Below are 115343 nucleotides of genomic sequence, written 5' to 3'. Positions count from 1 at the left end.
GCGAACAAGGTGGAATTCTGTTGGACAGAATTCTATCTTGTTCGTTTTATATGTTTTGTCCCAGACTTCTGCTGGCAAACTAATGCGCTATTATCCTTTGAAAATCAAATGACGACCTTGTTGACTTGATGTGATGAACTTCAGCTTTATCTGCATTAGCTTTGGCTAGCCAGACGTTGGTTTCATGGAGTATAAAGAAGAGAATCAATCAAGATGCGTTTGGTTTGTGGCAACTAGCCTTTCAAGGTGAATTGTAAAAATTCTAGGAAATGGTCCGCCCAGTGCTTCTCATGGTGAATTTCATTAGCCATGATTTTGAGTTTGATATTATCCATGCTGGTTCCTGTTTTGAGTAGCGATTGATAATAATGAAGGGTGCAGTCAATGTAGCGTTGGTTCATATTGGAAGCGAAAGTTTCGTCAACCTCATCCCCTTCAAGAGTCCCAACTTGAATATAAACCTTGCTGGATTTTGCTAATGGATGATGGTCACAAAAACGCAAAAAGTCACGTTCGCTAAACCAAGAAGCCAAAGAGAAAACACCGAGATTGCCAAAAACGTCAGGGTAAGCTGCGCCCATGTAGGCTGTGATAATGCCCCCCATAGATGACCCAGCCAGAAGGGTGTGTTCAGGGTCGGTCATGGTACGATAGGTTTTATCAATAAAGGGTTTTACTGTATTGACCACCCAATCACCATAGTCCATACCATCGCCTCCAAGGCTAGCTGTTTCAGGAGTCGTTCCAACGTCGGTCATCCATGGCGCATACTCGTTAAGACGATTGTCACCCCCATTGTCAATGCCTACTACAATCATCTTTGGTAGTTCCTTGTGGTTTTTGATAGTAGGAATGACCTTCCAAGAATAGCCAGAAAAAGATTCCTTACTGTAAAAGACATTCTGCCCATCGTGCATATATAAAACAGGGTAGGAAGCCCAATTTTCCTTATGATAATCTTTTGGGAGAAGCACACGGATACGGCGTTCTTCATCGTAATAAGGTACATGGAGGTAGTGCTCTTCCATTTCCAGATAGTAGTTGTTAAGTCGGGTTCGTTTAGCCATTGCATCCTCTTTTTCAGAATAATCTTGAAAATAATTATACCATATTTCAAGTTTGAAAGGATTTTAAAATCATGTATTTAGTGACTTGTTAGAATTTAAAAAAAGTCTGCAAATTTGCTAAAATGATAGGAAAGAAATGAGGAAAAAGATGACCGTAAAAGATGATATTGTCAATGGACAGGCTGTCTTAATTGACGTTCGTAGTTCAGAAGAATTTTCTGAAAAGCACATTAAGGGAGCTCGGAATATTCCTGTTGAACTGATTGAAAAAGGTCAGCTGGATTTGACCAAAAATCAAAAGATTTACCTGCACTGTCAGTTAGGTTCAAGGGCAGATAGAGCCCAAGAAGCGCTAAAAGCCGCAGGCTATACAGATGTTCACAACCTAAAAACACTGGAAGCAGTGGAAAGTTTGGGGTTGGAAAGTGAGTTTTTAGAATAAATGATTCAAAGAAAGTTAGTTCAATACTAGTTTCTTTTTTGGTATAATCTTACTGTTATGACTAAGTCCAAGCAAAAATATGCCGTGATTGATTTGGAAGCAACAGGTGCTTCTATCATGGCTCAAATCATTCAAGTGGGAATTGTGATTATACAGGGTGATACGATTATTGACTCCTATCAAACTGATGTTAATCCACATGAACCCCTGTCTGAACATATTATTCAGTTGACAGGTATTACAGACAAGCAGTTGGCTAAGGCTCCTGATTTTTCACAAGTGGCGCGTGAGATTTATGAGCTAATTCAAGACTGCGTTTTTGTGGCGCACAATGTTAAGTTTGACGCCAACCTTCTATCAGAGCAGCTCTTTATGGAAGGATTTGAATTGCGCACGCCAAGAGTTGACACGGTCGAGTTGGCGCAAGTCTTTTTCCCAACTATGGAGAAATATTCTCTAGGTGAATTGACCAAAGCCTTAGACATTCCCTTAGAAGATGCTCATACGGCTATTGCAGATGCCAGAGCAACAGCTCACCTTTTTTTCAAAATTCGCGAAAAGATTGCCAGTCTTCCTAGCCTAACACTTGAAAAGATCAAATCTTACGCCGATCACCTAATCTTCGAATCACGTATCGTGATTGACGAGGTCGCCTTGGATAAGGATTTTGACCATTTTCTCTATCAGGAAGTGGGAGGTATCTTGATACGAAAACCTCAGCCAGAAATGGCAGAGAAAAAATACTCGCAGAATTTTGCGACCAATATGGCTCTGTTAGGACTTGATAGTCGCCCCACGCAAGAAGCTTTTGCAAAAGCTATGTTGCAAGAGGAAAAAGACACTCATTTTATTCAGGCACAAGCAGGGATAGGAAAAACCTACGGCTATCTAGTTCCTTTACTGGCAAAGAGTGAGTTGCAAAAAGTCGTCGTCTCTGTGCCAACTAAATTGCTACAAGATCAAATCATCTCCCAAGAAGCTAAACAGCTGCATGAGGTCTTTGGCACTTCCTTCCAGAGTTTAAAAGGCCCTGCCAATTATCTGAAACTGGATGCTTTCAAAGCCTCGCTAGAACGAGATGATGATAATCGGCTGCTAAATCGTTACAAGATGCAACTTTTGGTCTGGCTCTTGGAAACTAGGGACGGTGATCTCAACGAAATCAAACAGCAGCAGCGTTTGCAGTGGTATTTTGATAGTCTTCAACACGATGGTGACCTCAGCGCTCACTCGCCTTTTGCTCAGGATGATTTTTGGTTTAGGTCTTACGAAAAAGCTAAATCTAGCCGTCTACTCATTACCAATCATGCTTATCTTTTAACGCGTTTGGAAGATGACCCTAGTTTGATTGAAGGGGCTCATTTGGTTGTTGATGAAGCACAAAAATTCTTCCTAGCATTGGAAGAATTCTCTCATGCCCAAGTGAATCTATTAGACACATTGACCAAACTGGAAGACTTTTTAAGTGAAACAGACCAGCTTTTGACGCGACGGTTAATTGAAAGTCTTCAATTCGAATTTAGCCATTTGGTGGTTGATTATCACCAGTCTAGCGACCAGCTTATTCCAAGAGAGAAATGGGAAAAAATTCGTCGTGACATTATGGAATTAAAACATCCCGATTTAGAAGGGTTAAATAAAATAGCAGATGAGCGTTACGATTCTGTTTGGGTTGATAGTCGTCAGGAAAAGGAAAAACGGAGTGTTTTTCTCAAAGGAGCCAGTCAGCTCCTCTTAGATTTTTCACCATTCTTACCGGAAAATCAAAAAACCACCTTCGTCTCTGCCACTTTAACAATCAGTCCACAAGTATCCTTGCCAGAACTTCTGGGCTTTGAGGATTACGAGGAAACTATTATTGAGGACTCTCGCAATTCACAACAAGCAATCTGGATTGACACTGAAGGCGTCTCACCCGCTCTGCCAGCAGAAGATTATCATAGAGAATTAGCCAATAAGATCTATAAGCTCAGTCAGTTAAAACTTCCCACCCTAGTCCTTTTTACGTCTAAGGATGCTCTAGAGCAAGTCTCACAGCATTTAGAAACAGCTGGTTTGCCGCATCTAGCACAGGGGAAAAATGGAACAAGTCACCAAATGAAACGACGGTTTGAAGTAGAAGAAGCCCCAATCCTATTAGGAACGGGAAGTTTCTGGGAGGGTGTTGATTTTACCAATCATGATCAATTGCTCCTTGTTATTACTCGGCTTCCTTTTGAAAATCCCCAAGATTTTCTCAATCAAAAAATGGCTAATCGTCTGTCGAAAGACGGGAAAAATCCTTTTACAGCCTATAGTTTGCCCGTCATGATGATGCGTTTGAAACAAGCTTTAGGTCGTACAAGCAGACGACTCGACCAGAAATCAGCCGTCCTTCTTTTAGACCCACGCTTGATCGAAAAGTCCTATGGTTATTCTAGTTTGGAAATTCTAAGACAGACCCATCAAGTTTGGCTTGAAAAAAATGATAAAATCTTGTCAGAAGTGCTTGATTTTCTGCTATAATAGGTGATATTGAAAAAGATAATCTTTTAATGTGTTTTTGGTTTGTGCAATCAGTCGTTTTTAAATGTAGAAACATGGTTGCGGGAAGATAAAATGGGGAGGTAAGATGAAACTATCTGATCGGATATTGAAGATGCAAGAGAGTGTGACCTTAGCGTCAGGTGCACGTGCAAAAGAGTTGAAAGAGCAGGGACGTGATATTTTGAATTTGACCTTGGGTCAACCTGATTTTCATACACCTGCGCATATCAATCAAAAAGCAATCGAAGCTATTGAAAATAATCAGGTTAGTTTCTACACACCTGCTAGTGGCTTACCAGAACTTAAAGACGCTATTGCCACCTATATGAAAAATTTTTATGGTTATGATGTTGAGCGAAATCAAATTTTAGCAGCAACAGGTGCTAAATTTGTTCTCTATGCCTACTTCATGACCGTCTTGGATCAAGGTGATGAGGTAATTATTCCAACACCTTATTGGGTATCTTATTCTGATCAGGTAGAATTGGCTGAAGGGGTTCCTGTTTTTGTAGAAGCCAAAGAAGAAAATCACTTCAAAGTAACTATCGAGCAGTTAGAAGCCGCTAGAAGTGAAAGAACCAAGGTATTCTTGTTGAATTCTCCGTCAAATCCAACTGGAGTGATTTATACGGAGGAAGACTTATTAGCCATCGGTAACTGGGCTGTTGAGCATGGTATTTTAATTTTGGCTGATGATATTTATGGTCGTTTGGTTTATAATGGCAATACTTTTATACCTATTTCAACCTTGTCACAAGCCATCCGTCAGCAAACCATGGTTATTAATGGTGTCGCCAAAACCTATTCAATGACAGGCTGGCGCGTTGGATTTGCTGTTGGAAATCCCGAAATCATTGCAGGGATGTCCAAGATACTGAGTCAAACAACTTCTAATTTAACAACGGTTGCTCAATATGCCGCTATAGAAGCCTTGACTGGTCCACAGGATTCTGTTGAGGAAATGCGTCTAGCTTTTGAAAATCGTCTTAACGCTATTGCACCGCTCATTAATGCTATTCCGGGTTTTACACTTGTTAAACCCCAAGGCGCTTTTTATTTCTTCCCTAACGTTAAAAAAGCCATGGAAATGAAAGGTTTTGAAGATGTGACGGACTTTACCAATGATATTTTGGAAAAAGCTGAAGTTGCCCTAGTCACAGGTGCAGGATTTGGTGCGCCCTATAGCCTTAGAATGAGTTACGCTTCTGATTTAGAAACCTTACAAGAAGCTATTAAGCGACTCAATAAGTATATGTCTGAAAAATAAATAAAAGAGACAGGCGTGTTTCTTGGTTCTGCTAATGAAACAAGTCGCAACAACTAAAGGAAAAGTTTCCGTACAGTGTTCAGCTTACGAAGATTTTATCCGCAATTTAAGAAAGGACTGGAAAAGTTATTATGTCACGTCAATTAATTACCATTAACCAAGTTAGCCAACATATCGGCGAAGAAGTTACCATCGGTGCTTGGGTTGCTAACAAATCAGGAAAAGGAAAAATCGCCTTTTTACAACTTCGCGACGGAACTGCCTTTTTCCAAGGTGTTGCCTTCAAACCAAACTTTTTTGAAAAATTTGGCGAAGAAGAAGGTGCTGAAAAATTTGATACCATTAAACGTCTTAGCCAAGAAACATCAGTCTATGTGACTGGTATCGTCAAAGAAGATGACCGCTCAAAGTTTGGCTATGAACTTGACATTACCGATATTGAAGTTATTGGTGAGTCACATGACTATCCAATCACACCAAAAGAGCATGGCACTGATTTCCTTATGGATAACCGTCATCTCTGGCTTCGTTCTCGCAAGCAAAACGCGGTGCAACAAGTTCGTAACGCTATTATCTATGCTACTTATGAATTCTTTGACAAAAATGGCTTCATTAAGTTTGATAGCCCAATCCTTTCTGGCAATGCGGCGGAAGACTCAACTGAACTCTTTGAAACGGACTACTTCGGTCAGCCAGCCTTCCTTAGTCAATCAGGTCAGCTTTACCTCGAAGCAGGTGCTATAGCTCTTGGTCGTGTCTTTGACTTTGGTCCTGTTTTCCGTGCGGAAAAATCAAAAACACGCCGTCACTTGACAGAATTTTGGATGATGGACGCTGAGTACTCCTTTGTTAGCCATGAAGAGTCACTTGACCTTCAAGAAGCATATGTCAAAGCACTTATCCAAGGTGTCATTGATCGCGCACCACAAGCGCTTGAAACCTTGGAACGTGATGTAGATGCTCTTAAACGTTATATCTCTGAACCTTTCAAACGTGTTTCTTACGATGATGCTATTTCCCTTCTTCAAGAACACGAAGCCGATGAAGATACTGATTATGAACACCTTGAGCATGGGGATGACTTTGGTTCACCACATGAAACTTGGATTTCAAACTACTTTGGCGTGCCAACCTTCGTGGTCAACTACCCAGCCAGCTTTAAAGCCTTCTACATGAAGCCTGTTCCAGGTAATCCTGAGCGTGTTCTCTGTGCGGACTTACTTGCGCCAGAAGGTTACGGTGAAATCATCGGTGGCTCGATGCGTGAAGATGATTACGATGCCCTCGTTGCTAAAATGGACGAACTTGGTATGGATAAGTCAGAATATGACTTCTACCTTGACCTTCGTAAATACGGTTCAGTACCACACGGCGGTTTCGGAATCGGAATCGAACGTATGGTAACCTTCGTAGCAGGTACAAAACACATTCGTGAAGCCATCCCATTCCCACGTATGCTTCACAGAATTAAGCCATAAAGCCCCTCGTGTTTCTGCGATTTTATTCTCGGAGATGATATAGTCTTTTGGATTAACTTTGCTGCATGGTCACTTTCGATTCGCTGTACTCATACTCTTCAAATATCCAAAGCAGATGTCGTTGACTTGATTTGATGAACTACAGTTCTATCTGCTATCTGTGTCGCCTAGTCTGCTTTGGATTTTCATTGAGTATCAAGTACTGTCTGCGTTTTTCTGTTCCTTGTTCTGAACGTTAATTCATTTGACTATATTTTTGAGAATAACAATCTAGGTTTTAAAATATAATAAATGAACTAGCTGAAATTTATTTTTCAGCTAGTTCTTTTATGCTCATTGTCAACTGTAGTGGGTGACGTATCATTAAGGTGGTGAGAAATCTAAATCTGATTTCCTATCGTGCCTAAAGTGATGAGTATGAGTTTTATCGCTTGTCATTATAAGTATCGTCTTTTGAATTAAGGTTGATACATCGTCACTTTCGACTTGCCGTACGCGAGTACTGTCTGCGTCTTTCGTTCCTTGTTCTGAAAGTTAATTCATTTGACTATATAGGCTTTTGAATTAACTTTGATACATCGTCACTTTCGACTTACCTTACTAAAGTACTGTCCGCTCCTTCCGTTCCTTGTTCTGAAAGCTAATTCATTTGATTATAGTATGGAACTTTTTACACGCTGAAAAGCCCCATAACCCCTGCAGTTGTGTGACCCACTGCAGAAATGATAGAGGCTTATTTAGTAATGCACGACATTATTTGCTTTTTTTATCTTATCGATAATGGACTTTGATTCTTCGGATTGAAAGAACTCAAGAGTGGTTTTTGGGACAAGTGTTTCTAATAGCTCCCAATTGTTTTCTTTGATGGCTAGCCGAGCAGTTGAAGCGCTAATGAGATGCTCCTGATTATTTGTCATTTTTCGTGGCACAATAAGGAGGTCAATTTGATTTTGTGCTAATTGCTCTTTCATAATCTCATTGTAAATAGCTGTGACTTGGCTGTTGGGTTCCTCACCCACGTAGCGTCTAGTGATGCCTAATTCTTTAGCAATTTTTAAAAAGATCTCTGTGTCTAATAAGGATTGACTTTGAATCACTTGACTTTCTTCTTTTTGGAAATAGCTTGGAAAAGTAGCTTGACTAATCAGATAAGGCCCAGTTTCATGAAAAATGATATTATCCAAATGCGACAGTCCAGATGTGATAAGTTTGTGACGAGCTGAGAAGGGAACAAGACTTTTGTCCTCACTGACCATGAAGAGGTGGACTAAATCGTTTTCTGCGGCAGCTTTTTCAACCAGATATTGATGTCCGAGTGTAAAAGGGTTAGCGTTTATCACTAGGGCAGCTATCTTATCAGAATGTTCTGCAGGTTTCTCCAAAGAGGTTACATAATCTTGGAAGCCTGTTTTTTTATTTTCTAAAAAGCTAATCTTATTGTCAATGCGGACGATTTCGGTAAAGCCTAAATCTTTGAAAAATTTGGCAGAGCAAGTTTTGGTGTAGACAAAGAGATGGAAGTTGCCGATAGCATATTCCTCCTCAATCAGATGGCTTATGATACTGCCCATCAATCCCTCTCCTTGATAATCGCTAGAAACACAAAGGCAACGTAGGCTGTTGCCAAAATAAGAACCCGTTGCTATGACTTGATTATCTTCACCAAAAATGGCACAGGTGTAGTCTAGGTTTTTATCAAGACGAATGCCTTCCTTAATTAAAAGGTCTTCCACCTTTTTCATATTGGCGATGTCAAAAGGAAAAATTCTGGAAATCTTATGATTGGTCATCAGTGCTCCTAACTTCTCGAATCATTTTTCTTTATTATAACACTTCAAGCACTGGAACTTTTTAGGATTAATGTTAAAAAACAATAGAAAGACAATTTGTAACATAAAAATAGAAGTCATGGCAAATGAAAGGTGATAAAATAAAAGAAGTAGTCTAGAAAGAAGATATGATGATGTTAGTGATGATGACGCTTTTAATTGGCTTATTAGGAGGTTTTATTGGGAAAATGCTGCGCTTTCCAGCACCGTTTATGCTAGGCAGTATGTTTTCAGTAGCCATTTTTTCGATTTTATATGGCAATATAGAACTTTCTTCCAGCTTTAAAGTCCTTGTTCAGATTGTCAGTGGTGCTTATATTGGACAAAATATTTCAAAAAGTGACCTTAAAATCTTGCCTAAACTGAGTCCATTGATTATCACCCTAATGTTTATCTTTACCCTTAATATGCTTGCAGTGGGTTTCTTTTTGATGGTGATTTTTAATTTCGATGCAGCAACTGCCCTCTTGAGCTGTCTTCCTGGTGGGGTCATGGATGTGTCCTTGATGAGCATTGATATGGGGGCGGAGCCTGATGTTGTGGCAACTCTTCAAACGGCTCGCTTTGTTGGAATTATGCTCATTTTACCAGTGTGGGTTTCTTACTGGACAAAACAATTTGGCGATAAGACAGGTTCTTTTAATGCTCATTCATCGCAAGTAGGCTCTATCAAAAAGGAAAGAGAAGTAACGAAAGCAAATTTTTGGCACAATGATGGCTTGATTTTGACCGTGTCAACGCTTGGTGGACTGTTTGGTCTCTGGTTAGGTTTACCGGTGGGAGCCTTGATTGGTTCTGTCCTTGTATCGTCAGCATTAAAAATTACTCGAAATACCAAACAATTACCTAGAACTTATCGCTTCGCTGCACAAGTCTTTGCAGGTTCTCTTATCGGAACCAGTTTTTCATACGACAGCCTTCTTCACATGCGCACGCTTGTCATTCCAATTGTGTTACTTCTAGGAAGTTATTTAGTAATCAATGTTTTCTTTGGTAGGTGGATAGCTAGGAGAGGACTTTTAGATGTGCAGTCGGCGCTCTTTGCTTCCTCCCCAGCAGGTGCAACAGATATTTCACTCTTAGCTGGTGATTTAGGCGGAGATATGCCTAAGATAGCGACCATTCAAATTTGCCGCACCCTGTATACGGTAGTTATCATGCCCCTAATTGTTAAAGTCATCCTTAACATCATGATGTAAAAGAGTCAGGGGCAAAAGTGCGACACAAGAGATAAAAAACGAACAAGATAGCATTCTGTCCAACAGAAAAAAACTATTTTGTTTGCTTTTTTTATAGTCTTATCTACTTCATAGAGCTAGACCGTAAAGAATTTATAAAATGAGAATCCTTTTGTTCCAGCCCCGTTTTTACATCAGTTTTTCAAGGAAAAAATAGTGTGAGGATGAGAAGGTCAACAGAACCACTTGCAATTATTCCAAGGAAATCGTCAAAGTAGAACGACATACTAGCATCTCTATCGTCTCTCGAATCAATCCTACTTCATTACGCTCTTACTAAAATATAGTCTTTTGAATTAACTTTGGTATATGGTCACTTTCGACTTGCCGTACTCATATTCAATAAAAATCAAAATTAAACTGGGCAGCGCCTCTGCAGATAAAACTGAAGGTCATCAAAATAAGTCAACAAGCTCTGAATGTGATTGTCGAAGAGTCTTAAGCCAGTCCCATGTAAGTTTTGAATGATTTTCTGCAGTTTTTAAATACTTTAGTATTTTTAATCCCTTCATCAAGCATCCTAAGGATTGATTCTTAACCGTTTATAGCGCAAATAATAGCTAAAAACCTTAATCTCTCATGATGCAGTAGTAGGTATTGGATAGCTCTGTGATAAGAAGCATAGTTTTTATCCTCCTTGTTTTAATTCGTTTAATTGATTAGGAATTTAATAGTATCAATAATAGAACTTTTTTGTTAAATATTAAAAAAAGTCTCATAACTATCAAAATATATAAAGATGATAGCGTAAACATAACGATTTTTAAAATTAGAAAAAATAAATAGAAATATATTTTATTGTTATATGTTTTTTATTGAAATTTAATCTAAATATGGTATGATGGAAAAAACAAACAAATGAAGAGGTGACAAATGCAAGAAAAAATTTTCCATACATTAGCGAAAACAGAGCTACATTGTCATTTGGATGGTTCCTTATCTTTAGGAGCTATTCGACAGTTGGCAGGGATGGCACAGATTTCATTGCCTTCTCATGATGAGGAACTAAGGACACTAGTGACAGCGCCAGAGCAGACAGAATCTTTGCTGGATTATTTGACCGTGTTTGATTTTATTCGTCCCTTGCTCCAGACCAAGGAAACTCTTCGACTTGCTGCCTATGATGTTGCAGCACAAGCGGCACAAGAAAATGTCCTTTATATGGAAATTCGCTTTGCACCAGAGTTGTCTAGGGACCAAGGATTAACTGCCTTGGAAACGGTTGAAGCAGTTTTGGAAGGCATCAAGGAAGCAGAAGCTGAGTTTGGAATTGTCGCCAAAGTCTTGGTCTGTGGCTTGAAGCAGAGTCCAAGAGAAGAAACTCAGGACATTTTTGCAGAAGTTGCAAGTTTAGCTCAAAAGGGTTTGGTAGGATTTGACTTTGCAGGAAATGAAGCAGATTTTCCGACAAAGGCATTGGAAGGGGCAATCAAAGAAACACAAGCATTGGGCTTGCCCCTCACCCTTCACGCAGGAGAATGTGGCTGTGTCGCCAATGTCGCTCATGCCATCCAACTCGGTATTTCTCGGATTGGTCATGGTACAGCTCTGCTGAAAGATCGTAAAACAATGGAAGAAGTTGTCCAATCTGGTACGACGATTGAGATGTGTCTGACCAGTAACTTACAGACAAGAGCAGCTCGAACTCTGGCAGATTTTCCTTATCAGGCTCTCTATGACTTGGGTGCCAATATCACGATTAACACGGATAATCGCACGGTATCAGACACCAATTTGACTAAGGAATATGCCCTGTTTGCCCAACACTTTGGAACCAGCAAGGCGGACTTCTATCATTTTAACCAGAACGCCATTCGAGCCAGTTTTACAAGTGAAAAAGAAAAAGATGAGCTCTTGAAAAAATTGGAACAAGCCTATCAAGACTAAATCAGCCTAGCAGAACATCACGAGCTAATCTTCTCGTGATGTTTTTATATCAAATATGTAAAAAATAGCTACAAGTACAAACATCTATAAAGATACATGAAAGCCTTTACATAACGTGAGAGAAAGAGTATAATGGACGGGTAAAGCAAGCGCTTGCATAGATATTATTTTTGGAGGTTTCTGAATGAAACAAGAAACAGTTAGTAAGGAACGGCAGCATTTTGGCTTGCGGACGTTAAAATGTGGTACCGCTTCCGTTCTTTTGTCGGTCAGTTTTTGTGCCTTGGGTGGGCAGGTTGTCCAAGCAGAAGAACCTGCCATGGATAACATCAATCTACAAGTAGATTCTTCGGTATCTGCGGAAGATACAGCAGAGAATGCAGATCAGACAGGAAATAATGAGGTGGCAGAGCCTCTGCCTGAGGAGACTGCTACGAGTGGAAGCATCACTTCTGATCAAACAGTGTCGGCACAGTCAGAAGAAGCAGCTGATACAGTAAGTCCAGCGCCTGCACCTCAGGAGGCGGCTTTAGCAACAGATAATGAAGTTCAAGAAGGCTCTATTCGCATGCACTTTAAGAAACTACCGTCTGACAATCCAGCCAGCCTTGGTCTGTGGACATGGGATGATGTGGAGACACCATCTAGTCAAAAGGGTTCTTGGCCAACAGGAGCAACCAGTTTTTCAGAAGCTAGGACGGATGACTATGGGCATTACTTAGATGTGCCACTGTCTGCAGAAAAACGAGAAAAAATTAGCCTTTTAATCAATAATACGGCTGGTGAAAATCTGACAGGAGATAAGAGTGTTGAGCTCATTAGCCCCAAGATGAATGAGGTCTGGTTTGATGAAAAATATAACTCTTATACCTATGAGCCAATCGCTGAGGGCATGGTGCGGATTAATTATCTGCGTTCAGATAAGAACTATGACCGCAAGTCTTTGTGGTTGTGGGGAGATGTAAAGCAGCCTACGACGGACTGGCCTGACGGACTTGATTTTGCCAAGCAGGGCAAGTATGGGGCTTATGTTGATGTCAAATTGACTGATCTGGCTAAATCAATCGGCTTTTTATTGCTAGATGAGAGTAAATCAGGCGATGATGTAAAGATTCAGCCAAATGATTACAATTTTACAGATTTGAAAAAACATCGCCAGCTTTTCTTGAGAGATGCCGATCCTACGATTTATACCAATCCTTATTTTGTCAACGATGTCCGAATGACTGGAGCGCAGCATATCAGTCTGACTGAAATCGAGACGACCTTTACTAGCTTCGAAAATCTCAAAAAAGAAGATATTTTAAAGAATGTACAGGTGAAAAATAAGGACAATCAGCCTGTAGCCATCAAGGATATTATCTTGGATGAAGGTGCGAAAAAAGTCATCCTTCAGGGAGAATTCGGACAGGAGGATGCACCTTATACAGTGGCTTATGGAAGTGAGCAATTTAAGACAGGTATGAATTGGCAGTTAAAAGATAGTTTGTATCAATATGACGGTGAGCTGGGTGCCCGTGTGACAGAAAATGGTCAGAAAGTGGCAGTTACCGTGTGGTCACCAAGTGCAGATCAGGTGTCACTAGTGGTTTATGATAAGGCAGACCAAGGGAAGGTTGTCGGCAGAGTGGCTATGGTCAAGGGAGACAAGGGCACTTGGAATGCGGATTTGGCAACAAATAGTGGTCTAGGTATTACGGACTACCGTGGTTATTACTACCATTACGAAATCAAACGTGGCGACCAGTCTGTCTTAACCTTGGATCCGTATGCCAAGTCGTTAGCTGCCTGGAACAGCGATTTGGCAGAGACAGACCCGTCTTACAAGGTTGCTAAGGCCGCCTTTGTAGATCCAGCAGAAGTCGGACCAAAAGACTTGGCCTATGCTACCATTCCAAACTTTAAAGACCGGAAAGATGCGGTGATTTACGAAGCCCATGTCCGTGATTTTACGTCTGATCAGGCGATTGCAAATGACTTGAAGTCACAGTTTGGAACCTTCTCAGCTTTTGTGGAGAAACTGGATTATCTAAAAGAGTTGGGCGTGACCCACATTCAGTTGCTACCTGTCCTTAGTTATTACTATGTCAATGAACTCAAAAATGCAGAGCGGCTGGACGAGTACGCTTCTAGCAACAGCAACTATAACTGGGGTTATGACCCGCAGAATTATTTCGCCCTAACAGGTATGTATTCAAGCAATCCGACCAATCCGATTGCCCGTATCGCAGAATTTAAAGAGCTAGTCAATGAAATTCACAAGCGCGGTATGGGTGTGATTATGGACGTGGTCTATAACCATACGGCTAAAACAGCGATTTTTGAAGATTTAGAGCCGAATTATTACCACTTTATGGACGCAGACGGTACTCCGCGAACCAGCTACGGTGGCGGTCGTTTGGGAACGACCCATTACATGAGCCGTCGCGTTTTAGTGGACTCAATTAAGTACTTGACTGACGAATACAAGGTGGATGGCTTCCGCTTTGACTTGATGGGGGACCATGATGCCGAAACCATTCAGAAGGCTTACGATGAAGCGAAAAAGCTCAATCCAAATCTGATCATGTTAGGCGAGGGTTGGGTGACTTATTCGGGCGATGAAAACAAGCCTGTCCAGCCAGCGGATCAATCTTGGATGAAATCTACCAATTCTGCGGCGGTATTTTCAGACGACATTCGCAATACGCTGAAATCAGGTTATCCAAATGAAGGAACGCCTGCCTTTATCACAAATGGTAAGCGGGATCTTGAAAAAGTTTTCCGTAATATTAAGGCGCAGCCAACGAACTTTGAAGCAGATGATCCAGGTGATGTGATCCAGTATATCGCAGCTCATGACAATCTGACCTTGTTTGACATCATCGCCCAATCCATCAAAAAAGATCCTTCCAAACTAGAAAATGAAAAGGAGATTCATCGTCGTCTCCGTTTGGGGAATCTCATGGTCTTGACCTCTCAAGGAACACCATTTATCCATTCAGGTCAAGAATACGGTCGAACCAAGCAATTCCGCCATCCAGACTATCGCACGCCTGTCTCAGACGAGAAGGTGCCAAACAAGGCTCATCTTTTGACCAACGAAGACGGTAGTCCGTTTGATTATCCCTATTTTATCCATGATTCCTATGATTCGAGTGACGCGGTCAATCATTTTGACTGGAGCAAGGCGACAGACAGCGCAGCCTATCCTGAACATGCAAAAAGCCGTGCCTATACGGCAGGCTTGATTGCCCTTCGGAAATCAACAGATGCCTTCAAATTGCCATCGAAAGAGGAAGTTGACAAACGCGTGACCTTGCTGACAAGAGCAGGCAAGGACGGTGTTGAAAAAGAAGACCTTGTTTTGGGCTACCAGACTGTCGCAAGCAATGGCGATGTCTACTTGGTCTTTGTCAATGCTGATACCAAGGAGCGCCATTTCACAGTTGAACAATCTCTGAAGACAGCAGCCGTACTAGCAGACGGAAAACAAGCAGGTACAGAAGCAATTCAAGCGCCAGATGGTGTTCAGCTCACTGACAACGGCTTGACCCTTGCGCCGCTGACCGCAACGGTTTTACGGATTGCCAAAGAAGATGCGCAGACACCGCCGAGCGGAGACAAGATGGTCAAAGGATCGGTAATTATCGAATACCGTGATATCAACGACCGCATATTGAAAGACAATGCCCTTGTTCACTATAATGCAACAGTCGATACTGCCTATAATGCGGAGGAATCTGAACACAAAACTCAGACGATTGTGGGCTACGATGGCAAAACTTACAAGTTGGCACCAGCAGGGACTTACAAGGTTGGAGAGGTAGATGAATATAGTCATTTAGCCACCTCAGCGCCTACGTCTGGTCATGTGGTAGGAAATACTACTCTGATTGTGACCTATGTCTACCAAGAAGTTACAGCACCATCAGACACACCAGACGATTCGCAATCAAAATCGCAAACAGATGCGGAAAAGATCACACCGATTGTTTCTCATGTAAGGAAACCAGAAGGTGAGTTAAGCGAGTTAGATGTTATAGGAGCAGTGGCAGGAATTGGTCAAGGAACAGTTCAGCTTGCCCCAGGTATGGCGTTGCCAACTCGAGCAGGTGAGTATGACATTTCAGTTATAGTAACCTACCCGGATAAGAGTAGGGATGAGTTAGTCGTCCCTGTCACACTTACTCCGAAGACAGATACTCAAAAAACACTGCCACAAAGTTCTATTCAGGATTCCAAAGGCTCAGAGGCACTAAAAGTGAGTGACCAGTCACCGTCTCAGGCTAAGACTGAATTGACAGACAGAAAGAGTCAGAAAGACTTACCAAAAACAGGTAGTGAGTCTTCAACGACAGGCTTCTGGTCAGGTATTTTAACGCTCGTAGCAGGACTAGCCATTGTTAGAAAAAACAAAAAGAGCGAGTAATGCGCTCTTGCTAAAAGAGTCTGGAACAAAAAAAATATCACTTTAGAAATTCGTTACTATAGTTAAATGAATTAACTTTCAGAATAAGGAACAGAAAAAGACGCAGACTGTACTTGAGTACGGTAAGTCGAAAATGTCTATGTATCAAAGTTATACTCTTCGAAAACCAAAAGCAAACCTTGTTGACTTGCTTTGATGAACACCAGTTCTATCTGCATCAGTGGCGGTTAGCCTGCTTTTGATTGTCATTGAGTATTAATTCAAAAGACTATAGTTAGCTCTATGAAGTTGATAAGACTATAAAAAAGCGAACAAGATAGTTCTTCTGTTGGACAGAATGCTATTTTGTTCGTTTTTTATCTTTTGTGTCAGGCTTTTATACAGATATTTTTTTAGATAAGTTCTTCAAGAAAAGCAAAGAATAAGGTCAGGGCGAGAAGGTCGGCAGAACCACCTGGGCTTAAATGCCGACTAACTAGGATGCGATTATAGTCTGACATGGCTTTTTTTAAAGATGCTTCAGATAAATTCTGTTTAAGAAGTTGCGCAGCTTCTTTTTTAACCTTTTGCCATGCTTCAATTCCACCTCTGTGAATGAGATTGCCGTCTTCGACAAAAGTCATCAAATAAAGGAGCAGCTGCAATTGCGCACTTTCTTGATGACTTTTATTTTTAAGAGTTTCTCTGAAATAAGGAATGGCTTTTTGAGTGATGCTGGGAAAGCCTGCACTGGCTTCGCCACGTGGACCCGTTATGCCATAATCAAGATAAAGTCTTTCGCCGTAGCTTAAGTTTTCTTTAGTTTCTAAATCATTTAAATCCATGGCTAAAACTTCTGAACAAAGTTCAGAAGCGACTTGGCATATAGCAAGGCTATCTTCTGGAGAAAAGCGATAACTTCTGTCTCGGTTTATCTTATTTTGAGCTAGCCATCTGCCCGTTGCTCCCAGAATGACCGCCAGAGAAAAATTAACCCCTTTATGAGTGTTTATGCCCTTTGTTACTGTAAACATGGCTTTTTCAGCTACAATCCCCTTTTGTCTCAATTGTTTAAATACTTCTTGAGAGGGCTGGGCGATGGTATCAAATCCTATAGATAAATAAGTTTCAAAGAATGGTGCCAGAACAAGAGCGCTGTCAATAAAGGTTTGAAAGGTCATGTCCTTATGGGCGCCATCGTCAAAGCGATCAACCAGACCTGGTTTGGGGCTAAGTGAGACTTCGTAAAGAAGTGATTTGAGAGCGGCTTGGCTAATGCTAGCTATGAGTTTTTTAGTCATGTGGCTGAGCATCCATCTCTTTTAGGATAAAGGTTAGTGAGCGGTTGAGGTGCTGATGTGTAATTTCGGTAACTTTTTCAGCGTTTTGTTCTTTCATGTAATGATAAATATCCCAGTGTTCGCTCAGCGCGAGCTGACGACGTTCCAGTGATGAGATTGAAATTTCCCTAAAATAGGTCAGATAGGTTTGAAGTTCGCTGACGATTTCTCTTAAACGAACCATGCGACTTTTTTCGTAGATACAGTTGTTGAACTGGTTGAAATTATCTAAAATCTGCTCAACATCACCATCAACAATAAAGGTTTCGCATTCTGTCAAGATGGCTTTCATATCATCAAAGTCGTCTGGGGACATTTTTTTCATAGCTGTTATGCTTGCCAAGGTATCTAAAGACTTTCGGATTTCGAAGATTTCCATAGCGTCTTCAATGGTGACACCTTTGACGATAATCCCTTTTTTTGGAATGTGTTCGACCAATTTTTCTTCTAAAAGTTGGGCTAGTGCATAGCGAATTGGTGTTCGGCTAATGTTTAATTCAAGTGAGAATTCTTTTTCGTTGATTCGGCTTCCAGCTGGAATTTCCCGTAAAATGATAGTTTTGCGGAGCGCTTGGTAGAATAACTGTTTGAGGGGTAAATTTTGATTGAGATCAAGGTTCGCTTTTACTGATTCAATAATTGGATTCATATCATAACCTTTCTATTATCACTATTATAACGGAAAACGTTTTAAAAATGAATACCAGCTTGAAAGTAAGGTATTTTTTTAAAAATGAGAAGGATTAGACTAATGTCCAATCCTTTTTGATATAATAATGCATTTTTATCTTACTGAGGTAGGTAAATTGGCATACGTCCCATCAAGACAACAGTTACGATGAAAATGATGAAGATGATAAGTGCATATTTAGCGGAGGTTTTTTGCCACTCACCCATATCCAATCCTGTTAGGCGAAGGAGAAGGTAGATGAAGGCAACAAGTGGGCTGAGCAAGTGGAAGGCTTGTCCCATGAGGGAAGCAAGAGCCATTGACATGTTGTCAAATCCATACTGAGAGCCAGCTTGAGCCAAGACTGGCATGATACCGTAGTAGAAGCCGTCGTTTGAGAGGAAGAAAGTACCTGGTGCAGAGATGAGGGCGATGATGATTCCCCAGAAGCCAGCGAGTTGTTTAGGAATGATGGTTGCAAAACTTTGAGCAAGAGCACCAGCCATACCTGAACCTTGGAAGAGTCCCATGAAGACACCAGCTGCAAAGACCAAGATAACCACTTGAACGGCGTTATCAGCATTGTCACCGATACGTTTGGATTGGTCTTTTAGTTTTGGATAGTTAAACATGAGGGCAATACATGTTCCCACTGCGAAAAGAAGAAGTGGTTCGACTTTGATGGCATCAACGAATGATCCAGCAACCAACCAAGCGATTAAAACGATAGTCAAAATGCCGTTAAAAAGGAAGTTTTGTGGACGACGAATAGCGATAGTATCTGGATCTGTGATATCTGTTAATTTACGAAGTTCAGATTCTGATAATTCCTTAACACCGAGGCGTTTGCGTTCTTTTTTACCCATACTACGCGCAACGATGAAGATGACATAAAGAACAGAAAGGATCATACCAGGAGCTAGGTAACCAAGGATTTCAGCACCAACGCCCAGTACGGACATGGCACGCGCTGTTGGACCACCCCAAGGAAGTAGGTTCATGATGGTATTTTGAAGGATAATCAAAACACCAAGGTTCATGACATTCATATTGAGTTTTTTGTAGATGGGTAAGAAAGCAGATACAACGATAAGGGTTGTTGTTGTTCCATCACCATTAAGTGAAACAGCAGCAGATACAATGGCTGTAGCCATCAAGACTTTCATCGGATCGCCTTTAGCGAAGCGAATCATTTTCTCAGTAATTGGATCGAAAAGACCGGCATCAAGCATGATTGAGAAGTATAAAATGGCAAAGAGGAGCATGATACCTGTTTTTGCAGTACCATTGATACCGTACATGACCATTGGACCAACAGCTGTTAGGTTGTTTGAAAGTTTATTGTCTCCCAAGAATTCTGCGAAACTGGCATCTAAACCAAAGTCAGCAGCACCAGTGTAGATAGCGATTATTGTGAAAACTAATGGAACAATAACCAGGGATGTCAGAGGCGACATTTTTTTCTTCATGACTACGAACATGAAGACGACAATCATAGCATAAGCTAATATGGTAAGAAGCATAGCTTTTTCTCCTTAAATTTTATAATTATTATATTTAGCTAATATATAACAAAATGACTTTATATCCCAAGTATAATTGAAAGCGTTTGATTTTTAAAGCCTGATTTGCGATAAAAACACAAAAAAAACACCTTGAAAATGTTTTTGTTAGCATTTGGAAACGTTTTTTCAAAAAAACACAAAAAAGCCAGTCAAAAGAAAAATCATGTTATATAATAATTTTAGAACGTTTAAAAAAATTTATTTTTAAACAAACTTTTTGAATCCTATAAGTTTAGAAAGGAGAACCTATGGGGATATTTAAACGGTTATTTTCAAAGCCTAAGGCATCTTATGAAGATGATTCAAAGGCGATGGAAAGCAATCGTAGCCACACAGTTATGGAGGAATGGGAAGATGTGCCAGCATATATCCCAGCTACTTCAGAAGACTTTCAATTGGTGAGTGTCATTGCCTCAAGCATTGCAGCGGGTGATTATCCAGAAAGTCAATTTTCAGTGAAACGTATTTTAAAACGTAATCCAGAAAGTTTGACCGTCTCTTTGATTGCTTCAAGTATTGCCGCAGGTGATTACCCAGACAGCCAGTTTGTTGTTAAATCAATCAAACGTAAAAAATAAGATAATAAGGAGAAAATAATGTTACGTAAATTCAAAATTTCTGTAGATGGAAAAGAATACCTCGTTGAAATGGAAGAAATTGGTGGTACACCAGCTCCTGCCGCTCAGCTACCATCAGCACAGCCTCAACCTTCAGCTCCACAAGCTCCAGTTGTAGAAGCACCAGTAGAGCCAGCACCAGCCCCCGCTGCAGCACCTTCTGCACCCGCAGGAGCAGATGCCCTATCAGCGCCAATGCCGGGAACTATCCTTAAAGTTTTGGTAAATGTAGGCGATACCGTTTCTGAAAACCAACCTCTCATGATCCTTGAAGCGATGAAGATGGAAAATGAAATTGTGGCTTCATCTGCAGGTACTGTTTCAGCTATTCATGTGACACCAGGACAAACTGTTAATCCAGGTGATGGCTTGATTACGATTAATTAATCACACGTATTAGAGAAAGGAATTGACTTAATGGAAACATTAATTGCTGGCATTACGTCCATCACGATTTCGCAAATTGTCATGATGCTTATCGGAGCAACCTTGATGTATTTGGGAATCAAAAAAGAGTATGAGCCAACCCTTCTTGTCCCTATGGGACTTGGTACAATCTTAGTTAACTTCCCAGGAACTGGGGTTCTAACGCAGGTTGTCAATGGGGTTGAGCAAGAAGGGGTCTTCGATGTTCTCTTCAATATTGGTATTGGAACAGAGCTTTTCCCACTGCTTATCTTTATCGGTATTGGAGCCATGATTGATTTTGGGCCTCTCCTTCAAAACCCATTTATGTTGCTTTTTGGAGCGGCAGCTCAGTTTGGTATTTTCTTCGTTGTTGTCGTTGCTGTTTTAGCAGGATTTGACATTAAAGAAGCAGCTTCAATTGGTATTATCGGTGCGGCAGATGGGCCGACTTCCATCTTTGTTGCCAACCAGTTGGCGCCGAAACTTCTAGGGCCAATCACGGTGGCGGCTTATTCTTACATGGCTTTGGTACCAATTATCCAACCATTTGCGATTAAATTGGTAACCACTAAAAAAGAGCGCCAAATTCGCATGACTTATAAAGCAGAGAGCGTTTCTAAAATGACGAAAATCCTCTTTCCAATTGTGATTACCATTGTTGCAGGATTTATCGCTCCGATTTCCCTTCCTTTGGTTGGTTTCCTAATGTTTGGTAACCTTCTTCGTGAGTGTGGTGTCTTGGATCGCTTGTCACAAACAGCTCAAAATGAATTGGTTAATATCGTTTCTATCTTACTTGGTTTGACCATTTCAGTGAAGATGCAAGCGGACTTGTTCTTGAACGTGCAAACACTTTTAATCATCGTCTTTGGTTTGGTTGCTTTCATTATGGACTCTATCGGTGGCGTTGTTTTTGCTAAGATTTTGAATATTTTCCGTAAAGAAAAAATCAATCCAATGATTGGTGCAGCTGGTATCTCAGCCTTTCCGATGTCAAGTCGTGTTATTCAAAAAATGGCGACAGATGAAGACCCTCAAAACTTTATCTTGATGTACGCTGTTGGTGCCAATGTGTCAGGTCAGATTGCTTCGGTTATTGCGGGCGGTTTGCTCCTTGCCTTCTTTAGCTAGAGTATAGAAAAGAGGAAATCATGATAACTATCGTAAATACGGAACACTTGCTCCAAGCCTTTGAACTGATGGGCTTGGGTATGTTTGGAATTTTTGTTGTTTTGGGAATTCTTTATATTTCAGCGGAAGTTTTGATTAAATTGTTCCCATCCGATTGAAAAGAGTAAGATTGAGGTGAATCATGGAAATTAAGCAAACAGCAGTTGCTGGTTCATTAGAATCAAGCGACATTATGCTAACCCTATCTCCAAGTGAAGTTGATGGTATTTCAATTTCTCTGGATAGTAGTGTTGAAAAACAATTTGGTACACAAATTCGTCGTGTCATTGAAGAGACTCTAAAAAATCTTGGTGTGACATCTGCCAAGGTAGAAGCTGTGGATAAGGGGGCTCTTGATTGCACTATCCAAGCTCGTACAATCGCAGCAGCACACCGTGCAGCAGGCATTGAAACTTATAATTGGAAGGAGATTGACTCATGGAACGTTTAAGAAGAACAATGATGTTTGTCCCTGGTGCCAATGCTGGAATGCTTCGCGATGCGCCTTTGTACGGGGCTGACTCGATTATGTTTGACCTAGAGGACTCGGTATCCTTAAAAGAAAAAGATACTTCACGAGCTCTTGTTCATTTTGCGCTTAAAACGTTTGATTATAGTAATGTTGAAACAGTTGTTCGTGTGAATGGTTTAGATACTTGTGGTGCTTTAGATATTGAAGCTGTTGTAACAGCAGGTGTAGATGTCATTCGTTTACCCAAAACAGAAACAGCCCAAGATATTATTGATGTGGAAGCTGAAATAGAGCGTGTGGAGCGAGAATATGGCATTGAAGTTGGTCGCACTCGTATGATGGCTGCGATTGAATCTGCTGAAGGTGTTCTCAATGCTCGTGAGATTGCTAAGGCTTCAAATCGTTTGATTGGGATCGCCCTTGGTGCTGAGGACTATGTGACCAACATGAAAACCCGTCGCTATCCAGATGGTCAAGAACTCTTTTTTGCCCGTAGCATGATTTTACATGCTGCTCGTGCAGCTGGTATCGCAGCGCTTGATACGGTTTACTCAGATGTTAATAACACGGAAGGTTTCCAAAATGAAGTTCGCTTGATTAAACAACTTGGTTTTGATGGTAAGTCTGTGATTAACCCTCGTCAAATCCCGTTGGCAAATGAGATTTACACCCCAACTGAAAAGGAAATCGAAAACGCTAAACAAGTCAAATGGGCGATCCGTGAGGCGGAAAGCAAGGGTTCAGGTGTTATTGCGCTCAATGGTAAGATGATTGATAAGCCAATCGTAGAACGCGCAGAACGTGTGATTATGCTAGCGAAAGCAGCAGGAGTTTTGACTGAGGAGGATATTTAAGATGGTGACAAACACACTAGGCCGAGACATTCCTCAAGAATACGCTGATCAATACGGTGTTTTTGAAGGAGAATTGGCACATATCAAAGACTACCAAGAATCAAGCCGCAAGATTAAACCAGTAAAACCAGGGGATAACAAGCTGCTTAGCTCAATTCGAGAAGCTATTGAAAAAACAGGTTTGAAAGACGGCATGACTATTTCTTTCCATCACCATTTTCGTGAAGGGGATTATGTCATGAACATGGTATTAGATGAGATTGCAAAAGCTGGTATTAAAAATCTCTCTATTGCTCCAAGTTCCATTGCCAACGTCCATGAACCTCTGATTGAACACATTAAAAACGGTGTCGTGACAAACATCACGTCATCAGGTTTGCGTGACAAGGTGGGAGCAGCTATTTCAGAAGGAATCATGGAAAATCCTGTGGTTATCCGTTCTCACGGTGGACGTGCGCGTGCTATCGCTTCAGGTGATATTCACATTGATGTAGCCTTTCTGGGAGCACCGTCATCAGATGTTTATGGAAATGCAAATGGAACAAAAGGAAAAGCCACCTGTGGTTCCCTCGGCTATGCCATGATTGATGCTAAGTATGCAGATCAAGTAGTTATCATTACCGATACTTTGGTATCATATCCAAATACCCCAATCTCAATTCCGCAAACGGATGTTGATTACGTGGTTGAAGTTGATGCTATTGGTGATCCAGATGGTATTGCAAAAGGAGCTACTCGTTTCACTAAAAACCCTAAAGAACTCTTGATCGCAGAATATGCAGCTAAGGTCATTACCAACTCTCCTTACTTTAAGGAAGGCTTTTCATTCCAAACAGGTACTGGCGGAGCATCACTTGCTGTTAGCCGTTTCATTCGAGAAGCCATGATTGACAAAGATATTAAAGCTAGCTTTGCGCTTGGTGGTATCACCAATGCCATGGTGGAACTTTTGGAAGAAGGCTTGGTTGAAAAAATCATTGACGTTCAAGACTTTGACCATCCATCCGCTCTATCTCTTGACCGCAATGCTGGCAAACACTTGGAAATCGATGCCAATATGTACGCTTCACCACTTAGCAAGGGTTCTGCCATTAACCAACTGGATACTTGTATTCTATCTGCTCTTGAAGTCGATACAGACTTTAATGTTAATGTTATGACGGGGTCTGATGGGGTTATTCGTGGGGCTTCAGGCGGTCACTGTGACACCGCTTTTGCCGCTAAGATGAGCCTTGTGATTTCACCTCTTATTCGTGGACGCATTCCTACCTTTGTGGATAAGGTTAATACAGTCATCACGCCTGGTACCAGTGTTGATGTTGTCGTAACAGAAGTTGGTGTCGCGATTAACCCAAATCGCCCTGACTTGGTGGAACACTTTAAAGATTTGAAAGTGCCACAATTTACGATTGAAGAACTTAAAGAAAAAGCCTACGCGGTCGTTGGCAATCCTGAACCAATCCAATATGGTGACAAGGTTGTCGCCCTCATTGAATACCGCGATGGCAGCTTGATTGACGTGGTTAAAAATGTCTAAAGAATCTGTATTTCAAGGACCGTCAGTTAGCCTAGATGACATGCTAGAAGCTAGGGAAGCACGCAGTTTTAGACAACAAGCGCTCATGGAAAAATGTCCACAAGCTAGTCTACTCTGTGCAACCATGAATATCCCAGGCCCTGTAAAGACGTCAGAAAAACTAGGTCAAGCCTTTGATAGTATCATCGACCTGATCAAAGAGAAATTATCTGACGAGATTATCTTTGATAAAAAGATAACCCCAAAAACAGGCTGGGAATATTACATGATGTCGAGCTTGCCGGCTCTTGAACTCAAAAAAGCGTTGATTACTATTGAGGAAGCTAGTGATTTGGGGCGCCTAATGGATCTGGACGTTTTACGGAAAGTTGAAACTGGGCTCTTAAGTCCTATCAGCCGAACGGAATTAAACAAAGCCCCTCGTAAGTGTTTTATTTGCTCTGAAATCGCCAAAGAATGTGGGCGTTCTCGAAAACACAGTATTGAGCAAATGCAAGCAGTCATTAGTAAAATGATTGATAAGGCATGTGTCAAAAGTCACTAGACCTTAAAACTTAAGAGACAAATCAAGCTAATCAACTAGTTAAACTAGTCACGATTTAGGAAATAATGGAGAATAAGATGACAAAAATTCGTATTACCGAAACGGTTTTACGAGATGGTCAGCAAAGTCAAATCGCAACACGAATGACCACTGAAGAGATGTTACCAGTACTTGAACAATTAGATCAAGCTGGTTACCATGCTCTTGAGATGTGGGGAGGGGCAACCTTTGATTCGTGTTTGCGCTACCTTAACGAAGACCCTTGGGAAAGACTACGTACCATTCGTAAAGCTGTAAAAAATACAAAATTACAAATGCTCCTTCGTGGGCAAAACTTGCTGGGTTATCGTAACTATGCCGATGACGTGGTCATTAGTTTCATTCAAAAATCTGTGGAAAACGGAATTGATATTGTCCGCATCTTTGATGCCTTGAATGACCCTCGTAACCTCCTAACGGCAGTTCGTGCCACTAAAGAAGCTGGTGGACACGCACAAGTTGCTATTTCATATACCACCAGTCCTGTTCACACAGTGGATTACTTTGTGGATTTGACCAAACGTTATGCTGAGATTGGTGCGGATTCCATTTGTATCAAGGATATGGCGGGTGTTTTAACTCCTCAAACCGGTTATGACTTGGTGAAACGCATCAAAGAAGCTGTTGATTTGCCTTTAGAAGTGCACACTCATGCGACCAGCGGAATTTCTGAAATGACCTATCTTAAGGTAGCTGAAGCGGGTGCTGATATTATTGATACGGCAGTTTCATCCTTTGCAGGTGGAACGAGTCAACCTGCAACCGAATCAATGGTTGTGGCTCTTGAAGAGCTAGGATTTGACACGGGTATTGACCTTAAGAAAGTGGAAGAAGTGGCAGAGCATTTTAACAAGGTGCGTGATCACTACCGTTTAGAAGGTATCCTCAATCCTAAGGTTAAGGATGTTGAGCCTAAAACTTTGATTTATCAAGTGCCTGGAGGAATGCTCTCCAACCTCCTTAGCCAATTGAAAGATCAAGGTTTAGAAGATAAGTATGAGGAAGTTCTAGCGGAAGTTCCCCGTGTGCGGGCAGATCTTGGTTATCCTCCTTTGGTTACGCCATTGTCACAAATGGTTGGTACGCAATCCCTCATGAATGTCATCTCAGGCGAGCGTTACAAGGTCATTCCAAATGAAATCAAGGACTATGTGCGTGGGCTTTATGGACAGTCACCAGCTCCTTTAGCTGATGGGATTAAAGAGCTAATTATTGGCGATGAAGAAGTGATAACGATTCGTCCAGCCGATCTTCTTGAGCCACAATTGCCAGCTCTTCGCGAGGAGATTGCTGAATACGCTAAGAGTGAAGAAGATGTGCTTAGCTATGCTTCCTTCCCTCAACAAGCACGTGATTTCCTTGGACGCCGCGAGGATCCCTTCTATGACGTGCCGGTGCAAACCGTTAATGTTAGCATTGACATTTAAACATATCATAAAAAACTGTCTATCAAAAAATGAACCGTCGTGCAGCGGTTCATTTTTTAGGCTCTATAATTTCTGTAGTGGGTAATGCCACTGTGGAGATTATAGAGGTTTTTTAGTTTTATAGTTTTTTGAATTATCTTTGCTACATCATCATTTTCGACTTGCCCTACTCATACGCAATGAACATCAAAAGTAGACTAAGCGACACAGATAGCAGATAGAACTGGTGTTCCTCAAATCAAGTCAACAAGGCCTGCTTTTGATTTTGGAAGAGTGTCAAATACTGTCCGCATCTTAGTTCTTATCTGAAAGTTACTTCATTTGACTGTATTAAGGAGGTATTTTTTATAAGGTCTTCCAATCTTAGTGTATATCTGTTGGCTGGTAAGAATGTTATTTTCTTCCATAAAGTTGATGTATTTACGGATAGAGACATGGGATAGGTTACTTTTATCAGTTAATTCTTGAATGGTAAATGCCCGATTAAAGGTGGTAATGGTATCTAAGACATGCTGATAAGTTGCTTGGGATAAGCCTTTTTCATCTAGGGTGACTGTTTTGGAGGTATTTGGTTGGGAGATGGTGGCTTGGTTAAGATGGTCAATAGTTGTTTGCTGGAATTCACTGTTATTAAAAATGTTCTTGCGTTCTAGAAAACGTTGAATACTTTCTTCAAATCTCTCATAGCTAAAGGGTTTTATGAGATAGTCGAGTATCCCCAAGTGAAAACCTTCTTTGACGGATCGAGCCTCCTTTGCTGCTGAAATGATAATGACTTCAGACTCAAGAGAATTGGTTCGAACTTCCTTTAAAAAGGTTAAGCCATTGCCAGTCTTTAAATGAATATCAAGCAGTATTAAGTCGATAGAATTTTCATTTAATATAAGGGAGCCTTCCTCAACAGTATTGGCAGAGAAAATCGTTTCAAAATAGGTCGTTTGTTCAAGATAATGCCTGTGAATAAACTCGACCATGGGGTCATCTTCAATTATTAAGACATTCATGGAAAATCCTCTCTAATAAGGGCTGATAAAAATAAGTTGTGATTTATCTTTGTCATGATTAATCTGAAACGTTGCTTTGGAATCTTGAATGAGTTGATGGAAGTAGGGTGTGTTGAAAATCGTTTCTAAATCAACGTGTGTGCCTGTTCTTATAGGGAGGGTTAATTCTGAGATAATCTTATCCCCTTCTATGAGAACTTCTAAATTCAAGTATTCTGAACCGTAGTGAGAGATGAGACGGTTATGGATGTAATGCTGAATCATCATGAAATTATTCAGATAGGTTTCATTTGAAAAGGCTTCAATGTCATCTAGTATTGTGATATTTAAAACAATCTGTTCTTCAGAGAACTTTTCCTTTTCTCCTACAAAAAAGCTGGCTAAAAGTGGGTCCTTGATTAAAAGCGAAAGCTGACTCAAGGTATCTTGCCCGGGTTCTAGCAGTTGATAGAGATAAAATTTTAGTTCGTCATAATACTGGGTATCAAGTAAACCATAGATAACGTGCAATTGATTCATGAAATGATGATTTTGTGCTTGTAACGCTTTAGCATAGGCTGTGGTTGTCTCTAATTGATTTTGAGTAAACAGTGTCTTACTAGCATCTTTCAGAAAAACAATATGTCCTCTCTGGTGGTTTTTAACAATGATTGGTGAAATGGTAAGCAGGTAATCCTTTCCCTGAAAACGCAGAAGTTGTTCGTCTGAGGTTTCAAACTGTTTATTTTCCAGATAAGGGAGTAGGTCAATGATTTTTTTGGCATCTGTTGAAGGCTGTTTTAGAGCTTCAAAAAGGGATGCTGCTGCATAATTAAAGTGTTTTATCTCATGTTGATTATTAAGAACAAGTACGGCAGCCTGCGTATTATCTAACATGGCATTTCGTTCTTCTAACAGTTGAAAAATCTCCCTAGGTTCTAAATCGTGAAGCTCTTTTTTCAACAGTAATGCCAGTATAGCTGTTATTGCTAAACTGGTAGCGATATTAATGATAAGCACTTTTCCGTAGGTATTTGCTTGTTTTTTTGATAATTCTTCAAGTGTTGTTAATTTAATTCCAACAGCTATGGCACCAATCTGTTGCTCTTTATCGTCAAAGACAGGTGCAAAATAGCGCAACGACTGTCCAAGTGTTCCTCTGGCAGTAGAAAAGGATTCCTTACCGTGAAAGACTTGGTTTTCATCGCCACCTTTAAAATGTTTTCCAATTTTTGAAGGATTGGGATGTGTCAGGCGAATACCATTCATATCCATCAAAACAACATAGTCGAGATGGAACTGTCTGGTCATTCTTTGAACAAAGGTTTGCAGTTGCGGATTGCTTTTTTTGGCTCTGAGTGCATCGTTAATTTGGGGTTCGTCTCTTAAAAATTGAGCGGTAGATTTCAACAATGTCTTTTCATGTTCTTGAATGGACTGGTAGGATTGATTGAGGCTACTCATATAGAAAAAAGAAATAGCGATACTTGAAGTAATAATGAGAACGAGGGTCAGTAGAGCCCAAAGAGAAAGTGACTTTTTCATGCAAACGCCTCCTCTTTGAGTATAACATATCTTGAAAATCGAAGGCTAGTTTAAATTAGTTAAAAAAATTAATTACTTAAAGAACTTAAAGTAATTTAAAAATAGTTACTTTAGAAAGCGTTTACTTTAAACTAGAGTCAACAAAGCAAAAGGAGGCACTTTTCATGGCAGAAATGAAAGTCACAAGTCAGTCAAAAGCTGAAAATAAAGATCAACCAAACAGGGTGTCTTGGAAAGAATTTCAAGTGGGTTCGGTTCCTTTGCCCGTTTATATCAGTTTATCACTTGTTGTTATGGCTGCTGCTTATTGGCAACAGTTACCCGTTAACATGCTAGGTGGTTTCGCCGTCATTTTGACACTCGGGTGGTTACTGGGAACAATTGGAGGTAGTATTCCTGGCTTAAAAAACTTTGGGGGACCTGCCATTTTGTCATTACTAGTACCGTCTGTTTTGGTGTTTTTCAATCTGGTTAATGAAAATGTTCTAGAGTCTGCGGATATTCTGATGAAGCAAGCTAATTTCTTATATTTTTATATTGCTTGTTTGGTTGCAGGTAGTATTCTAGGGATGAATAGAAAGATGCTTATTCAAGGACTTTTTAGAATGATTATTCCCATGATATTAGGAATGGTTTGTGCTATGGCAGTTGGTACTTTAGTAGGCGTGTTACTAGGACGTGATTGGAAAGAAACCTTGTTCTTTATTGTAACCCCTGTCCTTGCAGGAGGAATCGGTGAAGGTATTTTACCATTGTCTATCGGTTACAGTGCTATTACGGGTATATCAAGTGAGCAGTTGGTGGCGCAGCTTATTCCGGCAACAATCATTGGAAACTTCTTTGCCATTTTATGTACAGCCTTACTGAGCCGTCTTGGTGAGAAACGTCCGGAATTGTCTGGTCAAGGGCAATTGGTTAAAATCAATAAGGGTGATGATCTGTCCGATATTTTAGAGGACAAGTCAGGACCTTTAGATGTGAAAAAAATGGGAGCTGGTGTTTTAACAGCATGTACTCTCTTTATCACTGGTGGCCTATTACAAAAGTTGACTGGATTCCCAGGACCAGTGTTAATGATTCTCTTAGCAGCAGCTTTGAAATATATCAATGTTATTCCACAAGAAACACAAAATGGCTCCAAACAACTGTATAAATTTATTTCAGGGAACTTCACTTTCCCTTTGATGGCAGGTTTAGGACTACTTTACATTCCTTTGAAGGATGTGGTTGCTACCTTGAGCATTCAATACTTCATTATTGTTATCAGCGTGGTTTTCACCGTTGTATCGGTAGGGTTCTTTGTTGCTCGTTTCTTAAATATGCATCCTGTTGAAGCAGCGATTATTTCATCTTGTCAGAGCGGTATGGGGGGTACAGGTGATGTGGCTATTCTAAGTACAGCTGATCGCATGAATCTCATGCCCTTTGCACAAGTTGCAACACGTTTGGGTGGTGCTATTACAGTAATTACGATGACAGCTATTTTACGAATGATTTTTTAAACTAAAAAAAACAAGAAGGAGACGATATTATGTCAGAAAATGTAGGGCAATTAGCTATTGAACAAGCTCGTAAAAACGGTGGTAAACTTGAGGTAATCTCAAAAGTTGATGTTAATAATCGTAAAGATTTAAGCATCGCCTATACACCAGGAGTTGCCTCAGTATCGTCAGCGGTTGCTGAGGATGTGAGCTTGGCTTATGAGTTAACAACTAAGAAAAATACAGTAGCAGTAGTTAGTGACGGCTCTGCGGTACTAGGATTGGGGAATATTGGTGCAGAAGCAGCCATGCCTGTCATGGAAGGAAAGGCAGCCCTGTTCAAACGATTTGCAGACGTTGATGCCGTACCAATTGTTTTAAATACTAATGATACAGAAGAAATCATAAACATTGTGAAAGCCATCTCGCCAACCTTTGGTGGTGTTAACCTTGAAGATATATCAGCACCACGATGCTTTGAAATTGAACAACGTCTAATCAAAGAGTGTGATATTCCAGTCTTTCATGACGATCAACACGGAACAGCCATTGTTGTTCTAGCAGCCATCTTTAACAGTTTAAAATTGATTGGTAAGGCTTTAGCAGATGTCAAGGTGGTTGTCAACGGTGGTGGTTCTGCCGGTCTATCCATCACAAGAAAACTGTTGGCAGCTGGTGCTACTGATGTCACAGTTGTTGATAAATTTGGTATTATTAATGAAAAAGATGCTGAAAAATTGGAACCACATCATCTAGATATTGCCAAAGTGACCAACCGAGAGTTCAAATCAGGAAGTCTTGAAGATGCCCTTGAAGGTGCGGATATTTTTGTAGGGGTATCAGCACCGGGTGCCCTACATGCAGAATGGATTTCCAAGATGGCTGAAAAACCGGTTATTTTTGCCATGGCTAATCCGACACCAGAAATCTATCCTGATGAAGCCTTAGAAGCAGGTGCTTACATTGTTGGTACCGGACGTAGTGATTTTCCAAATCAAATTAATAATGTTTTAGCCTTTCCGGGTATTTTCAGAGGTGCATTGGATGCGCGCGCTAAGACCATTACCGTAGAGATGCAGGTAGCAGCTGCTAAAGGTATCGCCGCTCTAATTCCTGACAGTGAATTAAGTCCAACCAATATCATTCCAGATGCCTTCCAAGAAGGGGTCGCAAAGGTTGTGGCACAAAGTGTTAGAGATGCTGTAAAAGATTAATTCATTTGTATAAAAGTGAGGAAATATAGTCAAATGAATTAACTTTGAGACAAAGAACTGAGACGCGGGCAGCACTTGAGTAGGGCAAGTCGAAAGTGACGGTGTCTCAACCTTAATTCAAAAGACTATACAAAAAGAATGAACTGCCGTGTGGCGGTTCATTCTTTTGAGTTTTGGCTGATGCTTTCGTCAATTTTTAAGACTTTGGAGATGATGTCAGCCATCTCAGCTGGGCTTTCCTTGCCGCCTGTTGCAACCCAATAGGAAATAAGGCTTTCAATACTGGCTAAATAGACCTGAATGGCGTATTCATAAGGAACACCGTAATGATTGGCAACGGTTGTTTTGGCTTTGGGAAATTCTAATAGAAAATCAAGCACAAAGTTCTTGATGGTTTTGGAGAAGTTGATAAAAGAGATGGTTGAGATGGCTTCTATGTACTCAAAATTATCTTTCACATAAGAAAAGGTATTAATCAAAATAGTATTGATGTCAGTCTCAATATTTCCCTTGTTTAAGATGGTATAGAGGTCAGCCAGCATTTCTTCTTTAAATTGGCTCATCATGTCATACTTGTCTTTATAATGGAGGTAGAAGGTGCCACGATTGATTCCTGCTCTTCGTGTGATGTCTGAAATGCTAATATCCTCAAAGCGCTTTTCTTTAAGCAAGATGATTAGAGCTGTTTTGATGTAGCCTTTAGTTTCTGTCTGACGTTTTTGCATAGTCTATCCTTTTTCTTAAATCAACACTTTGTTGATTTTTGTTCTTGAAGATTTCTTGCTGACATTATATAATATCAGCAAGTTTAAATCAACACGTTGATGATTTAAGAGAAAAAGATTGGGAGGTTAACATGTCTTATATTCAAATGAAAAACTCCTATAAACGTTATCAAACAGGGAGTACCGAAATTGTTGCCAATCGCGATGTGAGCTTTGATATTGACAAAGGAGAGTTAGTCATTATCCTTGGAGCATCTGGTGCTGGAAAATCAACTGTTTTAAATATCCTAGGTGGCATGGATACCAATGATGAGGGTCATGTGCTGATTGATGGTAAGGATATTTCTGGTTATTCTGACAAGGAGTTGACCGCTTATCGCCGCAATGACGTTGGCTTTGTTTTTCAGTTTTATAATTTGGTTCCCAACTTAACTGCCAAAGAAAATGTAGAACTGGCTTCTGAGATTGTGCCGGATGCTCTGGATGTTGAAAAGACTTTGGCTGATGTAGGGCTTTCTAATCGTATGGATAATTTCCCAGCCCAGCTGTCTGGCGGTGAGCAGCAGCGCGTGTCTATTGCGCGTGCTCTTGCAAAAAATCCCAAACTCCTACTCTGCGATGAGCCAACAGGGGCTCTGGATTATAATACAGGAAAACAGGTTTTAAAAATCCTTCAAAACATGTCGCGCGAAAAAGGAGCGACAGTGGTTATCGTCACCCACAATGCAGCTCTAGCACCAATCGCTGATAAGGTCATTCGCATGCATGATGCCAGCGTGACAAGCGTTGACATCAACGAAAATCCGCAAGACATTGCGACCTTGGAATACTAGGAGGGTGCCATGTCTAAGAAAACCTACTGGAAAGATATTTGGAAATCGCTAGGATCGTCAAAAGGACGGTTTTTGTCTATCATGCTTTTGATGATGCTAGGGTCATTTGCCTACGTCGGTCTTAAAGTCACAACACCTGATATGCAGCGTTCAGCGACAAACTATCTCAATCGGCAAAATACTATGGATTTGACTGTGATTGCAAGCATGGGCTTGGGGAAAGAGGATCAAAAAGAGCTCCAAAATCTCAAGAAGGCTGATGTTGACTTTGGCTACATGGCAGACGTGACCATTAAAGATACTAATGATGCTCTTAGAGTTATGTCGACAACGGATAGGATTTCCAAGATGACCTTGGTAAAGGGGGAATTGCCCAGTCATTCTAAGGAAATCGCTCTCGCTTCTAATCTTAACAAAAGGTATCAGATTGGTGACACCATTAATTTCACACAGTCAGATGATGGCATTCTCAAGCAGACAAGCTTTAAGGTAACTGGTTTTGTCAATTCACCAGAGATTTGGTCCACAACGAACCTTGGCTCTTCCACCGCAGGTGATGGAAATCTATCAGCCTATGGTATGGTAGTAGCTGACGCATTTGATAGTGATTATCCTCTTCTTGCCCGTATCCGCTATCATGATTTAGCAAAATTAAGTTCCTTTGAGAAGACGTATCAAAGCAAGCTACGAGATAAACAAGATTCTTTAGACAAACTTTTGGCTGACAATCCTGAAAACCACCTAGCCGAAATCAAAAAAGAACCACAAGCAGAAATTGACGATAACAAGCAGAAGTTGGCTGATGCTAGTCAAAAAATTACTGACGGTGAGACAAAAATAGCTGATGCCAAGAGAACATTATCAGATCAAGAAAAAGCGTTAGCTGCTTTGCCCCAAGTGCAAGCTGAAGCTGCTACGGCGCAAATAAGAGAAGCTAAAAAAGAAGTAGCTCAGCAAGAAAAAGACTTGGCAGCTGCGAAAAAGGATTTAGCAACCAAGGAAAAGAACCTGGTTAAAGCGCAAGAAGACTTGAATGCTTTAGCAATGCCAAGTTATACGGTCTACACACGTGAAACACTGCCCGGTGGCAACGGCTATATGGTCTATGCATCAGGTTCAGACAGCGTGGCGCAAATCGGCAACATCTTTCCTGTTGTTCTTTATCTAGTGGCAGCACTTGTAACTTTTACGACTATGACGCGGTTCGTTGATGAAGAACGAACCAATTCGGCTATCCTTAAAGCGTTGGGTTACAGCAATGCTGATGTCATTCGCAAGTTTGTCATCTATGGTCTTATAGCCAGTTTGACAGGAACCATTTTGGGTGTCTTAGCCGGTCATTATATCCTGCCTCGGGTTATTGCTGATATTATGACAAAAGATACGACCATCAGTGCCGTGCAATATGACTTTTTCTGGTCTTATACCTTTATTGCTATCGGTCTTGCTTTGGTATCAGCTGTTTTACCAGCTTATCTCATCGCTCGCCGTGAGCTAAGTGAGAAGGCCGCCCAGCTACTCTTGCCTAAGCCACCGGTCAAGGGTTCCAAAATTTTACTAGAACGCCTGTCTCTTATCTGGGAAAAAATGTCCTTCACCCAAAAAGTGACTGCTAGAAATATCTTTCGCTATAAACAGCGTATGCTCATGACTATTTTTGGCGTAGCAGGGTCTGTCGCCCTCTTATTTGCAGGACTTGGTATCCAATCCTCCTTATCCAAGGTCGTTGATAACCAGTTTGATCGTCTGACACCTTATGACATGCTAGTTGTTGAAGCATCTGACGCTAAGAAAGAAGACAAGGATAAATTGATTAAAGCCCTATCAAGTGATGAGGTTGCCAAGCAAATGACGATCGACTATGCCTCAATGATAGTAGAAGTTCCTAAGATGACCCAACACCAATCAGTATCCCTCTTGATTTCTGAACAAAAAGACTTTGGCTCTTTTGTCAATCTCTATGATGCTAAAAGTGGGGAAGAACGTGATTTAGCCAAAGATGGCGTTCTTATTTCAGAAAAACTAGCTAAAGCCTATCAGGTTAAAGAAGGTCAAAGAATCCGTTTGAAAGATGATAAGGGTCAAAGTTATAAGGCTAAGGTTTCAGGTATTATCGAGATGAATGCAGGTCATTATCTTATGATGACGAAACCAGTTTTTGAGAAAACGTTTAAAAAAGTGGATGCTTCAGAGGCTCATTTGGTTAACTTAAAAGATAAATCTAGTCAGGCTTTGAAAAATCAAGCAACAGCTCTATTAAGGCTAGTGGCTGTTTCAGGTTTAAGTCAAAATTCTGCTATGGTTGATACGGTTGAAGCCGTAGTGGCCTCCTTGAATGGAGCAATGACCATTTTGACAGTAGTGGCTGTGCTCTTAGCTGTGGTTATTCTTTATAATCTTACCAATATAAATGTGGCAGAGCGCATTCGTGAACTTTCGACTATCAAGGTTCTTGGTTTTTTCAATAAGGAAGTCACCATGTATATTTACCGTGAGACGATTATCCTTTCTCTGATTGGTATTGGAGTGGGGCTCTTAACGGGTATCTATCTTCACAAGTTCATCATGAGCATGATTGGTGGCAATGATATCCTCTTTGGGACACAAGTTACTTGGACAGTCTATGCCATTCCTATTGCAGTTATTCTTATCATTTTGATACTGCTGGGGTGGCTGGTCAACTATATCCTTAAAACAGTTGATATGCTAGAAGCCTTAAAATCAGTGGATTAATACAAAACTCGACGTCAATACGCCGAGTTTTTAAGTTCTAAAGAAAGGAATGGTTGAGAAAGAGTAAACTCTGATAGGTGATTAAAGTGTAAAGATAAAGAGTTGCTGGTTTAGAGAGAAGAGTTATCCAGCAGAATTTCTTAAAGGACATGTTGCTAAGACCTGCTACCATACAGAGAAAATCATCAGGAAAACCTGGAAGAATAAAAGCTGCGATGAGGAAATATTGGAAGCCTTGCCCTTTATCTAATTTGGCTGTGTACTTATTGTAAGTTTGCTCTGAAACAAAAGTTTTAGCGAAGCTTTCACCATATTTTCTTGCCAGATAAAAATTAAGTAGCGATCCTGAAAAAATACCAATAAAATTATAAATGAATCCGTACAATGGTCCAAAAACTGCATGACCAACAACACAAGTCATGCCACCTGGAATGATGGGATAGACAACTTGGATGATTTGAAGGAGAATAAAAACCAAAGGACCAAAGATACCTAGATTGGTAATGAAGGATTGGAAAGCGCCACCAACCGTAAAGAAATGGCTGTGTGTTTTCATATAATAAAGACCAATCAGGGTTAGGCATAATCCTGCAAGGCTAATTATTTGAATCCACTGTCTATTGGATAACGATCTTGTTGATTTAAGCATATCAGTACCTCTATGTCCTTAGTTGTTTTAATGTATAATAACAAAGTGAGGATAATATAACATCAGCCTTAGGACTGAATGATGCTAGGAAAATTATGGGAAGGGCGAAATACAGTTAAATGAATTAACTTTCAGACAAGGAACAGAAAAAGACGCAGACAGTACTTGATACTCTTTGAAAATCAAAAGTAGGTGTAGTTGACTTGATTTGATGAACACCAGTTCCATCTGCTATCTGTGTCGCTTAGTCTCCTTTTGATGGTTATTGAGCATGGGGAGGACAAGTCGAAAGTGACGCTGTCGCAAAGCTAATGTAAAAGGCGATATTGTTTGAAAGTATCAAAAAAACCTAACCAGAGGCTAGATTTTTAAATTGCTTTACAAGTTATTATAGGAACCTTCAAAAGTTGTTCCATGACTAATATCACCGTATTGGTATCCTCTATCAAACCAGCGTTGTCGTTGTTCAGATGTTCCATGCGTGAAACTGTCTGGAACGGTTCGGCCATAGGCTTCTTCCTGCAGCGTGTCGTCACCAACAGCATGAGCAGCCTGCATGGCTTCTTGGACATCACCTTTGTCTAGTAGACCCTCATCCTTGACGTAGTTTGCCCATGCCCCAGCGTAATAATCTGCCTGCAATTCCAAACGGACATTGAGCTGATTTGCTTCAGCTTTTGATTTTCCTTGACGCGCTTTTGTATACTCACTCATAGTGCCCAGTTCGTTTTGAACATGGTGTCCAACTTCATGGGCAATAACATAGGCTAGTGCAAAGTCACCTTTAGCACCGTAACGGTTGGATAATTCATCATAGAAACTTAAATCTAAATAAATTTTCTCATCGGCAGGGCAGTAGAAAGGACCAGATGAAGCTTGACCAACACCGCAAGCGGTAGTGGTTTGACCAGAATAAAAGACGAGTTCTGGCTCGGTGTAGTCGCCAAGACCTTCTTCTTTAAACTGCTTATTCCAATAGTCTTCCGTTGACCCTAGAACCTTACTGACAAATTCGGCATCTGCATCACTGACATTGGTATTTTTTTTCTGGGTGATTTGATTAGATTGATAGGATTGGCTGGTGCCGCCTGTGAAAATACCTGATAAGGCACCACCACCTCCAAACATGAGAAGGATGATAATCATGAAAAGTTTCATTTTCCATGACCCTCTCGAAAAAAGGATGGAAAGAAGAGCTCCGCTTCCCATTGAGCCACCACGTGATGTGCCATAAGATGGTTGACCTCGTCGATCATCAATATTACTACTTTTTCTAAGATCATCTATTTTCATTGTATTATCCTCTAAACTTATCTGATAACTTAATTGTACCAAAAGTCCCTTGAATTATCTTTCATTATCAATGGAAATATTTAAATTTGTTATAATAGGGAGACAGTTTGAAGGCTTTTTTATGATAAATGAATGGTCTTAGTATCTTGTAAATTGACCTCGCCCTAACGGCTATGTGAGAAAGCCCAAGCCTTCCTAGATGTTTGGTATCTGCCTTGCGCTTTCCTCTTTTTTTCTTTGCCGTTTGAATGGCTTACTATTTTGTTTTTTTAGGTGTTTCTATGAAGTTATTTTATACCCATCCAACCAATTCTCTAACGGATTTATTAACGCAAAAGGCAGAAGATTTTCTTTTGCAAGGGAAGCGAGTTTTTTATATAGCGCCAAACTCCTTATCATTTGAGAAAGAACGCCGAGTGCTGGATTTCTTGCCAAATCATGCCACATTTCAGATGATTGTCACACGATTTGGACAGTTACCCAATTATTTTATGCTTCCAAAGAGAAAAGAAAATGCCAATCTGGATGATGCCGGTTTGAGCATGCTTCTTTACCGTGTCTTGAACCAGCTCTCCGACCAGTCATTACCTGTTTTTGGTCGCTTGAAAAAAGATCCAGGTTTTATTGAGCAAGTTCTCAAGTTATATAAAGAATTAGCCAAAAGTCAGCTGACTCTAGCTGATTTTGACGTTCTCATATCAGAAACTGACCCTTTAGACAAGGTGGCAGAGCTGAGAATGATTTTGAACCATTTTATTGAAGCTATCAGTTTGGAGCAATTGAGTGGTGAGAGTAAGCTGCAATTTTTCATGCGAGTTCTCAGTGAGGGTCAGCTGGATCAACAATTGCAAGATACGGTTATTATTATTGATGGCTTTACCCGTTTTTCAGAAGAAGAAGAGCGTCTGGTTGAGCTTTTAAATCAAAAAGCAGATCAGTTGATTATTGCGGCTTATGCGACTGAGAGAGCTTACAAGGCTCAATTATTATCGGGAAATATCTATGAGGCTAGTGTTTCTTTTTTACGAGAATTAGCTAGCCGATATGGTGTTAAGGCGGAAGCATTGTTGGCAGAAAGCAAAGAAACAACTTTCTCAAAGGTTTCAGCAGCTTTTGAAGCAAGTCATGATTTCTCACCTCAAGAAGTTACGTTTGAGTGGACCGACACTGACAAAGAGGCCTTACAAGTCTGGGAGGCTACTAATCAAAAAGTTGAAATTGAAGCAGTCGCTAAAGACATTCGTCGAAAAATCCGTAAAGAAGGGGCAGACTACAAAGATTTTACATTACTTTTAGGAGATGAAAAATCTTATAAACTACCCGTCGAACGCCTATTCCATCAGTTTGAAATCCCCTTTTATTGGGGACGGGCTGAGTCTATGGTCAGTCATCCGCTTTCTGCTTTTATGATGAGTCTTGAGCGTGTTTTGCATTATTATTTCCAAAGAGAGGATGTCATCAATCTGTTAAAAACAGGATTCTTTGGGGATTATGATGATTATGATTTGGATATTTTTGAACAATATTGTCAATTCGCAGACATCAATGCTGGACAATTCAACAAACCTTTCAAGCATAACATCAGTCGAACTCAAGCAGATGAAACAGGGCGAAAAAAAGAACTTGAAAAGTATGACTTAGAAGCGCTCAATCAAATGCGTCAATCATTAATAGAACCCTTGATGGCCTTAAATACGCAGGGAGATATTGATTTTCTTTTACAAGAACTGATGACCTTCTTTGAAAACTGCCGCTTAGCGCAGAATATGGAAAACTTAACCATCAATGCTAATCAAGAAGCGATTGAAGAACATGAACAAGTTTGGAAAGTCTTTACTGGTTTATTGGAACAGGCAAAAATTGCTTTTGCAGGAGAGTCGCTTAGCATGCAGGAGTTGATAACTCTTTTAGCAAATGGGATGAAATCAACAGACTATCGCACGATTCCTGCCACAGTTAATGTGGTTAATGTGCGTTCTTATGATTTAATAGAGCCCCACTCGGCACCTTATGTCTATGCCATTGGGCTTGGGCAATCGTCCTTTCCTAAGGTGTCACAAAATACTAGTCTTTTATCAGATGAAGAGCGGCAACTGGTTAATGACAACGCGAATGGTCAAGGACGACTTGAAATCATCACAGGAGATAATCTCAAGAAGAATCATTTTGTGGCTATCTCCCTCTTAAACGCTGCTGATAAAGGCTTGGTTTTATCCTACCCACAACTTATAGGCGAAAGGCAAGAACTCATGTCACCCTATATGACCACCCTAGTTGAAGACTTAGGATTTCCCTTAAGGACAAAACAAAAAAATCTAGGGCAGATTGCACCCGATGACTTGGGCTCTTATAAGGAAGTTTTGGCACGCCTAATCAGCCTTAATCGCTCTCAATTTTTGGATAAGTTGAATCAAGAAGAAGTGACTTACTGGAACGTTTTAGGCCGTATTATTCGTAAGGAATTGTCTGATAAAGGCATTTCAATCGGACACATTTCTAAAGAGTTGACAAGTAAGCCCCTATCGCAAGAGGTCTTAGAAGTCCTCTTTCCAAGCGATCAGGCCTTGCACTTATCGGCTTCGTCACTAACGCGCTTTTACAATAACCAGTATCTTTATTTTGTTGAGAAAATCCTTGGTCTTCGTGAGCAGGATTCTATTCATCCAGATGCCAGAAGTCACGGGAATTTTTTACACAAAGTTTTTGAGCGTGCGCTCTCTAACCAAGAGACCGTAAGTTTTAAAGAAAAACTGGACAGAGCCTTGAAAGAAACCAAGCAAGATAAGGCCTTTCAAACGCTTTATGAGGAAAATCAAGAGAGCCTTTATTCCCGCGAATTATTGGAAGCCATTGCCAAGGCTACAGGAAGTTTGTTTGAAGACATGGATGATATTCAGGTCAGTCGCCAAGAAGCAGCATTTAAGGTACTTTTGGAAGAAGACGCAAACGCTCAATTAAGTCGCCCCTTAGAAATATCTGGTTTTATCGATCGTGTGGATAAGTTGCGATCAGATTCAGAAGACTTAGCCTATGGAGTAATCGATTACAAGTCCAGTCGCCAACGTTTTCAACTGGAGAAATTCTACAATGGCTTAAGTCCCCAGCTGATAACCTACCTTTTGGCTTTGAAAGAGGGCAAAGACAAAGAAGGAAGAACTCTGTTTGATGAGCTAGATTACTTCGGTGCCATGTATTTACAGATGCAAGAACCAAGTCTAGCTCTCAAAGACATTAGTGAATTTGGAAAAATTCCTCAAAAACTCAAGGAAGACCTGCGCTACGACGGTCTTTTCCGAGAAGAATTCCTCTCTTATTTACCTGAAGATGATTACAAATTCAGCCGTAATAAGCAGGCTGTTGTCTATAATGAACAGGAACTTGATGACTTACTTATTTTCTTAAAATCTCAATACCAAGAAGCAGCCAAGACTATTTTGAAGGGGCATTTTGCCATCAATCCTTATAGCCAAGATGGGAAATCAGTTGCTGGTGAGCAATTGACAGCTTTGACTGGATTTGAAGCTGATTTGCACTTGGGACAGGCTCGTTTTTTAGAAAGCATAAAAGCCAGTCCGGCACAAAAGCGGCAGCTATTATTAGAAAAAATACACGAAAAAAATCAATCAGAGAAGGGAGGCAGTCATGTTTAAACCCTATTTAAGCGAAACAGAAATCAAGCGATTGATTGAACTTGAAAACCAGTTGCCAGAAGGACAACAGAGGCGTACACCCGAGCAAATAGAAGCTATATACAGTCACGGTCAAAACATGCTGGTTTCAGCTTCAGCGGGTTCGGGTAAAACTTTTGTTATGGTTGAAAGAATCATTGACATGATCGAACGTGGAGTGGCTATAGACCAACTCTTTATTTCAACCTTTACGGTAAAAGCGGCGACTGAACTGAAAGAGCGTTTGGAGAAAAAATTAAACCTAGCCCTTGAAGGTGCGGAGAATTCTGAAAGTCAGGCTCATCTATCTTTACAATTGGCAAATGTTCAGACAGCAGATATAGGGACTATGGATGCCTTCACGCAAAAGCTGGTTACGCGCTATGGCTATTTGGTAGGGATTTCACCAAGTTTCAGCATCTTACAAGATGAGACGGAGCAGTCACTCTTAAAAGATAAGGTTTTTGGTGACCTCTTTGAAATTTATCGTTTAGATGAGAGGAGAGCTGTTCATTTTAATGAATTGATTCGAAATTTTACAGGTCGTGCCAAGACAAATCGTACCTTTCGTGATGTGGTTTATCAGTTGTATAATTTCATGCAGGCGACGGCTGACCCTAAAAGATGGTTAAAAGAGGATTTCATAGATCAATCTGCCTACACGGTAACGTCCTACTACCCGAATCAAGCCCTAGAAAAACTTCAAGGAGAGCTTGAACAAGCGCGGCGCTATTATCAAGCGCGACATCAGCAGGTGCTTCAAGCTGTAGCCCAAAAAGAATTGGGACAAGTTAGTGCTTTGGTGTCAGACATTGCCTTTAAAGCAACTGTTTTTGGCAAAAAAGGTGATTTTCTAGAACTAGCAGAATTAATGGCTCGCTATGCCAATATTGACGTCGATCAAGCCCAAGCGAGTCGGGCAGAATTACAAGCAGCCAAGGACAACTTTTTAGCCCTTTGTCGTCGTCCAGCAACGACAACTAAAACTGGTAAGTTAGATAAACTTTCCACCCAAATCCAAGCACTGGCAAAGCAAGAAGATTATCTCATTAGCTTAATCGAACAGAGAGAATTGGCGAGATTTGTGGATGCGTTGGATAAGATTGGAATTGCTAGCACTCACTTGAAAAAATACCAGCTTGAAAACGTCATTAACCATTACCGCTTCTCTGATTTGACCATAGATGATGTCAGAGCAAGTGACTTGGACATCATGAAAGGACAATTTGATAACCTATTCTACCAGATTGATGAGACTCTATCTGCCATGTCAGATCAGATTAGGAAAGTCAAAGAAGATGAGTTTGAATCGACTTATTTCCTAATGGAAGAAGAACTCCATTGCCATTTTGATGCTTGGTTCACCAAGAAAGAGTGGGACAGTCGTTTTCCAAAATTGACAGAGTATCACCAGCTCTATGCTATGATTGCAGTGATTTATCAAGAGCAGCCCAAAGCTATTGCGCTTTTAAAAACCTTACAAAGTTTTTTGAGCGATTTTTCCGACCGCTATTTGGCGTTGAAAATAACCGAATCTCGTTTGGAATTTTCAGATATTGCCCATGCGGCTATTCGCATTTTGACAGAAAATGAAAAGCTAAGACAAAGTTTTCAAGATCACTACGCTGAAGTCATGGTCGATGAGTACCAGGACAACAGCCCTATTCAAGAGCGTCTGCTGGACTTGCTTTCAAACGGAGAAAATCGCTTTATGGTGGGAGATGTCAAGCAGTCCATCTATCGTTTTCGTCAGGCAGACCCGACTATTTTCACTGAGAAATTCAACCTCTTTAAAAGTGATCCGCAAGCAGGTAAACTCATCGTCTTGAAGGAGAATTTCCGCAGCCATAAGGAAGTTGTGGACAGCGTTAACGTAGTCTTTAGCCATCTTATGGACCAAGAATTAGGAGATATTGCCTACGATAAATCCCAAGAATTAGTCGCCGGAAATCCTGAAAAACAGGTGGCGACCCCAGACTATAAAACGACTTTTTTACTCTACGATGACAGGCAGGAAGAGAGCTTAGATGATATAGAAGATGACGAGGCTAACGACCGTCAAGAACTCCCCCAAGGGCAAGTTGATTTGGTTATTAATGAAATCAAACGCTTGCAAGGGAAAACTAAAGAGCCATTTGATTTCTCAAGCATTGCCTTATTAGTACCTTCTCGTACACGGAATATCGCCATTTTGAAACGTTTTTCAGAAGCGGGGATTCCCTTAATTTCAGATGATGGGGTCATGAATTACCTCAAATCAACCGAAGTCATGATAATGCTAGAAACCTTGCGGACGATTAACAATCCTTTAAATGACTATGCTCTGGTTTCCCTAATGAAATCCCCCATGTTTTCTTTTGATGAGGATGACTTAGCACGCATTGCCGTTCAGGATCAAAGACAGACACTTATGAATTTTTACGATAAGGTTCTTTTAGCAAATCGTAAAGAAGGTCATCATCCTGACCTAATCACGGATCAATTGGCGCATAAAATCACACAGTTTTTAGACTATCTGATTTCTTGGCGTCAGTTTGCCAAGACGCATTTGATTCACGAATTGATTTGGAAAATTTACAATGATCGCTTTTACTTGGACTACGTTGGTGCTCTGCCAAATGGTTTGCAACGTCAGACCAATCTCTATAGTCTTGCCCTAAGGGCGCATCAATACGAGCAGTCAGGATTTCGAGGTCTCAGTCGCTTTGTGACCATGATTGACCACATTTTGGAACAAGACCATGACTTGGCTGATGTAGCTGTCGCTCTCCCTAAAAATGCTGTTCGCCTGATGACCATTCATAAAAGTAAGGGCTTGGAGTTTGACTACGTCTTTGTCCTTAATATGGATCAGCAGTTTAACCTTAAGGAAGCGTCACATGCTAAGGTAATTGCTCAGAAGAAAACTGGTGTTGGGATTATCTATCAGGCAGATCTATCAGATGATGAGAGATTGGGACATAACACCAGCCTTCCCATCAAAGTCACCCTTGAAACCTTGCCTTTTCAAACCAACAAAGAAGCAGTCCTCATGGCAAGTCTATCAGAACGGATGCGCTTGCTTTATGTCGCCATGACCCGTGCGGTCAAGAAGCTCTATCTGGTCGGAACTGCCCATGAACAAGAAAAAAAACAGACGGATGATGCAAAAGAAGCAGTTCTACCATTGGGACGTCGAGAAAAGATACGCTCTTTCCAAGCCTGGTTATTAGCTTTAGCAGACACCTATCCAAATGCCTTTGCGCAAGCTATTGATTTGGTTTATTCTTCGGGAAATATTCAAAACCTTGATGTCCCTCCTTCGCTTGATGTGATGGATTTAGCTAATAATCGACAATCTGATGACATTGTTAAGGCTCTGGATAATTTAAAACAAGTTCAAACATACAATGACCTGCACCAAGCCGGAATTCAGCTACCAAGTTTAAGAACCCCAAGTCAGCTTAAAAAGGCTAAATTGATAGAACAGGAGCAGGCTGATATAGCGCTAATTAGTCAGGTTCAAGAAGAAAAAGCTCCTGTGAGCTTCACACTGCCAAATTTTTCAGACAAAAAAGCCTTGTCATCAGCAGAAGTTGGCTCAGCCCTGCATGATTTAATGCAACGTTTGGACTTGCAAGCGAACCTTAGTCAAGAGACGATTAAGAAGACCTTGCTTGAAATGACTGACCAGACGGAGCTTGTAGAGAGATTGCCGCTTAATAAAATAGAAGCCTTTTTCAAAACAGAACTCGGACAGCAGATTTTGGAACACCAAGATAAACTTCACCGTGAAGCGCCTTTTGCCATCTTAACGGACGATTTAGCTAGCGGGGAAGCCTTTGTCATTCGTGGGATTATTGACGGCTATCTCTTGTTTGACGATCGCATCATTCTTTTTGACTATAAGACGGACAAATACAGAGATGCTTCACAGATGCTTGAGCGTTATCAGGAACAGATGTACTTGTATGTAAAATCCCTCAAACAAGCCTATAATATCGACCAAGTGGAAGCCATTTTAATCTTGTTTGGTGGAGATAATCTAGAGCTTATTTCAGTACCTCAAAAGAACTAGCAGAAGGTCAATCAGATGTTGTACTCTTCGAAAAACCAATTCAGACTTCGTTGACTTAATTTGATGCATTTCAAACCTATCCGCATCGGCGCTGCCTAGTCTGCTGTTGATTTTCATTGAGTATTAGAAATTCCTAAAAAGACACCTAAAATCTGGTATAATAATAGAAACGAAGAGGAGGAAAGCTATGACAGAAAAAAAAATCAATCTCGTCATTGTAACGGGAATGAGTGGTGCCGGAAAGACGGTAGCTATCCAGTCTTTTGAAGATTTGGGTTACTTCGCTATGGATAATATGCCGCCAGCCCTCTTGCCAAAGTTTCTAGAGTTGGTAGAACACTCAGAAGGGACCAGTCGAGTAGCTGTTGTGGTCGATATGAGAAGTCGTCTCTTTTTCAAAGAAGTCACAACCATTCTTGACAATTTAGAGAGCAACGAAGCTATTGATTTTAAAATTCTTTTTTTGGATGCAACAGATGGGGAATTGGTATCGCGGTATAAAGAAACGCGCCGCAGCCATCCCTTAGCAGCCGATGGTCGTGTTTTAGATGGGATTACATTGGAACGTGAACTCTTAGCCCCCTTAAAAAATCTTAGCCAAAATGTGGTTGATACGACAGAGTTAACACCGCGCAACCTGCGAAAAGAAATCTCAGACCAGTTTGCCAAAAATGCTGAAAAACCAGGTTTCCGTGTTGAAATCATGAGTTTCGGCTTCAAGTACGGTCTTCCCCTAGATGCTGATTTGGTTTTTGACGTGCGTTTTTTGCCAAATCCTTATTATCAAGTTGAACTCAGAGAGCAAACTGGACTAGAACAGCCAGTTTACGACTATGTCATGAGTCATCAGGAATCAGAAGACTTCTATAAAAGTTTGCTAGGCCTCATTGAACCTATATTGCCAGCTTATCAACGAGAAGGAAAATCTGTCTTGACCATTGCCGTTGGATGCACAGGAGGGCAGCATCGCAGTGTCGCCTTTGCTCATCGTCTAGCCACTGACCTTTCAAATAACTGGTCTATCAATGAAAGCCACCGCGACAAAGACCGACGTAAGGAAACGGTGAACCGCTCATGAGAAAACCTAAAATAACAGTCATCGGCGGGGGAACTGGTATTCCCGTTATTCTCAAATCCTTACGCCATCAGCACGTTGACATTACAGCAGTGGTAACGGTGGCTGATGATGGCGGCTCTTCTGGTAAGCTACGTTCGGCGATGCAATTAACCCCACCAGGAGATTTACGCAATGTCTTAGTCGCCATGAGTGACATGCCCAAGTTCTATGAAGAACTATTCCAGTATCGCTTTAATGAAAACGATGGCGTGTTAGCAGGTCATCCCCTAGGAAATCTGATTATTGCAGGAGTTTCTGAAATGGAAGGATCGACCTACAACGCCATGCAAGCATTGACGCAGTTCTTTCACACCACTGGTAAAATTTACCCATCAAGTGTGACACCCCTGACACTCCATGCCGTTTTTAAAGATGGTCATGAAGTTATTGGCGAAAGTCATATTTCAGAGTATGATGGTCTGATTGACCATGTCTATGTAACCAACACTTATAGTGATGACATTCCAACGGCAAGTCCCAAAGTAGTAGAAGCTATCATGGAAAGTGACATGATTGTACTGGGACCAGGTTCACTTTTTACCTCAATTTTACCCAATCTCGTTATTCCAGAAATTCGCCAAGCCTTGGTTGAAACAAAAGCAGAAGTAGCCTACGTTTGTAACATCATGACTCAACACGGAGAGACGGAACATTTTACAGATGCTGATCACTTAGCAGTTCTCAACCGTCATCTAGGTATTGATGTTATCGACACTGTTTTGGTAAATATCGAACCTGTTCCGCAAGAATACATGGAAAACAACCAGTTTGACGAGTATTTGGTTCAGGTTGAACACGACTTTAAAGGACTTAAAGACAATGCTAAACGCGTGATTTCGTCTAATTTCTTACGTTTGGAGAATGGCGGAGCCTTCCACCAGGGAGAGCTAGTTGTTGAAGAATTGATGGATTTAGTGAGGACTAGATACCTATGAGTTTTACTACAAATGTAAAAGAAGAAATTCTGACAGAATCCCCAAAAAGTAAGGAAGAATTATCAGCTATTATCAAAATGTCGGGCAGTATTGGCTTAACAGGCCAAGGCTTAACCCTATCAATTACCAGTGAAAATGCTAAGATTGCCCGCCATATTTATTCGCTCTTTGAAGCCTATTATGGCATTCCACCTGAAATCAAATACCATCAAAAAACCAATCTTCGAAAGAACCGAGTTTATAATGTATTTGTTGAACAAAATGTGAATGACATTCTTGCTGATTTGCAGCTGGCAGACTCCTTTTTCGGCTTTGAAACAGGTATCAATCCCATGATTATGGAAAATGACGATATGGGACGCTCTTACCTACGAGGCGCTTTTTTGGCAACTGGAACCATCCGAGATCCCGAATCAGGTCGCTACCAATTAGAAATTTTTTCCGTCTATCAAGACCATGCAGAGGATTTGTTGCGTTTAATGCAGAAATTCCTCCTAGAAGCCAAGGTCATTGAACATAAAAATGGCGTTGTGACTTATCTTCAAAAGGCGGAAGACATCATGGATTTTCTTCTTTTAATCGGTGCAGAATCTGCTAAGGAAACTTTTGAAGAAGTAAAAATCTATCGTGAAGCTCGCAATGACATCAATCGTGCTAATAATGCTGAAACAGCCAATATTGCTAAGACGATTAGTGCCAGCATGAAAACCATTAACAATATTATCAAAATCATGGACACGGTCGGATTGGATGCTTTACCGATCGAACTACAACAAATTGCACAAGTGCGTATCGCCAATCCAGATTTCTCCATGCAGCAAATTGCAGATAGCCTAGATTTTCCCTTAACCAAGAGTGGCGTCAACCACCGACTAAGAAAAATCAATAAATTTGCAGATGAGTTATCATCCAAAAGAAGAGTCTAGGACAAAAGTCCAACCCTAAATCTAAAAAGCGAACAAAATTAGTTTTCTGACACTCAGAATTCTGTCTTGTTCGCTTTTTAGACTCTTTTTCTACATTCAAAAAGACTCCATAATCTCCGAAGGGAATTTACCCACTACAGAAATTATAGAGCCAGAAATTATAGAGCCGATTTTTATATCTAATGTATCAACTTGAAGAATGGATGATAAAGAATTTCAAAAATCAAAACCTTTTTGTCTCAGCTTCTTTTGAATGATTGTTTCGCTTGTAAGACGGAATAATAGATTCTAGTCCAACTTCTATGAGCGATTGATTTTCATTGAGTATGACTAGAGTAGGGCAAGTTGAAAGTGACGGTGTATCAAGATTAATTCAAAAGACTATAAGTCCGACCAATGCAAGTTTTGAAAAACTTTCTGCAGATTTTCAATCACTTCATCAAGCAGCTTAAAGCCTTGATCCTTAACAGTTTTTAGCGCGAAAGTAAGGGGATTGCCAATAGCTAAAATTAAGCCCTTGATGTAGAAGAGTGCATTGGATAGGTCCGTGATAGGAAACGTAGAAGTTATTTTTTTCTTATTTTAAGTCGTTTGATTGATGAGAAGATAGTGTTGGTTTCATAGTATCTACGATATATTTATTTTTATTAAGCCTAAAATACACCAGTTGAGTGGGCTTTGACTCTCCTACAACAGCTTTTATCATTTTACTTAGCTGAATGGAGATAACTAGCCCAACTCAAGTGCTTAACTTAGCGACTTTTGTTTCATTCTCTTTTTCGAATCTTATACATGATAGCGTCTGATTTTTTTACAAAGAAAGCCCTCTTCAAACGAGAAACTTGTAGAAAAGGTTGGCTTCTTCGGAAATGCTATCGCCATATGCTTGTCGCAAGTCTTTTACAGTTGATTAAAAACTGACTAGACCTCACCTGGTATCCAAGCACTAATGGACTCAGCTGCTACTGTAAAAATCCCCCAACCTTCCTCGTCAATGGTAATTGGCGCTTCCTGCCTGTTTAAGGCATTGTAAAAGTGGTGATTTGCCCATCCTTGTCCGACAAACATCCTTTTTTCTTTTTCAGTACCGTTTGTCACGAGTACTGCCAATGGATTGGCATGTTCTTCATCCCCCAGTCTCACCCAGCCAATGCAGTCGCTGTCATCGAAATAGTCAACTTGCTTGCCATATGCATAATCTTGTCGAAGTTGCAACAAAAGGTCAATGACTTCTGTAAAGGCTTGCTGAGGATAACCTTCCTTGATACCGTAGTAATCGCCGTAAAAGACACACGGAAGCCCAGCCTCTCTAAGTAAAATCAAGGCGTAGGCTGCTGGTTTGAACCACTCTTTTACAGTTGACTCTAGGGCCTGCCCTCTTTGTGTGTCATGATTATCAACAAAAGTCACAGCCTTTGTCGGATGATTTTTAACCAAAGTGCCTTCAAAAATTAGTCGCAAATCAAAGTCTTTATGGTGACTGGCGTCGTAGAAATTTTGATGTAAACGAACATCAACGAGGTCAAATTGATAACCGACACTCTCTAAGTAATCAGTATTGGCTGTTTCATCAGGGTTCCAAAATTCTCCAAAGACATAAAAGTCTTTCCCTTGTTTTTCACGAATATCTCGGATAAAATTCGCGATGAAAAAAGAGTCGATGTGCTTAATAGCATCTAGTCGAAATCCTCGAATACCTGTTGTTTCAATAAACCATTCAGCCCAATCGTAGAGATTTTGGATAACCTCTGGATGTTTAAAATCCAAATCCGCATACATCAAATAGTCATAGTTACCATTTTCGCTATCCACCAAGTTTTCATTAGCCCAACCTTTATTATCGCCTTGGATTAAATAGACCCCTGATTTTCTGGTTTTGGCATCGTAGTCTGTCCCTGTAAAATGGTACCAGTGCCACTCAAAATCGTTATAAGTTTTCTTTCGACCTTCAAAATTAAAGTGTGTCCATCCCTTGATAACAAAAGGTTCTGACAAGGAACGATTGCGGTCATTAGCATCCACTTCAATAACTTCAAAACTCTCAATTCGATCAGCAGCGGCTTTATGATTTAAAACAATATCTGCAATAGGCTCAATGCCATTATCTTTAAGGCACTTAATAGCTTCTAAATAGTCATGTTTATCACCGTATTTAGTGCGCACGGTTCCTTTTTGATCAAATTCGCCCAAGTCAAAAAGATCATAAATGCCATAACCGACATCATTGGCATTGGTTGCTTTAAAAGCAGGGGGCATCCAAACTTTACTAATCCCCTTACTAGCCAAATGTTTAGCATCGTTTGCGAGACGCTTCCAGTGGTTACCGTCGTTAGGCAAGTACCATTCAAAATATTGCATTATGGTTTGATTAGGCATGACATTTACCTCTCCTTTATGATGATAGGTAATAGTTTAGCTTATTTTTTGAGTTTATGCAACCGATTGCGTAAATTGTAACGCATTTTTGTGAAGAACATAAGACCTTGAAGGCGTTAAAATAGTTTATGAAGGCAGGATAAGCGAAATTTTTTGATAGTTCGATATTCATTATAAGCAAAGCTTTTTTATGGAATTCAATGATGTTAGGTAAGTGGGGTAGTTATTATAAGATTGAATAGTTTTTATGGGATTTCACTTTAAAAATTTTCAGCCAAATGTTTTGATTGACATTTAGCATAGAAATGATATACTTAACCGGTAATACAAAAAAACTAAACCAGTTAAGAATAAGGAGTAAACAATGAAAAAGAAATCAATCCTCTCAATGGGTTTTGTTAGTTTATTTTCACTAGGCCTTGCTGCTCAGAGCCAACCAGCCCAAGCAGCAAATAAGGATATTGAAGTTATTGCTTCCTTTTATCCAATGTATGAATTCACCAAGCAAGTTGTTGGTGACGAAGGTAACGTGAGTCTTTTGATTAAAGCAGGAACAGAAGCACACGACTTTGAACCATCTACGAAAGATATTGCCAGACTGCAAAAGGCTGACGCCTTTGTTTATGATGATGATAACATGGAAACATGGGTACCAAAAGTTAAGAAATCTCTTGACAATAAAGGGGATAACTTCATCAAAGCCACTGGAGATATGCTTTTAATGGGTGGTGGTGGACATGACCACGAAGACGAGCATGAGGAAGAAGAGCACGATCATGAACACGGTGAAAAACATGAGCATGACCATGATGAAGAAGGTCACAGTCATGAATTTGATCCGCACGTATGGTTGTCACCAGAACGTTCACAAGTTCTTGTTACTAACATTGCTAATGATTTGTCTAAAAAATTCCCAGAAAAAGCAGATGCTTTCAAGAAAAATGCCGAAGCTTACAATAAAAAATTATCAGATCTTGATAAGAAATACGATGAAGCTTTGAAAAATGCTAAACAAAAGAGCTTTGTGACACAACACGCTGCCTTTGGTTACCTTGCCCTTGACTATGGATTAAACCAAGTGCCAATCACTGGTGTATCTGCTGAAGCAGAACCATCAGCTAAACGTCTTGGACAATTATCAAAATACGTCAAAAAATACGATATTAATTACATTTACTTTGAAGAAAATGCTTCATCAAAAGTATCAAAAACGCTGGCTAGCGAAGCAGGTGTTAAGACAGCTGTCTTAAACCCACTTGAAGGTTTAACCACTAAACAAATGAAAAAAGGTGAGAACTACATCACCGTTATGGAAAAAAACCTTAAGGCGCTTCGAAAAACAACGGACAAAGCTGGTAAAGAAATTGAACCAGAAAAAGGCGTTGAAAAAACGGTTTATAATGGTTACTTCAAAGATAGTCAAATCAAAGACCGTAAATTATCAGACTGGACAGGTAAATGGCAATCTGTTTACCCATTGCTTCAAGATGGTACTTTAGACCAAGTCTTTGATTACAAGGCTAAGAAAAATCCAGAAATGTCAGCAGCTGAATACAAAGACTACTACACAACTGGATACAAAACAGATGTTGAACAAATCAATATTGATGGTAAGAAAATGACGATGTCATTTGTTCAAAATGGTAAGTCACACAAGTACACCTACAAATACGCTGGTTGTAAAACATTGAACTACGAAAAAGGTAACCGTGGCGTTCGTTTCCTGTTTGAAACAGACGACAAGGATGCTGGACAATTCAAATATGTTCAATTCTCTGACCACGATATTCGCCCAAATAAAGCTGAACATTTCCATATCTACTTTGGTGGAGAAAGCCAAGACGCTCTTCTTAAAGAGCTTGAGCATTGGCCAACATACTACCCAAGTGACTTATCAGGTCATGAAGTAGCACAAGCAATGTTAGCACACTAAGGTTAAGTATCTCTGGAAAAACTTTAAAAAAGCAGATTGTTCCCCAACAATCTGCTTTTTTGTCATGCCAGTGATTGATGATAAAAATGGCTGATGTCAGGCTATAATATTCTTCGAAAATCAAAAGCAGACCTTGTTGACTTGATGTGATGAACTTTAGTTCTATCTGCAACAACGTTACCTAGTCTGTTTTTGATTTTCATTGAGATGAGTAGGGCAAGTCGAAAGTTACCATGTATCACAGTTAATTTGAAAGACTATAAAAATCTCTCGTGCCTTTATCGTGGCCTTTTTGCCGGTATTTTAAACAGTAAAAAAACCACTTCCATAAAGCGAAAGTGGTTGTTGCAAAACTATGATTATTTCGCAGCGTTTGCGTCTTTGAGACCGTATTTATTATCCGTTCGTATATTGTCAATTTTCATCAAATATCAATCGTTGCTCTATAGCTAAATTCACTGTTAAATGTTTGTCATCAACAATCATCAATTTGACTCAATGGCAATCAATTTGGCAATCAAAAATATAAGTCTTGTCGGTATATAAAAGAATTTCATTTACTCAGTTTAAATAGCTGTGGTATAATCAAACAGTAAATAAGTTATGACGGTAGCTACGACCGATTGAAAGGTGGTGGTGCTTATGGAAGTAAGTACTAAAATCTTGATAGAAAGGAGTAGCCCTTTTGTCTGTAGCAGAAGCTTTACAGTTAATGTTGAACTTTGGTAGTTTTATCATAGCTCTATTGACTTTAGTAATTGCTTTCATTTTGCTTAACAACAAAAAGAAATAACCGTCTCAAACTTTAGCTGGTTGACGGTTATTTCTTAACTATTAACTTAGCTACCGTCTTAAACGGATTTATGCTAGGAGTTAGTGTAGTGGCTAACTCCTTTCTATTTACTCCTATTATAATCTAAGGATTTTTTTTTTTCAAGTATTACTAATCTTGGTCATTAAAAACATTGCTAGTATATAGCCTATATAAGTTACAGCAAATGCTTAATAGTACGTGCAAATTATCTAATCTAATTCACGCAAATAATCATAGATATTATCAATCCAAGTTTTTAAATTTAACTTCATTTGGATTTAAAATATATCTATTCTTTCCAATTTCCATTCCTTCAATATTATAGAAAAATGCTGGATTTGATAACCCGTGTTCATGAGCAACTACAACTAATTGTTCGTTTAATGTTGTTACCAGAGTTTTTATCTCTGTGGTAGAAAAACTTGCAACAAGACTACTGAGATTAATATTTACATTTGGTTCTACATCTCTAGGAGTAAAAGTGATTTCTGTTGAGCCTACTTCTTCACTTATTTTATCAAGATGCTCTTGGATAGCATTATAGTAGCTAGTTGTATCAAAAGATTCGGTTTTAGAATTGTCTGTTGTAGAAGTAGTAGTTGAAGTTTTTAGTTCACTTGAACTGCTAGTTGAGCTTGATTCAGTTGTAGAACTAGTATCAGTTTCTGAGCTTGATTCAGTTGTAGAACTTTCTTCAACGGTAGAGCTTGAACTGCTACTCATTGATACATAGTTATCTTTTACTTTTTCATAATCATTTTTTGTAAATAATGTTACTTCATAATCATTGTTATAACCATCTAGCTCAATGGTAGCATCCTTTGGAATGGAAACTTTATAAAATGTTCCTACTTCATCTAATAATTCCCAATATAACTGTTTATTTTTATGACTAATTTCCACACTTACATGGCTATCAGCATCACCAGAAAATTTGGTTAATGCCATATAATAGTTACCAGATTCAATGTCTTCATTTTCAATATACTCACCATTTGATGAAAAAGCTACAGTTTTCTCATTGGAGTTATCCACAACTGGTTTATTAATATAAGAAGTTATAGTATCAAATAGTCCAAGAAAGATGAAACCTAATAATAAAAATTTCCAGATACTAATTTTATTTTTCTTGTTAGGCTTGATCATAAAAGCCCAAAAAGCAGAAAAACTTTTTTTAATAATTGACCAGATAGTTTTAGGAATCCTATATTTATCTGTGCCTATTGAGTTAACTATATCATTGAAGTTATCATTTCGAATAACACCACCTTTTATTTGTTGAATATGATTTACTGTTTTCAAAGAGCTTGTATTGGTGGTAGTTTCATTTTCATCGATGAATTCACCTAAATTTTGGGCTTCCCTTATTTGGTCTTCGTTAGGTGATTTTCCATGAACTGTCTCATAATACTCTATCCAATCTTCTTTCTTCATAACATTTTCTCCTAAAATAGTTAATAAAATAAAAATCAACATATTATAAATTAAATCGAATAGAAGTTTATCAAATCATATTCGATTTATACTTTGGGAAGTATTTTTTATAATATATTGTTAGACACTATTATAACAAAAAAGTTACTTTTAATGTCACTATTTATTAAAAAGTTCTTTAAAATAACATATTTTTATTTATTTTTAAATGATATTCTTTGTCTAAGAGGAAACTATGAATAAAGAATATCCATTATCTCGGTTTGTTGCCGATAGAGTAAAAGTTATTAGAAAAGAAAAAAGAATTAGTCAAGAAGCTTTATCTGAAATGGCTGGACTTGATGTCAAGTATATAAATAAATTAGAAAATTATAGGATGTCACCACGTTTTGAAACGTTGGAAAGTATCTTGAAGTGTCTAGATATAACATATAGTGAATTTTTTAATTTTAATATTCAAACAAATAAAAATGATATAGAAATACTTATTAATAGATTAGCTCATTTGCCACAAGATAAGCAAAGTAAAAAAATAAAGGCAATTATTGAATTACTAGAAGAATGAAAAATATCACTTGCTATTGACTAGCAAGTGATATTTTACTGTTTATGAGTAGTTAATGAGTGGCAATCAACAAAAAATAGTCACGTCTACTTAGTAAACGTGACTTAATATTAACGACACTATTATTTCGCAGCGTTTGCGTCTTTGAGACCGTATTTTTTGTTGAAACGGTCCACACGGCCATCGGCTTGTGTGAATTTTTGGCGTCCTGTGTAGAATGGGTGTGAATCAGAAGAGATTTCAACACGGATAAGTGGGTATGTTGCACCTTCAAATTCAACAGTTTCGCTAGTTTCTTTTGTAGAACCGCTAACGAATTGGTAGCCAGTAGTTGTATCTAAGAAAACAACTGGACGGTAATTAGGATGGATATCTTTTTTCATTGTTAATGTTTCCTTTCTGCCATAGCAATTTTCTTGCCATAGTTATTAACCATTTCATTCTAACAAAACTTATGATAATTGACAAGGTTTTTATGCTTTTTTCTTAGAAATTTCCTATCTTTTTCGCTGCTTCTATGATACACTAGGAATGTTGTTTCAAACAACCCTTGGTGCTTACTTCCCTTTCACCAAGCATATTACAAACGGTTGAACCGCTAAAGGAGAAAATATGAAAAATCTTACTGTTCGTGACTACGTACAAATCGCACTAGTTGCAGCACTCTACGTTGTTTTAACGATTACCCCACCCCTCAATGCCATTTCCTACGGAGCCTATCAGTTCCGCGTCTCTGAAATGTTTAACTTTTTGGCTTTTTACCATCCAAAGTACATCATAGCAGTGACACTTGGTTGTATGATTTCTAACTTTTACAGCTTTGGTATGATTGACGTGGTCGTTGGTGGTGGATCAACACTGGTTTTTGTTTCCTTAGGAGTCTTACTCTTTAAGAAATTCCACAATCAAACCCTCTTTAATGGTCTATTTGACAAAGCCTTTTTCTACTTTTCATTCTTCTTTGCTGCATCTATGTTTACTGTAGCACTTGAGTTGAAGGTTGTGGCACAGGCACCATTCTTTTTAACCTGGTTTACATCAGGTATTGGAGAGTTGGTTTCTCTCTTGGTTGGGTCATTGATTATCAAGAACCTGTCAAAACGAATTGATTTTACAAAATAGTCGTGTTTCATAAGTCTAGGGCAACTGTTCTAGGCTTTTTTGCTGTGCTGACTTGGCACAGTCCTCCATCTGTTCTACTCTGTAAGAAGTGGTAAAACTACTTTCCTATTTTGCCATTTTTCATGAATCTAATTTTATAAAAACTAAGTAAATATGCTAAAATAAAAGTATGGAAAATCGTATGAAAGAATTGGTTGCAGAACTCAATCAATATGCTAAAGAATATTACACCCTAGACAATCCATCCATCTCTGATGCCGAATACGACAAACGCTATCGAGAACTGGTTGAACTAGAGAAGAAATACCCAGAATTGACTCAAGAAAATAGCCCCACTTACCGAGTCGGAGGAGTGGTTCTCTCTGGTTTTGAAAAATACCAACACGTCTATCAACTCTACAGCTTACAAGATGCCTTTTCAAGAGAAGAGTTAGACCTTTTTGATGCTCGCATCAAGGCTGAATTCCCCAAGGCAAGCTATGTCGCAGAGTTAAAAATTGATGGCTTGTCGATTTCTTTGACCTATCAAAATGGCAACTTGGTCACTGGGGCTACCCGTGGTGATGGCTATATTGGTGAAAACATCACTGAAAATCTTAAACGCATTAAAGATATTCCCCTAAAACTTGAGAAAAATATTGACATCACAGTGAGAGGAGAAGCCTATCTGCCAAGAGCTTCTTTTGCTGCCATTAATCTTGAACGTCAAGAAAACGGGGAAACAGAGTTTGCTAATCCAAGAAATGCAGCAGCTGGGACCCTGCGCCAGTTAGATACTAGCATTGTTTCAAAACGCAATTTAGCGACATTTCTTTATCAAGAGGCCAGTCCAAGTCAGCAAGATAACCAAGAAGACGTGCTAAGCTATTTGTCAGCACTTGGCTTTTCGGTCAATCAAGAACGTCTCATTACTCCTTCTATGGATGAGATTTGGGACTTTATCCAGAGCATTCAAGAACACCGAGAACAACTCCCGTATGATATTGATGGGATTGTTATCAAAGTTAATGATTTACATATTCAAGAGGAATTAGGTTTTACCGTTAAAGCGCCTAAATGGGCTATCGCCTACAAGTTTCCTGCTGAGGAAAAAGAAGCAGAACTTCTTTCTGTAGACTGGACTGTTGGACGTACAGGGGTTGTCACACCAACTGCCAACCTAACTCCTGTCCAGCTAGCAGGAACGACTGTTAGTCGTGCCACCTTACATAACGTAGATTATATTGCTGAAAAAGACATTCGTCTTGGTGATTCTGTCATTGTTTACAAGGCAGGGGACATCATCCCAGCTGTACTGCGAGTCAACATGGACAAACGAACCGACCAGGAGCCATTAGTTGTTCCGACAGCTTGTCCATCTTGCGCTAGTGAGCTTGTCCATCTCAAAGACGAGGTTGCTTTGCGGTGTATCAATCCACTCTGTCCAAACCTTATTCAGCGTAGTCTAGAACATTTTGCCAGTCGAAATGCTATGAATATTGCCGGCTTGGGCCCATCAGTTGTTGAAAAAATGTATTCAGCGAAGTTGGTTAAAGATGTCGCAGATATTTACCAACTGTCAGTTGATGATTTGTTAACGTTACCAAATATCAAGGAAAAATCGGCAGAAAAACTCTATCAAGCGATTCAAAGGTCAAAAGGCAATTCTGCTGACAAATTACTCTTTGGATTAGGTATTCGTCACGTCGGCGCTAAAGCTAGCCGTCTGATGTTAGAAGAATTTGAAAGCATTCCCAACCTCGTAAAAGCCCAAGAAGAAGCAATCGCTGCTATTGATGGGCTAGGCACTGTCATTGCAGAATCAGTGCACAGTTATTTTGCCCAAGAAGAAGCAAGACTTCTCCTAGAAGAATTAGAAGAAGCAGGCGTCAACATGACCTATCTGGGGAAAAAAGTTTCAAAAGATGCCAAGTTATCAGGTATGACTGTCGTTTTAACCGGAAAATTAGAAGAATTAACCCGTACTCAGGCAAAAGAGAAGCTAGAAGCCTTAGGAGCTAAGGTCACAGGTTCTGTGTCTAAAAAGACTGATTTGGTTGTAGCAGGAACCGATGCAGGGAGCAAGTTAGAAAAAGCGCAAGCACTAGGGATTCGTGTTGAATCTGAAAAGTGGCTAAGCGACTTATGAGATTGAGAGTAAGCAAATAGGAGAAAGTATGACAAAGCAAAAGCGGGCTCGTTTGATCTATAATCCCACATCGGGGCAAGAAATTATGAAGAAAAATGTGGCTAAAGTTTTAGATATTCTGGAAGGTTTTGGTTATGAAACCTCAGCTTTTAGAACAACAGCAGCGCCAAATTCAGCACGTGATGAAGCCAATCGGGCTGCCCAAGCAGGTTTTGATTTGGTGATTGCCGCAGGTGGCGATGGTACCATTAATGAGGTCGTTTCTGGGATTGCCCCTTTAAAAAAACGTCCTAAAATGGCGATTATTCCGACAGGGACAACCAACGACTTTGCGCGTGCCCTTAAAATTCCACGTGGGAACCCTGTTGAAGCTGCCAAATTAATAGGAAAAAATCAAACCCTCAACATGGATATTGGCTTAGCAAAAGAAGATAAATACTTTATTAACATTGCAGCTGCAGGAACCTTGACCGAATTGACCTATAGTGTGCCAAGCCAGCTGAAAACCATGTTTGGCTACTTGGCTTACTTGTCTAAAGGGGTTGAGCTCTTGCCGCGCGTTCGAAATAGACCAGTTAAGATTACACACGATAGCGGTGTCTTTGAAGGGCAAGCCTCTATGATTTTCGCCGCCATCACCAACTCAGTTGGTGGCTTTGAGACCATTGCTCCAGATGCCAAATTGGATGATGGCAAGTTTACCTTGATTGTGGTTAAGACGGCTAACCTTTTTGAAATTGTTCACCTAATTCGTTTAGTTTTACAAGGTGGTAAACATATCAATCATCCCTTGATTGAATATATCAAAACCAATGAAATCAAGATTGAACCACAAAGTAAAAACCGCATGATGATTAACCTTGATGGTGAATACGGTGGCGATGCACCAATTACTTTAAAAAATTTAAAGAATCATATCACATTCTTTGCCAATACTGATGAAATTTCTGAAGATGCTATGGTGCTTGAAACAGAAGATTTAGCCTTGGAAGCTATTGCTCAGAAATTTGCCCATGAAGTTGAAGATTTTGAGGAACAGGAAGGAATTGATGAAGACTTATAAAACAAAGAATACTGTGATTGTTCATTATCACAGGCGTCAGGGAAATTACTTTGATTTGAGCCTATGGAAATGGCTTGATAACGAGTGGGGACAAGATGATAGATTTTTACGATATGACAGTTTTGGTGCGGTAGCCGTTTTGGATTTTGATGCCATGCATTACCTAAGCCATGTCTACGTCATGATTAAAAATCAAAACTGGACCTACAAGACAAAAGAATATCGTGTTAATAAAGCAGAAGGCGCCCCAAAAACAGAAGTTTGGATTGTGGATGGTGATGACACCCTTTACTATTCTCGTCAAGCGGCTGTCGCTAGTTCATCCTATGGTCGTAGACGACCTCGAGGCTTTGATATGGCTATCAATGCTACAGCCTTTGATAAAAAATGGGGTTTTGATGGGTGGCTTGGAACCAAATACACTAAGGAAGAAACGGCTTTTCGCCTCTGGGCTCCTACCGCAGAAAGGGTAGAAGTGATTTTATACCATTCGACAGCCGAAAATGCCAGTGTTGATCGCGTTATTCCCATGAAACGTGGGGAGATTAAGAACCCTGAAAATCATCAAGAAAATACCCACGGGGTATGGGCGTTGACAATAAGCGAAGACTTAAATTATCGTGCCTATACTTATCGGGTTTACTACCGTAGACGAACATTTTCAGATACGAGAGACCCTTACTCAACCGCAACAACTGCTAATGGTCGTCGTTCTATCATTATTGCCCCTGAATTAATGTCACCTCAAGGTTTTAGTGTCAAACACGGTCAAGAAGCCAAGTGGAGAGTTGAAAATCCTAATCAGATAGTCATTACAGAAATGCACATTCGCGACTTTTCAAAGTCACCATCGTCAGGTGTTCGAGAAGAGAATCGTGGAAAATATTTAGGGGCGATTGAAACTGGGACAAGCAACCGTTTTGGAGATAAAACTGGCTTTGACTATATCAAGGAACTAGGCACGTCATATATACAGTTGCAACCTGTTTTTGATCACCATCAAACCTTCGATGAAAATGGTGATTATGCTTACAATTGGGGCTATGATCCTGAGAACTATAATGTCCCAGAAGCAAGTTTTGCAAGCAATCCACATGAACCCTTGTCTCGAATTCATGAACTAAAGCAGTTGATACAAGCCTATCATGATGCAGGAATAGGTGTCATCATGGATGTGGTTTACAATCATACCTTTTCGAACGTTGATTCAGCCTTTCAATTAACAGTGCCAGATTATTATTATAGAATGAACCACGATGGTACCTTCCAAAATGGTACTGGCGTTGGCAATGAAACAGCCAGTGAAAAAGAGATGTTCCGTAAGTACATGCTTGATTCCATTCGTTATTGGATTGAAGAGTATAACATTGATGGGTTCAGATTTGACTTGATGGGGATTCATGATGTGGCTACAATGAATGCTATTCGTCAAATGGTTGATCAAATCGATCCAAGAATTCTCCTTTATGGAGAAGGGTGGGACATGGGAGTCGGCCTCATGCCAGAAGATAAGGCTAAAAAAGACAACGCCAATAAAATGCCTGGAATTGGATTTTTTAATGATAACCAACGTGACGCTGTTAAGGGCGCTGAAGTCTACGGTGAATTGAATCACGGTTTTGTATCAGGAGCAGCGACGGAAGATATTGTCGCAAAATCCATTTTAGGTAGTGATGAACTAGTTGATTATCTTGCTCCTAATCAAGTGCTTAATTATGTTGAAGCCCACGATAATTACAATTTAAACGATTTATTGTGGACGTTGCATCCAGCCGACGATGAAAAAACGCATACCAAGCGAGTTGAAATGGCGACAACCATCAATCTCTTGTCGCAAGGCATGTGCTTCATGCAGTTAGGTCAGGAGTTCTTAAGAACCAAACGTGTGGCGACTGGCGAAAATGGAGAGCTAACCTCTCAAGATTTGCATTATGCGATGAATTCATACAATGCGCCTGACTCTGTCAATCAGATTGACTGGGACTTGGTGACTTACAATAAAGAAACGATAACCTTTGTTCGGAAATTAATTAACTTGAAAACAACAGATAAGGCCTTTTCATGGACCAATTTTGAAGACATTCGTCGTCATGTTTATATTGAAAATGCCGTCCCGTCTTCAGGGTATATCAGTTACCTTGTTGAAGGTAATCAGAAATACCGAATTATTTTGAATACAAGTGGAAAAAATTTGAAAATTTCAATGACAGAAGACGAAAAATGTGATATACTATTTTCAAATATGAAGCGTTTACAACATCAAGACCCTAAACTTGAAACCTTAAGTGCCTTGGTCTTTGAAATACACCAATAACCCTAGTAATAACTAAGGGTTATTTTTGTACTCTTTTAGAGACCGCATAGTCTTTTGAATTAAGTGTGATAGATGGTCACTTTCGACTTGCCCTACTCATATTCTTCGAAAATCCAAAGCAGACGTTGTTGACTTGATTTGATGAAGACAGTTCTATCTGCTATCTGTGTCGCCTAGTCTATTTTTGATTTTCATTGAGTATCAAGCACTGTCCGTGTCTTTTCTGTTCCTTGTCTGAAAGTTAATTCATTTGACTATATTAACAAGTTTCAAGTTCAGTATCTTACATCTGTCGTGCAAGGCGCACTAGTGGTTGCATAGTTTCATCAAGAAATGACAGATAATTCTTATTTTTGTAAACTTTTATTAGAAAGGATGATGCTATGGATAGAGATGCACATCTTTATACCTTTGGTATAGGAGAAGATTATCATCTGCAAGATTTTTTAGGGGCGCATGAGGCAGTTTCTCATGGTCAAGAGGGGTACCAATTTAGAGTTTGGGCACCAAATGCTGAAAATATTCAGATTATTGGCGATTTTACAGGCTGGTATGATTTTCCGCTACAGCTACAGAGACACGAATCAGGAGTTTGGGAAGGCTTTAGCCCTTATGCTAAAGAAGGACAAATCTATAAGTGTTTGGTGCAACGCCGAGGCGGACAGCTGATTGAAAAGATTGATCCTTTTGCTCGCTATTTAGAGCAACGTCCAAGTACCGGAGCAATTCTTCAAAAAACAAGCTCTAAAAAATGGAAAGACAGTCTGTGGTTGGGACGACGCAAACGTTTTGGTTTTAAATCCCGTCCAGTTAATATCTATGAAGTCCATGCTGGCTCTTGGAAAACGGATGAATCAGGAAATCGTTACACTTTTAAACGCTTAAAGGATGAATTAATTCCCTATCTTGTAGAGATGCACTACACCCATGTTGAGTTCTTACCCCTAATGGCTCATCCATTGGGTGAGAGCTGGGGTTATCAGTTAATGGGGTATTTTGCTTTTGAACATACCTATGGTACTCCAGAAGAATTTCAAGACTTTGTTGAAGCATGCCACTTGAACAATATCGGTGTTATCGTCGATTGGGTACCAGGGCACTTTACGCAAAATGATGATGCACTCGCTTATTTTGATGGTAGTCCAACTTTTGAGTATGAGGAGCATCATAGAGCGCATAATTATGGCTGGGGAGCTTTGAATTTTGATTTAGGAAAAAATCAAGTACAGTCCTTCTTGATTTCCTCGATTCTCTACTGGATTGAACACTTCCATGTTGATGGTATCCGTGTTGATGCTGTGACCAATATGCTCTATCGTGATTTTGATGAAGGCCCATGGACACCTAACATTTACGGAGATAATCGCAATCTTGAAGGGATTAACTTTTTGCAAAAAATGACAAAGATTGTGAAAAGCTATCATCCAGGAGTGATGTTGATTGCTGAAGAGTCTTCCTCACAAGTTCCTATCACCAAACCAGTTGAAGAAGGTGGTTTGGGATTTGACTACAAATGGAATATGGGATGGATGAATGACATTCTTAGATTTTACGAAGAAGATCCTATTTATCGGAAAAATGATTTTAACCTAGTCACCTTTAGTTTTATGTATTGTTTTAAGGAAAATTATATCCTGCCATTCTCGCATGATGAGGTAGTGCATGGTAAGAAAAGTATGATGCATAAGATGTGGGGAGATCGCTACAATCAATTTGCAGGACTTCGTAACCTCTATGCCTATCAGATATTCCATCCTGGCAAGAAGTTACTTTTCATGGGTTCAGAATTTGGCCAATTCTTAGAATGGAAGTCACATGAACAACTAGAATGGCAAAATATCGAAGATCCTCTGAATCAAAAAATGCAATTTTTTACCAGTCAACTAAATCGTTTTTATAAAGAACACCGGGCCCTGTGGCAGATTGATGATTCCTACGATGGCATAGATATTATTGATGCAGACAACAAGGATGAAACAGTCCTCACTTTTGCTCGACAAACAAACAAAGGTGAGCTTCTTCTAGGTATTTTCAATATGACGCCAGTTGAAAGACGAGATTACACAGTAGGAGTTCCTGTTGCAGGTGTTTATGAGGAAGTGCTTAACACCGAACTTGAGATTTATGGCGGAACATGGACTAGGGGAAATTCACCACAAAAAACAGTGAAAACGAAGTGGAAAGATTATGATCAGACGATAAGTCTCACACTCCCAGCACTTGGAGCAAGTATTTGGAAGGTCAAAAGACGCATAAAATAGTCTAGAGCATTCTCAGGACAATCATCGAACTCACACCGAGCAATAGCTGCCAATTGTTTAAGATAAAAAGAAGGAAAATTTATGAAAAATGAAATGTTAGCTCTCATCTTAGCCGGAGGACAAGGAACGCGGCTAGGAAAATTGACACAAAGTATTGCTAAGCCAGCGGTTCAATTTGGTGGGCGTTATCGCATTATTGATTTTGCTTTATCAAACTGTACAAACTCAGGCATTCAAAAAGTTGGTATAATTACCCAGTATCAACCCTTAGGATTGAACCAGCATATTGGAAATGGTTCATCATGGGGGTTAGATGGCATCGATGCTGGTGCAACCATTCTACAACCCTATTCGGCGACAGAAGGCAACCGTTGGTTTCAAGGAACTAGCCATGCCATCTACCAAAACATTGAGTATATTGATAGTATCAATCCCGAATACGTTTTGATCTTATCTGGTGACCACATCTATAAGATGGATTATGATGACATGCTTCAGACCCATAAGGATAATATGGCGAGCTTGACAGTAGCTGTTATTGATGTTCCCCTAAAAGAAGCCAGTCGTTTTGGTATTATGAATACCGATTCGAATGACCGCATCGTTGAATTTGAAGAAAAACCAGAACATCCAAAATCAACAAAAGCATCAATGGGAATCTACATCTTCAACTGGGCAGCTCTTCGTGAAATGTTGGTCAATGGAGAGAAAAATGGCGTTGATATGTCAGACTTTGGTCAAAATGTCATCCCAGCCTATCTTGAATCAGGCGAGCGTGTTTATACTTATAACTTCAAGGGATATTGGAAAGATGTTGGAACAATTGAATCCCTTTGGGAAGCCAACATGGAGTATATTCCAGTCGATAACGAACTCGATAGCCGTGATCGTTCGTGGAAAATCTATTCCAAAAATGAAATTGCACCACCTAACTTTATTTCCGAAAAAGCAGAAGTCAAGGATTCATTAGTTGTTGATGGCTGCTTTGTTGACGGAAAAGTATCACATTCTATTTTATCAACCAATGTGCAGGTTCGAGAAGGTGCAAATGTCCAAGACAGTTTTATCATGAGTGGTGTTAAAATCGGCAAAGGAGCTGTTATCAAGCGTGCTATCATTGGTGAGGGGGCAACTATCGGAGATGACGTTGTCATTGATGGAACAGACCAGGTGCAAGTAGTAGGATACAATGAAGTAGTGGGGGTACCAAATGAAGATTGATAAATACACAGCCATTTTAGGCAATGCGGTTGGCTATCATGATATGGAAAGTTTGACAGATAATCGCCCTCTAGCCAATCTTCCGTTTGATGGAAAATATCGTTTGATTGACTTTCAGTTATCTAGCCTTGCGAATGCAGGTATTCGTAGCGTTTATGGGATTTTTCGTGGACAAAATATTCGGTCAGTCTTCGACCATATACGAAGTGGTCGTGAGTGGGGGTTAAATACTCTTTTAAGCCATTATTTCTTAGGATTTTACAATACAGATCAAGAAACAACTATCACAGATAAAGACTATTACAGTCAAATCCTCACTTACTTAAAACGTTCAGGATCAGATCAGACGGTGTACATGTCTTGTGACATTCTATGTAATATTAACTTGGAGCAGGTTATTCATCTGCACAATGCTAATAAGCGCAATATCACAGTTGTTTATAAAAAATTACCAAAAGCCCTCTTTTCACCAGCCAATGAGGTGCTCGAGATTGATGAAAAAGATAATGTCATCGGAAAACGGAAGATTGAAGATGCAGCAGAACCAGTATCAATGTCTGCCGATATTTATGTGGTGAATACCCCTTGGTTGATTGAAAAATTAGAAGAAGAGGCACAAAAAGAAGAACCGCGCAAGATTCGTTATTTACTTCGTGAATTAATTGTTACAGAGCATGCGCTAGCCTTTGAATATACAGGATATTTAGCTAACATTGCTTCAGTCAAGTCATATTATGATGCCAACATGGATATGTTGGATCCTCAAAAATTCTACTCCCTTCTTTATTCAAATCAAAAAGTATATACCAAGGTTAAGAATGAAGAATCTACTTATTTTGACCAATCATCTGAAATCAATAATTCTCAGTTTGCTTCGGGTTCAGAAATCTATGGACAGGTCAATCATTCTATTGTTTCAAGATCTTGCCACATCGCCAAAGGTAGCCATGTAGACCACACCTTGATTTTCCCTAAAGTGACCATTGAAGAAGGTGCTGTTGTTGAGTATGCGATTATTGATAAAAATGTTACCGTTCCAGCTGGAGTAACGCTTAGAGGGACAGCCGAAAAACCATTGGTTATTGGGAAAGGACAAGTTATCACAGGAGATATAATTCAATGAAACTCTTATTTGTAGCAGCAGAAGGTGCTCCGTTTTCTAAAACAGGAGGTTTGGGAGACGTGATTGGAGCCCTTCCCAAGTCTCTTGTCAAACACGGTCACGAAGTTGCTGTTGTTTTGCCATATTATGATAGCGTTGATGATAAATTTGGAGATCAAGTAGAAGACTGCTTTAACTTTACCGTCAATGTCGGATGGCGCCGCCAATACGCTGGGGTAAAGTACATTCAGCGTTATGGTGTTCATTTCTTCTTTATAGACAATCAAGATTATTTCTTTAGAGGCGCTGTTTATGGCTATTGGGATGATGGTGAACGCTTTGCCTTTTTCCAATTAGCCGCTCTGGAATTAATGGAAAAAATTGATTTCATTCCAGATATTCTTCATGTTCACGATTACCATACGGCGATGATGCCATTTCTTTTAAAAGAAAAATATCACTGGATTCAAGCATACCAAACTATCAAAACAGTCTTTACCATTCATAATATTGAATTTCAAGGTCAGTTTGGACCAGAAATGCTAGGTGATTTGTTTGGTGTAGGAAATGAACGTTACGAAGACGGTACCTTACGCTGGAATAATTGTCTAAACTGGATGAAGGTGGCAGTTCTGTATGCTGACCGAGTTAGCACAGTGTCGCCATCATACGCTGAAGAGATTAAGACACCATCTTTTGGCAAAGGCTTAGACCAAGTCATGAGGATGGAATCGGGGAAATTGTCAGGTATTGTAAATGGTATTGATGCTGACTTATTAAATCCTGAAACAGACCCACTTATTCCTTACCATTTTTCTAAAGATGACTTAAGTGGCAAGGCTCAAAATAAGGCTGCATTACAAGAACGCTTAGGACTTCCCGTCAGAGCGGATGTGCCACTTATCGGTATTGTTTCTCGATTAACAGATCAAAAAGGTTTTGATTTAGTTGTTAATGAATTAGAACATATTTTGCAACATGATTTACAACTCGTTCTTTTGGGAACAGGCTATGCAGCTTATGAAAATGCCTTTTCTTGGTTTGCAAGTCAGTACCCAGATAAGTTATCTGCCAATATCATGTTTGATCTAGGGCTCGCCCAAGAAATTTATGCCGCGTCAGATCTTTTCCTCATGCCATCAGCCTTTGAGCCTTGTGGTTTATCACAAATGATGGCTATGCGGTATGGCTCTTTGCCAATTGTTAGTCAGGTTGGTGGTTTGAAGGATACGGTCGAATCCTACAATGAATTCACCGGTCAAGGTACAGGTTTTGGCTTTGGTGAGTTTACAGGGTATTGGTTAACCAAAACTATAGAAAGAGCCTTGCAGGTCTATCGTCACGATAAAAGAGCTTGGCAAGGTATACAGCAAGAAGCGATGTCTCGAGATTTTTCATGGGACACAGCCAGTCTAGCCTATGAGGCACTATATCACCAGCTTTAAAATACGCAAAAGGAAGTTAGGAGAGTCTGACTTTCTTTTACGTATGAGATAGTAAGTATTTAAATAAGAAGAAAACTTGTTTTATAGGTCAGACAAAGGTCAAAGTTGGTTTAAGAATCCTATGAGGAAGCGCTAACAAGACGGATTTTCATTGACATCACTATAAAATAGGACTAAAATAACAGGGTAAAAAATTTTAAAGGAGAATTCTACTATGAATTTACAAATCTTGGCACTTGGTCTCGCAGTTATGGGAGTAAGTATCGGTGAGGGTATCCTCGTTGCTAACATTGCAAAATCTGCAGCACGTCAGCCAGAAATGTTTAGCAAATTGCAAACATTAATGTTTACAGGTATTGCCTTTATCGAGGGTACTTTCTTCGTTCTTTTTGCTTTCACATACATCGTTGGAAAATAACAATATAAGTATCAGTGAAATTGATTAGAAGAAGGAGGGACCAAATTGGGAGAATCAACTAATCCGACAGCAAGTTTTTTAGGACTTGACTTCGATTTAACTATTCTTGCGATGTGTCTCTTAACTGTTCTCATAATCTTTCTTAGTGTCTTTTGGGCAAGTCGTAGCATGACATTAAAACCAAAAGGTAAGCAAAATGTTTTAGAGTGGACATATGAATTTGTTCAGGATTTAATCCGACCAAATGTTGGAAAGTATACCTCAAATTATACTTTGTTTGCATTTGCCCTATTCTTGTTCATTTTAATCGCTAATAATATCGGTTTAGTGACAAAACTGAATGCTGGTGATTATAATTTCTGGACATCACCAACATCAAATATTGTTGTTGACTTTAGCTTATCCTTAATCGTTGCTACAATTGTCCATGTTGAAGGTGTTAGAAAAAATGGTTTTAAAGGGTACTTAAAAGGGTATTTAGCGCCAACGCCTGCAATGTTGCCAATGAACATCTTAGAGGAGTTGACCAATGTTGCGTCACTTGCTCTTCGTTTGTATGGTAATATCTTTTCAGGTGAAGTGGTCTTATCACTCTTGGTGACCTTTGCAAACTTAAGCATTTTTACAGCACCAATTGCTTTTTTATTAAATCTTGCCTGGACAGCATTTTCAATCTTTATTTCTGCTATTCAAGCCTATGTTTTTGTCTTATTAGCATCAACATATATTGGTAAAAAAGTAGTAACAACAGAAGAATAAGAAAGGAAGCATGACGATGTCTACATTTATTAATAGTACTAGTCTTGGTAATTTTATTATCGTGACAGGGTCATTTGTACTCTTGCTTGTTCTGTTGAAACTATTTGCATGGGAACAATTGACAAGTATTTTTGATGCTCGTGAGAAGAAAATTGCTGATGATATTGATAGTGCAGAAGTGGCACGTGAGCAAGCTGAGAAATTAGCACAACAACGTCAAGAAGAATTGGCAGGAGCTCGTACAGAAGCATCTGAAATCATCGAATCAGCAAAAGAGACTGGTAAAAAACAAGAAACGCAAATCGTTGCAGAAGCTCGTGAAACAGCAGGACGTCTTAAAGATAAAGCAGAGGCTGATATTGCTCAAAGCAAAGCAGAAGCATTTGCTGGAGTTAAAGACGATGTGGCTGACTTAACAGTTTTATTGGCTGAGAAAATCATGACTAAAGAACTTGATAAAGCAGCACAAAGCAAACTGATTGACAACTACCTTGATCAATTAGGAGATGCGTAATGGATAAAAAAACATTAACTTTAGTTGAGAATTACTCAAAAAGCTTAGTTGATGTTGCGGTAGAACATAATCTTATTCATGAAATTAGAGAAGATTTGACAGCTCTTTTAAAGATTTTTCAATCAACTGACTTGGCTAGTTCGCTCTCTCATGAAGGCATTAGCCAAAGTGAAAAAGCAGCTCTCGTTAGTCAACTTCAAGAAGGCAGTCACATTTTTGTTAATAACTTTTTAGAAGTGATTAAACAAAATGAGCGTGAGGCATTTTTAGAAGCAATTTTGTCTTCAGCTATGGAAAAACTATCAGTGGCCTCTAATGAATTTTCATTGGAAATTCAGGTTGCTGATTCCCTTTCAGATGAACAAAAAAATCGATTGAAAGCAGTAGCTGAAAGAAAATTTGCCATTTCAGTTGGTCAAGTAAAGGAAGTTATCAATCCAGAGTTGATTGGTGGCTTTATTTTGAAAGCGAATAACAAGATTATTGATACAAGTATCAAATCGCAACTTCAGCAATTAAAAATGAATTTGAAATAGAAAGTGGTGTGACATTTGGCAATTAATGCACAAGAAATTAGCGCTTTAATTAAAAAGCAAATTGAAAACTTCCAGCCAAATTTTGACGTCACAGAAACTGGTAGCGTTACTTATGTTGGTGACGGTATCGCACGTGCTCGTGGATTGGATAATGCCATGAGTGGTGAACTTCTCGAATTTTCTAACGGTGCTTTCGGTATGGCTCAAAACCTAGAGTCAAACGACATCGGTATCATCGTCCTCGGTGATTTCAGCACAATTCGTGAAGGTGATGTGGTTAAACGTACAGGAAAAATCATGGAAGTTCCTGTTGGTGAAGAATTGATTGGTCGTGTTGTTAATCCTCTAGGAATCCCAGTAGATGGGCTTGGGGATATAAAGACAAGCAAAACGCGTCCAGTAGAAGCAGCAGCACCTGGTGTTATGGATCGTAAATCGGTTTCTGAACCTCTCCAAACAGGTCTTAAAGCCATTGATGCTCTTGTTCCAATTGGACGTGGACAACGTGAACTGATTATCGGTGACCGTCAAACAGGTAAGACATCTGTTGCTATCGATGCTATCTTGAACCAAAAAGGTCAAGACATGATTTGTATCTATGTAGCTATCGGTCAAAAAGAATCAACTGTTCGGACACAAGTAGAAACACTTCGTCGTTATGGTGCGCTTGATTACACAATCGTTGTAACAGCTTCTGCATCACAACCATCTCCATTGCTCTACATTGCTCCTTATGCGGGCGTTGCAATGGGTGAAGAGTTTATGTACAATGCCAAACACGTTCTTATTGTTTATGATGATTTGTCAAAACAAGCCGTAGCTTACCGTGAACTTTCCCTTCTTCTTCGTCGTCCTCCAGGACGTGAGGCATACCCAGGGGATGTTTTCTACCTTCACTCACGTCTTCTTGAACGTTCGGCTAAGGTTTCAGATGCTTTAGGTGGTGGGTCAATTACCGCTCTTCCATTTATCGAAACACAAGCTGGAGATATTTCAGCCTACATCGCGACAAATGTTATCTCAATCACTGATGGACAAATCTTCTTGCAAGAAGACCTCTTTAACTCAGGTATCCGTCCAGCCATCGATGCTGGTTCATCAGTGTCACGTGTTGGTGGTTCTGCTCAGATTAAGGCGATGAAAAAGGTTGCAGGTACCCTACGTTTGGACTTAGCATCTTATCGTGAGCTTGAAGCCTTTACACAATTTGGATCTGATTTGGATGCGGCTACTCAGGCTAAATTGAACCGTGGACGTCGTACGGTTGAAGTCTTGAAACAGCCACTCCACAAACCACTTCCTGTTGAAAAACAAGTCTTGATTCTTTACGCATTGACACATGGTTTCTTGGATAATGTTCCAGTTGAAGATATCTTACGATTTGAAGAGTCTCTATATTCATACTTTGACGCTCATCATGGAGAAATCTTTGAAACGATTCGAAATACTAAGGATCTACCTGAAGAATCAGTGCTAGATGCTGCTATTCAAGAGTTTAAAGATCAATCACAATTTAACTAAGAGGAGGAAGCATTATGGCAGGTTCTCTTAGCGAAATCAAAGGGAAAATAGCTTCTACTAAAAAGACCAGTCAAATTACAGGAGCCATGCAAATGGTTTCTGCTGCAAAGTTGACGAAGTCTGAACAAGCAGCTAAAGATTTCCAAGTTTATGCTAGTAAGGTTCGTCAAATCACAACTGATTTGATGAAGGCTGAATTATTATCAGGTTCGTCAAATCCAATGTTGATTTCTCGTCCTGTTAAAAAAACAGGCTATATTGTGATTACATCTGATAAAGGATTAGTAGGTGGTTACAATTCTACTATCTTGAAATCGATGATGGATACTATCGGTGAGTACCATCCAGATGGAAATGATTTTGAAATCATTGCTATCGGTGGGATGGGAGCAGACTTTTTTAAAGCCCGTGGTATTGATGTTGCCTTTGAACTACGTGGTTTAGAAGACCAACCAAGTTTTGAAGAAGTAGCTCGTATTATTTCAAAATCTGTTGAAATGTATAAAAATGAGCTTTTTGACGAACTTTATGTCTGCTATAATCACCATGTTAACAGTTTGACTAGCCAAGTACGTATGCAACAAATGTTGCCAATTACTGAATTAGATGCGAACGAAGCCAGTGAAGGTGGAGCATCATTTGAGTTGGAACCAAATCGTGAAGCTATTTTGGATCAACTATTGCCTCAGTACACTGAAAGTTTAATTTACGGGGCTATTGTTGATGCTAAAACAGCAGAACATGCAGCAGGTATGAGTGCTATGCAAACAGCGACTGATAATGCCAAAAATGTTATTAATGATTTAACAATCCAATATAATCGTGCTCGTCAGGCAGAAATCACACAAGAAATTACAGAAATTGTAGCGGGTGCTAGCGCCCTTGAGTAGTGATTGTAATCACGTGACTCAAAATATAGAACGACATTCGTTTCAATGATGTCGCTCTACGTAGGAGTAATCCTAAAAATCTAAAAAGGAGAAATACATGAGCTCAGGCAAAATTGCTCAGGTTATCGGTCCAGTTGTTGACGTTGCATTTAACACTAATGAACCTCTACCTGAGATAAATAATGCACTTGTTGTTTATAAAGACAATGAGAAAAAACAAAAAATCGTTCTGGAAGTAGCTCTTGAACTCGGTGAAGGTCTCGTTCGTACTATTGCCATGGAATCAACCGATGGTTTAACACGTGGCTTGGAAGTTCTTGATACTGGTCGTGCGATTAGTGTACCAGTTGGTAAAGAAACGCTTGGACGTGTCTTCAACGTGCTTGGTGATGCTATCGACCTTGAAGAACCATTTGCAGAAGATGCAGAACGTCATCCAATTCATAAGAGTGCCCCAACTTTTGATGAATTATCAACATCAACAGAAATCCTTGAGACAGGGATTAAAGTTATCGACCTTCTTGCCCCTTACTTAAAAGGTGGTAAAGTTGGGCTTTTCGGAGGTGCCGGAGTTGGTAAGACCGTTCTTATCCAAGAGTTGATTCATAACATTGCCCAAGAGCATGGTGGTATTTCAGTATTTACCGGTGTTGGTGAGCGTACACGTGAAGGTAATGACCTTTACTGGGAGATGAAAGAATCAGGCGTTATCGAAAAAACAGCCATGGTATTTGGGCAGATGAATGAACCACCTGGAGCGCGTATGCGTGTTGCACTTACTGGTTTGACCATCGCCGAATATTTCCGTGATGTTGAAGGTCAGGACGTTCTTCTCTTTATTGATAATATTTTCCGTTTCACTCAAGCGGGTTCTGAAGTTTCAGCTCTTCTTGGACGGATGCCATCAGCCGTTGGTTATCAACCAACCTTGGCAACTGAAATGGGTCAATTACAAGAACGTATTACTTCAACTAAAAAGGGTTCTGTTACGTCAATCCAAGCTATCTATGTGCCAGCCGATGACTATACTGACCCAGCTCCAGCGACAGCTTTCGCTCACTTGGATTCAACAACCAACTTGGAACGTAAGTTGACACAAATGGGTATTTACCCAGCCGTTGATCCTCTTGCATCAAGTTCGCGCGCCCTTTCTCCAGAGATTGTTGGTGAAGAGCATTACGCTGTAGCAACTGAAGTTCAACGTGTTCTACAACGTTACCGTGAGTTACAAGACATTATTGCTATTCTAGGTATGGATGAATTGTCAGAAGATGAAAAGACTCTTGTCGGTCGTGCTCGTCGTATTCAATTCTTCCTTTCACAAAACTTTAACGTTGCTGAGCAATTTACCGGTCTTCCAGGTTCGTATGTTCCAGTTGCCGAAACTGTTCGAGGCTTTAAGGAAATTCTTGAAGGTAAATATGATAACCTTCCAGAAGATGCTTTCCGCTCAGTAGGTCCAATTGAGGATGTTATCGAAAAAGCTAAAAAGATGGGTTACTAATGAGGTGATCACATGGCAGAAATGACAGTTCAAGTAGTCACACCTGATGGTATTAAATATGCTCATCGAGCTAGCATGGTTGTTGTTGGGACACCAGATGGCGAGATGGGGATTTTACCTGATCACGTTAATATCATTTCCCCCTTAACTGTTCATGAAATGAAAGTTTATCGTGTGGACCAAGAGCAAACGATTAATTGGGTGGCTGTTAATGGTGGCATTATCGAAGTAAAAAATAATCAGATTACGATTATAGCCAATTCGGCTGAACGAAAACGTGAGATTGATTTAGATCGTGCCAAGCGCGCTAAAGTCCGTGCCGAGCGTGAACTGGAAGAAGCGCAAGCAAAACCACACAGCGCAGACCAAGTCCGTCGTGCACAAGTTGCCTTGGAGCGTGCCATTAACCGTATTAACGTTGGGAATAAATAAAAAGGTCCATTGGGTCTTTGAGGTTGAAGAAACAGTCTATTTTGGACAATTTCTTCAATCTTTTTTCTTTCTGGTCAAAAGCAAAAAACTCCCGAAAATGTTGAAATCACAGTCTTGTTAATAGTTTGACTATCATCTGTCTCTGCAAAATTTTCAAAATTATCAAAGTTTCAAGGGTTTGGGTATACTTTGAAAGTTCCATTGAATCTTTTTATGTGTCTCATAAAATCTGAAAAGATTTGTCAGTCTAGTCGGAAAATAAACTTCAATAGCGTTTCTCTTCTCCTCCAAAAGACAGATACCTAGTCTTATTTTTGGGAACAAGATTTCCTTGTATCTTTTTTTAATGGCAATGAAGTGAATAGGTGTCTTATAGTCAAACGAATTACCTTTCAGAACAAGGAACTAAGATGTGCAAAGTTCTTCTTAGTACTCAATGAAAATCAAAAGTAGACTAGGCGACATAGATAGCAGATAGAACTGTCTTCATCAAATCAAGTAACGCCTACTTTGGATTTTCGAAGAGTATGAGTAGGGCAAGTTGAAAGTGATGGTGTATCAAAGTTAATTCAAAAGGCTATATTGTTTAATTGACAAGGATTGCTATTGGATTTTCTTTGAGAATGTTGGTAAAGATTTTCTTTTTTGGTAATTTATAAAAAACTGGTATAATAGTCTTATGCAAGTTGTAATGGAGTCTCTGGCTTTGTTGAGCCATATGGTGTTTATAGGTATTTTTTTCCGTCTTTTAACGCATCTAGTTGATTGGTCAAAAATTCTAAAAATTAATCAAGATAATTTGGGGCAAGTCAGGCTTTTAGTCGTCTTGTTGAGTTTGGTTTTAGGTTATTTAGCCAGCCGATTTGTTCTTGAAATAATTACCTTAAGTCAAGCTTTTGCAACTATTTTAAATTAGATTTTGGTATTGAATGATTATGAACAATACTTTGGAGTAAACATGGATAAAATTATTATCGAAGGTGGTCAAACCCGTCTTCAAGGTGAAGTGACAATTGAGGGAGCTAAAAATGCTGTCCTTCCACTTTTGGCTGCAACAATCTTACCAACTGAAGGAATAACAACTTTAACAAATGTTCCCATTCTTTCAGATGTGTTCACAATGAACAATGTTGTTAGAGGTTTGGATGTTGCAGTGGATTTTGATGAGGAAAAAAACACTGTCGTCGTTGATGCTCAAGGTGATATTTTGGACGAAGCACCTTATGAATACGTTAGTCAAATGCGTGCATCAATCGTTGTTTTGGGACCGATTCTCGCTCGTAGTGGACATGCTAAAGTGTCTATGCCCGGTGGTTGTACGATTGGTAGTCGTCCAATTGACCTTCATTTAAAAGGCCTTGAAGCCATGGGGGCTAAAATCACTCAGACAGCTGGTGATATTACGGCGACTGGTAAACTTCATGGAGCCCGCATTTACATGGATTTCCCTTCAGTTGGAGCTACTCAAAATTTGATGATGGCTGCTACACTAGCTGAAGGTACAACCGTAATTGAGAATGCTGCCCGTGAACCTGAAATTGTTGACTTGGCTCTTCTTCTGGATAAAATGGGCGCTCACATTAAAGGGGCTGGTACTGAAGTTTTAACCATCAAAGGAGTTGAGAAGCTACATGGTGCAGAACATCAGGTGGTTCAGGATCGCATTGAAGCTGGTACTTTTATGGTTGCTGCAGCGATGACTTCTGGAGATGTTTTAGTTAAAGATGCTGTTTGGGAGCATAACCGTCCGCTTTTAGCAAAATTGATGGAGATGGGTGTCGAAGTAACTGAAGAAGCAGCCGGTATTCGTGTTAAATCAGATGTTTCTAAATTGAAACCAGTGACGGTTAAAACATTGCCACATCCAGGTTTCCCTACAGATATGCAGGCTCAGTTCACTGCTCTTATGGCAACTGTTAAGGGTGAGTCTACAATGATTGAGACGGTTTTTGAGAATCGTTTCCAGCACTTAGAAGAAATGCGTCGTATGGGACTTCATTCTGAAATTCTTCGAGACACAGCCTTGATTCATGGTGGACAAGAACTTCAAGGAGCACCTGTCATGTCAACTGACCTTCGTGCTAGTGCAGCCCTTATTTTGACAGGGATGATTGCTGATGGGACAACAACTGTTGGGAAATTAAGTCATCTGGACCGTGGTTATTATCAATTCCACACTAAATTGGCTAACTTAGGTGCTAATATTCGTCGTATTTCAGAGGATTAAGATGAAACAACGTATTTTATATGTTTTGAGACAGTATTTATTTATCATTGTCGTTGTAGCCTTATGCTTACTATTCTTAGCGCTGGGGTTGGTCATTGGTTACGGTGTTATTGGTGATGGTAAGGATGCCTTCTCAATTCTCTCACTGGATAAATGGCAAGAATTGATTGCCAAATTTAAGATAAAGTAGGCTTGTCCTACTTTTTTCATGAAATGGAGTCGTATGGCTAAACCTTATTGTTCAAAAAAATCGTCTAAATCAGTCATTTCTATTCTGGCTGTAATTGTCACCTTAGTTTTAGCACTTGTTGCGGGAAATGATAAACTCCCTGACAATAATCCTTTGAAACAGTTGGCGCAAGTTGTCACGAATTCGTCACATCAGGAGAAGGCACGCTCTAATGGATCAAGTACAAGTGAGTTTACACCAAGTCAAGAACTGGCACAATCAGTTTTGACTGCCTCTGTCAAAAGGTCATTGGGTTCCAATATCAAGTGGAATGGGGCTGGTGCTTTTATTATTAATGATAATAAAACAAATCTGGATGCCAGTGTATCTAGTGTGCCCTATGTTGATAATAAGGTAAAGCGAGTTCAAGGCGAGGTTGTGCCAACAGTAGCCAATGCTATGCTTTCCAAACACAGCCGTCAGTATCGCGACCGTGAGTCAACAGGAAATGGTTCGACCTCGTGGACACCAGCTGGTTGGCATCAGGTTCATGATTTGCCTGGTGGATATGATCATGCTATTGATAGAGGTCATTTGATTGGTTATGCGCTCGCGGGAAATATTGATGGCTTTGACCCTTCAGCAAGTAACCCTAAAAACATTGCCGTTCAAACAGCTTGGTCAAATCAAGCTAGAAATAGTCGTTCGACTGGTCAAAATTATTATGAGACACAAATTCGTCGTGCTCTTGATAATAATAAACGCGTTCGTTACCGTGTAACCCTTGTTTACGATGGCGATAATATTTTGGCATCAGGGTCACATCTTGAGGCAAAATCTAGTGATGGTAGTTTAGAATTTAATGTTTTTGTACCCAATGTTCAATCGGGTATTACCCTTAACTATGCTAATGGTCAAGTGACTGTTAATAACTAAGGCATTATCACTTTCAAATGATATTTAGTGATTGATTCAGAGACTGGTACTTGTTTAAGCGCCAGTTTTTTGATACACTGTTAGTAATTGAATACGTGTCTGTGAGACTAGTAATCTTAGGAAACTTGCCAGGGAATGAAGAGCACGACTGGAACTCTTCTAAAGTGAAATAGGACGAATTCACTCATATTAAGGACAATAGAATTAAGGTCTACCAAGGTAGATAAAAATCGGATGGTACCGCGTGTCAACGCTCCGTTAAGGGAGTTTTGGCACGTTTTTTGTATTGGAAGATTGCCTTAAGTAAGGATTCATTTAACCACTTAATTACTGATGAAAGGAAGATTTGGTTACAGTCATTGAGTGACTGCAATTGAACAAGAGCTCAAAAGGTGAGGGTGAAGCGGTCTCATAGTGGACTCGTTTATCCCTTACTATCGAAAGCTCGAAGTATCTTAACTTATGGATTTACAAGCTAAATTAGAAGAGTTGAAAAACTCAACGCAGGCTAGATTGAAAGAATTGAATGGAGAACATTCAAAAGAATTACAGGACTTGCGTGTGCAAGTTCTTGGGAAAAAAGGCTCTTTGACGGAGTTACTTAAAGGGCTTAAGGATTTATCAAATGACTTGAAACCTGTCGTGGGTAAACAAGTCAACGAAGTTCGTGATGTCTTGACAAAAGCTTTTGAAGAACAAGCTGAAATCGTTCAAGCAGCCAAAATAAAGGCACAACTTGAGTCGGAAAGCCTTGATGTTACCCTACCCGGTCGCCAAATGTCACTTGGCAACCGCCATGTCTTGACACAAACCAGCGAGGAAATTGAAGATATTTTCATCGGTATGGGGTATCAAGTTGTGGATGGTTACGAAGTTGAGAAAGATTACTACAACTTTGAACGCATGAATTTGCCAAAAGATCACCCCGCCCGTGATATGCAAGATACTTTCTATATTACAGAAGAAATCTTGCTTCGTACGCACACTAGTCCAGTTCAAGCACGTACGATGGATGCTCATGACTTCAGTCAAGGGCCACTTAAAATGATCTCTCCAGGACGAGTTTTCCGTCGCGATACAGATGATGCTACTCACTCACACCAGTTTCATCAAATTGAAGGACTTGTTGTTGGGGAAAATATTTCAATGGCTGACCTCAAAGGAACGCTTGAATTAATCAGTCAAAAGATGTTTGGTGCTGACCGAAAGATTCGTCTTCGCCCATCATACTTTCCATTTACAGAGCCATCTGTTGAGGTTGATGTTTCTTGCTTCAAGTGTGGTGGTGAAGGTTGTAACGTTTGTAAGAAAACGGGTTGGATTGAAATTCTTGGTGCCGGTATGGTTCACCCAAGTGTTCTTGAAATGTCTGGGGTTGATTCAGAGAAATATTCTGGTTTTGCCTTTGGTTTGGGTCAAGAGCGTGTAGCCATGCTTCGTTATGGTATCAATGATATTCGTGGTTTCTACCAAGGGGATGCGCGTTTCTCTGAACAATTTAAAAGCTAAACGTATCGATATTTTTAAGAAATGATTGATACAGAAGAAAGCCTACTTAGCTTTCTAATAGAGCCGTAGTTAAGTAAAGGAAGTGGCTATGTCTAATATTAAAATAGAACCAATCTTACCCCATCAAGTAGACACTCTTCGTCAACTTGCGATGGATACCTATAGAGAAACCTTTGGGCACGATACGACAGAAGAACAATTACAAGCCTTTTTCAATAAGGATTATCATCCCGACGTCTTAAAAGCAGAGTTATCATCTGATGAATCTGACCACCGCTTTGTTTATGTTGATGACGAGCTAGCTGGTTATCTCAAGGTCAACTGGGGTTCACAGCAGACGGAGCAGGAGTTGGATAATGCGTTTGAAATCCAACGCATTTACATTCTCAAAGCTTTTCAAGGTTATGGTTTGGGAAAAACATTGTTCGAACTGGCTTTGGATATGGCTAAAGCAGCTGACTTCGAGTGGGTCTGGTTAGGTGTCTGGGAGCATAATTTCAAGGCTCAAAAATTCTATGCTAAATATGGTTTTGAAAAGTTCGCAGAGCATGATTTTGTTGTGTCTGAAAACAAGGTTGATACGGATTGGTTGTTAAGAAAACGATTGAAATAAGTCGCTGGTTAAGGTGACAATAACATGAAATTTGAAGCAGATAGGAAAAGCTTTCTATAAATCTTCAATGTTAAAATCAAAAACGAAAGGAATGTTTGGTTAGATTTAACCGAGCAAGGGATTCCATCTTTTGGCAAACTCGTCTGCTTAATGTCAAGAAGTTAGGCAGATGAATTCTCAAAGAATTGTTGAAAAAAGAGTCCCAAAATAGCTTAATTATGTTAGTTTCTTATAAATGGCTTAAGGAATTGGTGGACATCGATGTGCCATCTTCTGAATTAGCTGAAAAAATGTCAACGACAGGTATTGAGGTTGAAGGCGTAGAAACGCCTGCTGAAGGTCTGTCAAAATTAGTGGTTGGGCATGTCCTCACATGTGAAGATGTTCCAGAAACACACTTGCACCTATGCCAAGTGGATACAGGAGACGATGAACCGCGTCAAATCGTCTGTGGTGCGCCAAATGTTACCGCAGGGATCAAAGTTATTGTGGCTGTACCGGGTGCACGTATTGCGGATAATTACAAGATTAAAAAAGGAAAAATCCGTGGGATGGAATCTCTTGGAATGATTTGTTCGCTTCAAGAGTTGGGCTTACCTGAATCCATTATTCCAAAAGAATTTTCGGATGGTATTCAAATTCTCCCAGAAGATGCAGTTCCAGGCGATAGCATTTTTCCATATCTGGATCTAGACGATGAAATCATCGAACTTTCTATCACACCAAACCGCGCTGACGCCCTTTCAATGCGTGGTGTTGCCCATGAAGTGGCTGCCATTTATGGTAAAAGTGTGACTTTTCCAGAGAAATCAGTGACCGAAACTTCTAAAGCAACTAAAGATGTCATCGATGTAGCCATCACATCTGACAAGGTCATGACTTACGCCAGCCGTGTGGTTGAAAACGTAACAGTGGCACCAAGTCCACAGTGGTTGCAAAATCTCCTCATGAATGCAGGAATCCGTCCAATCAACAATGTAGTTGATGTTACCAACTATATTCTTCTCTACTTTGGACAACCCATGCACGCCTTTGACTTGGATAAGTTCCAAGCTAACCAAATCGTTGCTCGCGATGCGCGTGCTGGTGAAAAATTAGTGACTCTTGATGGTGAAGAACGTGAATTGACAGCTGATGACATTGTTATCACAGTGGCTGATAAACCAGTTGCCCTTGCTGGTGTTATGGGTGGTAAAGATACTGAGATTGACAATTCTTCTAAGACTGTTGTTCTAGAAGCGGCTGTTTTTGATGGGAAGTCCATCCGTAAGACATCAGCTCGTTTAAATCTCCGTTCCGAGAGTTCATCTCGTTTTGAAAAAGGAATCAACTTTGAGACTGTGACCGAAGCACTTGATTTTGCAGCAGCCATGCTTGAAGAATTAGCCAATGGTACAGTCTTAGCGGGTCGTGTTCAGGCGGGTTCTGTACCAACTGATTCAGTTGAAGTTTCAACAAGTTTGGACTATGTCAATGTTCGCTTGGGAACGGAATTGTCATATTCAGATATTGAAAATGTCTTTGCTAAACTTGGTTTTGGTTTATCAGGGTCAGCAGAAAAATTCACTGTAGCAGTTCCTCGTCGCCGTTGGGACATCAGCATCCAAGCTGATTTGGTTGAAGAAATTGCCCGTATCTATGGCTATGACAAATTACCAACAACTCTTCCAGAAGCGGCTGGTACTGCAGGTGCCTTGACGGCTACTCAGAAATTGCGCCGCAAAGTGAAGACATTGGCAGAAGGAGCTGGCTTAACAGAAGTGATTTCCTACGCTTTGACAACGCCTGAAAAAGCGACAGCATTCAATGCCAATCCTAGCCATTTGACAGAACTCATGTGGCCAATGACTGTGGAACGCTCTGCCCTTCGTCAAAACATGACATCAGGTATGCTAGATATTGTTGCTTATAACGTGGCTCGTAAGAACAAAAATCTTGCACTTTATGAAATCGGTAAAGTTTTTGAACAACCTGGAAATCCACAAGAAGAACTTCCAAATGAAGTTAACACCTTTGCCATGACCTTGACTGGTCTTGTTGCGGAGAAAGATTTCCAAACAGCAGCGACTCCGGTAGATTTTTTCTATGCCAAAGGAATCATTGAAGTTATTTTTGCGCATCTTGATTTGGATGTGACCTATGTGGCAGAGAAAAACATGGCTAATATGCACCCGGGTCGTACAGCAGCCGTCGTCTTGAATGATGAAAAACTTGGTTTTGTTGGGCAGGTGCATCCACAGACTGCTAAAGATTTTGATATTCCAGAAACTTATGTAGCAGAGCTTAATTTGACGGCTATTGAAGCAGCATTGACAAACGATTTAGTCTTTAAAGACATCACAAAATACCCTGCCGTTTCTCGAGATATTGCTTTGCTATTGAACCAAGAAACAAGCCATCAAGAAATTGTTGATGCTATTGAGAACGCTGGTGTTAAACGCCTAACAGCTATCAAACTCTTTGACGTTTATGCCGGTAGTAACATTGAAACTGGTAAGAAATCTATGGCTTACAACCTTACTTTCCAAAATCCTAACGATAATCTAACGGATGAAGAAGTGGCTAAGTACATGAACAAAATCACAAAAGCTCTAACTGAAAATGTTGGTGCAGAAATTCGATAGTAACTACAACTATAGGATAAAGATGACTTCTATATAACTAATAGAAAGTGGTTGATGGATATGGACATTTGGGATAAACTATATGAATCTGCCAAGGACTTATACAAACCAAGAGAATTATCTGACTTTGTCTATGCCAATCATGTCGTTGCGGCGATAGAAGGAGCAGATGGCAAAATTTACACTGGTTTTTGTCTAGAAGCAGCTTCAGGTGTTTTTCATTTATGTGCTGAACGGGCAGCGATGTTTAACATGTACCAAGAATCAGGACAGGTCATCGCCAAACGTATTTTGGCCTTTCGTGACAAGCCGCCCTATGGTGGCTCAAGTGGGATGCCATGTGGCGCATGTAGAGAATTTTTAATGCAGTGTTCTTTAGAAAATAGTAACACCGAAATCATGGTTGATTTTGAGACAAGAGAGATAGTGACTTTAGAGGAACTAATGCCCTTGTGGTGGGGAACTGAAAGACAAGTGCAGTGGGAAGAAAATCGAGAGGATCATTAGCATGGCAAATTACCAAACTAAAGTAAAAGGCGATAAGCTTTATCATTCAGTATCAGAAGGCTACGGTGCTCCTATTGAGCTCTTTGGTTTCCCTAAAGATGGTGAGACGCCGATGAGCTTAGTTAATATTGCACTAGCTTCATGTGTGACCATGTGTGTTCAAGGATATTTTGCTCGTTTTCATCAAGAAACAGTAGTTGCCAGTCTAGTTGATTCGTCTTATGATGAGGGTAACTTCAAGGTGCTTATAGGTATTGATCGTAGCTTAGATGATAAGATAATTGGAGAAATTTTAGCCTATATAGATGAACAATGTCGTGTTAAAAGAATTCTTCGAGACGACTTGACTTACAATATCAGCTTGGTGGAAAATCATGACATCCAATTTTAACCTTAGTTACTTAGACTATCTACAAGTGTGGTTACTCCCAGAAATACTGAGCGATAATGCATGGGAGTGGGAAAGCACTCTAACAGAGAAAAAATAGACTTCACTCTCTGGTTTCTAGGCTAAAATATCCTGACAGATGATTTTATTCCCCTTCCCCGCATGGGTGATGATCTTACCTTTGGAGCTGAAAAAGTTAACGTCAAGACAATCAAGCACTGTGTCAATTTGATTTTATATCTTTTGACCTAACTTTGTTCCGTCACTACTTTCGACTTGCCGTACTCAAGTACTCTCTGCGTCCCAGTTCCTTGTCTGAAAGTTAATTGCTTTGGCTATACTGGAATAAGTTGAGGTGTCTAGGACAAAAGTCTGACAAAAAAATATAAAAAAACGAACAAGATAGAATTCTGTCTAACAGAACAACATCTTGTTCGTTTTTTATAGTCTTATCAACCCCATAGAAGTAGATAGTAAAGAATTTTTAATACTCAATGAAAATCAAAAACAAACTAGGCAACGCCGATACAGATAGAACTAAAGTTTATCAAATCATGTTAATAAGGTCTGCTTTTGATTTTTTAAGAGTATTAAAAACCACCGTCAACAGACAATGGTTACAGAAAGTTAGTTTTTGATTTTGGATGAGTGTAAGATGAGAATCTTTTTATCCCCTCTTATTTCAGATAACTATAAAAACTGCATAAAAAATAGCGAGTAGCCGAAACTATCTCGCTAATAAAGTTTAACCTTTTGGGTCACTACATTTGAAATTGTATAATCTTTTGACTTAACTTTGATATATGGTCACTTTCGACTTGCCGTACTCATGCTTAATGAAAATTAAGTACTGTCCGCGTCTTTTCTGTTCCTTATCTAAAAGTTAATTCCTTGGACTATATTATTCTTTTTCAGCTTTTTTCTGAACTAGAACTTGCTGATGAGGGTGACGTATCCGTTTCTTCTGGATTTAGCTGCATATAACTTGGAGCTTTAAAGAAATCTTGTGTTGACTTGTTGCCATGTTCGCTATAAATGCTGGTCGATTTGTCACCCAGTTTTTTCTCAATAGACTTCATCGTCTTCAATGAGTCGATGTAGGAAACCTTACCAGAATCAACTTTCTTAAGCTTGTTATCCTTGTCAAAGCGTAGCAAATCTCCAGTTTGAACGGCATCACTCATCTTAAGTTGTAGGGCAACTTCTTCACGGATTTTTTGATTTTCTTCCATAGTTGTTTCATCTGGATTTGTGATTAATTCGCCAGTTTGCGTATTATATAACTTACCATCGTAGCTAGTGTACTTAGGCGTCACATAAGTACCAGATGTTCTGAAGGCAACGGTCTGTTTATTCTCTGGTGATAGGAGATTTTGACCTAGCTGAACATAATTTGAAGTATCGATACCAAGCAATGGAAGTAGGGTTGGCAGGTTATCAACTTCACCACCATATGTGTCGCTGATAAATCCTTTATCCATACCAGGAATATGAATCATGTAAGGAACACGTTGTAACATAGCATTATCATACTCTGACCAAGTTTCAGGGTCTTTGCCGAGTAGCGGTGCAAGGCTTGTGTTACGAGAATTAGAAATACCGTAGTGATCTCCATAAAGCACGATAACAGAATTATCGTAAACACCTGTAGCTTTCAAGTAGTCAAAGAAGGCTTTCAAGGAAGAATCCAAATAGTTAGCGGTGGAGAAGTAACCGTTGATGGTTTCATCATCTGTTTGGGCTAGTGGAAATCCTTTTTCCCCCTCTTCGCCAGCTAAGCTGGTGTAGGGGTAGTGATTAGTGACAGTGATGAATTTAGTGTAGAAAGGCTGTTGCATATGCTCAAGATACTTAATCGAATCTGAGAACATATGCTTATCATTCAATCCGTATTGGAAAGAGTTGGCTTTGGTCAATTTTTGGAAATAAGATTCATCGAAGAAGTAATTGTATCCCCATTGTTTGTATGCATTGTTACGGTTCCAGAAGGTACCAACGTTCCCGTGGAAAACGGCACTGTCATAGTTGCCATTTTGTTTCAAAATATTAGGAGCAGCAAACTGTGTATTATCGCCACCATAGTTAACCATGAATGACCCACTATTTAACCCAAAGAGAGAATTTTCCATGAGTGTCTCGGCATCAGAAGTTTTACCAGCCTTAACCTGATGGAAGAAGTTTGAAAAGGCAAAGGTTTCTTTAGAATGGTAAAGTGAGTTGATAAATGGTGTTACCTCGTGCTCTTGCCCATCAACGTTTAATTTGTAGTCAATCAAGAACTGTTGGAAGCTCTCTAAGTGAATCACAATAACGTTACGCCCTTTGGCGATACCGTTATAATTAGGATTTGGAGCTGTCTGTTGTTCTTTGACATACTCTTTGACAGCAGTTAGTTCCTCCGCTGTAGCTCCGCTACGCTCTTTTTCTGCTTGGTAAGCTTGATTACCACTGTAGACGGAGAAAGCTGGAAGTCCAAGTGCCCTGACGAGATAAAAGTTAGAGAAACCACGAGATAGAAGTTCTGGTCGGTCAATCTCAGCTAAGAATAAATTGGCTGAGAAGAATAATCCCGACAAGGCAGTCACGGCAAAGCTAGCTCTCTTATTGAAAGGACGATCATCTCTAGTGATTTTCTTTTTGAAAAAGAGATAGCCGAGTAAGATGAAGTCAACCACATAGCCGAGATCTGTAATGCGAACCAGATTAAGGGCGGAATCTCCTAAACCAGCTGCCGCTTTACTACTTCCAAGCATTGTAGAAACCGTAATAAAGTCGGAGAATTCACGGAAGTAGAAGGCATTTGCAATGACTAGGATTGTCAATAGTGAATAGATAACCCAAGTAATAGCGTAAAATAATCTTGTATTTTTAATGTAGAGTGCCAAACCAATCAGAAGCAATCCAACTGGAATCGGATTGATGATTGTTAGAAAAATTTGGTAAAAATTTTCAATGTTAAGCACAAAGTCGATATTGTAAGCCCAGAGGGTTTTCAACCAATAAAAAAACAATAAAGTAATGACGAACCCCAAGCGGGTACTCATCACTGTTAGTATTGTATTGATAAATTTTTTCACAACAGTTTCGTTCCTTGCTTATTTTCCTAAATAAAGAATCTCAAGTTTCATTATAACATAAATTAAAAAGAGGTCACAAATAGAAGCTGTTGAATCGTTCCTGCTGTCTCGATTAGTTCTAACGTTTTTTACCAAGTTCACAAAAAGCAAAATCGAAACGATAGGTAACGATTTCAGATTGAAAAAAGTTCATTCTGTACATTTTTCTCCAATCTTTTTTGCAGTCAAAAATAAAAAAATAGAAGTATTGAAATAACAATGCTTCTAGAAGTCTAATGATTCTCCGTCTTTCCGCTAAATTATCAAATTTTCAGGGGGCTATCCCCTTTTATAAATCCCCACGATAGGTAACGGTGGTTCCTTTTATTAGCTTTAAGGCAAGGCCAAAGCCTTATATCGTCTTTTGAATTAAGGTTGATACATGGTCACTTTCGACTTGCTCTACTCATGCTCAATGAAAATCAAAAGCAGACTAGGCGATGCCGATAGAGCTGGAGTTCATCAAATCAAGTCAACGGGGTCTACTTTTGATTTTCATTGAGTATCAAGTATTGCCCGCGTCTTTTTTTGTTCCTTGTTCTGAAAGTTATTTCCTTTGACTGTACGGAGTAGTGTAATGTCACTATATAGCAAGAGTTCACTATGAAAATGCTAACACAGTTTAATCTTTTTGAAGCTCAAGAACTTGATGGAATGATTCTCGTTATCTCTGGCTATTCATAAGAACGATATTTTGGTATAATAGACTTTATGGAAAAACTTCGACTAAGCACACAAGTTGAGAAAAAACTTAAAAAGGGAATTGTTCTATTAGAAAAAGATGATTTATCCACTGCCAAAGCAGAAGCTGGTTTGGTGCAGTTGGTGTCTAAGTCTGGTCAATTTACAGTAACTGCCTACTTATCAGAACAAAATAAGGGATTAGGTTGGGTCATCTCTGATGGTGACACAGAACTGACTCAAGCTTTTTTTGAAAATTTATTTACTAAGGCAAGAGAATCACGTCTTTCTTACATTGATGACCCAAGTACCACAGCCTATCGATTGTTTAATCAAGAAGGAGACGGTTTTGGTGGTTTTACCGTCGACAGATATGGTGACTTTGTCGTCTTTTCATGGTATAATGCTTTTGTTTACAGTATAAAGGATATGGTTGTGGAAGCGTTTAAAACGGTTTACCCTGAGCTTGTTGGAGCATATGAAAAATACCGATTTAAAGGTGCAGAAACTCACTCAGCACATCTTTATGGAGAAGAAGCTCCTGAAACCTTTGAAGTGCTAGAAAATAACGTCAAATACCAAGTTTTTCTAAATGATGGCTTGATGACGGGCATCTTTCTAGACCAACATGATATTAGAGGACGCTTGGTTGACGGTTTAGCAACAGGCAAGTCCGTTTTGAATCTTTTCTCCTACACAGCAGCATTTTCTGTCGCTGCAGCGATGGGTGGAGCAATAGAAACAACTTCTGTTGATTTGGCTAAGCGCTCTGTAGAACTTTCAAAGGCTCATTTTGAAGCGAATGGTCTTGATCTGGCAAATCATAAACTCATGGTTATGGATGTTTTTGATTACTATCGCTATGCAAAAAGACATGATTTGACTTACGATGTGGTTGTGATTGACCCGCCTAGCTTTGCCCGCAATAAGAAACAAACTTTTTCTGTCTCAAAAGACTACCATCGTTTAGTCAACAAGGCACTTGATATTTTAAATCCAAATGGTATTTTGATTTTGTCTACTAATGCTTCAAATCTAAGTGTTGAGCAATTTCAAAAACAGATTGCTAAAGGGTTCGAAGGACAAGCCTATCAAGTGTTGTCCCTAGACCAACTTCCTGGTGATTTTAAAATAAATAAGAATGATGAAAGAAGTAATTACTTAAAAGTATTTACCATTAAGGTTGGATAATGAAAATAGTTGTACCAATTATTCCTAAGAACCTCGATGAGGTTAAAGAACTTGACAGTTCAAAATATGAAGGCGCCGATATTATTGAATGGCGTGCGGATTATTTAGAAAAAGATGATATTTTAAGAGTGGCGCCAGCTATTTTTGAGAAGTTTTCTGGTTATGAGATTCTCTTTACTATTCGAACAGTAAATGAGGGGGGCTTTGCTGAACTTAGTCCAGAAGATTACATCTCTCTTTTGAAGGATGTCGATGCTCTTTACCATCCGGATTATATTGATTTTGAATACTTTACTTACAAATCACACCTTGATCAGTTGTTAAGTTTTCCGAATTTATCATTAAGCTACCATAACTTCCATGAAACACCGGAAAATTTGATGGAGATTTTTTCTGAATTAACAACTCTGGCACCTCGTGTTGTGAAAATTTCAGTGATGCCTCACAATGAGCAAGAAGTTCTTGATTTGATGAACTATACACGTGGTTTTAAAACCTTGAATCCAGAGCAAACATACGCAACTGTTTCTATGGGGAAACTCGGCAAACTTTCTCGAATTTCAGGTGATGTGACGGGTTCATCGTGGAGCTTCACAAGTTTGGACTGTGAAAATACCAGTGCACCAGGTCAGCTGAAACTACATGATATGAGACGAATCATGACGATCCTTGAAGAGGATTAAAAAGAGTAGACTCACTAAGTCTGAATTAAGAAATAATAACAACAAAAGTCAGATTGGAGACAAAGTCCATATGGGATATTTACTCTAATCTTTTTTCTTTGTAGTCAAAAACAAGAAACGATCAAAAACCTTGAAATACCAGTGTTTCTAAACGTTTAATTATTATCTATCTCTCTGGAAGATATCCAAATGATTAAATTTTCAAGGCCTTGTTTACGTTTTGAAAGTTCCTCCAAGAGGAGCTTTTTGTTATGTGAGCTATGAGGTGAAGCAAGGATGGTTTTCAGATTCGTTTCTGTTTTTTATACTCAACTCAATGAAAAGCAAAAGCAGACTAGGCGACACAGATAGCAGACAGAGCTGGTGTTCATCAAATTAAGTCAACGAGGTTTGCTTTTGATTTTCGAAGAGTATTACTTTTCCGAAATATCCTTACGTTTAGGACTTTCTTGTTTGGAAAATTATGTTAAAATATGGTCAATACTTATTTAAATTGGAGGATTTAACCATGTCAACTAATATTTATGATTTAGCCAATGAGTTGGAGCGCGGCATTCGTACTTTACCAGAATATCAAGCGGTAGCCGAAGCTAAAGTCAAGATTGACGGCAACCCAGAGTCTAAAGCTCTTTTTGATGAGTTTGTTGCTTTTCAAGAGGATTTGTACCAAAAGATGCAATCTGGTCAAATGCCAACTGAGGATGATCAAAAAGCTATTCAGTCAATGACAGAAAAAATGGAAGCAGACACAACGGTTAGAGATTATTTCAATGCCCAACAGGCTCTTTCGGTTTACATCTCAGATATTGAGCGCATTGTCTTTAAACCATTACAAGAATTAACAGGAAAATAACTCACTAGCAAACAGTAATTTAAAAAGGGGGATTCATTATGGCACGTAAAATTGGTATTATCGGAATGGGAAATGTTGGTTCAACCTTGGCTCATGGCTTGATTTCAGAAGCTGTTGCGGATCATTATGTGTTGATTGATCCTAGAGAAGAAAAGGTGCGTGCCGATCAGATTGACTTCCAAGATGCAATGGCTAATCATTCTAGTTTTGCCAAAATTACTATCAATGACTATGCTGCCTTAGCTGATGCTGATGTGGTGGTGTCAGCCCTTGGAAATATCAGTCTGCAACATAATGCAGATGAAGACCGTTTTGCGGAGTTTGCTCTTATGCAGGAGCAGGTTCCTCAAGTAGCGGCCTCTCTCAAAGGTTCAGGATTCTCCGGCGTCCTTGTGGTTATTTCAAATCCAGTTGATGCTGTGTCAGCTCTTTATCAGGCTTTGACGGGATTTCCTAAGGAGCGCGTGATTGGAACAGGTACCCTTCTTGATACTGCTCGAATGAAGCGTGTCGTTAGTGAGCGTCTTGGGGTTAATCCTAAGAGTGTATCTGGTTATAATCTTGGTGAGCATGGCAACTCTCAGTTTACAGCATGGAGTCAAGTGAGTGTCAAAGGTCAGTCTATTGATCATTTCTTTTCTGAAGAAGAGTTGGAAGAGATGTCATTTGCTTCTATGAAAGGCGGTCATACTGTTTTTTACGGCAAAGGCTACACATCTTACGGTATTGCAACAACAGCTATTCGCATCGTTAAGGCTATCTTGTCTGATGCTGAAGAGGAGTTGGTTATCTCAAGTTACCAAGATGAGTTTGAAACTTATGTGGGTTACCCAGCCTTGGTTGGACGTAAAGGAAAGGTTGGGCATGTTCCGTTGAGTTTAACTGAGAATGAAAATACTAAATTACAAGCATCTGCCAACCTAATCAAAGACCGTGTTGAAACAGCTCTTGAGAAATTACTATAAAAATGAAACCAGTCAATTTTGATTGGTTTTTTCTATCTCTTCAAGATTTGTTTGTGCATAATTTACGTTAAATGGATGAAGAACGTTTCTATTTCAGATAGCATAAGACTATCATAGCGATGAAAATGCGTCATTCCCTATGTGAGAATGTAACATGTACGACATTAACTTGAAGAATGGCATATAATCAGAAAAAAGGATTTTATGTATTTTTTCGTGCGAATCCCGCGATGAACTTAGATGAATTCTTGACAAGTGTTAGTAGAAATTATAAGATTTTAGAGAAACCTTCTTTTTAGTAAGAAATTTTAGTTCGTATGGATTAATAGAATAGTATGAGACACTAACTATGGCAAAAAAAGATACAGGTGGCTTGTCGCATCACGAGCAGTTGAGGTATCAGTACCTTTTTAAAAATATTCATTACCTGAGTGAGCGAGAAAAGACCGAATTTAATTACCTATATCGGAAGTTGACTAGTCAACAAACTAGCCGACCGGCATTTAAGCAGGAAGTTCCATTTTCTGGGGGGATTGCTTATGACTATGAGGGATATGCTGATGAGGGAACGCCCCCTTATTTGAATGATTACGATCAGTATGAGAATACTAATTATCAAGAAAATATGACTGAACAGGGCTTGCCAGTCTTTCCTAGTGAGGTTACAAGGTCACGTCAGTCAAAAAAATCACGTAAAGAGAAAAAGCATGCCGCAGTAAAACACAAGAGACTAGCTAGGCAACCTAAAGCTGTGCAAAAGCCCAAGAAAGGACGTTTTAAGCGTTTCTTTATCATTTTGGGCTTACTTTTGCTTCTTGTCTTCGCAATGCTTCTGGCAATGTTTTTCAAAGGTGTCACTGCCATTTCAAACCCCAGTGGTAAGAAATATCAGCCTGCAGTAGAAGAATACTTTAATGGTCAGGATACAAGTGACGGAACTAATATTCTCATACTAGGAAGTGACAAGCGTGTCACCCAGAATTCCGAGGATGCTCGAACAGATACCATCATGGTTGTCAATGTCGGTAACAAAGCTAAGGATATTAAGATGGTTAGCTTCATGCGAGATACTCTGGTTAACATCCCTAATGTCAGTCAAACAGACTATCTCAAGGATCAAAAATTAAACACCGCCTTTAACGTGGGTGAACAAAATAACCATCGCGGTGCTGAATTAATGCGTGAAACGCTTAAATTTAATTATGACCTTGATGTTAAATACTATATGATGGTTGACTTTGAAACGTTTGCTGAAGCGATTGATGCCTTATTCCCAAGTGGTGTCGCTATCAATGCAAAATTCGCTACAGTTGACGGTGAGGTAGTTAAATCAGTAGAGGTTCCTGATGACCTTCGAATGGATGATCAAGGACAGGTTCCTGAGCAAACGATTAAAGTCGGCAAACAACGGATGGACGGACGAACTCTGCTTAACTATGCACGTTTTCGTAAGGACGATGATGGTGATTTTGGGCGAACCAAGCGCCAGCAGCAGGTAATGCGAGAAGTTTTACGTCAGGTTAAGAATCCGACCAAGCTATTTACGGGTTCGGAAGCTCTGGGGAAAATCTATGCTTTAACGTCAACCAATGTGTCTTATCCCTATCTTTTAAGGACAGGATTGTCTAGCATGACAGATGGTGACCTATCCATCCATCAAACGACTATTCCAGAACAAGGTGATTGGGTAGACGACTATGACGTTTACGGTGGTCAAGGTTTGGCAATTGATTTTGACAAGTATCAAAAAGAATTGTCCGAACTAGGCTTTAGGTAAATATGATATAATGGAGGGACGAAAGTCTCTCTTTTTTCTTTCGGAAAAGAGTAGAGTTGTAAAACTAGAAATGAGTCAAAAAAATGCAAAAAAACGATATTTTAGAAGTTGAAATCCTTGATCTAACCCACGAAGGACAAGGGGTCGCCAAGGTAGATGGTTTGGTCTTTTTTATTGACAATGCTCTTCCAGGTGAAGTTATCAAGATGCGCATTCTCAAACTAAAAAAGAAAATTGGTTTTGGAAAAGTTGAAGAATACCTGAAACTTTCTGACAAGCGTAATCAAGATATTGACGTAGCGTACTTGCGTTCTGGTATCGCTGATTTTGGTCATATAGTTTATGAGGAACAGCTCAAGTTCAAACGCCAACAAGTGGTCAATAATCTCTATAAAACAGCTGGTATTTCTGATGCAGAAGTTGCTGAAACAATTGGTATGAAAAATCCCCTAGCCTATCGTAATAAGGCAGCAGTGCCCGTTCGTCGTGTTAATGGGCAATTAGAAACAGGATTTTTCCGTAAGCATTCTCACGACCTCATGCCTATCGAGGATTTTTACATTCAAGATAAGGTTATTGATGAGTTAATTGTTTTTGTGCGTGATTTATTGCGCCGTTTTGACATTAAACCTTATGATGAAAAAGAAAAAACTGGTTTAATGCGAAATCTCCTTGTTCGTCGTGGGCATTATACTGGGGAAATGATGCTAGTTCTTGTGACCACACGTCCTAAGATTTTCCGTATTGAACAAATGGTTGAGAAAATTACCCAAGTCTTTCCAAATGTCGTATCGATCTTGCAAAATATTAACGACCAAAATACCAATGCTATCTTGGGTTCAGAATTCCGAACGCTCTACGGTAAAAATACCATTATGGATAAGATGCTGGGAAATGACTATGAGATTTCTGCCCAATCCTTCTATCAAGTCAATACTGAAATGGCTGAAAAGCTCTATCAAACAGCCATTGATTTTTCAGAATTAAGCGCTGGCGATGTGGTTATTGATGCCTATTCAGGAATTGGAACCATCGGGTTATCATTTGCTAAACAAGTCAAAGCGGTTTATGGAGTGGAAGTTATTGAAGCAGCGGTGGAAGATGCCAAGAAAAATGCTGAAAGAAACGGTATCACAAATGCTCACTATATCGCAGATTCTGCTGAAAATGCTATGACTCAATGGTCTAAAGAAGGGATTCAACCGAGTGTTATCCTAGTTGACCCACCACGCAAAGGATTGACGGAAAGCTTCGTACGAGCAAGCGTTGAGATGGCACCAGAAAAAATCACTTACATTTCATGTAACCCAGCTACTATGGCGCGTGATATTAAACTTTATGAAGCATTAGGATACAAACTAAAGAAAGTGCAGCCAGTGGATTTATTTCCAATGACACATCATGTTGAAGCGGTAAGTTTGCTAGTCAAGGAGCGAAGCGACGACGAATAGCATTTACTTCCGCCCATGCGATAGCTGTCCAAGAGCTAGGAGTATGGCGCCGTAGCGATTGGAGACCGCGAACCGCTGAGTGTGTTAGCCTGCTCGTAAAAGCCTAGAAAACTTTGACAAATCGCAATAGTAAAAAGCCTTGAGTTCAAGGCTTTTTGTCGTATAGGAGGTAAGTATCAGAGTGAGAGTTGAAGTTGAATGTCTTGATGTGATAGTCTGATTGAAATGGAATTTATTCCCATAAACCCTAGGGGTGCAACTTATTTCCATAGACGAGGAGTTTGAGGGAATGAAAAGTACCCTCCCTATAAATTAAATTCAAGAAAAGTTTGGTATGCTGAATTTTAAATTATTTGAAGTTAAGCGTATTTCTATACTTGAGATAAATAGTCTTCAGCTTTGCCATGTTCTATTTCAGGGAGGTGGTTGAAGTTGGCAGAATCAGACTGATTCATATTCGTTTTCTTTTATATTATGGTTGGCGATTTAATATTCAACCAAAATCAAAAAATAACTTATAATAGGACTATGAAACTAACGACAACACAAATTAATGAATTGAAAACTTACTTAAATCTCACAATTCCATAGACGCCTTCAAGAGGTGCTATTTAGAGCAGAAGGGCTCACTTATAAGGAAATAACCACTCTTATTGGCTTTTCAAAGTATGCTATTTTGAGCTTAACTCGTAAGTACGAAGCAGAAGGCATTTCAGAAGTCATTGATGACTTGTGAGTACGAGCAGTCCTCACAGGAACTGCTTTTTATGAGGAGAGAAGATGAGGTTATTCAAAAAGCAAACGCACAATCAAGATAGTTTTAAAGGTCTCATTCATCGCTTATCAAGAATGTCTGAAGCCGACTTACACAGGGTCAACCAATTACTAGATGTTGTTTTTGATTCAGCAAGTCAAACTACCAGTGAAGAAAAAATGATCCTTAAAGCTATGCCAGAGGAAACGATCTTGGATGAGACCATTACTGAAGCCTGAATAGCTTGAAAAACGGATAGAACAGTTTAAGCAAGCGAAGAAAACTAAAAACAGATAACGCACCAAATTTGGTGCGTTATCTGTTTTTTATGTTATAATAAAATTAAACTGAGGAGGTATTATGATGATTGGAGACAATATAAAATCATTACGTCGTACGCATGATTTGACACAGCCAGAGTTCGCCCAAATTGTTGGTATTTCACGCAATAGCCTGAGCCGTTATGAAAATGGCACAAGCTCAGTTTCGACAGAACTTATAGATCGTATTTGTCAAAAATTCAACGTCTCTTATGTTGATATTGTAGGAGTGGAAAAGATGTTAACACCAGTAGAAGATTATCAATTAACAATGAAAATTGAAGTGATCAAAGAACGTGGTGCAGCTATTTTATCTCAACTCTATCGCTATCAGGATAGTCAAGGGATTGCTTTTGATGATGAGACCAGTCCTTGGATTTTGATGAGTGATGACTTAGCTGACCTTATCAATACCAAGATTTATCTTGTCGATACCTTTGATGAGGTAGAACGTTATAATGGTTATTTAGATGGCATTGAGCGGATGTTAGGTCTTGCGAATCATCAGGTGGTGGCTTAATGACGTTAGAAGAATTCAGTCAGGTTGACTTTGACCTAGCCCTGAAACGGACTATTCGTTCCGTAACTCGTGGTAAGAAGATTTCATCAACCCCACAGGCTATCTTACTTGGTGGGCAAAGTGGAGCAGGTAAGTCAACGATACATCGTATCAAGCAAAAAGAGTTTCAAGGCAATATCATCATTATTGATGGCGATAGCTACCGCTCTTTACATCCGAATTACCTAGCCTTACAAGAAAAATACGGTAAGGATAGTGTTGATTATACGAAATCCTTTGCAGGAAAAATGGTGGAACATCTGGTTGATGAGTTGAGCAAACAAGGCTATCATTTGTTAATCGAAGGAACGCTCAGAACAACAGAAGTCCCACGAAAAACAGCTCAGCTATTGAAATCAAGAGGCTATCAAGTATCACTAGCACTGATTGCGACAAAGCCAGAATTATCTTATCTCAGCACTTTGATTCGCTACGAAGAAGTCTATGCGGTAAATCCAAGTCAAGCCAGAGCAACGCCTAAAGAACATCACGACGATATTGTAGAACATTTAGTTGATAACTTACGAGAGTTAGAAACCGATAAACTCTTTGACCAGATTCAAATATATCAGAGAGATAGAATATGTCTCTATGATTCCGAAATCGATGACGGTTTAGCTTCCATTGTGCTACAAGAATGCCTCTTTGGAAAATGGAGTAAGGTGGAGGAGGAGATGATGAAGATTGGGCAGGAGCGGTTGAGGGAGTTACGTGAAAAAAATAAATTGTAGGTGAAGGAAATTAGATGATAGACTATAAAGAATGGTGGGAACAAACTCGAGAAAGTAGTGAATTAAATTTTCTTCATTCACAATTCCGTAAAAACTTTTTAGAGGAATTAACTATTTTAGAATATAGACCACTTTTTTATAAATTTTTTCAAAATAAGCAGCTAAAACATTGGAATAGAGAAGGATTTAAATTTTTAAATTCAAAGATTCGTCAGCTGGAAAGTCAATTGGGGAAGGAAAAATTTATTAATGTATTCTTAAGTAATTTCGAATTGTGGATTTCTATGTACGAACAGCTACTAGATATAGAAGAAAGAATAAATCTTATGGAGTTATTCAATGGGAGTGAGGAGCTACGAGCGAAGATATTTGCAGTCAGTATATATAATGATTTGTTGAATTCAGCTTATAGTAATGGTCTTAAATTAATTATCAAATTTCATGGTGAAATTTTAAGTAAAAATCAGGACCAAAAAACTTTAACTCCTCAAATTGAATATCTTAGAAAACGTGATTATAATTTAATAACAGATATTTCAGATTCGGATGTTCGTAATGCTATATCTCATGGAGGGATTAGATACAATTATAATACGTTGAGCTTTCATTTTACTCAAGGGAGTATTTCAGGGCAAAAAGAAATTTCAACATTTCAATTTATCACAGATATCAAAGAAATATTTGATATTACTAGTAGTATGTGTTTATCTTGGTTATATTATTGGTGTCAGAATATTTCCCTAGATAAATTAAGAAGTTTTAATAACTTATCCAAAACATCTATTAAGTTTATTGATAAACTATTCTTATCAACACTTTTATTTGAGTGTAAACAAATTGATTCATTGATTCCAGTGTACGCGAAAGGAGGTACACAATATAATCTTGAGTTTCAACATGATAATTTAGATGTAAATTCAAGATATTGTCTAGGAGTGTATTCAGCTCAAAAATTTTTAAAAATGAAAAATATTGAATCAGGAAATTATATACATCTCTCTTTTCAATCGTCTAAATCTATGAGTTCATTTTTTAATATTTCTACAGAACAATTGATAGATTTTTCTAACGGAAAAATAGAGTTTAAAGATATTATTAGTTCGATTATTCCAAATTCTATGATGTGGGAAATTAATGATGAAGAAAGGAATGAGATAGAAGATAATTTTAGATTCTATCCTGATATAAATAATGAAGCGTACGTTATTTCTGAAATTACCGATATTAGTTTAGAAAATACAAAACGTTTTTCGGCAGTTTTTGTATTAATTAAAGAAGTAACTAAATTTCAAATAAAAAAATTGATAAAAGAGGCGATTGAACAAATCTCTAGTATTGAAAATTATGGTTTTGCTAGTAACAAAGTTAAATATGGCAAAATGTCTGCTGATATTGTTTATTTAACTGTATATCGTAATCAATTAAGAAGAAACAAAAAGAGAGAACTATTTCCAGAGAATGATAATTTTATCTGCTATGTACAATATGATAGAAGTAAAAAATTCCCAATTCATAACACCATAGTAGATCCATATTTAAAAAAGAATAGGGAGGGATATTTGGAATTCAATTGGAATCCAAATTATGAAGGGGTTAAGCAATGAGTAAACTACAATTTATATAATTTGCCTTCTATTATTTCAATCTTGCTTGCATTATATATAGTTAGTATGTATTATTATCTATGATTGTTCCATTTTTAGTACCTATAAATCAAAAGATACGATAGAGTCAATCAAATATCGTTAAAAAATTTTTTCATCTCAAATCAGAAATAAAGATATACTGAATAATCTGACATTGGGATGTCAGGTAATTACATTTTCTTATTTAGTGGATGAAGATAGCAAAGAAACTCAAATTATAGTTTTTGTCTATCAAAACTATCGGGATATTTTAAACTTACCTAAGTTATACTTTAACTGCAAATGACAGAAAGAATGAGGGCGTTATGCTCTCTTTTTTCTTACCCTTTTTCTGTAATGTGATAACTTTTCCAAACTACCCTTGTTATTCTGATATCATTCCTAAGAAAATCAAAGTTTGATTGCCTCTGGGGGGTTGGGGGCGAAGCCATCAAGTTATCGTATCGTTTGTACTGACAATGTGAGGCAGCTTGACACTGTCAGACAAGTATAATGTTGAAAGGATAGCAGGATGGGACAAAATTAAGTTAATTCGGAAGCAATTTAGAATCACGCGACAAGAAGAAAAACAGATAAAAGAAATGATGAGGGAACAAAAAGTGGATAGTTTCTCAGAATTTCTTCGTCAAAATTTATTGAAAAAGGATTATCAGGATAGAATTTTTGAAAGTGGATTCTCCCTTTGGCAATCTCAAAAGTTTGAGCAGATTAGTCGAGATGTGCATGAGGTTTTGATTGTCGCAAGAGAAAATCACCAAGTGACTCAAGAGCATGTACCAATCTTATTGACCTGTGTTCAAGAATTGATTGCGGAAGTGACTCAGACTCAGCCACTCGGTCGTGAGTTTCGTAAAAAATATTTGGGGTAGGAGATTGTTATGTCATATCGTTATCGTACCAATCTCAAAAAAGTGTTTCTAACAGATTGAGAATTACATCAATTGAATGAGTGAATTGCTAAGAGTAACTGTCAAAATTTCTCAGTCTATGCCAGAAAAGTTTTGCTTAATCCAAACGTGTCTTTTGTCACTATTGATATGTTCACGTATGAACAGCTTGTTTTTGAAATTAGGCGTATTGGAAATAACATCAATCAAATTGCGCGTGCTATTAACCAAAGCCATCTTATTTCTTAGGAACAATTACAAGAATTGAGTAAGGGAGTTGACAAAGAATTTCAAGTGGAAGCGAAAAGACTGAAGGTGTTCCATGCTAGTAACTAAACGTTTTGCGACGCACGGTAAAAAATACTGTAGGCGTTTGATTGAATATATTCTCAATCCCAATAAAACGGATAATCTAAAATTGGTTTCATATTTTGGCATGAGTAATTACTTATATTTTCCTAGCCATGCAGAAATGGTTGAAATGTACAATGCCAACTTTACCAATAACGATAAGTTATACGAATCAAGAAATGATTGACAAGAAAAACACCAGCAAGCTATTCATGCCCATCATCTGATCCAATCATTTTCTCCTGAAGATAATCTGACACCTGAGGAAATTAACCGTATCGGTTATGAGACCATAATGGAATTAACAGGAGGTCGTTTTCGTTTCATCGTAGCAACTCAAACAGATAAAGATCATATTCACAACGTGTGCCCAGATAGGGTATTAAGTAAAGTATTTTAAGCTACTACTCTGTACGTTAACACAGAAAACAACCAAAGGCGAATCTCAAATATAAGTTTTGGAATCGTCACTTTTGGGTTGAGGGATACTATATCAGTACCGTTTGTATAATCAAATGAATTAGCCTTCAGACAAGGAACGGAAGGAGCGGACAGTACTTGAGTACGGCAAGTCGAAAGTGACGATGTATCAAAGTGAATTCAAAAGCCTATATTATCAAAACTATGATAAAGAAGTATATTCAAGAGTAACATGATATTGCGCTTGATAAATGAAGTGTTAAAGAGTATGAAGTTTCTTTTAGGGATAGCAAGTAATCCCAAAGACTCTTTAAGAGGTGAGCGGCGAGGCAATGCCAAAAGAAGTTTAAAACGAGTGTGAATGAGTTGATACGACTTAATCGCAACAGCAATCAAAGCCTTATCGTTGTTGGGCAGAAATTGAAACAAAAATAAGCTGCCAAATAGGTAGCTTTCATGGTATAATAAGCATCGTAGAAAAGTGAAGACGGTGGCTCCTGAAACCGAAAGAGAGGTGATGCCTATGGGCAATTCATCAAAATCTGACGGAAAGGAGGTAGCTTTCTTTTGACCGCTTTTGAAGTGGTGCAGACGATTCTAGGTTTTGGTAGTTTTACCATTGCTTTGATTGGCTTGTGCTATAAAATCTTCAAAGACAAGGACAAAAAAATAACCCGTCCCCACTTTTGACCGAGTTGTTGGACGAGTTATAGTCTAATAATAACGAGTCACCGTCTTTTTAACGGTTCTACATTGGAGTTGAGTTCCCGCTCAACTCTTTTTCTACTGTCATTATACCATAGTCTGCGATTATTTCAAATGCTACGGTGATTTATTTCAGTCTGATGGGACCGTTTTTTTTTTGAGCATTTTTGATTAAATAATTTATTTGTAATCAATGAAGTAATGACAAGAAAGGTTTCAAAAGCTAAAAGTGTCCGCCTTTTCTACGAATTAGTGGTGCAGACGATTCGAGGTTTTGGTAGTTTTACCATTGCTTTGATTGGCTTGTGCTATAAAATCTTCAAAGACAAGGACAAAAAATAACCCGTCCCCACTTTTGGCTAGGTTGGACGGATTTAATCTGTAAAACGAGCCACCGTCTTTTTAACGGTTCTACATTGGAGTTGAGTTCCCGCTCAGCTCCTTTTCTACTGTCATTATACCATAGTCTGCGATTATTTCAAACGCTACGGTGATTTATTTCAGTCTGATGGGAACGTTAGTTTTTTTATCTTTTTTTAAATTTAAAAAAAGGGTATACCTTATTTAAATGAGTGGCTTTTGTAGTCATCATAAAATGTTTATTGCGCTGTACTTTCTAGTATAGCATTCGGTCGTCGTGTGCCTTATTATTAATATATCTTTAAGTAGATGAGGGTAATGCATTGTAAGACATTTAAAGAAATGTTATACTTTTTAATAAAACAAATAATTAATTTTTTTTGAGAGATGGAGATAGACCGTTTTGAAACGATTTTTAATGAAACATAGCTTTACAAGGAAAGTCCTAGTGACCCTCTTCTTTCTCTTGGTTTTTCTTGTTGGGAGAAATGTTCCAATTCCCAATGTAGCTATTGATGCCTTTTTATTTTCAGAGGAGTCCTCATTAGGACTTGGAGCAGCCGTTACCGGTGGTAACCTATCCCAGATTAGCCTATTTTCACTTGGCTTGGGGCCATGGATGTATGCGATGATTTTAAGTCGAGTGTTTAATTTGGGTAAGAAAAATGACCAATCAACCTCCAAAAAAACACAAGACCGTAGGCATAGCACTATCATGTTGATTATTGCTATTATTCAGGCTTTGGGGATAGCCATCAGTCTGGATTATCAAAAGAGCTCAATTCCTAAGTTAGAGTTGATATTTATGACCAGTCTTATTTTGATAGCGGGAGCTTTTATCTTGGTTTGGATTGGTAATCGCATCTCAGATAAAGGGATTGGCGGCCCTTCAATATTGGTTTTGGTTAATATTTTATTATCACAAGAAAGCCTATTTAAAGAAGGCATCACATTTTTTGAAAACCGAGAGTTTATTCTAATCCTGTGCCTGATAGCGTGGAGCTTACTGGCTATCTTTTTGATGGTCTTATTCGAAAAAGCTGAATACCGCATTCCTGTCAAACGTATCGGTATCAATAACAGCCTGTCAGAAGACACTTACATGCCTATTAAGATCAATACGGCTGGTGGTATGCCTGTCATGTACGCTTTTTCTTTGCTGATGCTACCACAATATCTCATTTTGCTTTTAACCTATCTTTATCCTGATAACCCAGCATGGAAGAAGTTGACCTCTTTCTTTGCGATTACAAGTTTGTCAGGTGTTTTGCTCTACATGCTGATTATTTTTATTCTTACTCTTAGTTTTGCCTATATGAATTTTGATACGGTCAAAACTGCGGAAAATATGCGAAAATCTGGAGATTACATCGCATCATTAAGACCGGGAGCTACGACTAAAACCTACTTGTCAAAAATCGTGGGACGTTTAGGTGTGTTTAGCGGTTGTGTGATGTCATTTTTGGCGAGCCTTCCTTTACTGTATGCCTTAAATGATCCAAGTTCTCAACGCATAGCGATGTTGACAGGAATCGGCATGATGATTGCAGGAATTTTGCTTAATTTAATCGATGAAATCAAAATCAGCCGTCTCAGCAAGCAATATCAAACACTATTTGAATAAAGGAATGATGTATGTATTATTTTATCCCAGCTTGGTATGATTCTGAGCGTCCTTTTTACGACACTACGCAACCTTGGTATCGTAAAAAGCAAGGACTTTCTTTTAACGACACGATCAACCATCTTCGTATGTTTAAAGCGACAGAACAAGATACCCAGCTTACTGTTTTTAATTATGCACCGAATCTAAGGTACTTTCTACATGAGTATGATCTCTATGAGTCGTCTTATTGGTCTTTGTTTGACCATCTTCAAGGGATTAAAGATGAGGCAACAAGAGGATTGAGTTTTCGAGATTTTGCATGGCCTCACGGGACTTCCTTTGTCTATACTCCCTTTATGGTATTAGCCTATGTCAATCAAAGTCTAGTCGGTAAGGTTGAGTTTGGCAATGACGGTCAGCTCATCTGGATTGACTATTATGAGGATACGATTTTAGATAGGCGCTATGTTTTTGATGATCGAGGCTTCCTATCCAGCATTTTACACTTCCAAGGTGGACAACCTCATTATCAAGATTACTTAAATCAGCGTGGTGAAATCCAATTTCGTGAGTATTTAACAGCAGAAGATAAGCATGTTCAGGTCATGGTTTTTGATGAAGAGCGTTTCTTGCAGGAGCGTTATGTGTCTATGGCTGATTTGGTGGCTGAAACAGCTTATAGGTATTTTCTCGATCACGATCAGGTAGGCGACGCCCTTGTCCTTGCCTTGTCAGAGCATCACAACCACATTGCGCAGGCTTGTCGTGGTGTTAAAGATTTGGTCGTTTCTTTTTTCCAGAATCGCTATCCAGTTGAGACCATGTCGATGGATTTGGTCAATCAGAGTGACCTTATCTTAGTGGATCAGGAAAAGACTGCTGTCTTGCTAAAAGATCGTGTTTATCCGAAGGTTCTTCATCTTAGCTTGTTTGATACGAGGTTGTCTCTTGGTAAGAGTCAGCGTTTACGTGAGTTGATTGTTTACTTTCAAGTTGATGGTTTGACGCGAGATGATTTGACACAGAGTTTAGAACATATTTTTGAGCTGATGGGGGTCAATGAAAACGTTGTTTTAGCGATTGTATCCTATGAGCAAGATATTCAGAAAAAAGCTGAATTGGCAGCCTATGTGGATGAGCTTTTAAATAGTCGTGAAGAAGATTATCTCAAATTACGTGAAGAGGTTGATGAAACCTATGAAATTGACGATGACGAGGAAGAGGATCCAGCTCGTATCGAGCTTCATTTCTTGCTGACAGAGCTTGAGATTATTGATGTGTTAGACTCGGCGCGAATAATCTTGGATGTGAGTGAAACGCCTGATCTTTACACGCAGATTGCAGGGATTAGTGCGGGGATTCCACAAGTTAATCAGATTGCAACAGAGTTTGTTGAGCATGAAAAAAATGGTTATCACATCACAAGTATTTCTGAGATTCCACAGGCATTGTCCTACTTTTTAGATGGTTTGAGCCATTGGAATCGCTCGCTAGTCTATTCCGTTCAGAAGATTGGTGAGTATACGAGTGGTAACTTAGCGCAAAAAGTAATGGAAAGTGTGGTAGAAATTAAAGATGAGTGATGATAAGATAACCATTTTGCAAGTTTCTAATGATAGTAGTTGGCAGGATAGTTGTCAAATACCAGAAACACTTCGATGGTTTCACCTAAGACCAGATGAGATAGCAGATTTTACTGCTGATCAATTGGCTAAAAAAGCTGAAAATAAAGTGTTGAAAAAGGAAAATCTCAAGCCCCATAAACTGCTTAGCTTTCAAGCTGTTTTGTACACTGATAGCACTGTTGGAGATGAGTTTCTAGCCTTGGCTGACTGGATTGAACCGCATACCCTTTATTTTCCAGAAGATTTGCCTAGCCTTCCTGACACGTTAGAACCCTTATTTCATCAGAAATTAGCACGCGCTTTGGACATGACAGATAAAGATGCTCTTTTGATGAGATTGTCTAAAGGTTTGTTTATCAAACAATATGGTGCTAAGATGGGGATAAAAGAGTTGATGATGACAAAGTCACTCCTTAATCCGATAACCTTTGAAGGCAATCGCTATGCGGTATTAACCGATGATTTTGGGTCAGATTTTGAGCAGGTTGCTTATTATCGTTATAATGTGCCCTTTGAATCAGCCAAATATCTAGATTTATGGCAAGAGATGATACACGATTCTAGCGTCGATGTGCAAATTCGGATTCAGCTCATTCCTGCAGGAGCGACTTTTGAAATTGCAAAAGAGTGGTGTTTTGAAGGAGAAGCCTTAAAAGATCCTTTAACTCTAGAGGCTTCTGTTGATGGAAACCTATTTATTTCTGTTTTGGCAAAAGGCGAAGGCACTTTGAAACTAGGTCCTCTGCACTATCGATTTGCAAGGAATGGCTTAGGTGAGTACATCCCTGGTGGGGAACGATTTGCGGATGCGAATGGTCATGAATTCATGACCTACTTTCACCCTGGTGATTTGAAACCACCGCTTAACGTTTATTTTTCAGGGTACCGTTCTGCGGAGGGTTTTGAAGGATTTTTCATGATGAAACGTTTCGGCTCACCTTTTCTTCTTGTTTGTGATCCCAGAAATGAAGGAGGATCTTTTTATCTAGGAAGTGAGAGTTATGAAAAAGCGCTTGCTGCTAAAATTAAAGAAACCCTTGATTTTCTAGGCTTCACATCAAAGGATCTGATACTTTCAGGCTTATCAATGGGAACGTTTGGAGCCCTCTACTATGGCTCGGAACTCTCCCCACATGCGATTGTTGTTGGAAAACCCTTGGTTAACTTGGGAAATATGGCTTACAAAGAGCGCTTGAGTCGACCAAATGGTTTTGGTACTTCACTAGACTTATTACAGGCGATGTCAGGAGCTCAGGATGAAGAGGCGATTCAACACCTTAACAATCGTTTTTGGAAGAAGTTTAACAAAGCTGATTTTAGCCACACCCAACTCGCCCTAGCCTATATGAAAGATGATGATTACGACGATAAGGCTTTTGATGATATTATCGAGAAAACGCGTGATAAGAAATTAAAAATCTATGGAAAAGGCTGGGTAGGTCGCCACAATGACAATAGTTCGGCGGTTGTTGTCTGGTTTGTATCACAGTATAATAAGATATTGAATCGTGATTTTGGTAGGGAGTTAAAATGATATATACGATTACATGGGATTACTATGCTGGTAGTAGTTACCTTTACGGGTCCGATCTAGTATTTCATGGGACACGAGTGACATTTAACAATAGTCTAATGCCATCAGGTCAGGTGATTAACCGCTGGAAATCACGAACGAACTTTCAAGCGAATCGCACAGAACCAAGTTTACCGCTACTTAAGCAAGGACAGACCTATTATCTAGCGGCTAAGCTCAACTGCCAGCCCAAAGATGCCTATATTTTACAAATAACGTTTTACGATCGCTTTAATCGCTCGCTAAACTCCGTCACATTGAAAAATGACAATCACTCTTTTGTCTATCCTGAGGGAGCCTATGCGTACGATATCAGTCTTGTTAATGCTGGCTGTTCTTCTTTAACCTTTGATTTCATCATGCTATCTGATGAGCCAATCGCAACCAATCAGATGGACTTTTTGGAAGATGATGTCTTTTATAAAGATGATAAAAAACCATTATCAGTTATTTTTGTAGAAAATCCGACACAGCCCATTACTTCAAACGATTTAGCGATTATGGAGCGAATCGGTAACGTCTACCTTGTTTCAGACGCTCAAGCAGCAAAACATTTCTACCTAGAAGATGCCTTTGCCAAACGATTGGCTAATACCCTCTATGAGCAGCATTACGACCGCTTACGCTTGATTGGGTATGGACCAAAGGGCAATCTCGCTGTTCTTCAGATGATGGAGCGCATGGATGATTGTGACGCCTTTATAACGTCTGACTTAGGAGATAAAGAGACCTATCTTGAGCATTTTACAAGAGAGAATTGCCAGCCAGCAACCCCAATTGAAGAATTGTTTGAGAGGTATGGTTATTCCACCTCATTGACCATATATGATGGAGCGCTGGATAGTGGTAGTCTTGATTTGGGTCTCGTTAAAAATAGATATAATCAGATGGACAGGCTAGCCAGTTTGCCATTTATCACATAAAGAGAGAGTATGAGTAATATAAAAGATTATTTTACCTTAGATTTTTATCGCTTAAAAAAGATTCAAAAAACCGTTGATAAGATTAATGATTTAGCCGATGAAATGGCATCGCTATCTGATCACGATCTCCAGCATAAGACAGTGGAGTTTCGCAAACGCTTAAAAAACGGTGAAACTTTAGATAGTTTACTGCCAGAAGCCTATGCGGTAGTACGTGAAGCGGATAAAAGAGTTTTGGGAAAATTTCCCTATGATGTGCAGGTGATGGGGGCTATTGTGCTCCATCAAGGTAACCTCGCCGAAATGAAGACAGGAGAGGGGAAAACCCTGACTGCCACCATGCCTTTATACCTAAACGGCTTGACGGGTGATGGGGCAATTTTGGTGACGACTAACGCTTATTTAGCCTGTCGAGATGCTGAAGAAATGCGTCCTGTCTACACCTTTCTTGGCTTGACAGTTGGTATCGGGGTGCGAGAAGATGAGAAGAAGATAGAAATTCCCGAGAAAAAAAGAATTTATGCTTCAGACATTATCTACACGACCAATGCGGTTTTAGGCTTTGATTACCTCATCGATAATCTTGCCCCACATAAATCTAAAAAGTACATGCGTGATTTAAATTACGTTATCGTTGATGAAGCGGATTCGGTCTTGCTGGATTCTGCCCAAACGCCCCTAGTTATTTCTGGGGCACCAAGGGTTCAGTCTAATCTCTATGAGATTAGCAACCAGTTTGTCACAACCTTAGTTGAAGATGAGGATTACTACGTCAATCAAGAGCAAAAGGAAGTCTGGCTAAGGCAAACAGGGATGGATGCTGCCGAGAGTTTCTTTGCCTTGCATGATATTTATAATGTAACGCATTTTGAACTGGTGAGACATGTCAATCTTGCTCTTAGAGCCCACACCTTGTTTACCCTAGGAAAGGAATACGTGGTAGAAAGTGGCAAGGTACAGTTGCTCGATCAGACGAATGGCCGTATTCTTGAGTCAACAAAACTACAGGGTGGACAGCATCAAGCTATTGAAGCTAAGGAGAATGTCAAGATTTCTCCGGAAATGCGTGCGATGGCGTCCATCACCTATCAAAATCTATTTCTTCTCTTCCGCAAATTAGCGGGTATGACAGGGACAGGGAAGCCAGCAGAAGAAGAATTTATCGAAATCTACAACATGGAAGTTATCCGCATACCAACTAACAAACCTGTTCAGCGAAAAGACTTGCCAGATAAAATCTTTACCACCCTGCCTGAGAAGGTTAACGCCTGTGTTCAAGAAATTAAGCGCATCCACCAAACAGGTCAACCCATTCTTGTCGTATCAGGATCGGTCAGAATGTCGGAGCTTTTCTCTGAAATACTGCTGATGGAGGGGGTTCCACATAGTTTGTTAAACGCTTATAACGCTGCTAAGGAAGCACAGATGATTTCTGAAGCTGGAAGACTTCATGCGGTTACTGTGGCAACCAATATGGCAGGACGTGGTACCGACATCAAGTTAGCCGAAGGTGTTCGTGAACTTGGCGGTTTAGCAGTTATTGGAACTGAGCGTATGCTAAACGAACGGATGGACTTGCAGATGCGTGGGCGTTCAGGCAGACAAGGAGATCCTGGGTTTAGTGAGTTTTACGTCTCGCTGGAAGATGAGCTGCTCACCCAGTACGGTGCTTCTTGGATTGAAAGCTACTTCAAAAAGCATCAGGACAGTGTTGATGAGTTTCGTCCAAAAGAATTACAGCAAAATCGATTTAAAACAGCCATCACCAAAGCGCAAGCAGCCAGTGAAAGCTCTGGAAAAGAGTCTAGGACAACCATCGTTCAGTATGATGAGAGCGTCAAAATCCAGCGCAATTTTATCTATCAAGAGCGCAATCGTGTGCTAAACGGTAGCAGTGAAGGGTTTGATGTTCAACAGATTATCGAAGATGCCCTAACTGACTTTATTGATAGCCATGAAGAGTTGACCCCGTTCATTGTGGAACGTTATATTTTTGACCATCTCTCTTATGAGTTTACCGCCTTTCCTGACGGTTTTGACGCGACAGATAAGGTAGCTGTCAAAGCCTACTTGTGGGAACTTATCAAAGAAGAGCAAGATCGAAAAGAAAAACTTATCACAAAGGATTTTGAAACATTCCGTCAGACGGCTGTTCTCAAAGCTATTGATGAATCATGGATTGAGGAAGTGGATTACCTGCAACAACTGCGCATTGTTGTTCAAGGTCGACAATCCGCCCAGCGTAATCCAGTCTATGAGTATCATACTGAAGCTATTCAATCCTACAAGCGCATGAAAAGAGATATAAAATACTTAGCATTACAGTACTTGATGCTAAGCGATGTTTCTTACAATAAGAAAAATAAATTGGAGATTCATTTCGTATAAAAAGAGGGAGATGCAATGACAGTCTATAACATTAATTTAGGAATCGGCTGGGCAAGTTCAGGTGTTGAATATGCTCAAGCCTATCGTTCAACAGTCTTTAATCAATTAGGGATTGATGCCAAGTTCATTTTCATGGATTTTATCTCACAGGATAATATCTGTGACTTAACGCGTAATATTGGTTTTAAAGATGAGCAAGTCATCTGGCTATACACTCACTTTACCGATCAAAAGATAGCGCCAACCACCTATACCCTAGCCAATCTCAAAGCGGATTTTCATGGGAAGCTAGAGCGCATCGAAAAAAATCAGAAAGTTGTTAAATATTTCTATCCAGAACAAGATGTTTTTCTAACAGCTTATTTGAAAGATGAGCATGAAGACATCGTTCACCGTGTCGAGTATGTGTCACGTGGGAGCTTGATTCGAAAAGACTTTTTCACCTATACTAGAAGTTTTACAGAATATTACACGCCACGAGATGGCAAGGCATATCTCTATCAACGACGCTTCTTTAACGAAGACGGTTCAGTAGCCTTTGAAGAAATTATTGACGGAGATCATGTGGTTTACCGTCATCAAGACTTTGTCTGTTATTCAAAAGAGGCACTGGTTGCGGAGTTCATGAAGAGCCTATCTTTAAGCGAACATGATTTTGTGATTCTCGATCGCTCAACAGGTACAGGTCAGGCTGTCTTTAAATATGTCAAACCTGCTCGCTTGGCGGTTGTTGTGCATGCGGAGCATTTTAGTGAAAATTCAGTCACCGATCAAACGATCCTCTGGAATAATTACTACGAATATCAGTTCACAAACGCTGATAAAGTAGATGTGTTTATCACAGCCACTGATGCTCAGAATCGCCTACTGGGTGAGCAGTTTAGACAATTCACCAAACACGACCCTAAGATTGTTACGATTCCAGTCGGTAGCTTGGATGAGCTTCGCTACCCAGAAAAAAATCGTCAGCCCTTTAGCATGCTAACGGCTTCACGCCTAGCGACTGAAAAGCATGTGGATTGGCTAGTTAAGGCTGTCATTGAAGCTAAAAAAGCACTCCCTAAATTAACCTTTGATATTTATGGTGCTGGTGGTCAAGAAGCCAAACTTCGCCAAATCATCGAGGAACATCAAGCTCAAAACTATATTCAGCTTAAAGGACATCAGGACCTGACTGATATTTATAAAAACTATCAGCTCTATCTATCCGGGTCTAAGAGTGAGGGATTTGGCTTGACCCTGCTAGAAGCTGTCGGTTCAGGTCTCCCTCTAATCGGTTTTGACGTGCGCTATGGTAATCAGACCTTTATCAGAGACGGAGAAAATGGTTACCTAATCCCAAGATCTGAAACCGATGACGAGTCTTGGATTGTGAGTGAGTTTGTGGATAGGATTGTGAACCTCTTTAAATCGGATATGCTCAAAACCGCTCATGAGGTTTCTTATGATTTGGCAAAAGATTACCTCACGACCGAAGTAGAGGAGAAATGGCGAGTATTGATTGAGGAGGCAACACGATGATCAATTTATTTGAAACTTACAACCAAAACAGCTGGGATTTACATTATTCTCTCATTGTATCAGGCTATAATAATCCGACAATTTCCATAACAGATGATGGCTTTTTGCCTGAAGACGTGACGTCACCGTTTTTATACTTCACAGGATTTTCTGAAGGAAGTGGACGTCCACTCTACTTTAACGAAATTCCAGTTCCGGAATTTTGGGAGATTGCAGGTAACAACAGCCAAGGTGAAATTCTAGACTATGAGAAAAAGCGTGCGGTGATTAACTATGCTAACCCCAAACACCTTCGTCATGTCAAGACGGTCGATTGGTTAGATGAAGACGGTCGTCTTCGTTTGACTGACCGCTATAATAAATTTGGTAGCCGCTTTGCCCAGACCAACTACAATATCGATGGTCAGGCAACCCTAACTTCGTATTTCAACAAAGAAGGTCAGGAAGTGTTGACTGAAAATCATACGACTGGGGATATTATCCTGAACTTTAACAAGCAAGTCTATATCTTTAAAAACCGTTCAGAGTTTGTCATCTTCTACTTAGAGACGGCGAAGTTTGACCTTGATAGAATTTTCTACAACTCGCTATCAACACCTTTCCTAGTTGCTTATCGCTTGAATAAAGCAGGTAATGATGTCTTGTTCTGGCAGGAGAGTCTAGGTGATCAACTTCCAGGTAACATGGAAGTTGCCCTTCAAAAAGATCGCCTGCGTCAAACGACAGTTGTCTCACAGGACTATGCTGCCTATGAGAAAATGCAACAACTCATGACGAAGGAACAAAAAGAGAAGACCCACTTCCTCGGCTTCCTCTATCCATTTAGACGTCAAAATAGTAATCAAAAAGATGCCCTTATTTTGACCAACTCCGATCAGTTGGAAAATGCTGAGCAGCTTATTAGTCACCAAACAGGCATTCATTTCCACATTGGTGCTATCACTGAAATGTCAAGTAAGTTGATGGACTTGGGACGTTATCACAATGTCACCCTCTACCCAAATATTTCACAGGCAAATGTTGATCGCTTGTTTCAAACATGTGATATTTACCTTGATATTAACCATGGCAACGAGATTCTTTCAGCTATTCGAACAGCGTTTGAAAATCGTATGGCAATCTTAGCCTTTGACAATACCTGCCATAATAGGCATTATGTTGCGACGGAAAATACTTTTGCCGCAGATAACGGATCTGGTATGAATGATGTGCTTGAAAAAATCGCTACGCAAAAAACAGCGATGGCAGCCGTCTTAAAACACCAGCGTGATGGGGCAAGGGTTGAGACGAAGAAAAATTATCGAAACATTATTGGGTAGGTAGCGATGACAAAAAAGAATCCATTACAAGAAAGTATCACAAAACGCCTTTCTGATGAACGATACACCCCACCAAAGGAAGAAAAGAAAAAGAAAACCTTTGATTTTCAACTGATTATTATTCTAACCATTTTGGGAGGACTGATTACGAGTATCGTTTCGCTAATTAAATATTTCTTTAATTGAGTGAATTTTTTAGAGGTTGGGACTATAAAGTACCCAATCTTTTTATTTTTGTCGTTTACTGGGGGAGTTTACCGATTATCAATAGTTATAAGAAATTTGAATTGAAGTCCCCAAAACAGAGTTAAATGTGCGTTTTGAAACTTGGTCAATCTACATAAGTCTAAAATAGAAAGCGCAACCAATTGATTTTTTGAACGCCATAATTTTCTTTTTTATTATCATTTATCATGGAAAAGTCTTCTGGAAAACGATTTCAACTATAAAAATGAACTAATTAGTGATTTAAAATTTAATTTTTTGCCATTAATATATAAAAAACTCAAAAAAATACTCTGAAATTTTAAGAATTTCTGATATACTGGTAGATGAGGAGTTCTAACATTTTAAGAAGGAGTTCCGAAATTAAAAAATTTAGGAGGATTTATGCGTCGTAAACAATTTAACAAAGAATTCGACGAAGTGAATCGTAAGAGCCGTGTCAAAATGCACAAGTCAGGTAAGAACTGGGTTAAGACAGTCATGTCGCAACTTAGTCTTTTGCGTGTAGCTGGAAAAGGCAAAACAGCTGCCGTGCGCATCAAGGAAATACCATCAGAGAGTCTATCAACGACTAACATGGCGGCTCTGAAGGTGCTTTTAGCAGCCGGAGCGGTATCTGGAGGGGCAGTGCTTACTGATACATCAGTTCATGCTGATGAGATGACAGATGCTACTGCTGGCGCTAGTCAAGATGGCACCACACAAGGCGATGTTTTTGTTGTGGAAACAACGACAACAGAAGTTGTTGAAGAGCCAGCTGTTGAAGTGACTACTGATACAGAAGCACCTGGCGGTCTTGAGTCCAACGAGACATCCCTATCTGAGACACAGTCTCTGAGTGAGAGCCAGTCTATAAAACAATCAGAGAGTTTGTCTGTATCTGAGTCGGTATCTATTTCGGAGTCGGCTTCTACCTCACTATCAGCTTCAACAGCAGCCAGTGAGAGCATGTCTCTAGCAGAAGTTAAGGCAGATGCTACTGCAGTTGTTGAAGAAGGTAAAGCTAAGTCTTCAGAAACAAGCGAGTTTAATGAAGCAGTAGCCCCTGTTACTTCAGAAGCTGTAGCAGATGAGACACAAGCAACAACTAGCTCTAAGAGTTTAACAGCAGTCGTTACAGATGTTAATAGCAGTTCGTTAACAGTAGCGCCATCTGATGTTCAGACGACTGAAACATTGGCAGTAACTTCTGATACAGCCAGCACGGGATTGGTAGCAGCAGCGGTAACAACACCAACGACTAAGGAAGAAACTACTGATCAAGGTCTTGCTGAAAATGCTAGTTCAGTTACTTCTGATCAAAAACGTGTTGCAGGTGTCGCTTACAAAGTTCAATACGTTGATCAAAATGGCAATTTGATTGCATCAATCCCACTCATGATTCCTGTTGAGACAGCAAATGCTAAGGGAGAAAAGGTTTCTGTTACCATTACAGAACTAGCTGATTTGAGTAGGACACCGGGATATGTCTTGGCAGACGGTCAAGCGCCACTTGTGACGCAGACGGTTACAGAGAGTGCCAGGGATACTATCACATTTAAAGTCGTTCAATCGGAGAATGCCGTCCTACAGCCAAGAAGCTACACAGGCTTTAGAGCATCAACAACAGGTACAAAGACGACCTTTACCATCGCAGACTTTACCAACGGTGGTACACAGTACTACTGGTCTGGTGGGAATAGTGGTAAACTCACTAATACTATCGTTGGAGTGACAGGTGTCTATGACTCCGCTACTAAGACCATCACTTGGAAGGTAACATACGACGCAACTGATATTTTGACACACACTATATGGACGAGTCCAAAGACAGGTGGTGCCTACACTGGTCTTTATATCGATACCACCAAAGACCCTAATCTAGGCTCTCCAACCGATGTCCGTATTGATGGTGAGGCTACTAATCCTATTGCGGGAAGTAATAGTGGAACAGAATATGTGTCAAAAACAAAATCCGTTGGTATGACACGTCATGATATTACGTTTACTACAGCTTATACAGGTACAGTTGGTGACTTACGCACCTTAGGAATTACGATGGTCGCAGGTTCATCAAAAACTCCTTCATTCTATGAAGATGGCTCAATACAGAAGTATGGACGTTATAATTCACAATCGGCGCCATATGTTGTGCCGAACAACAGTGGAGCGGTAGCTATTGGTGGTTATAAAGTAGGTGGTGTTAATACGGATGTTATTGATAAAATCGAGTCGGAGTCAGCATCGGTATCAACTTCAGCGTCGGTTAGTGAAGGTTCAACATCGCAGTCAGCAAGTACTTCACAGTCACTATCAGAGAAATCAGATAGTGAGTCAGTAAGTGCTTCGACGTCTAAGTCAGCATCAGAGAGTACATCGACTGTCAAGTCAGAATCGGTGAGTGTTTCAACTGCTAAATCAGAGTCAGTGAGCACATCGACTGCCAAGTCAGAATCCGTAAGTACTTCAATTGCTAAATCAGA

The 115343-nt window shown here is 39.5% G+C and carries 88 protein-coding genes, 3 pseudogenes and 1 riboswitch; of the genes and pseudogenes, 77 read left to right on the top strand and 14 right to left on the bottom strand.

Annotated features, from left to right (window positions below; genetic code table 11):
* Positions 1-233: 233 nt before the first annotated feature.
* The gene (locus tag A3IA_RS0105620; RefSeq protein WP_018380346.1) at positions 234-1067 is read right to left on the bottom strand and encodes an alpha/beta hydrolase; all 834 of its coding nucleotides are present in this window, start codon (positions 1065-1067) and stop codon (positions 234-236) included.
* A 148-nt stretch (positions 1068-1215) separates the two neighbouring features.
* Here A3IA_RS0105620 and A3IA_RS0105615 point away from each other — a divergent pair, with 148 nt between their 5' ends.
* The 4 genes from A3IA_RS0105615 to asnS all read left to right on the top strand — a co-directional run bounded on the left by A3IA_RS0105615 (position 1216) and on the right by asnS (position 6780).
* Positions 1216-1509, top strand: a complete 294-nt coding sequence (locus A3IA_RS0105615) for a rhodanese-like domain-containing protein (RefSeq protein WP_018380345.1) — start codon at positions 1216-1218, stop codon at positions 1507-1509.
* A gap of 57 nt (positions 1510-1566) precedes the next feature.
* Entirely contained in the window at positions 1567-4014 is a 2448-nt protein-coding gene (locus tag A3IA_RS0105610; RefSeq protein WP_018380344.1) for a bifunctional DnaQ family exonuclease/ATP-dependent helicase, read from the top strand.
* A gap of 106 nt (positions 4015-4120) precedes the next feature.
* Positions 4121-5302, top strand: a complete 1182-nt coding sequence (locus A3IA_RS0105605; RefSeq protein WP_018380343.1) for a pyridoxal phosphate-dependent aminotransferase — start codon at positions 4121-4123, stop codon at positions 5300-5302.
* Positions 5303-5433: 131 nt separating this feature from the next.
* Positions 5434-6780, top strand: a complete 1347-nt coding sequence (asnS, locus tag A3IA_RS0105600) for an asparagine--tRNA ligase (RefSeq protein ID WP_018380342.1) — start codon at positions 5434-5436, stop codon at positions 6778-6780.
* Between the two features lie 737 nt (positions 6781-7517).
* Here asnS and citC read toward each other — a convergent pair.
* A complete protein-coding gene (citC, locus tag A3IA_RS0105595) occupies positions 7518-8570 on the bottom strand; it encodes a [citrate (pro-3S)-lyase] ligase (protein WP_018380341.1) in 1053 nt (350 codons plus the stop codon).
* A 170-nt stretch (positions 8571-8740) separates the two neighbouring features.
* On the opposite strand from citC, the gene A3IA_RS0105590 reads away from it, so the two are divergent.
* The 3 genes from A3IA_RS0105590 to A3IA_RS0105575 all read left to right on the top strand — a co-directional run bounded on the left by A3IA_RS0105590 (position 8741) and on the right by A3IA_RS0105575 (position 16145).
* Positions 8741-9808, top strand: a complete 1068-nt coding sequence (locus tag A3IA_RS0105590) for an AbrB family transcriptional regulator (RefSeq protein WP_026217571.1) — start codon at positions 8741-8743, stop codon at positions 9806-9808.
* A gap of 912 nt (positions 9809-10720) precedes the next feature.
* Positions 10721-11734 (top strand): adenosine deaminase, encoded by a 1014-nt coding sequence (gene add / locus A3IA_RS0105580; RefSeq protein ID WP_018380338.1) that lies wholly within the window; start codon positions 10721-10723, stop codon positions 11732-11734.
* 184 nt (positions 11735-11918) lie between these two features.
* Complete coding sequence (locus tag A3IA_RS0105575) at positions 11919-16145, top strand: pullulanase (protein WP_018380337.1); 4227 nt, start codon at positions 11919-11921, stop codon at positions 16143-16145.
* Positions 16146-16537: 392 nt separating this feature from the next.
* Here A3IA_RS0105575 and citG read toward each other — a convergent pair whose 3' ends face one another.
* From citG to A3IA_RS0105560, 3 genes are all read right to left on the bottom strand, one after another.
* Positions 16538-17425, bottom strand: a complete 888-nt coding sequence (citG, locus tag A3IA_RS0105570; RefSeq protein WP_018380336.1) for a triphosphoribosyl-dephospho-CoA synthase CitG — start codon at positions 17423-17425, stop codon at positions 16538-16540.
* Complete coding sequence (locus A3IA_RS0105565) at positions 17418-18113, bottom strand: GntR family transcriptional regulator (RefSeq protein ID WP_018380335.1); 696 nt, start codon at positions 18111-18113, stop codon at positions 17418-17420. The genes citG and A3IA_RS0105565 overlap by 8 nt, the downstream gene beginning before the upstream one ends.
* A gap of 140 nt (positions 18114-18253) precedes the next feature.
* Positions 18254-19657, bottom strand: coding sequence for a CitMHS family transporter (locus tag A3IA_RS0105560; protein ID WP_018380334.1), 1404 nt, complete (start codon positions 19655-19657; stop codon positions 18254-18256).
* 290 nt (positions 19658-19947) lie between these two features.
* Between A3IA_RS0105560 and A3IA_RS0105555 the strand changes: the two genes are divergently transcribed.
* The 9 genes from A3IA_RS0105555 (at position 19948) to A3IA_RS0105515 (ending at position 26767) form a co-directional block, all read left to right on the top strand.
* Positions 19948-20277 (top strand): hypothetical protein, encoded by a 330-nt coding sequence (locus A3IA_RS0105555; protein WP_018380333.1) that lies wholly within the window; start codon positions 19948-19950, stop codon positions 20275-20277.
* 18 nt (positions 20278-20295) lie between these two features.
* Positions 20296-20703 carry an acetyl-CoA carboxylase biotin carboxyl carrier protein subunit gene (locus A3IA_RS0105550; protein ID WP_018380332.1) on the top strand — a complete coding sequence of 136 codons (408 nt, stop codon included), beginning with the start codon at positions 20296-20298 and terminating at the stop codon, positions 20701-20703.
* Between the two features lie 30 nt (positions 20704-20733).
* Positions 20734-21855 carry a sodium ion-translocating decarboxylase subunit beta gene (locus A3IA_RS0105545; protein ID WP_018380331.1) on the top strand — a complete coding sequence of 374 codons (1122 nt, stop codon included), beginning with the start codon at positions 20734-20736 and terminating at the stop codon, positions 21853-21855.
* Positions 21856-21875: 20 nt separating this feature from the next.
* A complete protein-coding gene (locus tag A3IA_RS13245; protein WP_018380330.1) occupies positions 21876-22013 on the top strand; it encodes an OadG-related small transporter subunit in 138 nt (45 codons plus the stop codon).
* Between the two features lie 23 nt (positions 22014-22036).
* Positions 22037-22345, top strand: a complete 309-nt coding sequence (gene citD, locus A3IA_RS0105535; protein WP_018380329.1) for a citrate lyase acyl carrier protein — start codon at positions 22037-22039, stop codon at positions 22343-22345.
* Positions 22333-23220: a citrate (pro-3S)-lyase subunit beta gene (gene citE, locus A3IA_RS0105530; RefSeq protein WP_018380328.1), complete on the top strand. Its 888-nt coding sequence runs from the start codon at positions 22333-22335 to the stop codon at positions 23218-23220. Before citD ends, citE begins: the two co-directional genes overlap by 13 nt.
* A gap of 1 nt (position 23221) precedes the next feature.
* Complete coding sequence (gene citF / locus A3IA_RS0105525) at positions 23222-24757, top strand: citrate lyase subunit alpha (protein WP_018380327.1); 1536 nt, start codon at positions 23222-23224, stop codon at positions 24755-24757.
* Positions 24750-25301 (top strand): citrate lyase holo-[acyl-carrier protein] synthase, encoded by a 552-nt coding sequence (gene citX, locus A3IA_RS0105520; protein WP_018380326.1) that lies wholly within the window; start codon positions 24750-24752, stop codon positions 25299-25301. The genes citF and citX overlap by 8 nt, the downstream gene beginning before the upstream one ends.
* Before the next feature lie 77 nt (positions 25302-25378).
* Complete coding sequence (locus tag A3IA_RS0105515) at positions 25379-26767, top strand: oxaloacetate decarboxylase subunit alpha (RefSeq protein ID WP_018380325.1); 1389 nt, start codon at positions 25379-25381, stop codon at positions 26765-26767.
* A 317-nt stretch (positions 26768-27084) separates the two neighbouring features.
* On the opposite strand, the gene A3IA_RS0105510 is transcribed toward A3IA_RS0105515, so the two are convergent.
* Positions 27085-27771, bottom strand: coding sequence for a response regulator (locus tag A3IA_RS0105510; RefSeq protein WP_018380324.1), 687 nt, complete (start codon positions 27769-27771; stop codon positions 27085-27087).
* A 12-nt stretch (positions 27772-27783) separates the two neighbouring features.
* Complete coding sequence (locus tag A3IA_RS0105505; RefSeq protein ID WP_018380323.1) at positions 27784-29295, bottom strand: Spo0B domain-containing protein; 1512 nt, start codon at positions 29293-29295, stop codon at positions 27784-27786.
* 224 nt (positions 29296-29519) lie between these two features.
* On the opposite strand from A3IA_RS0105505, the gene A3IA_RS0105500 reads away from it, so the two are divergent.
* A complete protein-coding gene (locus A3IA_RS0105500; protein ID WP_407832390.1) occupies positions 29520-30797 on the top strand; it encodes a 2-hydroxycarboxylate transporter family protein in 1278 nt (425 codons plus the stop codon).
* 29 nt (positions 30798-30826) lie between these two features.
* Positions 30827-31990 (top strand): NAD(P)-dependent malic enzyme, encoded by a 1164-nt coding sequence (locus tag A3IA_RS0105495; protein WP_018380321.1) that lies wholly within the window; start codon positions 30827-30829, stop codon positions 31988-31990.
* A gap of 158 nt (positions 31991-32148) precedes the next feature.
* Here the strand turns inward: A3IA_RS0105495 and A3IA_RS0105490 are convergent, their stop codons facing one another.
* Positions 32149-32715: a TetR/AcrR family transcriptional regulator gene (locus A3IA_RS0105490; RefSeq protein WP_018380320.1), complete on the bottom strand. Its 567-nt coding sequence runs from the start codon at positions 32713-32715 to the stop codon at positions 32149-32151.
* 131 nt (positions 32716-32846) lie between these two features.
* On the opposite strand from A3IA_RS0105490, the gene A3IA_RS0105485 reads away from it, so the two are divergent.
* Positions 32847-33548: an ABC transporter ATP-binding protein gene (locus tag A3IA_RS0105485; protein ID WP_018380319.1), complete on the top strand. Its 702-nt coding sequence runs from the start codon at positions 32847-32849 to the stop codon at positions 33546-33548.
* Positions 33549-33557: 9 nt separating this feature from the next.
* Positions 33558-36281, top strand: coding sequence for an FtsX-like permease family protein (locus A3IA_RS0105480; RefSeq protein WP_018380318.1), 2724 nt, complete (start codon positions 33558-33560; stop codon positions 36279-36281).
* 37 nt (positions 36282-36318) lie between these two features.
* Here the strand turns inward: A3IA_RS0105480 and A3IA_RS0105475 are convergent, their stop codons facing one another.
* Together A3IA_RS0105475 and ypfJ are read right to left on the bottom strand one after the other, a co-directional pair.
* Entirely contained in the window at positions 36319-36930 is a 612-nt protein-coding gene (locus A3IA_RS0105475) for a TVP38/TMEM64 family protein (protein WP_018380317.1), read from the bottom strand.
* Positions 36931-37308: 378 nt separating this feature from the next.
* Complete coding sequence (ypfJ, locus tag A3IA_RS0105470; RefSeq protein ID WP_018380316.1) at positions 37309-38223, bottom strand: KPN_02809 family neutral zinc metallopeptidase; 915 nt, start codon at positions 38221-38223, stop codon at positions 37309-37311.
* A gap of 281 nt (positions 38224-38504) precedes the next feature.
* Between ypfJ and rexB the strand changes: the two genes are divergently transcribed.
* The 5 genes from rexB to whiA all read left to right on the top strand — a co-directional run bounded on the left by rexB (position 38505) and on the right by whiA (position 48926).
* Complete coding sequence (rexB, locus tag A3IA_RS0105465) at positions 38505-41873, top strand: ATP-dependent nuclease subunit B (RefSeq protein WP_018380315.1); 3369 nt, start codon at positions 38505-38507, stop codon at positions 41871-41873.
* Positions 41866-45948, top strand: a complete 4083-nt coding sequence (locus A3IA_RS0105460) for a UvrD-helicase domain-containing protein (RefSeq protein WP_018380314.1) — start codon at positions 41866-41868, stop codon at positions 45946-45948. Before rexB ends, A3IA_RS0105460 begins: the two co-directional genes overlap by 8 nt.
* 187 nt (positions 45949-46135) lie before the next feature.
* Entirely contained in the window at positions 46136-47026 is an 891-nt protein-coding gene (gene rapZ, locus A3IA_RS0105455; RefSeq protein WP_018380313.1) for an RNase adapter RapZ, read from the top strand.
* Positions 47023-48000 (top strand): YvcK family protein, encoded by a 978-nt coding sequence (locus A3IA_RS0105450; protein WP_018380312.1) that lies wholly within the window; start codon positions 47023-47025, stop codon positions 47998-48000. The genes rapZ and A3IA_RS0105450 overlap by 4 nt, the downstream gene beginning before the upstream one ends.
* A complete protein-coding gene (whiA, locus tag A3IA_RS0105445) occupies positions 47997-48926 on the top strand; it encodes a DNA-binding protein WhiA (protein ID WP_018380311.1) in 930 nt (309 codons plus the stop codon). Before A3IA_RS0105450 ends, whiA begins: the two co-directional genes overlap by 4 nt.
* A gap of 921 nt (positions 48927-49847) precedes the next feature.
* Here the strand turns inward: whiA and A3IA_RS0105440 are convergent.
* Complete coding sequence (locus tag A3IA_RS0105440; protein ID WP_018380310.1) at positions 49848-51302, bottom strand: alpha-amylase; 1455 nt, start codon at positions 51300-51302, stop codon at positions 49848-49850.
* 364 nt (positions 51303-51666) lie between these two features.
* Between A3IA_RS0105440 and A3IA_RS0105435 the strand changes: the two genes are divergently transcribed.
* Positions 51667-53235: a metal ABC transporter solute-binding protein, Zn/Mn family gene (locus tag A3IA_RS0105435; RefSeq protein WP_018380309.1), complete on the top strand. Its 1569-nt coding sequence runs from the start codon at positions 51667-51669 to the stop codon at positions 53233-53235.
* Positions 53236-53920: 685 nt separating this feature from the next.
* Positions 53921-54028 (top strand): putative holin-like toxin, encoded by a 108-nt coding sequence (locus A3IA_RS13020; RefSeq protein ID WP_083902722.1) that lies wholly within the window; start codon positions 53921-53923, stop codon positions 54026-54028.
* Positions 54029-54292: 264 nt separating this feature from the next.
* On the opposite strand, the gene A3IA_RS12270 is transcribed toward A3IA_RS13020, so the two are convergent.
* Entirely contained in the window at positions 54293-55483 is a 1191-nt protein-coding gene (locus tag A3IA_RS12270; protein ID WP_018380308.1) for a hypothetical protein, read from the bottom strand.
* Between the two features lie 235 nt (positions 55484-55718).
* Between A3IA_RS12270 and A3IA_RS0105420 the strand changes: the two genes are divergently transcribed.
* Entirely contained in the window at positions 55719-56048 is a 330-nt protein-coding gene (locus tag A3IA_RS0105420) for a helix-turn-helix domain-containing protein (RefSeq protein ID WP_018380307.1), read from the top strand.
* A gap of 122 nt (positions 56049-56170) precedes the next feature.
* Here the strand turns inward: A3IA_RS0105420 and A3IA_RS0105415 are convergent, their stop codons facing one another.
* Positions 56171-56431, bottom strand: coding sequence for a type B 50S ribosomal protein L31 (locus A3IA_RS0105415; RefSeq protein ID WP_018380306.1), 261 nt, complete (start codon positions 56429-56431; stop codon positions 56171-56173).
* Between the two features lie 133 nt (positions 56432-56564).
* Positions 56565-56663: riboswitch (PreQ1 riboswitch) on the top strand.
* Here A3IA_RS0105415 and A3IA_RS0105410 point away from each other — a divergent pair.
* The 25 genes from A3IA_RS0105410 (at position 56661) to A3IA_RS0105290 (ending at position 84254) form a co-directional block, all read left to right on the top strand.
* The gene (locus A3IA_RS0105410; protein WP_018380305.1) at positions 56661-57170 is read left to right on the top strand and encodes a QueT transporter family protein; all 510 of its coding nucleotides are present in this window, start codon (positions 56661-56663) and stop codon (positions 57168-57170) included. (Overlaps the previous riboswitch by 3 nt.)
* 169 nt (positions 57171-57339) lie before the next feature.
* On the top strand, positions 57340-59298 hold the full coding sequence (ligA, locus tag A3IA_RS0105405; RefSeq protein ID WP_026217570.1) for an NAD-dependent DNA ligase LigA: 1959 nt from the start codon (positions 57340-57342) through the stop codon (positions 59296-59298).
* A 28-nt stretch (positions 59299-59326) separates the two neighbouring features.
* Positions 59327-60361: a diacylglycerol kinase family lipid kinase gene (locus A3IA_RS0105400; RefSeq protein ID WP_018380303.1), complete on the top strand. Its 1035-nt coding sequence runs from the start codon at positions 59327-59329 to the stop codon at positions 60359-60361.
* Positions 60348-62675, top strand: a complete 2328-nt coding sequence (pulA, locus tag A3IA_RS0105395; RefSeq protein WP_018380302.1) for a type I pullulanase — start codon at positions 60348-60350, stop codon at positions 62673-62675. The genes A3IA_RS0105400 and pulA overlap by 14 nt, the downstream gene beginning before the upstream one ends.
* A gap of 383 nt (positions 62676-63058) precedes the next feature.
* Complete coding sequence (glgB, locus tag A3IA_RS0105390) at positions 63059-64936, top strand: 1,4-alpha-glucan branching protein GlgB (RefSeq protein ID WP_018380301.1); 1878 nt, start codon at positions 63059-63061, stop codon at positions 64934-64936.
* 81 nt (positions 64937-65017) lie between these two features.
* On the top strand, positions 65018-66157 hold the full coding sequence (locus tag A3IA_RS0105385; RefSeq protein ID WP_018380300.1) for a glucose-1-phosphate adenylyltransferase: 1140 nt from the start codon (positions 65018-65020) through the stop codon (positions 66155-66157).
* Complete coding sequence (glgD, locus tag A3IA_RS0105380; protein WP_018380299.1) at positions 66147-67280, top strand: glucose-1-phosphate adenylyltransferase subunit GlgD; 1134 nt, start codon at positions 66147-66149, stop codon at positions 67278-67280. The genes A3IA_RS0105385 and glgD overlap by 11 nt, the downstream gene beginning before the upstream one ends.
* On the top strand, positions 67277-68704 hold the full coding sequence (gene glgA, locus A3IA_RS0105375) for a glycogen synthase GlgA (RefSeq protein ID WP_018380298.1): 1428 nt from the start codon (positions 67277-67279) through the stop codon (positions 68702-68704). The genes glgD and glgA overlap by 4 nt, the downstream gene beginning before the upstream one ends.
* 214 nt (positions 68705-68918) lie before the next feature.
* Positions 68919-69122, top strand: coding sequence for a F0F1 ATP synthase subunit C (locus tag A3IA_RS0105370; RefSeq protein ID WP_018380297.1), 204 nt, complete (start codon positions 68919-68921; stop codon positions 69120-69122).
* Positions 69123-69167: 45 nt separating this feature from the next.
* The gene (atpB, locus tag A3IA_RS0105365) at positions 69168-69881 is read left to right on the top strand and encodes a F0F1 ATP synthase subunit A (RefSeq protein ID WP_018380296.1); all 714 of its coding nucleotides are present in this window, start codon (positions 69168-69170) and stop codon (positions 69879-69881) included.
* Positions 69882-69897: 16 nt separating this feature from the next.
* Positions 69898-70395 carry a F0F1 ATP synthase subunit B gene (atpF, locus tag A3IA_RS0105360; protein ID WP_018380295.1) on the top strand — a complete coding sequence of 166 codons (498 nt, stop codon included), beginning with the start codon at positions 69898-69900 and terminating at the stop codon, positions 70393-70395.
* Positions 70395-70931, top strand: a complete 537-nt coding sequence (locus tag A3IA_RS0105355) for a F0F1 ATP synthase subunit delta (protein ID WP_018380294.1) — start codon at positions 70395-70397, stop codon at positions 70929-70931. The genes atpF and A3IA_RS0105355 overlap by 1 nt, the downstream gene beginning before the upstream one ends.
* A gap of 15 nt (positions 70932-70946) precedes the next feature.
* Complete coding sequence (atpA, locus tag A3IA_RS0105350; protein WP_018380293.1) at positions 70947-72452, top strand: F0F1 ATP synthase subunit alpha; 1506 nt, start codon at positions 70947-70949, stop codon at positions 72450-72452.
* 14 nt (positions 72453-72466) lie between these two features.
* The gene (locus tag A3IA_RS0105345) at positions 72467-73342 is read left to right on the top strand and encodes a F0F1 ATP synthase subunit gamma (protein WP_018380292.1); all 876 of its coding nucleotides are present in this window, start codon (positions 72467-72469) and stop codon (positions 73340-73342) included.
* Between the two features lie 97 nt (positions 73343-73439).
* Positions 73440-74846 (top strand): F0F1 ATP synthase subunit beta, encoded by a 1407-nt coding sequence (gene atpD / locus A3IA_RS0105340; RefSeq protein ID WP_018380291.1) that lies wholly within the window; start codon positions 73440-73442, stop codon positions 74844-74846.
* 12 nt (positions 74847-74858) lie between these two features.
* A complete protein-coding gene (locus A3IA_RS0105335; RefSeq protein WP_018380290.1) occupies positions 74859-75278 on the top strand; it encodes a F0F1 ATP synthase subunit epsilon in 420 nt (139 codons plus the stop codon).
* 679 nt (positions 75279-75957) lie between these two features.
* Positions 75958-76194: a DUF1146 family protein gene (locus tag A3IA_RS0105330; protein WP_026217569.1), complete on the top strand. Its 237-nt coding sequence runs from the start codon at positions 75958-75960 to the stop codon at positions 76192-76194.
* A 42-nt stretch (positions 76195-76236) separates the two neighbouring features.
* Positions 76237-77505 carry a UDP-N-acetylglucosamine 1-carboxyvinyltransferase gene (gene murA, locus A3IA_RS0105325; protein ID WP_018380288.1) on the top strand — a complete coding sequence of 423 codons (1269 nt, stop codon included), beginning with the start codon at positions 76237-76239 and terminating at the stop codon, positions 77503-77505.
* Between the two features lies 1 nt (position 77506).
* A complete protein-coding gene (locus A3IA_RS0105320; RefSeq protein WP_018380287.1) occupies positions 77507-77695 on the top strand; it encodes a DNA-directed RNA polymerase subunit beta in 189 nt (62 codons plus the stop codon).
* 33 nt (positions 77696-77728) lie between these two features.
* The gene (locus tag A3IA_RS0105315) at positions 77729-78610 is read left to right on the top strand and encodes a DNA/RNA non-specific endonuclease (protein ID WP_018380286.1); all 882 of its coding nucleotides are present in this window, start codon (positions 77729-77731) and stop codon (positions 78608-78610) included.
* Between the two features lie 462 nt (positions 78611-79072).
* Complete coding sequence (gene pheS / locus A3IA_RS0105310) at positions 79073-80119, top strand: phenylalanine--tRNA ligase subunit alpha (RefSeq protein ID WP_018380285.1); 1047 nt, start codon at positions 79073-79075, stop codon at positions 80117-80119.
* Positions 80120-80207: 88 nt separating this feature from the next.
* Positions 80208-80732, top strand: a complete 525-nt coding sequence (locus tag A3IA_RS0105305) for a GNAT family N-acetyltransferase (protein ID WP_018380284.1) — start codon at positions 80208-80210, stop codon at positions 80730-80732.
* A 218-nt stretch (positions 80733-80950) separates the two neighbouring features.
* Positions 80951-83356: a phenylalanine--tRNA ligase subunit beta gene (pheT, locus tag A3IA_RS0105300; RefSeq protein ID WP_018380283.1), complete on the top strand. Its 2406-nt coding sequence runs from the start codon at positions 80951-80953 to the stop codon at positions 83354-83356.
* A 60-nt stretch (positions 83357-83416) separates the two neighbouring features.
* On the top strand, positions 83417-83863 hold the full coding sequence (locus A3IA_RS0105295; RefSeq protein WP_026217568.1) for a cytidine deaminase family protein: 447 nt from the start codon (positions 83417-83419) through the stop codon (positions 83861-83863).
* A gap of 1 nt (position 83864) precedes the next feature.
* Positions 83865-84254 carry a hypothetical protein gene (locus A3IA_RS0105290; protein ID WP_018380281.1) on the top strand — a complete coding sequence of 130 codons (390 nt, stop codon included), beginning with the start codon at positions 83865-83867 and terminating at the stop codon, positions 84252-84254.
* Between the two features lie 908 nt (positions 84255-85162).
* Here A3IA_RS0105290 and A3IA_RS0105280 read toward each other — a convergent pair.
* Positions 85163-87295: an LTA synthase family protein gene (locus A3IA_RS0105280; protein ID WP_156802410.1), complete on the bottom strand. Its 2133-nt coding sequence runs from the start codon at positions 87293-87295 to the stop codon at positions 85163-85165.
* A 783-nt stretch (positions 87296-88078) separates the two neighbouring features.
* On the opposite strand from A3IA_RS0105280, the gene A3IA_RS0105270 reads away from it, so the two are divergent.
* The 24 genes and pseudogenes from A3IA_RS0105270 to A3IA_RS13240 form a co-directional block, all read left to right on the top strand.
* On the top strand, positions 88079-89239 hold the full coding sequence (locus tag A3IA_RS0105270) for a class I SAM-dependent rRNA methyltransferase (RefSeq protein WP_018380278.1): 1161 nt from the start codon (positions 88079-88081) through the stop codon (positions 89237-89239).
* Positions 89239-89922, top strand: coding sequence for a type I 3-dehydroquinate dehydratase (locus A3IA_RS0105265; RefSeq protein ID WP_018380277.1), 684 nt, complete (start codon positions 89239-89241; stop codon positions 89920-89922). Before A3IA_RS0105270 ends, A3IA_RS0105265 begins: the two co-directional genes overlap by 1 nt.
* 508 nt (positions 89923-90430) lie before the next feature.
* Positions 90431-90775, top strand: coding sequence for a YlbF/YmcA family competence regulator (locus A3IA_RS0105260; protein WP_018380276.1), 345 nt, complete (start codon positions 90431-90433; stop codon positions 90773-90775).
* Positions 90776-90813: 38 nt separating this feature from the next.
* Positions 90814-91740, top strand: a complete 927-nt coding sequence (locus A3IA_RS0105255) for an L-lactate dehydrogenase (protein WP_018380275.1) — start codon at positions 90814-90816, stop codon at positions 91738-91740.
* 349 nt (positions 91741-92089) lie between these two features.
* A complete protein-coding gene (locus A3IA_RS0105250) occupies positions 92090-93517 on the top strand; it encodes an LCP family protein (protein WP_018380274.1) in 1428 nt (475 codons plus the stop codon).
* An 83-nt stretch (positions 93518-93600) separates the two neighbouring features.
* Positions 93601-94968, top strand: a complete 1368-nt coding sequence (gene rlmD / locus A3IA_RS0105245) for a 23S rRNA (uracil(1939)-C(5))-methyltransferase RlmD (RefSeq protein WP_018380273.1) — start codon at positions 93601-93603, stop codon at positions 94966-94968.
* Positions 94969-95748: 780 nt separating this feature from the next.
* Positions 95749-96019 (top strand): annotated as a pseudogene (locus A3IA_RS11900) (hypothetical protein).
* Between the two features lie 66 nt (positions 96020-96085).
* Entirely contained in the window at positions 96086-96562 is a 477-nt protein-coding gene (pezA, locus tag A3IA_RS0105225) for a type II toxin-antitoxin system antitoxin PezA (protein WP_026217566.1), read from the top strand.
* Complete coding sequence (pezT, locus tag A3IA_RS0105220) at positions 96562-97332, top strand: type II toxin-antitoxin system toxin PezT (protein ID WP_018380270.1); 771 nt, start codon at positions 96562-96564, stop codon at positions 97330-97332. The genes pezA and pezT overlap by 1 nt, the downstream gene beginning before the upstream one ends.
* Before the next feature lie 14 nt (positions 97333-97346).
* Positions 97347-98936 carry a hypothetical protein gene (locus A3IA_RS0105215; RefSeq protein WP_018380269.1) on the top strand — a complete coding sequence of 530 codons (1590 nt, stop codon included), beginning with the start codon at positions 97347-97349 and terminating at the stop codon, positions 98934-98936.
* Between the two features lie 545 nt (positions 98937-99481).
* Positions 99482-99847, top strand: a complete 366-nt coding sequence (locus tag A3IA_RS0105210) for an SAG1252 family conjugative relaxosome accessory protein (RefSeq protein WP_026217565.1) — start codon at positions 99482-99484, stop codon at positions 99845-99847.
* Positions 99848-99919: 72 nt separating this feature from the next.
* Positions 99920-100201: pseudogene (locus A3IA_RS12595) on the top strand (MobC family plasmid mobilization relaxosome protein).
* Positions 100188-100580: pseudogene (locus tag A3IA_RS12590) on the top strand (relaxase/mobilization nuclease domain-containing protein); the annotation flags it as partial. The pseudogenes A3IA_RS12595 and A3IA_RS12590, both read left to right, overlap by 14 nt.
* A gap of 623 nt (positions 100581-101203) precedes the next feature.
* Positions 101204-101326, top strand: coding sequence for a putative holin-like toxin (locus tag A3IA_RS13600; RefSeq protein ID WP_018380266.1), 123 nt, complete (start codon positions 101204-101206; stop codon positions 101324-101326).
* A 216-nt stretch (positions 101327-101542) separates the two neighbouring features.
* Entirely contained in the window at positions 101543-101683 is a 141-nt protein-coding gene (locus A3IA_RS13440; RefSeq protein ID WP_018380265.1) for a putative holin-like toxin, read from the top strand.
* A gap of 421 nt (positions 101684-102104) precedes the next feature.
* Positions 102105-103325, top strand: coding sequence for an accessory Sec system protein translocase subunit SecY2 (gene secY2 / locus A3IA_RS0105190; RefSeq protein WP_156802406.1), 1221 nt, complete (start codon positions 102105-102107; stop codon positions 103323-103325).
* Positions 103326-103336: 11 nt separating this feature from the next.
* A complete protein-coding gene (gene asp1, locus A3IA_RS0105185; protein ID WP_018380263.1) occupies positions 103337-104890 on the top strand; it encodes an accessory Sec system protein Asp1 in 1554 nt (517 codons plus the stop codon).
* On the top strand, positions 104883-106466 hold the full coding sequence (asp2, locus tag A3IA_RS0105180) for an accessory Sec system protein Asp2 (protein WP_018380262.1): 1584 nt from the start codon (positions 104883-104885) through the stop codon (positions 106464-106466). The genes asp1 and asp2 overlap by 8 nt, the downstream gene beginning before the upstream one ends.
* Positions 106463-107428, top strand: a complete 966-nt coding sequence (gene asp3, locus A3IA_RS0105175) for an accessory Sec system protein Asp3 (RefSeq protein ID WP_018380261.1) — start codon at positions 106463-106465, stop codon at positions 107426-107428. The genes asp2 and asp3 overlap by 4 nt, the downstream gene beginning before the upstream one ends.
* A 9-nt stretch (positions 107429-107437) precedes the next feature.
* On the top strand, positions 107438-109816 hold the full coding sequence (gene secA2, locus A3IA_RS0105170) for an accessory Sec system translocase SecA2 (protein WP_018380260.1): 2379 nt from the start codon (positions 107438-107440) through the stop codon (positions 109814-109816).
* Between the two features lie 15 nt (positions 109817-109831).
* On the top strand, positions 109832-111337 hold the full coding sequence (gtfA, locus tag A3IA_RS0105165; RefSeq protein ID WP_018380259.1) for an accessory Sec system glycosyltransferase GtfA: 1506 nt from the start codon (positions 109832-109834) through the stop codon (positions 111335-111337).
* Positions 111334-112656 carry an accessory Sec system glycosylation chaperone GtfB gene (gtfB, locus tag A3IA_RS0105160; RefSeq protein ID WP_018380258.1) on the top strand — a complete coding sequence of 441 codons (1323 nt, stop codon included), beginning with the start codon at positions 111334-111336 and terminating at the stop codon, positions 112654-112656. Before gtfA ends, gtfB begins: the two co-directional genes overlap by 4 nt.
* Before the next feature lie 6 nt (positions 112657-112662).
* Positions 112663-112842 carry a hypothetical protein gene (locus A3IA_RS0105155; protein ID WP_018380257.1) on the top strand — a complete coding sequence of 60 codons (180 nt, stop codon included), beginning with the start codon at positions 112663-112665 and terminating at the stop codon, positions 112840-112842.
* A 423-nt stretch (positions 112843-113265) separates the two neighbouring features.
* Positions 113266-115343: KxYKxGKxW signal peptide domain-containing protein (locus A3IA_RS13240; protein WP_039827688.1), on the top strand; the 2078-nt coding region annotated here is incomplete at its 3' end.

Source organism: Streptococcus thoraltensis DSM 12221, from assembly GCF_000380145.1.
Taxonomy (GTDB): domain Bacteria; phylum Bacillota; class Bacilli; order Lactobacillales; family Streptococcaceae; genus Streptococcus; species Streptococcus thoraltensis.
The sequence above is the reverse complement of the archived record's forward strand: the minus strand, read 5'-3'. Positions and strand labels throughout refer to the sequence as shown.

Bases quoted from the DNA above. Each gene is read 5' to 3' on its own strand.
- A3IA_RS0105485 (WP_018380319.1), top strand. From the start codon at position 32,847: ATGTCTTATATTCAAATGAAAAACTCCTATAAACGTTATCAAACAGGG.
- A3IA_RS0105615 (WP_018380345.1), top strand. From the start codon at position 1,216: ATGACCGTAAAAGATGATATTGTCAATGGACAGGCTGTCTTAATTGAC.
- A3IA_RS13245 (WP_018380330.1), top strand. From the start codon at position 21,876: ATGATAACTATCGTAAATACGGAACACTTGCTCCAAGCCTTTGAACTG.
- A3IA_RS0105620 (WP_018380346.1), bottom strand. From the start codon at position 1,067: ATGGCTAAACGAACCCGACTTAACAACTACTATCTGGAAATGGAAGAG.
- citF (WP_018380327.1), top strand. From the start codon at position 23,222: ATGGTGACAAACACACTAGGCCGAGACATTCCTCAAGAATACGCTGAT.
- murA (WP_018380288.1), top strand. From the start codon at position 76,237: ATGGATAAAATTATTATCGAAGGTGGTCAAACCCGTCTTCAAGGTGAA.
- A3IA_RS0105605 (WP_018380343.1), top strand. From the start codon at position 4,121: ATGAAACTATCTGATCGGATATTGAAGATGCAAGAGAGTGTGACCTTA.
- A3IA_RS0105480 (WP_018380318.1), top strand. From the start codon at position 33,558: ATGTCTAAGAAAACCTACTGGAAAGATATTTGGAAATCGCTAGGATCG.
- A3IA_RS0105450 (WP_018380312.1), top strand. From the start codon at position 47,023: ATGAGAAAACCTAAAATAACAGTCATCGGCGGGGGAACTGGTATTCCC.
- A3IA_RS0105475 (WP_018380317.1), bottom strand. From the start codon at position 36,930: ATGCTTAAATCAACAAGATCGTTATCCAATAGACAGTGGATTCAAATA.
- citE (WP_018380328.1), top strand. From the start codon at position 22,333: ATGGAACGTTTAAGAAGAACAATGATGTTTGTCCCTGGTGCCAATGCT.
- A3IA_RS0105265 (WP_018380277.1), top strand. From the start codon at position 89,239: ATGAAAATAGTTGTACCAATTATTCCTAAGAACCTCGATGAGGTTAAA.
- glgB (WP_018380301.1), top strand. From the start codon at position 63,059: ATGGATAGAGATGCACATCTTTATACCTTTGGTATAGGAGAAGATTAT.
- whiA (WP_018380311.1), top strand. From the start codon at position 47,997: ATGAGTTTTACTACAAATGTAAAAGAAGAAATTCTGACAGAATCCCCA.
- A3IA_RS0105330 (WP_026217569.1), top strand. From the start codon at position 75,958: ATGCAAGTTGTAATGGAGTCTCTGGCTTTGTTGAGCCATATGGTGTTT.
- A3IA_RS0105505 (WP_018380323.1), bottom strand. From the start codon at position 29,295: ATGAAAAAGTCACTTTCTCTTTGGGCTCTACTGACCCTCGTTCTCATT.
- pheT (WP_018380283.1), top strand. From the start codon at position 80,951: ATGTTAGTTTCTTATAAATGGCTTAAGGAATTGGTGGACATCGATGTG.
- A3IA_RS0105320 (WP_018380287.1), top strand. From the start codon at position 77,507: ATGAAACAACGTATTTTATATGTTTTGAGACAGTATTTATTTATCATT.
- A3IA_RS0105255 (WP_018380275.1), top strand. From the start codon at position 90,814: ATGGCACGTAAAATTGGTATTATCGGAATGGGAAATGTTGGTTCAACC.
- A3IA_RS0105515 (WP_018380325.1), top strand. From the start codon at position 25,379: ATGACAAAAATTCGTATTACCGAAACGGTTTTACGAGATGGTCAGCAA.
- citC (WP_018380341.1), bottom strand. From the start codon at position 8,570: ATGACCAATCATAAGATTTCCAGAATTTTTCCTTTTGACATCGCCAAT.
- ligA (WP_026217570.1), top strand. From the start codon at position 57,340: ATGGAAAATCGTATGAAAGAATTGGTTGCAGAACTCAATCAATATGCT.
- A3IA_RS0105385 (WP_018380300.1), top strand. From the start codon at position 65,018: ATGAAAAATGAAATGTTAGCTCTCATCTTAGCCGGAGGACAAGGAACG.
- A3IA_RS0105510 (WP_018380324.1), bottom strand. From the start codon at position 27,771: ATGAATGTCTTAATAATTGAAGATGACCCCATGGTCGAGTTTATTCAC.
- add (WP_018380338.1), top strand. From the start codon at position 10,721: ATGCAAGAAAAAATTTTCCATACATTAGCGAAAACAGAGCTACATTGT.
- A3IA_RS12270 (WP_018380308.1), bottom strand. From the start codon at position 55,483: ATGAAGAAAGAAGATTGGATAGAGTATTATGAGACAGTTCATGGAAAA.
- A3IA_RS0105400 (WP_018380303.1), top strand. From the start codon at position 59,327: ATGACAAAGCAAAAGCGGGCTCGTTTGATCTATAATCCCACATCGGGG.
- A3IA_RS0105260 (WP_018380276.1), top strand. From the start codon at position 90,431: ATGTCAACTAATATTTATGATTTAGCCAATGAGTTGGAGCGCGGCATT.
- pezT (WP_018380270.1), top strand. From the start codon at position 96,562: ATGACGTTAGAAGAATTCAGTCAGGTTGACTTTGACCTAGCCCTGAAA.
- A3IA_RS0105490 (WP_018380320.1), bottom strand. From the start codon at position 32,715: ATGCAAAAACGTCAGACAGAAACTAAAGGCTACATCAAAACAGCTCTA.
- A3IA_RS0105495 (WP_018380321.1), top strand. From the start codon at position 30,827: ATGTCAGAAAATGTAGGGCAATTAGCTATTGAACAAGCTCGTAAAAAC.
- A3IA_RS0105355 (WP_018380294.1), top strand. From the start codon at position 70,395: ATGGATAAAAAAACATTAACTTTAGTTGAGAATTACTCAAAAAGCTTA.
- A3IA_RS0105435 (WP_018380309.1), top strand. From the start codon at position 51,667: ATGAAAAAGAAATCAATCCTCTCAATGGGTTTTGTTAGTTTATTTTCA.
- A3IA_RS0105215 (WP_018380269.1), top strand. From the start codon at position 97,347: ATGATAGACTATAAAGAATGGTGGGAACAAACTCGAGAAAGTAGTGAA.
- A3IA_RS0105560 (WP_018380334.1), bottom strand. From the start codon at position 19,657: ATGCTTCTTACCATATTAGCTTATGCTATGATTGTCGTCTTCATGTTC.
- A3IA_RS0105290 (WP_018380281.1), top strand. From the start codon at position 83,865: ATGGCAAATTACCAAACTAAAGTAAAAGGCGATAAGCTTTATCATTCA.
- rlmD (WP_018380273.1), top strand. From the start codon at position 93,601: ATGCAAAAAAACGATATTTTAGAAGTTGAAATCCTTGATCTAACCCAC.
- A3IA_RS0105610 (WP_018380344.1), top strand. From the start codon at position 1,567: ATGACTAAGTCCAAGCAAAAATATGCCGTGATTGATTTGGAAGCAACA.
- A3IA_RS0105415 (WP_018380306.1), bottom strand. From the start codon at position 56,431: ATGAAAAAAGATATCCATCCTAATTACCGTCCAGTTGTTTTCTTAGAT.
- A3IA_RS0105250 (WP_018380274.1), top strand. From the start codon at position 92,090: ATGGCAAAAAAAGATACAGGTGGCTTGTCGCATCACGAGCAGTTGAGG.
- A3IA_RS0105305 (WP_018380284.1), top strand. From the start codon at position 80,208: ATGTCTAATATTAAAATAGAACCAATCTTACCCCATCAAGTAGACACT.
- atpD (WP_018380291.1), top strand. From the start codon at position 73,440: ATGAGCTCAGGCAAAATTGCTCAGGTTATCGGTCCAGTTGTTGACGTT.
- asp2 (WP_018380262.1), top strand. From the start codon at position 104,883: ATGAGTGATGATAAGATAACCATTTTGCAAGTTTCTAATGATAGTAGT.
- A3IA_RS0105315 (WP_018380286.1), top strand. From the start codon at position 77,729: ATGGCTAAACCTTATTGTTCAAAAAAATCGTCTAAATCAGTCATTTCT.
- gtfA (WP_018380259.1), top strand. From the start codon at position 109,832: ATGACAGTCTATAACATTAATTTAGGAATCGGCTGGGCAAGTTCAGGT.
- A3IA_RS0105410 (WP_018380305.1), top strand. From the start codon at position 56,661: ATGAAAAATCTTACTGTTCGTGACTACGTACAAATCGCACTAGTTGCA.
- A3IA_RS0105345 (WP_018380292.1), top strand. From the start codon at position 72,467: ATGGCAGGTTCTCTTAGCGAAATCAAAGGGAAAATAGCTTCTACTAAA.
- pulA (WP_018380302.1), top strand. From the start codon at position 60,348: ATGAAGACTTATAAAACAAAGAATACTGTGATTGTTCATTATCACAGG.
- asp1 (WP_018380263.1), top strand. From the start codon at position 103,337: ATGTATTATTTTATCCCAGCTTGGTATGATTCTGAGCGTCCTTTTTAC.
- A3IA_RS0105460 (WP_018380314.1), top strand. From the start codon at position 41,866: ATGTTTAAACCCTATTTAAGCGAAACAGAAATCAAGCGATTGATTGAA.
- pezA (WP_026217566.1), top strand. From the start codon at position 96,086: ATGATTGGAGACAATATAAAATCATTACGTCGTACGCATGATTTGACA.
- ypfJ (WP_018380316.1), bottom strand. From the start codon at position 38,223: ATGAAAATAGATGATCTTAGAAAAAGTAGTAATATTGATGATCGACGA.
- rexB (WP_018380315.1), top strand. From the start codon at position 38,505: ATGAAGTTATTTTATACCCATCCAACCAATTCTCTAACGGATTTATTA.
- A3IA_RS0105575 (WP_018380337.1), top strand. From the start codon at position 11,919: ATGAAACAAGAAACAGTTAGTAAGGAACGGCAGCATTTTGGCTTGCGG.
- A3IA_RS0105550 (WP_018380332.1), top strand. From the start codon at position 20,296: ATGTTACGTAAATTCAAAATTTCTGTAGATGGAAAAGAATACCTCGTT.
- A3IA_RS0105295 (WP_026217568.1), top strand. From the start codon at position 83,417: ATGGACATTTGGGATAAACTATATGAATCTGCCAAGGACTTATACAAA.
- gtfB (WP_018380258.1), top strand. From the start codon at position 111,334: ATGATCAATTTATTTGAAACTTACAACCAAAACAGCTGGGATTTACAT.
- A3IA_RS0105440 (WP_018380310.1), bottom strand. From the start codon at position 51,302: ATGCCTAATCAAACCATAATGCAATATTTTGAATGGTACTTGCCTAAC.
- asp3 (WP_018380261.1), top strand. From the start codon at position 106,463: ATGATATATACGATTACATGGGATTACTATGCTGGTAGTAGTTACCTT.
- A3IA_RS0105565 (WP_018380335.1), bottom strand. From the start codon at position 18,113: ATGAATCCAATTATTGAATCAGTAAAAGCGAACCTTGATCTCAATCAA.
- atpF (WP_018380295.1), top strand. From the start codon at position 69,898: ATGTCTACATTTATTAATAGTACTAGTCTTGGTAATTTTATTATCGTG.
- A3IA_RS0105270 (WP_018380278.1), top strand. From the start codon at position 88,079: ATGGAAAAACTTCGACTAAGCACACAAGTTGAGAAAAAACTTAAAAAG.
- A3IA_RS13440 (WP_018380265.1), top strand. From the start codon at position 101,543: ATGACAAGAAAGGTTTCAAAAGCTAAAAGTGTCCGCCTTTTCTACGAA.
- glgA (WP_018380298.1), top strand. From the start codon at position 67,277: ATGAAACTCTTATTTGTAGCAGCAGAAGGTGCTCCGTTTTCTAAAACA.
- A3IA_RS0105555 (WP_018380333.1), top strand. From the start codon at position 19,948: ATGGGGATATTTAAACGGTTATTTTCAAAGCCTAAGGCATCTTATGAA.
- A3IA_RS0105280 (WP_156802410.1), bottom strand. From the start codon at position 87,295: ATGAGTACCCGCTTGGGGTTCGTCATTACTTTATTGTTTTTTTATTGG.
- citD (WP_018380329.1), top strand. From the start codon at position 22,037: ATGGAAATTAAGCAAACAGCAGTTGCTGGTTCATTAGAATCAAGCGAC.
- A3IA_RS0105590 (WP_026217571.1), top strand. From the start codon at position 8,741: ATGATGTTAGTGATGATGACGCTTTTAATTGGCTTATTAGGAGGTTTT.
- A3IA_RS0105545 (WP_018380331.1), top strand. From the start codon at position 20,734: ATGGAAACATTAATTGCTGGCATTACGTCCATCACGATTTCGCAAATT.
- pheS (WP_018380285.1), top strand. From the start codon at position 79,073: ATGGATTTACAAGCTAAATTAGAAGAGTTGAAAAACTCAACGCAGGCT.
- A3IA_RS0105155 (WP_018380257.1), top strand. From the start codon at position 112,663: ATGACAAAAAAGAATCCATTACAAGAAAGTATCACAAAACGCCTTTCT.
- glgD (WP_018380299.1), top strand. From the start codon at position 66,147: ATGAAGATTGATAAATACACAGCCATTTTAGGCAATGCGGTTGGCTAT.
- secA2 (WP_018380260.1), top strand. From the start codon at position 107,438: ATGAGTAATATAAAAGATTATTTTACCTTAGATTTTTATCGCTTAAAA.
- A3IA_RS0105370 (WP_018380297.1), top strand. From the start codon at position 68,919: ATGAATTTACAAATCTTGGCACTTGGTCTCGCAGTTATGGGAGTAAGT.
- rapZ (WP_018380313.1), top strand. From the start codon at position 46,136: ATGACAGAAAAAAAAATCAATCTCGTCATTGTAACGGGAATGAGTGGT.
- A3IA_RS0105420 (WP_018380307.1), top strand. From the start codon at position 55,719: ATGAATAAAGAATATCCATTATCTCGGTTTGTTGCCGATAGAGTAAAA.
- citG (WP_018380336.1), bottom strand. From the start codon at position 17,425: ATGACTAAAAAACTCATAGCTAGCATTAGCCAAGCCGCTCTCAAATCA.
- A3IA_RS0105335 (WP_018380290.1), top strand. From the start codon at position 74,859: ATGGCAGAAATGACAGTTCAAGTAGTCACACCTGATGGTATTAAATAT.
- asnS (WP_018380342.1), top strand. From the start codon at position 5,434: ATGTCACGTCAATTAATTACCATTAACCAAGTTAGCCAACATATCGGC.
- citX (WP_018380326.1), top strand. From the start codon at position 24,750: ATGTCTAAAGAATCTGTATTTCAAGGACCGTCAGTTAGCCTAGATGAC.